The sequence below is a fragment of the Acinetobacter sp. AKBS16 genome (genome assembly GCF_002899995.1).
Lineage (GTDB): Bacteria > Pseudomonadota > Gammaproteobacteria > Pseudomonadales > Moraxellaceae > Acinetobacter > Acinetobacter baumannii.
On record NZ_POYH01000011.1, the window covers coordinates 1 to 97,743 of the forward strand.

At 38.7% G+C, this 97,743-nt stretch carries 92 protein-coding genes, 1 rRNA gene, 4 pseudogenes and 1 riboswitch; of the genes and pseudogenes, 45 read left to right on the forward strand and 52 right to left on the reverse strand.

Annotation, left to right across the window (positions count from 1 at the left end; genetic code table 11):
* The 3 genes from rrf to cysK all read left to right on the forward strand — a co-directional run.
* A 5S ribosomal RNA gene (gene rrf / locus C1642_RS01640) occupies positions 1–85 on the forward strand; the annotation flags it as partial.
* Positions 86–261: 176 nt separating this feature from the next.
* Positions 262–804, forward strand: a complete 543-nt coding sequence (locus C1642_RS01645) for a GNAT family N-acetyltransferase (RefSeq protein WP_103235813.1) — start codon at positions 262–264, stop codon at positions 802–804.
* Between the two features lie 196 nt (positions 805–1,000).
* The gene (gene cysK, locus C1642_RS01650) at positions 1,001–1,999 is read left to right on the forward strand and encodes a cysteine synthase A (protein ID WP_103235814.1); all 999 of its coding nucleotides are present in this window, start codon (positions 1,001–1,003) and stop codon (positions 1,997–1,999) included.
* A 55-nt stretch (positions 2,000–2,054) separates the two neighbouring features.
* Here the strand turns inward: cysK and C1642_RS01655 are convergent, their stop codons facing one another.
* From C1642_RS01655 to C1642_RS01665, 3 genes are all read right to left on the reverse strand, one after another.
* The gene (locus C1642_RS01655) at positions 2,055–2,663 is read right to left on the reverse strand and encodes a lytic transglycosylase domain-containing protein (protein ID WP_086231100.1); all 609 of its coding nucleotides are present in this window, start codon (positions 2,661–2,663) and stop codon (positions 2,055–2,057) included.
* Between the two features lie 305 nt (positions 2,664–2,968).
* Positions 2,969–3,535, reverse strand: a complete 567-nt coding sequence (locus C1642_RS01660) for a flavodoxin family protein (protein ID WP_103235815.1) — start codon at positions 3,533–3,535, stop codon at positions 2,969–2,971.
* A 16-nt stretch (positions 3,536–3,551) separates the two neighbouring features.
* The gene (locus C1642_RS01665; RefSeq protein ID WP_001098167.1) at positions 3,552–4,037 is read right to left on the reverse strand and encodes a DUF2938 domain-containing protein; all 486 of its coding nucleotides are present in this window, start codon (positions 4,035–4,037) and stop codon (positions 3,552–3,554) included.
* Positions 4,038–4,118: 81 nt separating this feature from the next.
* Here C1642_RS01665 and C1642_RS01670 point away from each other — a divergent pair, with 81 nt between their 5' ends.
* From C1642_RS01670 to C1642_RS01685, 4 genes are all read left to right on the forward strand, one after another.
* On the forward strand, positions 4,119–4,523 hold the full coding sequence (locus tag C1642_RS01670) for a helix-turn-helix domain-containing protein (protein WP_031978517.1): 405 nt from the start codon (positions 4,119–4,121) through the stop codon (positions 4,521–4,523).
* 147 nt (positions 4,524–4,670) lie between these two features.
* Entirely contained in the window at positions 4,671–5,930 is a 1,260-nt protein-coding gene (locus C1642_RS01675) for an esterase-like activity of phytase family protein (protein ID WP_000039490.1), read from the forward strand.
* A 214-nt stretch (positions 5,931–6,144) separates the two neighbouring features.
* Positions 6,145–8,523 (forward strand): YgiQ family radical SAM protein, encoded by a 2,379-nt coding sequence (locus C1642_RS01680; RefSeq protein WP_000102049.1) that lies wholly within the window; start codon positions 6,145–6,147, stop codon positions 8,521–8,523.
* Positions 8,524–8,836: 313 nt separating this feature from the next.
* The gene (locus tag C1642_RS01685; RefSeq protein ID WP_000291528.1) at positions 8,837–9,337 is read left to right on the forward strand and encodes a DUF2726 domain-containing protein; all 501 of its coding nucleotides are present in this window, start codon (positions 8,837–8,839) and stop codon (positions 9,335–9,337) included.
* Positions 9,338–9,483: 146 nt separating this feature from the next.
* Here the strand turns inward: C1642_RS01685 and C1642_RS01690 are convergent, their stop codons facing one another.
* The 5 genes from C1642_RS01690 to creB all read right to left on the reverse strand — a co-directional run bounded on the left by C1642_RS01690 (position 9,484) and on the right by creB (position 13,835).
* Complete coding sequence (locus C1642_RS01690; protein WP_000116122.1) at positions 9,484–9,837, reverse strand: RidA family protein; 354 nt, start codon at positions 9,835–9,837, stop codon at positions 9,484–9,486.
* A gap of 75 nt (positions 9,838–9,912) precedes the next feature.
* Positions 9,913–10,116 carry a hypothetical protein gene (locus tag C1642_RS01695; RefSeq protein WP_000285049.1) on the reverse strand — a complete coding sequence of 68 codons (204 nt, stop codon included), beginning with the start codon at positions 10,114–10,116 and terminating at the stop codon, positions 9,913–9,915.
* 56 nt (positions 10,117–10,172) lie between these two features.
* Positions 10,173–11,567, reverse strand: a complete 1,395-nt coding sequence (creD, locus tag C1642_RS01700; RefSeq protein ID WP_103235816.1) for a cell envelope integrity protein CreD — start codon at positions 11,565–11,567, stop codon at positions 10,173–10,175.
* Between the two features lie 75 nt (positions 11,568–11,642).
* On the reverse strand, positions 11,643–13,109 hold the full coding sequence (creC, locus tag C1642_RS01705) for a two-component system sensor histidine kinase CreC (protein WP_103235817.1): 1,467 nt from the start codon (positions 13,107–13,109) through the stop codon (positions 11,643–11,645).
* Positions 13,110–13,112: 3 nt separating this feature from the next.
* Entirely contained in the window at positions 13,113–13,835 is a 723-nt protein-coding gene (gene creB / locus C1642_RS01710) for a two-component system response regulator CreB (RefSeq protein ID WP_103235818.1), read from the reverse strand.
* Positions 13,836–14,012: 177 nt separating this feature from the next.
* Here creB and C1642_RS19075 point away from each other — a divergent pair.
* Positions 14,013–14,075 (forward strand): annotated as a pseudogene (locus tag C1642_RS19075) (hypothetical protein); the annotation flags it as partial.
* Between the two features lie 58 nt (positions 14,076–14,133).
* Here C1642_RS19075 and dinB read toward each other — a convergent pair.
* The 4 genes from dinB to C1642_RS01730 form a co-directional block, all read right to left on the reverse strand.
* Entirely contained in the window at positions 14,134–15,189 is a 1,056-nt protein-coding gene (gene dinB / locus C1642_RS01715; protein WP_016685781.1) for a DNA polymerase IV, read from the reverse strand.
* A 1-nt stretch (position 15,190) separates the two neighbouring features.
* Complete coding sequence (locus C1642_RS01720; protein WP_103235819.1) at positions 15,191–15,949, reverse strand: GH25 family lysozyme; 759 nt, start codon at positions 15,947–15,949, stop codon at positions 15,191–15,193.
* Positions 15,950–16,026: 77 nt separating this feature from the next.
* Positions 16,027–17,418: a multidrug transporter subunit MdtD gene (mdtD, locus tag C1642_RS01725; protein ID WP_002125133.1), complete on the reverse strand. Its 1,392-nt coding sequence runs from the start codon at positions 17,416–17,418 to the stop codon at positions 16,027–16,029.
* A gap of 197 nt (positions 17,419–17,615) precedes the next feature.
* Complete coding sequence (locus tag C1642_RS01730) at positions 17,616–18,239, reverse strand: TIGR00730 family Rossman fold protein (protein WP_001089658.1); 624 nt, start codon at positions 18,237–18,239, stop codon at positions 17,616–17,618.
* 326 nt (positions 18,240–18,565) lie between these two features.
* Between C1642_RS01730 and C1642_RS01735 the strand changes: the two genes are divergently transcribed.
* From C1642_RS01735 to C1642_RS01760, 6 genes are all read left to right on the forward strand, one after another.
* Positions 18,566–20,158, forward strand: coding sequence for a TerC family protein (locus tag C1642_RS01735; protein ID WP_000575778.1), 1,593 nt, complete (start codon positions 18,566–18,568; stop codon positions 20,156–20,158).
* A gap of 71 nt (positions 20,159–20,229) precedes the next feature.
* Positions 20,230–20,697 carry a YchJ family protein gene (locus tag C1642_RS01740; protein WP_000194004.1) on the forward strand — a complete coding sequence of 156 codons (468 nt, stop codon included), beginning with the start codon at positions 20,230–20,232 and terminating at the stop codon, positions 20,695–20,697.
* A gap of 45 nt (positions 20,698–20,742) precedes the next feature.
* Positions 20,743–21,387, forward strand: coding sequence for a trimeric intracellular cation channel family protein (locus C1642_RS01745; RefSeq protein ID WP_000927792.1), 645 nt, complete (start codon positions 20,743–20,745; stop codon positions 21,385–21,387).
* Between the two features lie 82 nt (positions 21,388–21,469).
* The gene (locus C1642_RS01750; protein ID WP_000366681.1) at positions 21,470–22,789 is read left to right on the forward strand and encodes an MFS transporter; all 1,320 of its coding nucleotides are present in this window, start codon (positions 21,470–21,472) and stop codon (positions 22,787–22,789) included.
* Positions 22,790–22,942: 153 nt separating this feature from the next.
* Positions 22,943–25,162: a DNA topoisomerase IV subunit A gene (parC, locus tag C1642_RS01755; RefSeq protein ID WP_103235820.1), complete on the forward strand. Its 2,220-nt coding sequence runs from the start codon at positions 22,943–22,945 to the stop codon at positions 25,160–25,162.
* Between the two features lie 297 nt (positions 25,163–25,459).
* On the forward strand, positions 25,460–27,139 hold the full coding sequence (locus C1642_RS01760) for a long-chain-fatty-acid--CoA ligase (RefSeq protein WP_000411991.1): 1,680 nt from the start codon (positions 25,460–25,462) through the stop codon (positions 27,137–27,139).
* Positions 27,140–27,177: 38 nt separating this feature from the next.
* Here the strand turns inward: C1642_RS01760 and C1642_RS01765 are convergent, their stop codons facing one another.
* Positions 27,178–27,561: a hypothetical protein gene (locus C1642_RS01765; protein ID WP_001187001.1), complete on the reverse strand. Its 384-nt coding sequence runs from the start codon at positions 27,559–27,561 to the stop codon at positions 27,178–27,180.
* Positions 27,562–27,667: 106 nt separating this feature from the next.
* Here C1642_RS01765 and C1642_RS01770 point away from each other — a divergent pair, with 106 nt between their 5' ends.
* Positions 27,668–28,066, forward strand: coding sequence for an MAPEG family protein (locus tag C1642_RS01770; protein ID WP_000546045.1), 399 nt, complete (start codon positions 27,668–27,670; stop codon positions 28,064–28,066).
* Between the two features lie 127 nt (positions 28,067–28,193).
* Positions 28,194–28,721: an inorganic diphosphatase gene (gene ppa, locus C1642_RS01775; protein ID WP_000122443.1), complete on the forward strand. Its 528-nt coding sequence runs from the start codon at positions 28,194–28,196 to the stop codon at positions 28,719–28,721.
* 105 nt (positions 28,722–28,826) lie between these two features.
* Here the strand turns inward: ppa and C1642_RS01780 are convergent, their stop codons facing one another.
* A complete protein-coding gene (locus C1642_RS01780) occupies positions 28,827–30,143 on the reverse strand; it encodes an OprD family outer membrane porin (protein WP_000910009.1) in 1,317 nt (438 codons plus the stop codon).
* Positions 30,144–30,840: 697 nt separating this feature from the next.
* Here C1642_RS01780 and C1642_RS19080 point away from each other — a divergent pair.
* Both C1642_RS19080 and C1642_RS01785 read left to right on the forward strand, forming a co-directional pair.
* A complete protein-coding gene (locus C1642_RS19080) occupies positions 30,841–31,011 on the forward strand; it encodes a hypothetical protein (RefSeq protein ID WP_228153821.1) in 171 nt (56 codons plus the stop codon).
* 56 nt (positions 31,012–31,067) lie between these two features.
* Positions 31,068–31,880: a TorF family putative porin gene (locus tag C1642_RS01785; protein WP_000975212.1), complete on the forward strand. Its 813-nt coding sequence runs from the start codon at positions 31,068–31,070 to the stop codon at positions 31,878–31,880.
* A gap of 42 nt (positions 31,881–31,922) precedes the next feature.
* On the opposite strand, the gene C1642_RS01790 is transcribed toward C1642_RS01785, so the two are convergent.
* Together C1642_RS01790 and C1642_RS01795 are read right to left on the reverse strand one after the other, a co-directional pair.
* Complete coding sequence (locus tag C1642_RS01790) at positions 31,923–32,801, reverse strand: dihydrodipicolinate synthase family protein (RefSeq protein WP_079547994.1); 879 nt, start codon at positions 32,799–32,801, stop codon at positions 31,923–31,925.
* Positions 32,802–32,816: 15 nt separating this feature from the next.
* Positions 32,817–33,593 (reverse strand): aldolase, encoded by a 777-nt coding sequence (locus C1642_RS01795; protein WP_079547995.1) that lies wholly within the window; start codon positions 33,591–33,593, stop codon positions 32,817–32,819.
* A 111-nt stretch (positions 33,594–33,704) separates the two neighbouring features.
* Here C1642_RS01795 and C1642_RS01800 point away from each other — a divergent pair, with 111 nt between their 5' ends.
* Positions 33,705–35,138: a PLP-dependent aminotransferase family protein gene (locus C1642_RS01800; RefSeq protein WP_103235821.1), complete on the forward strand. Its 1,434-nt coding sequence runs from the start codon at positions 33,705–33,707 to the stop codon at positions 35,136–35,138.
* A gap of 14 nt (positions 35,139–35,152) precedes the next feature.
* Here C1642_RS01800 and C1642_RS01805 read toward each other — a convergent pair.
* Positions 35,153–35,803, reverse strand: a pseudogene (locus C1642_RS01805) (ATP-binding protein); the annotation flags it as partial.
* A 114-nt stretch (positions 35,804–35,917) separates the two neighbouring features.
* Here C1642_RS01805 and C1642_RS01810 point away from each other — a divergent pair.
* From C1642_RS01810 to C1642_RS01830, 5 genes are read left to right on the forward strand one after another with little or no spacing between them, the layout of a single operon-like run.
* The gene (locus C1642_RS01810; RefSeq protein WP_103235850.1) at positions 35,918–36,616 is read left to right on the forward strand and encodes a TnsA endonuclease N-terminal domain-containing protein; all 699 of its coding nucleotides are present in this window, start codon (positions 35,918–35,920) and stop codon (positions 36,614–36,616) included.
* Entirely contained in the window at positions 36,609–38,498 is a 1,890-nt protein-coding gene (locus C1642_RS01815; RefSeq protein ID WP_103235823.1) for a Mu transposase C-terminal domain-containing protein, read from the forward strand. The genes C1642_RS01810 and C1642_RS01815 overlap by 8 nt, the downstream gene beginning before the upstream one ends.
* On the forward strand, positions 38,495–39,346 hold the full coding sequence (locus tag C1642_RS01820; RefSeq protein ID WP_103235824.1) for a TniB family NTP-binding protein: 852 nt from the start codon (positions 38,495–38,497) through the stop codon (positions 39,344–39,346). The genes C1642_RS01815 and C1642_RS01820 overlap by 4 nt, the downstream gene beginning before the upstream one ends.
* Positions 39,347–39,362: 16 nt before the next feature.
* Complete coding sequence (locus C1642_RS01825; RefSeq protein ID WP_103235825.1) at positions 39,363–40,448, forward strand: TniQ family protein; 1,086 nt, start codon at positions 39,363–39,365, stop codon at positions 40,446–40,448.
* Between the two features lie 15 nt (positions 40,449–40,463).
* The gene (locus C1642_RS01830; RefSeq protein WP_103235826.1) at positions 40,464–41,894 is read left to right on the forward strand and encodes a hypothetical protein; all 1,431 of its coding nucleotides are present in this window, start codon (positions 40,464–40,466) and stop codon (positions 41,892–41,894) included.
* Between the two features lie 94 nt (positions 41,895–41,988).
* Here the strand turns inward: C1642_RS01830 and C1642_RS01835 are convergent, their stop codons facing one another.
* The gene (locus C1642_RS01835) at positions 41,989–42,837 is read right to left on the reverse strand and encodes a LysR family transcriptional regulator (protein ID WP_103235827.1); all 849 of its coding nucleotides are present in this window, start codon (positions 42,835–42,837) and stop codon (positions 41,989–41,991) included.
* 100 nt (positions 42,838–42,937) lie between these two features.
* Between C1642_RS01835 and C1642_RS01840 the strand changes: the two genes are divergently transcribed.
* The gene (locus C1642_RS01840) at positions 42,938–43,144 is read left to right on the forward strand and encodes a tautomerase family protein (protein ID WP_103235828.1); all 207 of its coding nucleotides are present in this window, start codon (positions 42,938–42,940) and stop codon (positions 43,142–43,144) included.
* A gap of 2 nt (positions 43,145–43,146) precedes the next feature.
* On the forward strand, positions 43,147–43,851 hold the full coding sequence (locus C1642_RS01845) for an aspartate/glutamate racemase family protein (protein ID WP_103235829.1): 705 nt from the start codon (positions 43,147–43,149) through the stop codon (positions 43,849–43,851).
* A gap of 97 nt (positions 43,852–43,948) precedes the next feature.
* Here the strand turns inward: C1642_RS01845 and C1642_RS01850 are convergent, their stop codons facing one another.
* The 4 genes from C1642_RS01850 to C1642_RS01865 form a co-directional block, all read right to left on the reverse strand.
* The gene (locus C1642_RS01850) at positions 43,949–44,515 is read right to left on the reverse strand and encodes a TetR/AcrR family transcriptional regulator (protein WP_103235830.1); all 567 of its coding nucleotides are present in this window, start codon (positions 44,513–44,515) and stop codon (positions 43,949–43,951) included.
* Between the two features lie 103 nt (positions 44,516–44,618).
* On the reverse strand, positions 44,619–45,173 hold the full coding sequence (locus tag C1642_RS01855) for an OsmC family protein (RefSeq protein WP_103235831.1): 555 nt from the start codon (positions 45,171–45,173) through the stop codon (positions 44,619–44,621).
* Positions 45,174–45,209: 36 nt separating this feature from the next.
* On the reverse strand, positions 45,210–45,545 hold the full coding sequence (locus C1642_RS01860) for a carboxymuconolactone decarboxylase family protein (protein WP_069031377.1): 336 nt from the start codon (positions 45,543–45,545) through the stop codon (positions 45,210–45,212).
* 30 nt (positions 45,546–45,575) lie between these two features.
* On the reverse strand, positions 45,576–46,370 hold the full coding sequence (locus tag C1642_RS01865; RefSeq protein WP_103235832.1) for an SDR family NAD(P)-dependent oxidoreductase: 795 nt from the start codon (positions 46,368–46,370) through the stop codon (positions 45,576–45,578).
* Positions 46,371–46,753: 383 nt separating this feature from the next.
* On the opposite strand from C1642_RS01865, the gene C1642_RS01870 reads away from it, so the two are divergent.
* Positions 46,754–47,863, forward strand: a complete 1,110-nt coding sequence (locus C1642_RS01870) for an alkene reductase (RefSeq protein ID WP_103235833.1) — start codon at positions 46,754–46,756, stop codon at positions 47,861–47,863.
* A 77-nt stretch (positions 47,864–47,940) separates the two neighbouring features.
* Entirely contained in the window at positions 47,941–48,642 is a 702-nt protein-coding gene (locus tag C1642_RS01875) for a DsbA family oxidoreductase (RefSeq protein WP_103235834.1), read from the forward strand.
* Positions 48,643–48,730: 88 nt separating this feature from the next.
* Here the strand turns inward: C1642_RS01875 and C1642_RS01880 are convergent, their stop codons facing one another.
* From C1642_RS01880 to C1642_RS01930, 11 genes are all read right to left on the reverse strand, one after another.
* Positions 48,731–50,551: a hypothetical protein gene (locus C1642_RS01880; protein ID WP_103235835.1), complete on the reverse strand. Its 1,821-nt coding sequence runs from the start codon at positions 50,549–50,551 to the stop codon at positions 48,731–48,733.
* A 51-nt stretch (positions 50,552–50,602) separates the two neighbouring features.
* Positions 50,603–52,204 (reverse strand): SAVED domain-containing protein, encoded by a 1,602-nt coding sequence (locus C1642_RS01885; protein ID WP_103235836.1) that lies wholly within the window; start codon positions 52,202–52,204, stop codon positions 50,603–50,605.
* Positions 52,205–52,206: 2 nt separating this feature from the next.
* Positions 52,207–52,707 carry a Mov34/MPN/PAD-1 family protein gene (locus tag C1642_RS01890; RefSeq protein WP_103235837.1) on the reverse strand — a complete coding sequence of 167 codons (501 nt, stop codon included), beginning with the start codon at positions 52,705–52,707 and terminating at the stop codon, positions 52,207–52,209.
* The gene (locus C1642_RS01895) at positions 52,700–54,430 is read right to left on the reverse strand and encodes a ThiF family adenylyltransferase (protein WP_103235838.1); all 1,731 of its coding nucleotides are present in this window, start codon (positions 54,428–54,430) and stop codon (positions 52,700–52,702) included. Before C1642_RS01895 ends, C1642_RS01890 begins: the two co-directional genes overlap by 8 nt.
* On the reverse strand, positions 54,427–55,467 hold the full coding sequence (locus tag C1642_RS01900; RefSeq protein ID WP_103235839.1) for a nucleotidyltransferase: 1,041 nt from the start codon (positions 55,465–55,467) through the stop codon (positions 54,427–54,429). The genes C1642_RS01895 and C1642_RS01900 overlap by 4 nt, the downstream gene beginning before the upstream one ends.
* A gap of 109 nt (positions 55,468–55,576) precedes the next feature.
* Positions 55,577–55,705 (reverse strand): hypothetical protein, encoded by a 129-nt coding sequence (locus C1642_RS20090; RefSeq protein ID WP_265734986.1) that lies wholly within the window; start codon positions 55,703–55,705, stop codon positions 55,577–55,579.
* Positions 55,706–55,943: 238 nt separating this feature from the next.
* The gene (locus C1642_RS01905; protein WP_103235851.1) at positions 55,944–57,014 is read right to left on the reverse strand and encodes an XRE family transcriptional regulator; all 1,071 of its coding nucleotides are present in this window, start codon (positions 57,012–57,014) and stop codon (positions 55,944–55,946) included.
* Positions 57,015–57,563: 549 nt separating this feature from the next.
* Complete coding sequence (locus tag C1642_RS01910) at positions 57,564–57,749, reverse strand: hypothetical protein (protein WP_103235840.1); 186 nt, start codon at positions 57,747–57,749, stop codon at positions 57,564–57,566.
* Between the two features lie 62 nt (positions 57,750–57,811).
* The gene (locus tag C1642_RS01915; RefSeq protein ID WP_103235841.1) at positions 57,812–59,410 is read right to left on the reverse strand and encodes an anti-phage dCTP deaminase; all 1,599 of its coding nucleotides are present in this window, start codon (positions 59,408–59,410) and stop codon (positions 57,812–57,814) included.
* A gap of 367 nt (positions 59,411–59,777) precedes the next feature.
* Positions 59,778–60,482 carry a metallophosphoesterase gene (locus C1642_RS01920; RefSeq protein ID WP_103235842.1) on the reverse strand — a complete coding sequence of 235 codons (705 nt, stop codon included), beginning with the start codon at positions 60,480–60,482 and terminating at the stop codon, positions 59,778–59,780.
* 445 nt (positions 60,483–60,927) lie between these two features.
* Complete coding sequence (locus C1642_RS01930; RefSeq protein ID WP_228153822.1) at positions 60,928–61,410, reverse strand: hypothetical protein; 483 nt, start codon at positions 61,408–61,410, stop codon at positions 60,928–60,930.
* Between the two features lie 69 nt (positions 61,411–61,479).
* On the opposite strand from C1642_RS01930, the gene C1642_RS01935 reads away from it, so the two are divergent.
* Positions 61,480–61,725 (forward strand): helix-turn-helix domain-containing protein, encoded by a 246-nt coding sequence (locus tag C1642_RS01935; RefSeq protein ID WP_103235844.1) that lies wholly within the window; start codon positions 61,480–61,482, stop codon positions 61,723–61,725.
* A gap of 181 nt (positions 61,726–61,906) precedes the next feature.
* On the opposite strand, the pseudogene C1642_RS01940 reads toward C1642_RS01935, so the two are convergent.
* Positions 61,907–62,752: pseudogene (locus C1642_RS01940) on the reverse strand (YifB family Mg chelatase-like AAA ATPase); the annotation flags it as partial.
* Positions 62,753–62,817: 65 nt separating this feature from the next.
* Positions 62,818–63,045 carry an accessory factor UbiK family protein gene (locus C1642_RS01945; protein ID WP_000894500.1) on the reverse strand — a complete coding sequence of 76 codons (228 nt, stop codon included), beginning with the start codon at positions 63,043–63,045 and terminating at the stop codon, positions 62,818–62,820.
* A 279-nt stretch (positions 63,046–63,324) separates the two neighbouring features.
* On the opposite strand from C1642_RS01945, the gene glnK reads away from it, so the two are divergent.
* The 6 genes from glnK to C1642_RS01975 all read left to right on the forward strand — a co-directional run bounded on the left by glnK (position 63,325) and on the right by C1642_RS01975 (position 68,827).
* Positions 63,325–63,663 (forward strand): P-II family nitrogen regulator, encoded by a 339-nt coding sequence (gene glnK / locus C1642_RS01950; protein WP_000780326.1) that lies wholly within the window; start codon positions 63,325–63,327, stop codon positions 63,661–63,663.
* Between the two features lie 57 nt (positions 63,664–63,720).
* Entirely contained in the window at positions 63,721–65,118 is a 1,398-nt protein-coding gene (locus C1642_RS01955; protein WP_000738520.1) for an ammonium transporter, read from the forward strand.
* Between the two features lie 158 nt (positions 65,119–65,276).
* On the forward strand, positions 65,277–65,735 hold the full coding sequence (gene nrdR, locus C1642_RS01960; protein ID WP_000543541.1) for a transcriptional regulator NrdR: 459 nt from the start codon (positions 65,277–65,279) through the stop codon (positions 65,733–65,735).
* A 15-nt stretch (positions 65,736–65,750) separates the two neighbouring features.
* Positions 65,751–66,836, forward strand: a complete 1,086-nt coding sequence (ribD, locus tag C1642_RS01965; protein ID WP_103235846.1) for a bifunctional diaminohydroxyphosphoribosylaminopyrimidine deaminase/5-amino-6-(5-phosphoribosylamino)uracil reductase RibD — start codon at positions 65,751–65,753, stop codon at positions 66,834–66,836.
* Positions 66,833–68,125, forward strand: a complete 1,293-nt coding sequence (locus C1642_RS01970; protein WP_001083669.1) for a DNA adenine methylase — start codon at positions 66,833–66,835, stop codon at positions 68,123–68,125. Before ribD ends, C1642_RS01970 begins: the two co-directional genes overlap by 4 nt.
* A 42-nt stretch (positions 68,126–68,167) precedes the next feature.
* Positions 68,168–68,827, forward strand: a complete 660-nt coding sequence (locus C1642_RS01975) for a riboflavin synthase (protein ID WP_000493866.1) — start codon at positions 68,168–68,170, stop codon at positions 68,825–68,827.
* Positions 68,828–68,886: 59 nt separating this feature from the next.
* Here the strand turns inward: C1642_RS01975 and C1642_RS01980 are convergent, their stop codons facing one another.
* The 4 genes from C1642_RS01980 to C1642_RS01995 form a co-directional block, all read right to left on the reverse strand.
* Positions 68,887–69,105 carry a hypothetical protein gene (locus tag C1642_RS01980; RefSeq protein WP_000354154.1) on the reverse strand — a complete coding sequence of 73 codons (219 nt, stop codon included), beginning with the start codon at positions 69,103–69,105 and terminating at the stop codon, positions 68,887–68,889.
* Positions 69,106–69,235: 130 nt separating this feature from the next.
* Entirely contained in the window at positions 69,236–69,874 is a 639-nt protein-coding gene (locus tag C1642_RS01985) for a hypothetical protein (protein ID WP_001988710.1), read from the reverse strand.
* A 38-nt stretch (positions 69,875–69,912) separates the two neighbouring features.
* Positions 69,913–70,320 carry a DNA polymerase III subunit chi gene (locus tag C1642_RS01990; RefSeq protein ID WP_001151592.1) on the reverse strand — a complete coding sequence of 136 codons (408 nt, stop codon included), beginning with the start codon at positions 70,318–70,320 and terminating at the stop codon, positions 69,913–69,915.
* Positions 70,313–71,761, reverse strand: a complete 1,449-nt coding sequence (locus C1642_RS01995) for a leucyl aminopeptidase (protein WP_103235847.1) — start codon at positions 71,759–71,761, stop codon at positions 70,313–70,315. Before C1642_RS01995 ends, C1642_RS01990 begins: the two co-directional genes overlap by 8 nt.
* Before the next feature lie 143 nt (positions 71,762–71,904).
* Between C1642_RS01995 and lptF the strand changes: the two genes are divergently transcribed.
* From lptF to C1642_RS02015, 4 genes are all read left to right on the forward strand, one after another.
* The gene (gene lptF, locus C1642_RS02000; RefSeq protein WP_000586912.1) at positions 71,905–73,005 is read left to right on the forward strand and encodes an LPS export ABC transporter permease LptF; all 1,101 of its coding nucleotides are present in this window, start codon (positions 71,905–71,907) and stop codon (positions 73,003–73,005) included.
* Entirely contained in the window at positions 73,005–74,075 is a 1,071-nt protein-coding gene (lptG, locus tag C1642_RS02005) for an LPS export ABC transporter permease LptG (RefSeq protein WP_000881094.1), read from the forward strand. Before lptF ends, lptG begins: the two co-directional genes overlap by 1 nt.
* Before the next feature lie 125 nt (positions 74,076–74,200).
* On the forward strand, positions 74,201–75,748 hold the full coding sequence (gene gpmI, locus C1642_RS02010; protein ID WP_031963978.1) for a 2,3-bisphosphoglycerate-independent phosphoglycerate mutase: 1,548 nt from the start codon (positions 74,201–74,203) through the stop codon (positions 75,746–75,748).
* A gap of 15 nt (positions 75,749–75,763) precedes the next feature.
* Positions 75,764–76,948 (forward strand): S41 family peptidase, encoded by a 1,185-nt coding sequence (locus C1642_RS02015; RefSeq protein WP_000939107.1) that lies wholly within the window; start codon positions 75,764–75,766, stop codon positions 76,946–76,948.
* 3 nt (positions 76,949–76,951) lie between these two features.
* Here the strand turns inward: C1642_RS02015 and C1642_RS02020 are convergent, their stop codons facing one another.
* The 3 genes from C1642_RS02020 to C1642_RS02030 are packed head-to-tail and all read right to left on the reverse strand — an operon-like array spanning position 76,952 to position 80,611.
* The gene (locus C1642_RS02020; protein ID WP_031994477.1) at positions 76,952–78,373 is read right to left on the reverse strand and encodes a sigma-54-dependent transcriptional regulator; all 1,422 of its coding nucleotides are present in this window, start codon (positions 78,371–78,373) and stop codon (positions 76,952–76,954) included.
* Between the two features lie 23 nt (positions 78,374–78,396).
* The gene (locus C1642_RS02025) at positions 78,397–79,965 is read right to left on the reverse strand and encodes a sensor histidine kinase (RefSeq protein WP_001160344.1); all 1,569 of its coding nucleotides are present in this window, start codon (positions 79,963–79,965) and stop codon (positions 78,397–78,399) included.
* Positions 79,966–79,975: 10 nt separating this feature from the next.
* Positions 79,976–80,611, reverse strand: a complete 636-nt coding sequence (locus C1642_RS02030) for a response regulator (protein WP_000633799.1) — start codon at positions 80,609–80,611, stop codon at positions 79,976–79,978.
* A gap of 212 nt (positions 80,612–80,823) precedes the next feature.
* Here C1642_RS02030 and pbpG point away from each other — a divergent pair, with 212 nt between their 5' ends.
* A complete protein-coding gene (gene pbpG, locus C1642_RS02035) occupies positions 80,824–81,870 on the forward strand; it encodes a D-alanyl-D-alanine endopeptidase PBP7/8 (RefSeq protein WP_031946417.1) in 1,047 nt (348 codons plus the stop codon).
* A gap of 106 nt (positions 81,871–81,976) precedes the next feature.
* Here the strand turns inward: pbpG and thrC are convergent, their stop codons facing one another.
* From thrC to xerD, 4 genes are all read right to left on the reverse strand, one after another.
* Positions 81,977–83,116, reverse strand: a complete 1,140-nt coding sequence (thrC, locus tag C1642_RS02040; protein ID WP_000063593.1) for a threonine synthase — start codon at positions 83,114–83,116, stop codon at positions 81,977–81,979.
* Between the two features lie 55 nt (positions 83,117–83,171).
* A complete protein-coding gene (locus tag C1642_RS02045; RefSeq protein ID WP_000805827.1) occupies positions 83,172–84,473 on the reverse strand; it encodes a homoserine dehydrogenase in 1,302 nt (433 codons plus the stop codon).
* A gap of 244 nt (positions 84,474–84,717) precedes the next feature.
* The gene (locus C1642_RS02050) at positions 84,718–85,533 is read right to left on the reverse strand and encodes a DsbC family protein (RefSeq protein ID WP_103235848.1); all 816 of its coding nucleotides are present in this window, start codon (positions 85,531–85,533) and stop codon (positions 84,718–84,720) included.
* Between the two features lie 146 nt (positions 85,534–85,679).
* On the reverse strand, positions 85,680–86,600 hold the full coding sequence (gene xerD / locus C1642_RS02055) for a site-specific tyrosine recombinase XerD (protein WP_000608735.1): 921 nt from the start codon (positions 86,598–86,600) through the stop codon (positions 85,680–85,682).
* 143 nt (positions 86,601–86,743) lie between these two features.
* Between xerD and C1642_RS02060 the strand changes: the two genes are divergently transcribed.
* The 5 genes from C1642_RS02060 to ftsW all read left to right on the forward strand — a co-directional run bounded on the left by C1642_RS02060 (position 86,744) and on the right by ftsW (position 91,857).
* Positions 86,744–87,007 (forward strand): FeoA family protein, encoded by a 264-nt coding sequence (locus tag C1642_RS02060; protein ID WP_001991212.1) that lies wholly within the window; start codon positions 86,744–86,746, stop codon positions 87,005–87,007.
* Positions 87,004–88,857, forward strand: a complete 1,854-nt coding sequence (gene feoB, locus C1642_RS02065; protein WP_032010068.1) for a ferrous iron transporter B — start codon at positions 87,004–87,006, stop codon at positions 88,855–88,857. The genes C1642_RS02060 and feoB overlap by 4 nt, the downstream gene beginning before the upstream one ends.
* Before the next feature lie 20 nt (positions 88,858–88,877).
* A complete protein-coding gene (locus C1642_RS02070) occupies positions 88,878–89,129 on the forward strand; it encodes a DUF6587 family protein (protein ID WP_000942501.1) in 252 nt (83 codons plus the stop codon).
* Between the two features lie 160 nt (positions 89,130–89,289).
* Complete coding sequence (murD, locus tag C1642_RS02075) at positions 89,290–90,636, forward strand: UDP-N-acetylmuramoyl-L-alanine--D-glutamate ligase (protein WP_000908238.1); 1,347 nt, start codon at positions 89,290–89,292, stop codon at positions 90,634–90,636.
* 24 nt (positions 90,637–90,660) lie between these two features.
* A complete protein-coding gene (gene ftsW / locus C1642_RS02080; protein ID WP_000907680.1) occupies positions 90,661–91,857 on the forward strand; it encodes a putative lipid II flippase FtsW in 1,197 nt (398 codons plus the stop codon).
* A 49-nt stretch (positions 91,858–91,906) separates the two neighbouring features.
* Here ftsW and gluQRS read toward each other — a convergent pair whose 3' ends face one another.
* The 6 genes and pseudogenes from gluQRS to C1642_RS02110 all read right to left on the reverse strand — a co-directional run.
* Complete coding sequence (gene gluQRS, locus C1642_RS02085) at positions 91,907–92,839, reverse strand: tRNA glutamyl-Q(34) synthetase GluQRS (RefSeq protein ID WP_000216738.1); 933 nt, start codon at positions 92,837–92,839, stop codon at positions 91,907–91,909.
* Positions 92,840–92,841: 2 nt separating this feature from the next.
* On the reverse strand, positions 92,842–93,378 hold the full coding sequence (gene dksA, locus C1642_RS02090) for an RNA polymerase-binding protein DksA (RefSeq protein WP_001262524.1): 537 nt from the start codon (positions 93,376–93,378) through the stop codon (positions 92,842–92,844).
* A gap of 210 nt (positions 93,379–93,588) precedes the next feature.
* A complete protein-coding gene (gene cpdA / locus C1642_RS02095; protein WP_103235849.1) occupies positions 93,589–94,401 on the reverse strand; it encodes a 3',5'-cyclic-AMP phosphodiesterase in 813 nt (270 codons plus the stop codon).
* A gap of 4 nt (positions 94,402–94,405) precedes the next feature.
* A complete protein-coding gene (locus C1642_RS02100) occupies positions 94,406–95,032 on the reverse strand; it encodes an NUDIX domain-containing protein (RefSeq protein WP_000029221.1) in 627 nt (208 codons plus the stop codon).
* A 75-nt stretch (positions 95,033–95,107) separates the two neighbouring features.
* Positions 95,108–96,985: a phosphomethylpyrimidine synthase ThiC gene (thiC, locus tag C1642_RS02105; RefSeq protein ID WP_002053187.1), complete on the reverse strand. Its 1,878-nt coding sequence runs from the start codon at positions 96,983–96,985 to the stop codon at positions 95,108–95,110.
* 90 nt (positions 96,986–97,075) lie between these two features.
* A riboswitch (TPP riboswitch) is annotated at positions 97,076–97,210 on the reverse strand.
* A 34-nt stretch (positions 97,211–97,244) separates the two neighbouring features.
* Positions 97,245–97,743 (reverse strand): annotated as a pseudogene (locus C1642_RS02110) (hypothetical protein); the annotation flags it as partial.

Consider the following 97,743-nt stretch of genomic DNA (forward strand, 5'->3'; position numbering starts at 1 on the left):
GATCCCTTCCCGAACTCAGAAGTGAAACCTCTTAGCGCTGATGGTAGTGTGGGATTACCCATGTGAGAGTAAGTCATCGCCAGCTCATTATTCTAAACACCCCAATCTCAAAAGAGGTTGGGGTGTTTTTTTATATTAAGAAATCAATCAATAGAGAATTATTTGAAGAATTATTAAAACTAAAATAATGGAATAAAGAATAATTTCATAATATTCCAATATTTGCTTAATCTATAAATAGTTCAAATTGAGTTTTCATCTATGCAGTTCAAAATTATCGCAGCCCAAGATCTAGATAGAAATCAACGTCATCAGATTGCTGATTTATGTTTTTCTGCTTTTGATGAAGATCCTTGGACTCAATATGCTTTTATGCAAAAAGTTATTCATGTCGTCGGTATATTAAACAATCAAATTGTCTCACATGCCTTATGGACGGATAGAGTTTTTACCATAAATGGTAGTTCCGATGTGAAAACTGCTTATGTAGAGTATGTGACCACTGATTACACGATGAGAGGTAAGGGGCTTGCAACACAATTATTAAAATATTTAGTAGAGACATTAACTCATGTGGAATATGGGCTTGCTGCATTACAACCAGAAGATGAAGCATTTTATGAAAGATTAGGATGGACTGTTTGGAAAGGAAATTTATCTATCAAACAAAACACTTGTAGTTATCTAACGGATGAGTATGAAATTATGCTATATCCTTTAAATATTCAGATGAAAGACCAGCTATCAAATAGTTCAGAAGAGGATACTATTTGTGCAGATTGGCGAGAAGGTGAACTTTGGTAGCAACTATACTTGGGCTTTAATGCTGCAGCGGAAGCTTACTTTAGATTGGATACTATATATTGTAAGTATTTGATTTTATATATTTTATTTTTAATGTAAATTCCATTTTTTATTTTACTTCACTTTTTCTACTTTCTTGTTTAACTGACAAGCCTATAATGATTCAGAATCATTCCAAATCTAATAAGGATATAACATGTCTACTGATCCACAATTCCCAACACCCAATAATTTAGGTATCGCAGTTTATTCAAATAATGCCGAAGCTATTGGTAATACACCTTTAGTACGTATTAACCGTTTGATTAAAACGGGCGCAACCGTTTTAGCCAAAGTAGAAAGTCGTAACCCAGCTTTTTCTGTGAAATGTCGTATCGGGGCGGCGCTTATTGCAGATGCGGAAAAACGTGGTGTGCTAAAAGAAGGCATGCATATTGTTGAACCAACCAGTGGTAATACTGGTATTGCTTTGGCGTTCGTAGCGGCGGCAAAAGGTTATTCCATTACTTTAACTATGCCTGCAAGCATGAGCCTTGAGCGTAGAAAAGTGTTAAAAGCACTCGGTGCCAATTTAGTCCTAACAGAACCAGCGAAGGGAATGAAAGGTGCAGTTGATGAAGCTGTGCGATTAGCAACTGAACAGCCAGAAATTTATTTCTTGCCACAACAGTTTGAAAACCCAGCTAATCCACAAATTCATGTTGATACGACTGGACCAGAAATCTGGCAAGCAACAGGTGGGCAAGTTGATATCTTGGTAGCTGGTGTAGGTACAGGAGGTACGATTACGGGTATTTCTCGTTATTTTGAACAAGTTCAGAATAAGCCATTGTACTCAGTAGCAGTTGAACCTGCTGAGTCTCCAATTATTACTCAAACAAAAAAAGGTGAGAACATTACACCAGCATCGCATAAAATTCAGGGAATTGGAGCAAACTTTATTCCAAAGAATCTTGATTTAGATCTGGTTGATGAAGTCTTACCAGTGAGTAGTGAAGAAGCAATTCAATGGGCGAGAAAGTGTGCCACCCAAGAAGGTATTTTAGTGGGTATTTCAAGTGGTGCTGCATTGGCAGCAGCGGCTAAAATTGCAGAACGTCCTGAAAATGCAGGTAAAACAATTGTTGTTATTCTTCCAGATAGTGGGGAACGCTATTTATCTTCTGTTTTATTTGAAGGTTTATTTGACGAATAAAATTAACCATATAAAAAAGCCCATGAATAAATGGGCTTTTTTATTTAATCTTAATTTATAAAGCACTTTTTAAAGTTTTCTGATGACGTTTCACAGATCGAGCATATTTTTTTGCTTTGTGGCGTGTCCAGAAACTTCGTTCATATCCTGTTGGACCAACATTATAATATGCTGTCGCTTTGAACCAGCTATCTGCTGTCTGATAGTAATGATTTAAAATATAAGCACCACATTGGATGTTGGTAGATTCATCATACAAGTTACCAGCACAAGTTTGTTGCCAATAACTGGGAATAATTTGTGTTAACCCAATAGCCCCGGTGGGAGAGCGAGCATTACTATTATAGCTAGACTCTTGCCTGATCACGGCTGCCAATAAAAGCGGTGGAACATTATATCTATCAGCGCTTTGAATAATCATTGGAGATAGGCGATTCGCTGTACTTGGCGGAACGGAATAAGCTTTTTGTAAGCCAGACGAAAGCTTACTTGAGCGCCAAGAAAATGAACCGCTATTAGGGCCTAAACTTGTACATCCCGTCATTATTGTCATCAACGCAATAATAAAAAATTTGAGACTAAGGCGCTGTAATTGTGTTGGTGCAAAATGATCTTGAGCTAAAGATGAGGTAAGCAAAATACAAAACCAATAATCAAATTTCAAATGAAATGATGGTATTTAGCCGTACTTATCGGATCAATATAAGTTCTGTTGCTCAGCCCAACCAGAAAGTAAGATTTTTGTATTATTGAAATGAAAAAACCCCGACATCCTGTCGAGGTTTCTTCGTATTCAGCTTTATGTAGCTAACTCCTGTCAGCTACCGCTTCCTGCGTTCTTATTCTTCTTCAATGAGACTTCCTGTCTCTCTATGATTTATATGTTATGAAAAAATACTCAAGTTGAATATCCGTTAATAACCCCAAATTTTGTACGTTTTAACTTACAGGTATTTTTCAACTATGGTGTTAAGTCCCTTGATAAGCATTTAAGGTCAATGCAAAATTTTCACCAAATTGTTGAGCAGTTTTAATATCTCCTTCATCAAAACCATCTGCATTACTAGCATGTTCAGCCTGAACCATTAAACCTGACCATGAACCGAGTCGGTTAGCTGCTTGTGTATAGGCAACACCTTGATGCTGTTCTGGTAGAATTGGGTTACCTACCCATAACATGCCGTGTTGCATGCAAAAAGTAAAAATTGAAATTAGTGTGGATTGTTTATCACCAGCAGGAAGAGATGAAACGGTAAACCCAGCCGCTAATTTTCCTTTAAAACTTTGTTTTTTCCATAATGGACCAGTTGCATCCATGAGCTGTTTTAACTTGGAAGATACACCACCTAAATAAGTGGGAGATCCCCAAATTAATCCGTCATATTGGATAAGAACTCCTGGGCGCTCGATAAGATCCTCGGCATTGAGTAAATCTGCTTTAATATTGTGATGGCTTAAGACGCCAATTTGAATTTGCTGAGCAATAAATTGAGTGTGGCCTTGGCGGCTATGGTAAATAATGGCAACATTTTTCATGGAAATTTCCCTTTATTTAAATTTGAAATAGTTTTGCAATGAGATATAAACCACAGCCAAAAACACTATGGTTCAGCAAACTTTTCAGACAGTTCAAAAAAGGATGAGGTGTTTTTGATGAGGCAAAACCACTACCCATAGCTGGTTGCATAATAAAAAAAGGAATGAGAACGGTGACCAAACCAAACAGTAGTGCTGAGTAAAACTGAGGGTGGTCGAGCCAAGTCGAACCTACAATTAAAAGAAAGCTCAGTGCGAAGATAATCCCGACACTATAGTGAGCAATCCAGCCTAATAAATATTCCCCTTTCATTGGGGGACTTTTAGCAATAGATTGATGGACGAGTTTTCCTTGAAATATCCAGCCCACCCAACGTCCAAGAAAGGCAAAGTTTAAAGTCGGGACCTTAAATATTTTTAGTATTAATAGCCATATATCCATAACGATGGTTGCACCAATACCAAGACATAAAGCTTGAAAGAACAGAGTGGAGGTATTCATTTTTACACCTTGCTTTTATACGTATGAAACGTGATAAATTTATTGTGCAAGTTAAAGTTCACTTGAAGTCAAGAGGGTGTTATGGATATTGGTGAAGTCGCTAAGAAGGCAAAAGTCACAACGGCTACCCTACGTTTTTATGAAGAGAAAGGAATAATTAAATCGATAGGACGGCAGGGCTTACGTCGACAATATGGCAAACAAGTAATTGATCAACTGGCATTAATTGCTTTAGGTCGTGCTGCAGGTTTTTCTTTAAATGAAATTGCTACAATGTTTGGGCAAGATGGTAAGCCTGATCTTGACCGTCAAAAACTAAAAGATAAAGCTGAACAATTAGAGCAAATGGCAAAGCGATTGCATTTTATCAGCCAGGGATTAGAACACGCTGCTGTATGTCCTGCTGAAAATCATATGGAATGTCCCACTTTCCAAAAATTTTTAAAAGCAGCAATTGCTGGAGAATATCAGCCAACAAAACTTTAATTAGCTTTACTAATAAGTTCAGTTTTGTATTGGGTGCTAAACAATAGGCTTGTCATATTTTCGCCATAAAGATTTCATATTTTTGAAGCAAAAACTTCATACAAGCTTGATTAAATTTGCTTAATTTTTTACCAACTGTATAAAATCATGAGCAAAAAAACTTTAATCGCATTATTATGCTGTGCCAGTTTAGGATTGACGGCATGTAACGATGATAACGATCAAGATCAAACTTCGCCTACTGAAAACGTTACCGAACCAACTCTAATTTCTTTTGCTAAGTTACCTGTAGAAACTTATGCTGCTGGACCAGACTCAGGGGCATATGTGAAAGGTGCAAATGGAATTTATCCTCCGTTTAAAGGTCAACCTGTACAGGGATTTTCTGCAGCATTAAAAAATGAAGATGGCAGTTATATGGCAATGGCCGATAACGGTTTTGGCACTCAAGATAATTCATCAGACTTTTTACTTCGTATTTATAAAATAAAGCCTGATTTCAAAACTAAAACTAAAGGCACCGGTCAAGTTACTGTACAAAGTTTTATCCAACTGCGTGATCCGAATAAATTAATTCCATTTAATATCATCAATGGTAATACACCTGAGCGTTTATTAACGGGTGCTGATTTTGACCCAGAGTCGATGCAGCGTACTAGTGATGGGACTTACTGGATTGGAGATGAATTTGGTCCATATTTACTCCATTTCTCAGCAGATGGTGTACTTTTAGACGCTCCGATTCCTTTACCAAATCCATTAAATCCAACTCAAGAATTACGTTCACCACAAAATCAATTTAATAAAGCACAAATTAATTTTGTGGAACCTCTTGTTCAACAAAGTGGCGGTTTTGAAGGAATGGCGATTTCGCCAGATGGGCAGTATCTCTATCCGCTTATAGAAAAGCCAATTAAATCAATTCGGGAAACAGAAAGACAGTTGCTGATTTCTCAATTTGACCTGAAGAAAAAAGCGTATACAGGAAAATATTATTGGTTCCAGTTAGACAGTAAAGCAACCAATATTGGTGATTTCCAACTTTTTAATAATAATGAGGGTATTATTATTGAACGTGATGCCACGCAGAATAATTTAGGCGGCTATAAAAAATTAATTCGTATTAAATTAATTGAGTCAGGCCAGCTGGTCAGCCGCGAAGACTTAGTCGATTTAATTAAAATTGCTAACCCGAATATGTTGTATGGCACAGCTAGAGCAGGGGATATTGGTACGGGACAGGTTTTTGCCTTCCCATTTGAAACCATTGAAGATGTAATTATTGAAAATGGTACAACACTGACGGTTTTCAATGATAATAACTTCCCTGGGTCGACGGGACGTAATGCAAAGTTGGCCGATGATAACGAGATTATTCAGATTCGTTTACCAAAAGCTCTCTTCTAAGTCATATAAATAAATGAGTTCGATCTGCGGCGGATTTTATTCCGCCGTATTTAATCTAAGAATAAAATATTGAGTAAACTTTAATCAAATTAATTTCTATATTGTTGTTTTCGCGTGTTTTATAAACAAGGAAAATGAATGAAATTCATGTTAAAATGATCGGCTTTCATCTTTAGATGTCTCTCCTCCATCTGCTAGCCGAGATTCGCAAGCCATGTCTACCGCTTATACTATGCAAACTGCGCCAAAAGCGTTGTTTGATTACGACAAATATTGGGCGTCGTGTTTTGAACCAGCGCCATTTTTGCCGATGTCACGAGAAGAAATGGACCAACTCGGCTGGGATGCGTGTGACTTTATTTTAGTCTGTGGCGATGCTTATATTGATCATCCATCATTTGTATCGGGTGTGATTGGACGTGTACTTGAAGCGCAAGGTTTCCGTGTAGGTATTATCGCGCAGCCAGACTGGACCAATGTTGAAAGTTTCCGTGTATTGGGTAAGCCAACGATTGCTTGGGGAGTGACTGCGGGCAATATGGATTCGATGATCAACCGCTATACGGCAGATCGTAAAATCCGTTCGGATGATGCATATTCTCCAAACAATGAACCAAATAAACGTCCTGACCGTGCGGCAACGGTTTATTGCCAACGTTGTCGTGAAGCATTCCCAGATGTACCTGTACTATTAGGTGGTATTGAGGGTAGTTTACGTCGTATTGCGCACTATGATTATTGGTCAGACAAAGTCCGTCGTTCAATTTTGATGGATTCAAAAGCCGATATGCTTATGTATGGTAATGGTGAACGTGCCATTATTGATGTGATGCACCGTTTGGCTAAAGGTGAAAAAATCCACGAGATTACAGATGTTCGTGGTACAGCATTTATTATTAATAAACATAACAAAGCGGCTAAAGCAAAATTTGTTGAAATTGCCAGTAATGATGTAGATACGATTGGGCGTGTTGACCCAATTATTAACCCCTATGTCATGACTGAAGATATTGATGGTTGTGAAATTGAGAAAGATAAAGGCAACACACTAGCTCAATATCAAGGTTTTCAAAAAGAAATTGTTGCAAATCCGATTGTACGTGAAGGCGACCAACTTGATGAAAATACTCAGATTGTTCAGCTAAAGCCTGCTCAGTCAAAAGCGATTAAACACAAGTTACCTCCGCGAGAATTGGCTGTAATTCGTTTACCTTCTTTTGAAGAAGTGGCAAATGATCAAGTGCTTTATGCACATGCAAACCGTATTTTGCACCTTGAAACCAACCCGGGTAATGCACGTGCTTTGGTTCAACGTCATGGTGAGCGTGATGTCTGGATCAATCCACCTCCAATTCCGCTAACCACAGAGGAAATGGATTATGTATTTGATTTGCCATATGCACGTTTGCCGCATCCTGCATATGGAGATGCGCGTTTCCCTGCATTTGATATGATCAAATTCTCGGTCAACATTATGCGTGGCTGTTTTGGTGGTTGTACATTCTGTTCGATTACAGAACATGAAGGCCGTATTATCCAAAACCGTTCGGAAGATTCGATCTTACGTGAGATCGAGAAAATTCGTGATACAGCGCCGAACTTCACCGGTATTATTTCAGACTTAGGTGGTCCAACAGCAAACATGTACCGTTTGCATTGTAAAGACCCTGAAATTGAGAAGAACTGTCGTAAACCTTCTTGTGTATATCCGGGTGTTTGTCAAAACTTGCATACCGACCATGCACCTTTAGTACAGCTTTATCGTAAAGCACGTGCGATTAAAGGGGTGAAGAAGATTCTGATTGGGTCGGGATTACGTTATGACCTTGCTGTATTGAACCCTGAATATGTCAAAGAGCTAGTACAACATCACGTTGGTGGTTATTTAAAAATTGCACCAGAGCATACTGAACAAGGCCCTTTATCTAAGATGATGAAACCGGGTATTGGTACGTATGACCGTTTCAAACAAATGTTTGATCGCTTTAGTAAAGAAGCAGGAAAAGAGCAATATTTAATTCCTTACTTTATTGCTGCACACCCAGGTACTTCTGATTATGACATGATGCATCTTGCGATCTGGCTGAAGAAGAATGGTTTCCGTGCCGATCAGGTACAGACGTTCTACCCATCACCGATGGCAACTGCGACAACCATGTATTATTCAGGGAAAAACCCACTCGCAAAAGTGGCGCGTTACACTGAAAATGTGGACATTGTAAAAGGTGAAAAACGCCGTCGTCTGCACAAAGCATTCTTACGTTACCACGATCCAAATAACTGGCCATTACTTCGTGAAGCACTTAAAGAAATGGGCCGCGCTGATTTAATTGGTAATTCAAAGCAACATTTAATTCCAACTTATCAACCGAAAGGGGCGGAAGGAGAATATAAATCTGCACGTAAGAAGAACTCGACTGTTGCGGGCGATTCAGTGAAGCGTTCAGGGCAAACAGTTCAAAATAAAAATCAGCATAAACGACCTCAAAAAGGGCAGGTACTGACTCAACATACGGGTCTACCACCTCGTGAGACAGGTGAAAAGAGACCATTTGGTGGTAAAAGTAAACCAAAATCAAAAGCTCGTGGATAACGATAAAAAAGGCTCTGTTTAAGAGCCTTTTTTATTTTTAAAGTGAGTGGATAAATCATATGGTGAGATTTCTGAGCATTTTTTATGTAAAAAGTGTAATGAAAAATGATAAATCCTAAAAATCTGACGAGCTGCACTTGATTGTTGCTGAGTCTGTGTTTATAAATAATGTGAGGGTGGCTAAATTTAAGCCAAGCTTGATAACTACAAGTGAAATTACTAAGTGAACCTTTTAAAGAACGGCTGTGTCGTTATCAATTAAAACAAAGCGTGATCTAGCAAAATCATTATAAAAAACTTAAAGGATGGACCCATGTACTATTTAATTACAATCTTATTACTATTTTTGACCGTTGTTATGGCGGCGAAAAGCCTCTCAAGAAAGCATCAACAAGACAGTGCTTTAAAGCGCCGTGCCGTGTTAAGTAGTCATGAACAAATGACATTAACTCGTTTACAGACAGTATTGCCTAAATTTACTGTGTTAGCTCATGTTTCATTTGATGCATTATTAACAACGAAATATGCTCACACTCGTCGCAAATATCAAAATATGACAGCTGACTTTGTTGTGCTTGATCAAAATTATCAGGTTGTTGTAGTGGTTATGCTTGAAGAAAGTGGTTTACGCCGAGCACATCAACAATATGAGCGCCGTTTATTACAGCTTGCGGGCTATCGTGTATTAAGTTACAGCACTGTGCCAGATTATCATGAGTTAAGAAGAGACTTATTGACCCCTGAATCAGAGATGGCAACTTTACATGCAACGCCTCAGCTAGAAAGAATTTCAAATGCTTTTGTAAAGTCTTAAAAATTAGGTCTTACAGTGATTTAATTTTAAGCCTCATTAAATAAGATTTTAAAAAATGCTGATATTATCAACTTTAAAAGTATAAAAAATGAGCAATATCGATCATGATCTTGCTCAGTTTTTTTATTAATTAAAATTAATAAGAATTAAGGAAGTACCGCAACAACGGTCATTTCTACAAGTACATCAGGTGCATAAAGTTTAGATTCAACACAAGTACGAGCAGGTGGATGCTCTTTGCTAATCCACGCATCCCATACTGTATTCATGGCTGCATAGTCCTTATCAATATCCTTTAGAAAAATCATGACAGACAGGATATGACTTTTGTCGGTTCCGGCTTCAGCAAGTAAGCGATCAATATTGTCCAAAGTTTGTTGAGTTTGCGCTGTAATATCCACACTGGTGTCATCAGCGAGCTGCCCTGCTAAATGGACTAAATTACCTGAAATCGCCACTTCACAATATCTTGAAGTTACGTGTAAACGCTGCACAGACATAAGTTTTACCTGATATAAAAACGATAGAAAAGATTGTACTTGATACAATTCTAATGCAGTGTAAATTTCTTTAAATTAGGCTGAAAAAGTTTCTATTTCCATTAATTTACGCTGTTTGAAAATAAGAATAGAGCGATATTGTGGGCAAACAATAATATTACCTAAATTTAAAAATTGGATTTTGGCGCGCCGAAGCTGATTCAAGCAAGCTGCAACGGAGCTTTGATTTGGACACAATTGTTTGAGTTGACTTAAAGCTGATTTGGTCGTTTGATACATGGTAAGATCCTAATTTAAATATAAAAATTTAACTTTATCCGATAGATTTAGATGCGCTATTGTTCGGACTGATACCAATTAACATGGCGTGTGATGTACATGACACATGCAATTAGTATGAACGAAAGAATAGAGCCAAAAAGGAAGGTCTTGCCGCTGGATTGTAGTAATAGATACATCATGCCGTATAAAGCACTGAGCAAAACACCGAAGAGTATAGCGGCTTTAAAACCTTGAACGACGAAGTATAAATACCAAGTAATCAAGCCAATACATGCAACTGCCGCAACGAGGTAGGCTAGGCCAAAAGCATAATATTCACTTATAGATAAAAGCAAAACAAAGAATACACCTTGTGCCATAGCCACCAGAGCGTACTGAATAGGATGAATTTTAAGACTTTTCAATACTTCAAATAAGAAGAAGCAACCAAAGGTAATAATGATCACCATAATGCCATATTTGATGGCACGATCAGTTCGGGTATAAATATTAACGGGTTCTAAAAACTGCGTTGAAATACCAGAAATGTTGTTTGAAGATGTATTTGAAGCAGCATAAGCAGCGTCAACATTACTGATCAGATTGCTTTGAGTATTTACAGCTTGGTAAAAACACTGACTATTTGCACAGGTTGAGAGACGATCTAAATTACGTTTCCCTAAAGCAATATTTTTCCAGTCAGCTTCAAAGAATTGTTTTTTGCTCAGTTTCTTAAAAGGCAAACTTTGACCATCGTATTTGACATCTCCCCAATTGCCTTTAGCTTGGTAGGTCATCTCGTAACTGGTTGGAACAAAGGCAAATTCGCTTAAACCTTCTAAATCAAATTGCAGACTAAAGCTAAAACCTTTTTGCAATTTTAGGATCAGTTCAGGATATTGCTTGCTGGTGATATGAAGAAGATCAAAGCCATGTTGACCTTGGCTTTGTGCAGAAAAGTCAAATTTATAATTTTTTCCATCAATATTAAATATTGGTTTGGTATTTAGACCGCGAGCATCTTGGATAGGAAAAATGATTTCAGCTTGATCCCAAAGATAGTTGCGTTGTGATTCAAGCATTGTGCCTTTAAATACACCTTTACCTAACATGTGATTTTGATAGCTAATTGCTTTATACATATTGCGTTTGTAAGTGTTATCAGAAACTTTAAACTGAGCTTTCCAGTCCGTTGATTCTGCCCCTAGGGTGACAAATAATGTTTGGATACAAGCGTAAGTTTTCTTTTGCTCATCGGTACATATGGTTTGAACTTGATAAGGGATTTTTAAATATGGTGCGATCACTTGTTGGGGGCGAATTTGTTCTTTTGCAATGTCTTGAATTACTTGTTGTTGATAGCTTTGGCGTTCATCTACCAAGCTTGAAATAAAAAAGAGGCCAATATAAAAAATCAAAATTAGGAATAAAACCGCTCCTATTTTAAGATTGATAAAGTTTCTACGCATAGTGGATTCCATTGTCATTCTGATATGACCAGTGTCTCGAATCGATATGCGTTTTAAATGAGTTGCAGTTGAAGCTTATGTGAAGTTTTGATGAAGTAAAATTTTTAGCAATACCCCCGATTTGTGTTGCTTTAAAAAATCCAAATAATTTTCAGGGATATTTTGAATAGTGATATGACCTTGGTGCTGTTGGATAATCTGCTGCACGATACTTAGTCCGATACCTGTACTTCTTTGCTGGTTATGCGGACGTGGTAATGAAAAATAGGTTTCAAAGACACGATTTAAGGCATATTCAGGAATGGCTTCACCTTCATTGAATAACAGAATTTCAATGCCATCAGTGACAGTATTTTTCCTGACTTGAATGGTGAGAAGACCTTGTTCAGAGCAAAAGTCTCTTGCATTATCTAATAGATTATTGATGGCTTGTTTAAGCCAAAAGGGATCAGCATAAATTGTACAATCTTCAGGAAGATTCAGCTTTATTTGAATTTGTTTAATTTGAAAAATACTGTGTTGTTGAGTCAAACAATCTCGAATTAGTTTTAATAAATCAACATTTTGGAATTCTAAAACATGCTGATTCTTCTCTAGGCGTGTCAGCAACAGCATTCGTTCAATGAGAGATTGCAAGCGATGACTTTGCTCAACAATATGTGCAGCAAATTGTTGTTGATCTTCTAAGGGCAGATCATCTTGTAATAGTTCTGCACTGGCTTGAATCGCCGTGAGTGGACTTTTCAATTCATGGGTCAGAGTATTTACATAATTTTCGACATAAGCACGATCTTCTAGTTTCTCTCGCATTTCACTGAGCGCTTGAGTCACTTGGTTCAGCTCTTTTGCAGAATAGAAAAATGGAGCTTGATTGACAGGTGCTAGTGCTTGAGCATAACGACGTACTTTATCAATACTGTGTCTTAACCAATATGCCACCATGCTTGCAAGTAATAAGCTGAGTGCAGCGATCCACAGCGCTTGATAAATCAGTTGACGTTCTGCACGTGTAATATAAGGTTGCACGGATTGATTTGGCTTACCAATACTGACCACACCTATTAATTGGTGTTTGTAGATAATCGGCGCAGCGATATACATTACACTGCTGTTTCGGTCATAAGGTGTGGTTGCAGTAGAACGTGCACCGTACTTACCTTGTAGGGTTAAATAAACATCATTCCATTTTGAATAATCTTGCCCAATGGCTTGATCTTCTGAGTCATAGATTACTATGCCGTGCTGATCTGTTATATAAAGTTGTTGATTAATTTCATCTTTTTTATGCTGCCAAATTGTAGCATTCAGTTGGCGAGATAATGCTGCTTGAATTTTTTGATCAAATTCGGGCGTACTAACTTGTTTTTGTGCTACATCTTCTGCAATCAGTTGGGCAATAATATTGGTATTTTCAGCAAGTGTATCTTCGACCACTTGGCGGACATTTGGTTTGACCTGTTGGTTTAATGTATAAGCAATAAAGCTTAGGCTCAGTACCACCACTAAGCTAAAGAAAAACCAAATGCGGATAAAGATGGACATTGATTAACCTAACTTCACTAGACTGTATCCGAACCCTCGATGCGTCCGAATAGGATCATTATCAGGGGTAATTTGTTTTAGTTTTTGCCTTAAACTTTTAATATGCGTATCGACTGTGCGTTCTAAGCTATGCTCAGGATGTTCCCAAATATGATCCATTAATTGCTGACGGCTAAAGACTTGTTCAGGATGTTGAATCAACAAAAATAACAATCGATATTCATAACGCGTCAGTTGTAATGATTTTCCATGATATTGAATTTGCAAAGATTGTGGATTGCATGACCATATCGAGCATGGAGCAACTATTGCAGCCTGAGAGATTGGATTTTGACTTGAATTACTTTGTATTTGTACTTCCATTCTACGCCAAATGGCTTTAATTCTAGCCACAATTTCCCTTGCACTAAAAGGCTTTGTACAATAATCATCTGCGCCAATTTCCAAACCGACAACTCTATCAATTTCATCATCTCGTGCCGTAAGAAATAATAAAGGTGTTTGAGATTTTTGGCGTAGTTGTTTGCAGACTTCTAAGCCGTTAAGATCAGGTAAACCGATATCTAAAATAATAAAATCAAAAGCTTGTTCTGAAAGATATTGTAATGCTTGAGTCCCCGTATTTGCCCAACTGACATTCCAGCCCTCACGTTCAAGCGCATAACGTAGAGGAAGAATAATCGCAGCTTCATCTTCAATACATAAAATTTGTTTAGGACTCATCATGGTTAACTAATTAATATGTTGTAATTTTATTGAGTTAGTTTAACGGAAGATACGGTAGAGAAATGCTGTAATATTAATTTTTTATAATTCTTTATAAGATAAAGGGCACATTTGTGCCCTGCAATATTCGGATTTGGTCGTCACGCCAATCACAGGACGATATGCCGAAAGTAAAGGTTGCTTTGGCATGTTGCAAATACATGGGTAATGAATATGCGCTGATTAGATTACTTCAAACTTTAAGCAAAAGGGAACTGTTTTTGTTTAAAACTTGTTCTTTTGTATAAAAAAACAACACTTACCATAAGGACAACTGAAAGTCGTTAGCTTTAGTTTGTAATTGATAAACCCCAATACCAATGAGCCGAAATTGGAAGTTTTCGGGAATATGCATCTCATTTAAAAGTAAGAATAAAACTTGAATCAGGTCTTGTTGAGAATGAATTGGGTTTTTAAAACTTTTACTGTGTTGCAAAGTCTGGAAATTCTTAAGTTTGAGCTTAATATTTACACCTCGGGCATTCAGTTGCTTTTTCTCTAAACTTTGCCAGACTTTTTCGGCTAGACCATGCCAGTAGGGTTGGCACTGGGCTAAAGTAAAGTCACTATCAAATGTGGTTTCTTTCGAAATTTGCTGTCGGGCACGTTCAGCTTGAACGGGGCGGTTGTCGATACCTTGAGCGTATAAATAAAGCTGTTGGCCATATTTACCAAAGTGGTGAACTAAAACAGCTTCTTCAATTTTTTGTAAGTCACCTAGCGTATGCAACTCAAGCTGTTGGAGCTTTTCTTGGGTAACTTTGCCTACTCCTGGAATTTTTTTTAAGGGTAAGTCCTGAATAAAACTGGCTACTTGAGAAGGTTTTATAACAAACAGGCCATTCGGTTTATTCCAGTCGGACGCAACTTTTGCCAAGAATTTATTAGGTGCTACACCAGCCGAGGCTGTCAGTCCGGTTTGCCTGAAAATATCTTCCCGAATATGCATAGCTACTTCGGTCGCACTCGCGATTTGTTTTAAATTTTCAGTGACATCAAGATAGGCTTCATCTAAAGATAAAGGCTCAATAAGAGTAGTGTATTGTTGAAAAATACTATGAATTTGAGCCGAGATGGCACGATATTTTTCGAAATTCGGCTCAATAATAACAACTTGAGGGCATAGTTTTCTTGCTTGGCTCATGGACATGGCAGAGCGTAAACCAAACTCACGAGCAGGATAAGAAGCAGCTGCAATTACGGCGCGCGGGTGATGCGATGAAATAACTACCGGGAGATGCCTTAGATCAGGACGTTCTCGCAATTCGACCGATGCATAAAAGGCATCCATATCGATATGAATGATTTTGCGCATATTATTGTGCTTTCACGATGCCTTGCTGCTGTAAAAATTGGTGCCATTCTTTGACTGAACCTTCATAAACATTTAAGTCTACTGGCTTGGTCATGCCTTCAATTTTACCTTGATTACTATGCTGCCAAAAGAGCCATTTTCGCTTGTCTTTCAGCTCAGGTTTCCCTTCGTAATCTCTGACCCAAAGAGGAGTATTAGGGAAACTACCTATTAATACAATGTGGTAAAAAGTTTTGGAAATATAAAAGATAGGCTGTTTACCATAATGATGCTTTAAGCTGTCATGCATGATGCCTATTTCTTTAAGTAATTGTTCTTTGGTATGGGAATTAATACAGTTGCTGTCATATTCCAGATCAATAACAGGAGGAAGGGCATCAACTTTGTTGGGTACAGTTGCAATAAAATTTTCAGCTTGTGTTTTACCATCACGACATAAACGATAAAAATGATAAGCGCCGACATGAAAGCCATGTTCGCGTGCTTTTAACCAGTTTTCTTGAAATTTTGGATCTTTATAATCACCGCCTTCAGTCGCTTTTAAATAGACGAACTGAAATTTTTGGTGTGATATTTTTTTCCAGTTGATATTTTCTTGATGGTGAGAGACATCAAAGCCTTGAACTGGATAATCTTGAGCAATAGCTTTTTGCTGGTAGAACAGACCGAAGTAAGTGAGAACCCCCATAACACAAGCTAAAACAATCCCAATGAGGGTATTGTAGCGTGGTGCAGAAAAGGTTTTTGCCAGCTTGGTCATGCAAAACTCAGTATTAATATGAAGTTCACATCATAGCGTGATTCGCGAGCGAGAAACCACGCTAAAAATGCAACTGCTTACACAGGCGTATTTTTGGGAATTTGCCAAAAGATCAGTGCGGTAATGATATTAATACAACCTAAACAAATCAGGGTGACATGGAAGGCAGTTGTCACATGTGCTGTACCATAGTAATCGGTAAATATATTAATGAGTGTACCTGCCAGTGCAACACCAATACTCATTGAAAGCATCATGATCATTGATAAGAAACTATTACCGCTACTTGCATCTTGTTGAGGCAAATCTTTTAAGGTGAGTGTATTCATTCCCACAAATTGTAATGAGTTTAATGTACCAAATAAGAAAAAGTGTAAAGCTCTAAACCAAGTTGGGGTGTCGACAGTCATAATGGCAAAAGACGCAATACATAGACCCACTAAGGTTGTGTTAATTAACAGAAAGCGGCGATAACCCATTTTCTGAATAATCGGTCTAACAATCGGCTTGGAGAAAAGTGACCCTAACACTAACGGAATCATCATTAATCCCGCAATGAATGGCTCAAAACCAAAAGCGACCTGTAGCATGAGTGGTAAAACAAAAGGTAAGGCATTACCACCAAAGCGGGCAAAGAAATTACCTAAAATACCAATCGCGTAAATTTTGTTTCTAAAGAGTCGGCTGCGGAACAATGCATTTTGATGGGTATGTGAATGGTAGGCATACCAAAGGGTTGCGACTACCCCGACCACTAATAAAGAAATACTAAACCATTTGGAATATTCAGGTGAGGCAAGATGTTCAATACCCAAAGACCAGCCAATCATTGCGATGACTAAGAGCACAAACCCAATAAGGTCAAAAGTTTTAACGGTAGGCTCTTTTACATTTGGCATGACCTTTAATGTCATTAATATGCCCAATACTCCCATTGGAATATTAATAAGAAAGATCCAATGCCACGTTGCAACTTCAACGAGCCAACCACCTAGTGTTGGACCAGCTAAAGGGCCTAGTAAACCTGCCAGACTCATGAGACTCATGGCTGCCAAAAATTGAGTTCGGGGAATAATTTTTAAAAGTGATAAACGACCAACAGGGAGTAATAACGCACCCCCAACACCCTGAATGACACGGAAAAATAAAAGCTGATTTAGGCTTTGAGAAAGACCACAACCTAAGGAAGCAAGCGTGAAAATAATGATTGCTGATAAAAACGTATTTCTAACACCAAAGCGGTCGGCCAACCATCCACTTAAAGGAATACAGGCAGCTACAGATAAAACATAAGCCACCACTACGCTATGCATACGTAATGGATCTTCATTTAAATGGTGTGCCATTGCAGGAATGGCAGTATTTACAATTGTTGTATCTAATGCCTGCATAAAAAAGCCAATGGAAACCAAAAGAACCAATAGACGATATTCGGGTTGCAAGGCTTGATGGGTTGGCGTGGCATTCATAACATTTGAAAATTAACGTTTTCGCCTAGTGTAAAACAAATTGAATTTAAAAAAAGTAAGTCAATGTTGAATAAACGCTTTGTAAGTTTAACTTCTATTATTTAGAGCAGCTATATAACCGGACTTTCAAGTGAATGAGTATAAATAGATAAAATAAAAAAAGCGGAAGAATCCGCTTTTTTTTTGAGGTAGAGAGCTTAAACAACAAATCTCTTTGGCATTTTTAAGTTTTTAATGACGTTATAAATTTGGTCGATTTCTTCACATACAATTAATTTAGCTCGATGCTGAAGAGGAAGGAAGCCTTCTTGTACAGCATGGTCTAACTGAGCAATTAACGCATTATAAAAACCATTTACGTTATATAAAATCATGGGTTTTTGATGCTGATTGAGTTGACCCCAAGTCGCAATTTCCAAAATTTCTTCGAATGTACCTAAACCGCCAGGTAGTGCAATAAAAGCACTCGCGCGCTCTGCCATCATGGCTTTACGCTCATGCATGGTTTCTACCACATGCAACTCGGTCAATCCTGCATGCGCCACTTCATAATCAAGCATAAATTCAGGAATGACCCCTACAGCTTCTCCACCATGTGCAAGTACACTTTCTGCGACTTGTCCCATTAAACCAATACTGGCACCGCCGTAGACCAAACCAAAACCTTGTTCAGCAATTCCGCTGGCTAACTCAATTGCCTTTTCGCGATAAATCGGGTTATTTCCTGCTCGTGAGCCACAATATAATGCAATAAGAGGTTGTGTTGTTTTTACAGATGTTATTGGTGAATCATTTACTGCCATTGTTAATACGCTATTCATTGCTTTATTTTCACCTTATCACGTTCATATTTCTTGTCTACACTAAGCAAAAAATATGACAACTTTATAAGCAGTTTTATAGGAAAGATTCATGTTTTGTATGGGTTTGGTGAATACATATAATGATCAAATAAAAATGATGAATTTATGTTAAATCTTGCCTATACTGAAAATTCGTTTAACAACATATGAACAAATATGGGTAGTGGTTGTAGTCGCTCCGTTTTAATTTCTTGTCCTAAAAAAACATTATTCCCCCTTTGTCTAGGCATGCCTTTTGCGTTGCCCAATAAAGATAAAATCCACCCAGCACAGGAGCAGGATCAATGATCTTTGAATGGATGTCTGATCCGTCTGCTTGGGTAGGCCTAGCGACATTAATTGTTCTTGAAATCGTACTAGGGATCGATAACCTCGTCTTTATTGCCATTTTGGCTGAAAAGTTGCCACCAGAACAACGTACTAAGGCACGTATAGTGGGTTTAATACTCGCTTTGGGAATGCGTCTTATCCTCTTAGCTTCAATTGCTTGGGTCGTGACACTCACCCAACCACTTTTCCATATTTTTAGCCATCCATTCTCTGGCCGTGATTTGATTTTATTGTTCGGTGGTGTGTTCTTGCTCTTTAAAGGCACCATGGAATTGCATGAGCGGATGGAAGGTAAACAACTTCATAAAGAAGATAATCCTGTTCATGCTGCGTTCTGGATGGTCATCGTTCAGATTGTTGTGCTTGATGCCGTATTCTCATTAGACAGCGTAATTACTGCTGTAGGTATGGTGAAAGAACTGTCAGTCATGATGGTTGCTGTTGTGATTGCTGTGGGTATTATGCTGTGGGCTTCAAGACCACTCATGGACTTTGTGAATAAACACCCAACAGTAGTTATTCTATGTCTTGGCTTCTTGATGATGATTGGTTTCTCTTTGGTGGTGGAAGGTTTTGGTTTCCATATTCCGAAGGGTTATTTATATGCTGCGATTGGTTTCTCAATTTTAGTCGAAATGATCAACCAAACCATGCGTCGCAACCAAGAGAAGCTAGTGACTACTACAGATTTACGTTATCGCACAGCTTCTGCGGTTTTACGTATGTTAGGCAGTAAAAATAGCGGTTCTACTTCAGACGCTCAAACGGCTGATAAAGAAGATGTATTGGCAACTCAAGCTTTTGCTGATGAAGTCTTTGATGAAGAAAATGGCGCTTACCATAGTGTGCTTGTACAAGGTGTACTTGGTTTATCTGAACGTCCAGTAAAGTCAGTGATGACACCAAGACCTGAGCTTGAATGGATTGATTTAGACGAAGAACCAGAAGTTTTAAAAGAACGTTTAATGTCGATGACACATTCACGTTTAATTGTTGCTCGTGGTGAACTTGATAATATTGAAGGTATTGCGCTTACACATAAAGTTTTAAATGGCTTTATTGAAACAGGCGTTATCGATTTTCAAAAGCACTTACGTGAGCCAGTTATTGTGCATGAAAATGCTCAAGTGCTTATGGTGATGGAGCAATTACGTCAGGCTCCTTTACAAATGGCGATTGTTCTAAATGAATATGGTTCAATTGAAGGTATTGCCACACCAATTGATATTTTAGAAGCAATTGCGGGTGAGTTCCCTGATGAAGACGAACTAGATGCAGCAGCAGAAAGTTTAGAAGACGGTTCGTTAATACTTGAGGGTTCAACCGATATTCGTCATGTATCGCTTTTACTTGGACGTGACTTAGTTGATGAAAGTGAACAATATTCTACTTTATCGGGCTATTTGTTATTCCATTTAGGCCGTTTACCTGAAAATGGTGAAACTGTTGAAGCGGATGGTTATCGCTTTGAAGTTGTAACCATGGAAGGCCATAAAATCGAGAAAGTTCATATTGTTTCTATCGAACAGGATGAATCGAAAGATTAAATTGCGTGTCAGATTTAGAAACATCATAAAATAGCTCAACTTTGAGCTATTTTTTATTTGAGAAGTACCAAATGACCCAACAAACTTGTCCATGCGGAAAAGGCAGCTATGCAGAATGTTGTGAACCTTTACATTTAGGCACAACAAAAGCACTCACCGCAGAGCAGCTTATGCGTTCACGTTATAGTGCATTTGCATTGCAGCAAATTGATTATATTGTGCAAACGACGGCTTTAGGTCAGCAAACTGCTCTTGATAAAGAGGCTATTGCGGAATGGAGCAAACAAAATCAATGGTTGGGTTTAGAGGTGGTTAACGCCAACGAAAAATTAGATAAAACCCATGCACAGGTAGAGTTCAAGGCCCATTATCATGATGGTAAAAGCGCTCAAATTCATCATGAAGTTTCACATTTTGTATTTCATCAGCAACAATGGTTTTTCCTTGATCCGACGGTCGATATGCAGGTCACTATGAAACAACCTTGTATATGTGGTTCAGGAAAAAAATTTAAGCAATGCTGTGCACAATTCCTATAACTTTATCTTAAAATACGCCCACCGTTTGGCCTGAGGGAAAGGGCAATGTTACTCACCGTTATTTATATTATTGCGATTACTGCCGAAGCCATGACTGGTGCATTGTCTGCTGGGCGACGGAGTATGGACTGGTTCGGTGTTGTACTAATTGCCTGTGTGACGGCCTTGGGTGGTGGCTCTGTACGTGATGTACTACTTGGACACTATCCTTTAACGTGGGTAAAACATCCTGAATATTTAGTTTTAACGTGTTGTGCTGCATTTGTTACCATCGTTATTGCTAAATGGATGCGTCATTTACATAACATTTTCTTGGTGCTCGATGCTTTAGGTCTAATTGGGTTTACGATCATTGGTTGTCAGATTGCCTTACAGATGGGGCATGGTTTTGTCGTGTCGGCTGTAGCAGGCGTTTTAACAGGAGTTTCGGGTGGTATTTTACGTGACATCTTATGTAACGACGTCCCGTTTGTTTTCCGCCGTGAGCTGTATGCTAGTATTTCTTTTGTTGCAGTCATTTGCTATTGGGTCTGTCTAGACTTAGGTTTAAGTTTAGAACTTACCGTTATTTCAACCTTAGTATTTGGTTTTACGCTTCGTTTAATTGCCATTTATTTTGGCTTGGAAATGCCTAAATTTATTTATAAAGATGATGATGCAGAGTCGGCTTCTTCAACCGACGAACATTAATCATGCAGAATTTCATGTGGGCATGATATAACAATTCTATATATGGTCTTGTCCACTTATTCTTTCCAGTAGAGTTAATCCTATGGATCTGGTTTCACGTATACAAAATCTTCCAATTGGCAAATTTCACTACACGCTTTTATGGGTAGTGGGTTTAGGCTGGATGTTTGATGCGATGGATACCGGCATTATCGCTTTTATTATGACAACCCTTGTTAAAGATTGGTCATTAACACCTGCTGAAAGTGGTTGGATTGTCAGTATTGGCTTTGTAGGCATGGCTATAGGTGCAGTTTGTTCTGGTGCCTTGGCAGATCGTTTTGGTCGTAAAACTGTCTTTGCGATGACAATGGCAATTTATAGTATTGCGACTGCGTTATGTGCTTTTGCCCCTGATCTAAAGTGGCTATTAATTTTTCGGTTTATTGTTGGGTTGGGGCTAGGTGGTCAATTACCTGTAGCAGTCACGCTGGTCAGTGAATATGTGCCTGCTCATGTTCGTGGAAGATTTATCGTTCTGCTTGAAAGTTTTTGGGGATTAGGCTGGTTGGTTGCTGCGCTCATTTCTTATTTTATTATTCCTAAATTTGGCTGGCATATTGCCTTCCTTATAGGCGGTCTTCCACTTATTTATATTTTAGTGATTTGGAAAAAAGTCCCTGAATCTATACCGTATTTGATTAACCGTGGTCGTATTGAAGAAGCGCATGCACTGGTACAAAAACTAGAAGCCGAAGCATGTGTGCAAATAGTTCACCATATTGAAGTCGTGCCTGTGGCGATGCGACAAAAAGTTTCATTTAAACAGCTCTGGAGTGGTCAATTTGCTCGTAGAAGTTTAATGCTCTGGCTAATCTGGTTTGGCATTGTGTATTCCTATTACGGCATCTTTACGTGGTTGCCGAGTTTATTGGTGAAACAAGGCTATGACATTGTCAAATCATTTGAATATGTATTGCTTATGATTTTGGCGCAGTTACCGGGCTACTTGGCGGCTGCTTGGTTTGTCGAGCGTTTAGGTCGAAAAATTACACTTGCCGCATTTATCGGTTTTTGTGCTTTGTCGGCATATTTCTTTGGACAAGCCGACAGTGTAAATAGCATTATGTTCTGGGGCTGTCTCATGTCATTCTTTAATTTGGGTGCATGGGGAGTGTTATATACCTATACACCAGAACAATATCCAGCCAATATTCGGGCTTTCGGGTCAGGCTGGGCATCGGCAATGGGGCGTATCGGTGGAATTGTCGCGCCAATGGTCGTGACACATATGATGGTTGCTAAAAACGGCTTTAATCACGTTTTTATGATGTTTACTGTGGTTTTACTTGCCGTAGCTTTAGTGATTTTGATATTAGGTGAAGAGACTCAAGGTAAAAGACTAGAGTCGATTGGGCTATAGTTTTTGCCTAACTTTATAGCAAGTAACTAAAAATATAGAGAGATAAGACACAATTTGACGCTCAGGTGACAGAGTCCCCCTTGTGTCTGTAACATAGCCCACTTAGCATAATACACACTTAAAATAACGACTGATTTGGAAGATAAGCTGACTATGACCAGCCTTGTGCATCATGCGACAGAAAACCGCTCTGTAGCCGAATTTACTGAACAGGCTTACTTGAATTATGCCATGTACGTCATTATGGACCGTGCATTGCCGCATATCAGTGATGGCTTAAAGCCCGTACAGCGCCGTATTGTCTATGCCATGAGCGAGCTAGGCTTAAAAAGCAGTGGCAAGCCAAAAAAATCAGCGCGTACAGTGGGTGATGTACTTGGTAAATACCACCCACATGGTGACTCGGCATGTTATGAAGCCATGGTACTCATGGCTCAGCCATTTAGTTATCGTTATCCGCTAATTGAAGGACAGGGGAACTGGGGTTCACCAGATGATCCTAAATCTTTTGCTGCGATGCGTTATACCGAAGCCAAACTCTCGGCTTATAGTGAATTATTGCTGAGCGAATTAGGTCAGGGCACTAGCGAATGGCAAGATAACTTTGATGGTTCTTTAAAAGAACCGATCACTTTACCTGCACGTGTACCTAATATTCTTCTTAATGGTACGACAGGTATTGCTGTCGGGATGGCAACTGATATCCCGCCACATAATTTGCGTGAAGTTGTAAAAGGCACAATTGCTTTAATCCGTAATCCGCAAACCTCGGACGAAAAATTAGCTGAATATATTCCGGCTCCGGATTTGCCAACCAAAGCTGAAATTATTACCCCGCCAGAAGAATTACTCAAAATCCAGACCACTGGTCGTGGTAGTTACCGTATGCGAGCGGTATATACCATTGAGAAAAATGAAATCGTAATTACTGAGCTCCCATATCAAGTCTCTGGTTCTAAGGTAATTACCCAAATTGCTGACCAAATGCAGGCTAAAAAGCTGCCATTAGTCGTTGATGTGCGTGATGAATCGGATCATGAAAACCCGACACGACTCGTGATTGTACTGCGCTCTAACCGTATTGATGCGGAAGCAGTAATGAGTCACTTATTTGCGACCACCGATTTAGAATCAAGCTATCGTGTCAATTTAAACATGATTGGCGAAGATGGCCGTCCTCAGGTGAAATCAATTCGTCGTATTTTGCTTGAATGGATCGAGATCCGTAAAAAAACGGTAACTCGTCGTTTGCAGTACCATTTAAACCGTATTGAAAAGCGCCTCCATATTTTGGCAGGTCTTTTAATTGCTTATCTCGATATTGATACAGTCATTCGTATTATTCGTGAAGAAGACCAGCCTAAGCCAGTCTTGATGGAACACTTCAATATTGATGAGATACAGGCCGAAGCGATTTTAGAGCTTAAATTACGTCATTTGGCCAAGCTTGAAGAGATGGAAATTCGTCATGAACAAGATGAGCTTTCCGCGAAAGCTGCCATTATTCGTGAACAACTCGAAAATCCTGAATCTTTAAAAAACCTGATTATCAGTGAATTAAAAGAAGATGCGAAAAAGTTCGGTGATGAGCGCCGTTCTCCAATTGTTGCACGTGCTGAAGCGGTTCAAATTAAAGAACAGGATTTAATGCCAGCTGAAACGGTAACAGTCGTGTTGTCTGAAGCAGGCTGGGTTCGTGCGGCAAAAGGTGCGGATGTGGATGCCGAAAATCTGAACTACCGTGCTGGGGACCAATATTTAAGTCATGCTGTCGGGAAAACCAATCAGCGAGTTTACTTCCTTGATGAAACAGGGCGCAGCTATGCCTTGCCAATTAGTAACTTACCTTCAGCGAGAGGCTTGGGGGATCCATTAAGTTCTAAATTATCACCAGCAAGTGGCGTATCGTTTATTCAGGTTTATTTAGATGATGATGAGTCTGAGTTGATTGCTGCAAGTTCGGCAGGTTATGGTTTTAAAACGCAAACCAAGCAATTAGATACCAATGCGAAAGCTGGTAAGACATTCTTAACGGTTCCGGATAAGGCAAAGGCTTTACCACTCATTTCTGCCCAAAACATGACGCATTTGGCTGTACTGAGCTCAGCAGGGCGTTTGTTAATTTTAGATTTGGCAGAGCTACCAAATTTAAATAAAGGTAAAGGTAATAAGTTGATACAACTTGAAGGAAAAGAGCAAATTTTATCCATGACAACCCTGAACTTAGATGAAATAATTCAGGTGGTTGCAGGTCAACAACATCTCAAATTAAAAGGTGATGATCTACAAAAATACATGGGTAAACGTGCTTCGAAAGGTCAGCTCTTACCACGTGGATATCAAAAAGCAAATAAACTGTTGATTCAGAGATAAAGCTAGCGTCTGGCAACATAAATACGCTATATATGGCAACATGTTCAAGCAATGAACTGAACTTGTTGGTATTGAATAATGATTAAAAGGGCAGCAATTTGGAGTACGTAATTTGTACTCCATGCAAAAAATTTGGCAGGCTTAAATTGTCAAAACTTCTGTCTCATAATCTTGTTCGAAAGTGTCATGAATGTGCCAATAAGTTTTAAATATGTTCTGGCACCAAGAAGCTAAAGAATAGCTGGGGCATTGAATAACAGTTATTACTAAGGATTACGAATCGGAGATAATGGCATTATGGAAAAGATTTGGTTTGCAGAATACCAAAAGACAGGGATTCCAGAAACAGTAGCATTGCCTGCAGAAAATACCTCACTTGTTGATATTTTTGAGCGTAATTTCCAAAAATTTGGTTCTCGTGATGCCTTTATCTTTATGGATAAAGCCATGTCATTTAACGAGTTGGAGCTTGCAAGCCGTAAGTTCGCGACCTATTTGCAAAATTTGGGGTTAGCAAAAGGTACGCGTGTGGCAGTAATGATGCCAAACGTGCTGCAGTATCCTGTAGTGGCATTGGCAGTCTTACGTGCAGGCTTGGTTTTAGTGAATGTTAACCCACTATATACTGCGCGTGAACTTGAGCATCAGTTAAATGACTCAGGTGCAGAAGTGCTCGTTATTATCGAGAACTTTGCAAGTGTTTACCAAAGCATTTTGGGTAAAACTCCAGTGAAGCATGTGGTTGTTGCTTCTGTCGGAGATATGCTAGGAACACTGAAAGGTACTTTGGTGAACTTTGTTCTACGTAAAGTCCGTAAACAAATTCCAGCTTGGAATATTCCTGGCCATGTTAAATTTAACAGTGCATTAAATAAAGAAAATCCAAGCAATTATAAACGCCCGACTTTAACTTTAAGTGATACTGCCGTGCTTCAATATACTGGTGGTACAACGGGTGTTTCAAAAGGTGCTGAGCTGACTCACCGCAATTTGGTTGCCAACCTTTTACAGTGTGATGGTATTTTCCAAAGCAAATTCGGTGCAAACGATGGTGCTAAAGGCGATCGTATTGTTTGTGCATTACCGCTTTACCATATTTTTGCGTTCATGGTTTGTGCGATGTACGGTATGTACAAAGGGCAGGCAAATATCTTAATTCCGAACCCGCGTGACTTACCGGCAGTGATTAAGGAATTACGTAAATATCAACCTTCTTTCTTCCCTGCAGTAAATACATTATTTAATGCCTTGGTGAATAATGAAGAGTTCAAGCAACTTGACCATAGCAACTTAAAAATGGCGATGGGCGGTGGTATGGCAGTTCTGCCATCTACAGCAGAAGCTTGGAAGAAAATTACGGGTACAACCATTATTGAAGGTTATGGCTTATCAGAAACTTCACCAGTTGCAACTGCGAATCCACCTGCATCTACTGAATTTAGTGGCACCATTGGTATTCCATTACCGTTAACTGAGGTTGCAATTTTAGATGATGACGGAAAAGAAGTACCTTTGGGTGAACAAGGGGAAATCTCAATTCGTGGTCCTCAAGTCATGAAAGGCTATTGGAACCGTCCAGATGAGACTGCTAAAGTCATGACAGCAGATGGTTTCTTCCGTACCGGTGACATTGGTGTAATGGACAGCCGTGGATACGTCAAAATTGTAGACCGTAAAAAAGATATGATTTTGGTTTCTGGCTTTAACGTTTACCCAAGTGAAATTGAAGAAGTGATTGCTAAACATCCAAAAGTATTGGAAGTTGCTGCAATTGGTGTTCCAGATGAAAAATCAGGTGAAGTGCCAAAGCTCTTTATTGTGAAAAAAGATCCAAGCTTAACTACAGAAGAAGTTTTGAACTTTGCTAAAGAAAACTTAACAGGTTATAAACGCCCTCGTTATGTTGAGTTTATGGATGAATTACCAAAATCAAATGTAGGCAAAATTTTACGTAAAGATTTACGTAAGCCTGCGTAATGATGAATAAAAAAGCGCCGTAAGGCGCTTTTTTTATTTTAATGGTTTTTCATAAACCAACGATCTACATAAGGACGACCAATTCCGACCATACCAACAAAAACTAACATGGTACCGAGCTGTAGACGTAAGTGAGTTACATCAAGTTGACCATAACTGAGGTAATTATCTACAAGACAATATATGGTAATCACAATGAGCCAGTGCCACAAAGGAAGTCTTTTGACACCCACAGCAATAAAGGTCACTGTTAAGATCACGAAGGTACCCAGTGTAGATTGCCAATTGAAATTCGCACAAATTACACTCAGTAAAAAAGCGACGATCGGTAATACGATTTTGAATATACGATCTACCTGAAGCTGGTTCTTCTTTTGCTTTTCTAAGACCTCGAACAATTCTTTTTGATCAGGTTGTTGCATACATAGCCCTATAAATCAGTGATGACATGCGGTTGCATAAAATTTCAGGTAAAAACGATGAGTTATGATAGCATGATCAACAGTATTTTCAGTGATGGATGGCACTATGCACGGCATCAGCAGCATTATCTATATTATTTTAGTGGCATGTTTGCTGCCATACGCATTTACCGTAATTGCAAAATTTACCGGTGGTTTTCAGCCCGTCGATAATCAGAACCCAAGAGACTTTCTTGCTAATACAAAGGGTATCGCTGCTCGGGCAAATGCAGTACAACAAAACAGTTTTGAAAGTTTACCTTTATTTTTAACAGCTATTTTGATGGCTGAATATATGGTGGTTCCTGAATACTTTATTTTAAGATTGGGCTGGGCCTATATTATTTTACGTGTGATTTATGGCATTTGTTACTTAAGTAATTGGGCTACTTTACGCTCTATCGTCTGGTTTTTATCATTGTTATGCCCAATATTCTTATTGATCGTGACAATTAAGTTGACTTGAGTGTCATTCTGTCACCATTCATATCAACTTTCGCGTGTGCGCATTGTATAATCGGCATCATTTTGATGATATCCACGTTATAATCGAGTGGATTTTACATCTGACTTCATAACGAAAGAGTATTGATATGAGTTACAGCAATATCCCAGCAGGTAAAGATGCACCAAATGACATCTATGTCATCATTGAAATTCCTGCAAATGCAGCGCCAATTAAATATGAAATTGACAAAGATTCTGATGCATTGTTTGTAGACCGTTTTATGGGCACAGCAATGTTCTATCCAGCAAACTACGGTTATGTACCAAATACTTTGTCTGAAGATGGTGACCCATTAGACGTACTTGTTGTAACTCCACATCCTGTTGCTGCCGGTTCTGTAATTCGTTGCCGTCCAGTGGGCAAATTAAACATGGAAGATGACGGTGGTATCGATGCGAAATTAATCGCTGTTCCACACGAAAAATTATCTCCACTTTACAAAGACGTTCAGGAATATACAGATCTTCCTCCATTGTTGATTAGCCAAGTTGAGCATTTCTTCAGCCACTATAAAGATTTAGAACCAGGCAAATGGGTGAAAATCAGCGGTTGGGAAGGTGCTGACGTTGCTAAAGCGGAAGTATTGAAAGCAATCGAAGCTGCTAAAAAATAAGCTCTAATTTTTAAGCCTAGAGTGTCGCAATTGATATTCTGGGCTTAATAAAAAACCTACCTGTGTGACCAGAGGTAGGTTTTTTATGCTTGATAAATCTATGAATTAGAATAATTTCACAGGAATATCTAAGAAAATACGCCATTCATTAGTATCACCGATGTAAGCGCCTTGGTAAGCATCACTTGCACGGTAGTAAGAGTTACGAATACGAAGGCTTGCATCTTTAGCAAAACCACTTTGAACTGTGTATTTCACTTGGTTAAAGAATTCGCGTTCTTGAGCATCATCAGTTACATTTCTAACCTTGATGTCCCAACCATATACAAATGCAGTGGTCCAGTTTAAACCAGGTAATACGCCTAACTTGCCAAAATCAACATTGTATTGAATTTGAGCAGATTTCTCGTGGTTACCGATGAAATCAGACATATAAGAGTTTGGCAAATAAATACTTTGGAAACCATCAGCATTTTGGCCATAGTCGTAACCAACATTACCAGTGTTTTGTTGATATGCTAACATCACACTATGTGGACCAGTCGCATAAGTTCCTGAAATAGCCCAAATATTATTGGTCTTTTCTTCGCCAGCTATACCATCCGCAGCATAATTTGGTGCTACAGTTCCAGTTGCTGAATAAGTGTGTGCATTTGCATCAAACTTAGTATGGTATCCACTAAAATCATAAGTTAATGAACTGTCATTTGCTAAAGGTTGTTTAAAGTTAACATTAGCATAATGGCGTTCAAGAGCATTTTTGCTGTCTAAGCCATAATAAGATGCATTTAAGTTATCATTAAACTTATATTTAGCACCCCACACAATTGCACGGTCAAGACCTCTGCCAGAAGCATCCGCATCGGTATTGATTTGGTCAGACATTTGGTCTTTAGTAAATTTACCAGCAACAACCTCAAGGTTCTTGATTTCATGGCTAGTTAATAAAGTACCTGTGAAGTATTCAGGAACCATACGTCCTGTATTACTTGCAAGGACTGGTAAGTCGAGTACTTGAGTACCGTAACGTACTGTTGTATTCGAGAAACGTGCCTTAACGCTGCCACCACCACGAGCCCAGTGGTCGTAAGCTGAACCATCGTTGTGTTTTGGAATCATTTGGTTTCCAGCGTTTTTGTTTTCGCCAATTTTAAATGATCCGTCACCAACAACGCCTACACCGAAACCAACGATACCAGGAGTAAAGCCAGATTCGATACTTACAATTGCTGATTGAGCAACTGAGCTGGTATCTTTCGCGCCCTGTTTTTTGTCACGAGTTAGATAACCTGTACGGAAGAGAATAGAACCGTTCGCATCTTCAACAAATCCTTTTGCCTCACTTTGCTCGCTTGCCTGAGCTGAGGAAATTATTGCCGCAGAAATGAGAACTGCTAATGTAAGTTTTTGTGCTTTTAGCATATTTAAAGAACCTCATAAAAACGATAAATCCTGTGCCTTGTTATTGTTCAGGGCCTAGGATTTCCATCAATTGTATAAGTAATCTATAAAAAAGATATATTTTTGTTCATTTTATTTTATATATGCTATGCAGGATTTGATTAATGTGGTAGGGAAGTTTAACTGAATTTATTTTTAAATTTTTATAGTTAATTTATTGTTTAAAATGAAAAAAGTAATTTATTTTTTAGTTGAATTTTACCATTTTTTCTTAGGTGAAAATTTTAAAAATACTTGATTTTTGTGTTCAATTTTTACTCTTTTTTGTTTGATATGTTTACTTTTTAATCTATTCTTAAGCAATTTTCTTGAGCAATTTTTAGTAATCTCACTCTATATTGTTACTTTATAACATTTTTATATCAAAAAATTGTTTAAAACAGAGACGAAAGCAACGCCAGAAAGCCCCTAGACTCTATCGATCAAATTTAGTGCGCTAATTTGCATGAAATTTGTGCAATTTATTTTTTATTTATTTCTTTGTGCAGAAAATACCCAAAATGGTTCATAAATAAAAATATGGGTTAAATAAAGAGGCTCTGTACTAATAAATTTATGGAGTTTTTATCTCTTTATATAGAAATGAAATAGAGACTTTACGCCCTACCATTCAATACTACTGATCTCGGCTTGTTTATTTCCGATAAGGTGTTTTCTCATGTTTTCTTTATATTTTACGCAAACAAAATGTTCATACTTTATTGTTATATATAAAAATAATTATTTAGAAGATTTTTATTTTTCGTGTTGTATAAGTTTTTTAGTCTCTAAATTAATGAAGTGTAGCGATACCAAATATGAACTTGGCACAGCAATTGCTAAAGCTTAAGTAACAAAATTTGTTTAAGTCATATAAATCGTGCGTTCATTGTGGGGGAGATCAAAATGATGAAGTTTGCACTTAAAGCAGTAACATTCGGCGTACTCACGGCAGGTTCAACCATGGTTATGGCTGAAGATGCTCCATCTTTTTACGGCATCACCGCAACTGGTAGTGTGGCTGCTACTACAGATTATCGCTTCCGTGGTATTACGCAGTCTTCAAACAACCCAGCTATTCAAGGTGGTTTCACTTTCTCTCATAAGTCAGGTGCTTATGTTGCGCTTTGGGGGTCAAGCGTAGACTTTAATACACCTGGTGTTTCAACTGAAACTGATATCTCATTAGGTTATACCAACACCTTAAAACTGTCAGACACACTCGCACCGACTTATGATGTTGGTGTGATCCGTTATGGTTACATTGGCTCTGACTCAAAATTCACTAATCCATACAATGGTGACACTGGTTTTGACTTTACCGAGTTTTATGGAAAATTAACGTTTGCAGATTCTTTATTTAAAGGTGATGCGCTTAGTGTCGGCGTGAATTATTCTAACGATTACTGGGGCCACTCTGACGAGTTCTGGTATTTTAACGTGGGTTATTCGGCACCAATTGCAGACACCGGATTTACTGGACTTGCTTCAGTTGGTTATAACAAGCTTAAAAACAAAGATTCTTTACTTGTAGTTGCAGGTGGACCAGGTGAAGATGATAGCTATATTGATTATAAAGTCGGCGTAAACTATAACATCTTGGGTATTGTTGCTGAGCTAGATGTTGTCGGTACAGATATTAGTACTTCTGGCATGACTGATGCTCAGAAAAAACCTTATGACACAGGTTTAGTGTTTAGTTTAACTAAAACATTCTAAGCTGGGGTTTTAAAAAAGCGGGTCAATAAACCCGCTTTTTTATTAGTTTTCTATTTCAGAAAGTAGTTGTTTTAACTGGTTAAGCTCAATATCCGTGGCTTTGGTCAACGGCTTGCGTGGTGCGCCTGCAGCGACACCTTTTAGTTGTAATCCTGCTTTAATCGTTTTAGGCAGACCACCACTTACAATAAAGCGTAATAGAGGAAGCTGCTGATAAAATGACTTCTGGGCTTGTTCCAGTTCACCATTTTTTACATATTCAATGAGCTGTTGAGGTCCTTGACCTAACAGATTGGGTGCTGCTGTACACCAACCGCTTGCTCCTGCGCATAAAGCTTCTAAAGCTAGAGGATTACAGCCGTTATAAAACGGAAGTTCACCTTTTGATAGCTCATAAATTTTATGCATGCGCTGAATATCGCCGCTGCTTTCTTTTACCATCATAATATTTGCAATGTTATTAAACATGCGCACGATTAATTCAGGAGACATATCAACACCACTGGTCGCGGGGTTGTTATAAATCATAATTGGTAGAGTAGTTTCTTGGGCAATTGCTTGATAATATTCAAAAATCTCTTGGTCTGTTAGCTTCCAATAAGATACGGGAATCACCATAAGTGCATCTGCACCATAGCTTTGCGCGACTTGGGCTTTTTTGATGGCTTGATCAGTGGTGAGTTCTGAAATCCCAATAATGACAGGCACGCGTTTATTAATGCTTTCAATTGAAGTTTTCGCGACTAAGCACCATTCATCCCATTCAAGATAAGCGCTTTCACCTGTACTGCCTAAAGGTGCAATCGCGTCGCAGCCATTTTCAATAAGCAAATCCAGCATTTGTTTTAGAACAGGAAGATTGATGGTGTTGTCATAAGAAAACGGAGTAACAGGGTAGCCAATAATGCCGTTTAATTTCATGGTCGAGGTCTCTTTTTAAATACAGTCAGAATGTTTTTTCAAAGCTTTACGTGCGTAGTAAGCAAAGTTCACTTTGTTGCGTTTATCGGTAGACACCCAATCATGGGCTTCTGCTGCCAAAGCATGGGGGATAGGCTGAATTTGTCCGGCAGACATGGCTAAAAGTTGCAGTTGAGCTGCGCGTTCAATTAAAAGAGCCAAGTTACATGCTTCTTCAATGGTTTTTCCTGTGACCAATTGACCATGATGAGACAACAAAACAGCGCGGTTTTTACCCAGCGCGGAAGAAATCAAAATACCTTCTTCATTACCTACAGGAACTCCCGGCCAATGGCCTACAAATGAGCAGTCTTCGTAAAGTGCGCAGACGTCCATTTGGGAAATCATAAGCGGAATCTGTAACATCGATAGAGCCGCTACATGGGTAGGATGCGTATGGATAATACAGTTCACTTCTGGGTGTTCTTTATAAATCCATGTGTGGAAACGGTTGGCTGGGTTTGCCATGCCTTCTTGATTGATGGGTTCTAAGTCCTGATTCACCTCAAGCAAGTTTGAAGCAGTAATTTCATCAAAACCTAAACCGAAACGTTGAGTAATAAAGGTTTCTTTATTTTCACTACGGCATGTAATTTGACCCGCTAAACCAGCGTCATGCCCATGATCGAATAAAATACGGCAAGTCAGTGCAAGCTTTTGACGGTCTGTTAAATCTAAGTCGCTCATCCACTTTTGCATGTCTTGCTGTGCGTGTTGCATCAAGTCGTGTTTGTTTACAGAAGCAGTCTTCATCTCTTCTCCAGTCCAGTTGACCAAATTAAGTAGGTGAAGGCAGAATAAAAAACAACTGGATGGATCAATACATCCAGTTTTTATAAGTTATATGGTCCAGATGGGGCGAATATGCTAAGACCTTGGCAAATACATTTCCGCATTGATGAAAGAGAAGAAAAAACGGTTTTTCTAAAACTGACCAACTTGATTAGTCAGGAAATTTTGAGTGGCCGTTTAGTACAGGGCACTATGCTGCCGGGGTCTCGCAGCCTGTCAAAAGAATTAGGAATTAATCGAAAAACGGTACAAGCAGTTTATGAAGAATTGGAGGCTCAAGGTTGGCTTGTGACTCGGCCTCGAAAAGGCACATTTGTGGCAGATGTTTTACCGGAAAAAAAGCCTCAAATAGAGCCAAGAGCTGATCGAAAAGTTAGTGATAAACCAATAATTCAACAAGTTGCTCAGCGGCCCCATAACGATGGTGTGCCAGATCCGAGGCTTATTCCTTATGAATTGTTTTCGAGGGCCTATCGGCACGCACTCATTAAAATTACTCAAAACCAGTACATGGGATATGGTGACCCACGTGGTATGGCTGAACTAAGGCAGGCTTTAAAACAAATGTTGTCGATGGAACGTTTCATGAATGTTGCCGAAGATGAGATCTGTGTTGTACGTGGAAGCCAGATGGGAATTTTTCTTGCCTCTCGTGCATTACCCAATCGGCAGGGTGTCATCGTCGTTGAGGAATTATATTACCCATCTGCTTTTAAAGCATTTCAGTCAAATGGCTTTCAAGTGGTTTCTGTCAAATTAGATGAACAAGGTATTGTTATTGAAGATCTCGAACGGATTTTAAAAGAACACTCGGTTGCAGCAATTTATACAACCCCACATCATCAGTACCCTACAACCGTTACCATGACAATGAGCCGCCGTCTTCAACTCTTAGAACTTTCAAAAAAATGGGGGTTTTACATTATTGAAGATGACTATGACCACGAATTTCACTCTGACAGCCGGCCTATGCCACCCTTAGCAAGTTTGCCTCATTCTGAGTTGGTTATTCATGTAGGTTCATTGTCTAAAGTTTTTGCACCCGGTATTCGGTTAGGTTACATCGTGGCAGCTCCAACTATCATTCAAACCATTACTGAAGATATTTTATTGATTGATCGGCAGGGCAATAATATTACGGAACTCGCTTTAGCCGATTTAATGCAACGAGGGGAAATCAAGCGACACATCCGTAAAATGAAAAAGATTTATCAGTTACGTCGAGACCATGCGTTAGCTGAGTTTCAAAGAGTTTTTGCTGAGAGTATTCAGATACAACCGCCCGCGGGTGGAATGGCTTTGTGGGTAAAATTTCAGAAATCATTTACTCAAAATCAGCTCATAAAGCTAAAAGAACTCAACATTGATACAGAGCAGAAGTTTAAACAGAAAGAATATCCTAATTGTAGTATCCGCTTTGGTTTTGCAGCTTTATCAGAGAAAGAAATCACCTCTCTAATTGAGACCTTAAATGAAGCTCTTAATAAAAGAACAGCGGACTTATAATCCGCTGTTTTATTTTAAGAGTGATTACCTCGATAAGAGAGTGCTTCTGTAAGATGAGGACTTTGAATGACCTCACTTTGGGCCAAATCGGCAATAGTACGAGCAACCCGTAAAACACGATGATAAGCACGAGCAGATAAATTTAAACGTTGCTGAGCCATTTCAATCATTCGCTGTGAAGTACTATCGAGAACGGCATGTTGTTCCAGTTGTTTGGGTGAGAGCGCCTGATTCAAACAATCCTGTCTTTGCATTTGTTGTTCATAAGCATAAATCACACGTTGTCGTACAGTGGTAGAATCTTCTGCAGGTGTTGGGTCTTGCAGTTCTTGAGCTTTTAATGGCGGTACATCAATATGTAAATCGATACGATCGAGTAACGGTCCCGATATACGGTTTTGATAGCGCTTAATGCTTTCTGGAGAACACTGACAACGGCTATCTTGATTAAATGCATACCCACATGGACAAGGATTCATTGCTGCAATGAGCTGAAAGTTCGCAGGATAAGTAATTTGCCGAGTCGCACGTGAAATAATGATTTCTTTTGACTCAAGCGGTTGGCGTAAGACTTCTAGAACCTTTCTGTCAAACTCGGGAAGTTCATCTAAAAATAGAACACCTAAATGAGATAAAGTAATTTCACCTGGTTTAGGGTGTGAACCGCTGTCATTTACAAAGAACTATGCGACAATTTGAACTAGGTTCAATAGGTTAGATCTGCTTTTACAAAGAACGATGCGACAAATTTCATAAAGAACTATGCGATGAAACCAAGAATGTACAATCAATTATGCGACACAGTTAAGATCGTACCCGCGAGAAGAAAAATTGGTAATACACGTATCAGTGTATCGGGCCTTTATCCTTTTAAAAAAGATTCCGCAGTTGCTTTTGAATCTACACTTGAACGAGATTTTCTTATCCGTTTAGAGATTGATCCTAATGTTCTTGCTGTTGAGTCTCAACCATTTACTATTGAATATTTTGATAATGGCAAGAAACGGGTTTACACCCCTGATTTTCTAGTGACTTATAAGCATGATAATTTTCTTCCATTTATTCCACCTAAATTAGTGGAAGTAAAGCCAGCAGAAGACTTAAAACTTAATCTACATCTATGGAAAGCAAGATACCGTGCTGCTATGACGGTTTGTAAAGAAGAAGGTTGGAAATTCCATATTGCCCATGAGGGACGCATTCGAGATCAATTATGGTCAAATGCTATGTTTTTGCAAAAATACCGAAAAATGAACTTCTCATTAGTCGATTCAAAACATTTATTAGATTATGTACGAGATCGGGAAGTTGTCACTTTTGACACACTATTAGCTCGACATTTCCTTGGGAAATGGGACAGAGCAAATGGAATTAGTCAAATTTGGTATTTAGTTGCTCATGGTTTTTTAGTATGTGATTTGAGTTTGCCTTTACAACCTTCTACTGAACTTTGGATAAGTGGGAATTGCTATGAATGATAGACGTGTGAATATCAAAATTGCAGCTGGTGAATCTGTTCAGGTTAAAGGTATTCCCCATACAATTATTGAAATAATTGATCTGAAATCTGTCTTTGTTGAGAACAAGAATACTGGAAGAAAAGGTATCGCTGCTATTAGTGAATTACAGCCTGCGACGCCTATTGAGCAATATGAAGATATAGAGCTTATCACTGATAAAGATTGGGTTGAGGCTGAAAGGCGTTTCAATATTATCCGCCCCTTCATTGAGGAAGGAGTAAGTGGTCGTAAGGAAGTAGAATTACGTGCTAAGCAACATGATATAAACGCAGCAACTTTATATAGATGGTTAAAAATCTATAAAGCATATGGAACTATTGATGGATTAAGACCTAGAAAGGAAGGATTACCGCAAGGTCAAAAGATAATTAATAAACATGCTGAAGCAGTTATTGAAAAAGCGATTAAAGATTTATATCTAACGAATCAGAGAATTAGTGTCCAAAAAGTTGTACTTGAAGTTAAACGTTTATGTCATGAATATAATATCCTTGATGTTCCTCATGCAAATACAGTAAGAAATCGCATAGCAGCGATTAGTCAAAGAGAAACACTTCGTAAAAGAGGACATAAGGAAAAGGCAAATAATAAATTTACCCCTGCTGCAGGAAAATTTCCTCATGCAGATTATCCACTTGCTGTAGTTCAGATTGATCATACACCTGTGGACCTTATTTTAGTTGATGATTTTAATAGACAACCTATCGGACGACCTTATCTAACACTTGCGATTGATGTCTTTTCACGAGTAGTTGTCGGCTACTATTTATCTTTAGATGCTCCATCTGTGATGTCTATTGCCATGTGCGTATCTCAAGCTGTATTGCCTAAAGAGAAATGGTTGGCTTTACGCAAGATCCAAACTGAATGGCCTATTTGGGGAATTATGAATACGATTCATGTGGACAATGGTCCTGAATTTCATTCAGAAACTTTTAGAAATGCATGTATGGCACATGATATTCGTCTGGAATATAGACCAGTTAAAAAGCCACGGTTTGGTGGGCATATTGAACGTTTGATGGGCACATTTGCAACTGATGTACATGCTGTACCTGGTACAACTTTTTCTAATATTATTCAACGAAAAGACTATAACTCAGATAAAGAAGCTGTTTTTACATTCTCAGAGTTTGAAGAGTGGCTGATTGATTTTATCTGTAATGTTTACCATAAAAGAAAACATACTGCTTTAGGTACATCTCCACTTCATGCTTTTGAACTTGGTATTTTTGGAGATAAGAATACTTTAGGTTCAGGGGCTGCTAGACTACCTGCAAATGATCATAATTTTTTTCTTGATTTTTTACCAAGTTTTGAAAGAACCGTCCAAACAACAGGCGTAACTATAGATGGACTTTCATATTATGCAGATGTTTTGAGAAGCTGGATCAATGCAATAGACCCTAATAATCATAAAGAGAAACGTAAATTTATTTTTAGACGTGATCCAAGGAATATTAGCGAAATCTGGTTCTTTGATCCAGAAATCAAAAACTATTTTAAGGTTCCTTTGGCTGATCAGAGTATCCCTCCCTTTAGTATATGGGAACATAAAAAAATCCAGGAGCTGAAAAAAGAAACAGGAGATTATTTAAAGGATCATGAACTAGGTCAGGCATTAGCTAAACTTCGAGAGCGTGTGCAAGAAGCAAGTGCCAAGACTCGTCGAGCTCGTAGATCACAGCAGCGAAGTACTCAACATCAACACAGTATTAACCAAGCCGTAATTCAGGACAAAAAGTCTCAACAAGAGAGCACGGTTATGGTGCAACAGCTGGAAAATTTATATGGATTATTACCTTTAGATGAGTTGGAAAATGATGAGGATATTTCATGAGTAATTATTCACATGTTTTTCAAGAGTTTCGCCCTATTCTTGATCAATCTAATGAAGATAGGCTCTATTTCTTGGAAGAAGATCGATGGATAGGTTATCCAGCTGCGAATGATTTGTTAGATCAATTGAAAGGGTTGCTCTCCCTCCCAAAACGAAGTCGTATGCCCAATTTATTGGTATTAAGTAAACCCAATAATGGTAAGACTACAATTATTAATCAGTTTTTTAAACTGTATGGAGAGGGTTATGTCAATGCAGAAAATAATGCGGTGAAGCCAGTAATTGTTGTACAGGCACCTGTTTCACCGGATGAGAAAGCACTGTATATGGCAATTTTGGATAGATTTTGGGAACCTTTTAGAGAAAGAGATCCCGTTGCAAAATTAAGATACCAAGTTGTACATTGCCTTAAACTTTATGAAGTGAAGCTCCTGATTATTGATGAAATGAATTCTCTGTTATGTGGAACTCCTATTAAGCAGAGAACCGTAATGAATGCGATCAAATATTTGTGTAATGAAACTCAGATTCCAATTGTTGGTTTTGGAACGGAAGAAGCAGTTCGGGTACTTTATACAGACCCACAACACGTTAGTCGTTTCCGTGTTGTTAATTTACCTTTATGGCAACTTGATAAAGAATTTCAGGCTATAGTGAATAAATTTGAGAAAGTTCTCCCCCTAAAACAGCCATCGAGATTAGCGGAACCTGCTACCGTAAAGTATCTACATGATATTACGGAAGGTAATTTAGGAAATTTACGCAGCCTTTTAAGAGAGGCGGCTAAGAAGGCAATCATAACTGGTCAGGAATATATAGATCATCAATTATTAGAAAGAGTGAAATAACCTGTGAGAACTCAGTATGGTATGTATCACAGAGGCTCATCCATGGGGTATTAAAACACCTCTATATCAGAATGAGGCTTTATCCTCATGGTTGATACGGGCTGCTCTTGATTGTGGTTGTGATCCCCTGAGTTTAACAGGAATACTTTGGCCTAAATGGAGGCCTTGGACGCTAGATATTGATCAAGGTCTAAACCAAGAATATTCAAAAATATTAGTTAGTGTAACCAGTATTACTCAGGATCAATTTGATGCAGCTACTTTTAAGGATTTGTATCTGCACAATAGTGAAGTAAGCTTTAAATCATGGATTTTAGCGTTAGGAGCGAAAAATCGTAAACATAAAGGTGGTTGGCAATATTGTCCAAAATGTTTACAGGAAGATTCTAATGCTTATTTTCGGCTGAATTGGCGTTGCATATGGCATGTTGGATGTACCAAGCATGATCAACGCTTATTAGATCAATGTCCTTATTGTCATAGTGCTATTCAACCGAGATTATTGGAAGCTCCAGATAGAGTGATATATTGCTGTGCTATATGTAAAAAGCATCTTTTCGATGAAAAAGAATACCCTATAGATCATAATGCTTTGGCATTTCAGGAAGATTTTGATCTTTTCTTGAAACAAGGATATGCCTTTTATACTGATGTTTTAATTTCAATACCAGAGTGGTTGAAAGTCATTCAATTATTCAATCAATTGATTCGAAAAGTTCTAACTGGATCATTAGACAGTAGAGGATGGAAATTTTTACATGAATTGGGTATTACTGTCCCCCATAATCAACTTATATCGACGGGTTTAGTCCTTAACCAACTTTCAGTTTTAGAACGAGAGAGAATCTTTTCTTGCATCTATCAACTTTTAAATATTTCTCATGAACAATTTGTTGAAACAGCATGCTCTTTAAATATGACCAGAGCTTCATTTTGGGATAAGAGATATCAACTACCAACATCGTTACTTACTATTGAAAAGCGGTTGGGCACAGTTTCTCGAGGATACTCCTCACTAAAAGTATATCCCCATGTTCCAAAACCTAGTAATAAAGAAGCAGTACTACGTAAGATTGTGAGATTGAAGCGGAAAATCTTATAAGTTGAGGGGGAGAAAATGCCTCAATGTGATGAATGTAGTGATGTAATTGAAAGAACTCATAAGATTTATAAGCAGCTTAAATTCTGCCATAAATGTTATATGCGAGTTTTTAAGAAAAGAGTTTGCCCCTCATGTGGAAAAGTAGCTAGATTAAGTAAGTATGATAATTCAGCAATCTGCAAAAAATGTGAAAACAATAGACCATGTATACGTTGCCAACGAATTAATTATCCAATAGGGAAAATTACAAATCATGGGCCAGTTTGTAATAGCTGCTCAGTTTATTTTAGAGAATTTCAGGCTTGTGAGCGTTGTGGAACTCTTTCACAAAAGCTCTCCCGCATTAGCCGTTTTGCCGATAATTTAAGAGTTTGTCCTAAGTGCGCAACTCGTGATTATAAAACTTGCCCAAGGTGTAAAAGGTATCGTTTGCTTGAGGTGGAATCTTTATCTGGTCAAATGTTCTGCAAAAAATGTTTAAATTATTCAACTGGTCATTGCCAAGTATGTAGGCATCAGATTCCTGCCGGACGTGGAGATCTTTGTGAAAGATGCTCATGGCATCAATCTCTGGAACGTAGGATTGTTAAATTAGTAAATAATTTGGAAAATCATTATCTTAGAGAATGTTTTAAAAATTATACTAAATGGCTTGAACAAAAATTAGGACCACATAAAACAGCATTAGTTGTTAATAAACATATAGGTTTTTTTGAAGAAACGAGTGATCTTTGGACAAATAAAGTCCCAATTTATAGAGTACTTTTACAACGGTTAAGATCAAGTGGTTTACGTAAGTATGTACTACCTATGCAATGGTTAATTCAAGTACATAATCTTAAGATAGATATAAAAGCTAAAGAATTTTGCTCAGAATTGGATCAGTTGAAAAAATTGGCTAGCATTTGCCCAGAATCTTCATTCTCCGCCCAAGTTATTCAAGACTATTATGACTTGTTAATTAATAGAGCGAATGAAGGTAAAATAAGTATTCGCTCTGCTCGATTAGCCATGAAACCTGCTTCTGTTTTGATGTTACAGATGAGTAAATCGAGATTTGATATACCACGGATATGGCATATCAAACACTATTTATCTCTGCATCCTGGTCAGGCAGCTGCTCTTGTAGGATTTATAAATTTTTTAAATAAGAAGTTTGATGCTAATTTAAATATTTCATTTATATTGAATTTTAATTTTTTAAAAGATATAAGAAAGCAAAAATTGGAAAAAGAGATTCTGAAGCTAATTAGGGATGCTGAGATCAGTTTCAGCCTCTTGAGGTGGGTCAGAGTTTGTTTAAAATATTTTCATAAATTAAATGACTACGATTCAAAAAAAGTAACACTAAGTATGATTAATGAAGTAGAGGATGGATACATTGTCAGTTACCAAAACGAAAGATACTGGCTGCCAAATAGATCCTTAATACATCACAAGAAGTGAATATTAATATCCAAACTTCGAAATAATGTGTGAGTATGGCTAACAATAATTTTATAAAAATGAAAAGAAATGTTCATGAATATTGAACTTAGTTTCAAAGATAGTTCAGTAGAGCGCTAGTATTAGCTGATAACAAACCTCTCTTCCAAATGAAATCAATTTGGACTCTACCCAAAGACCCTTCAATAGTATGTGCAGTTAATAAGTGTTTATTAGCAAATTGATCAAACATGATCTTAGGTACGATACCTATTCCCATGCCTGAAGCAACACCTCCTAAAATCGCATGGTATGAAGTAACTTCAGCAATTCTTTTGGGATGTGCATTAAAGGAATCATACCAATCTAACAATCGATCACGATATGAACATCCTTCTTTAAATACTAAAATATTAGGGCAGTTTATATCATTAGGTGTTCTAATTTTGGGATGGTTTTTAGGGGCAACAATAATAAGGTCTTCTTGGAAAACGGCTCTTCTTTCTAATCTTTCATCAATAGGTGCATCGGCAATCAATATTGCATCATACAGTCCATTTATTAATGCACTATAAAGTGTATCTCTTATGCCTGTAGTTAGTTCTAATTCTATAGTCGGATGATCCTCATGCATTTTTGCTAATGGAGCAGGTAACCTTGTTGAAGCCATACTCTCAAGAGCACCTAGACGAAATTTTCCTCCAGGTTTATCTACTTTTATATTGAGTTCAGCGGTATTAACAAGCTTTATAATCTGACAAGCATATTCATATAATTCTAATGCTTTAGAAGTCGCGATTAGACGCTTTTTCTCTCGAGCGAATAGTTGTATACCTAAGTTACTCTCTAGCTGTTGAATTCTGGTTGTGATTGCTGATGGAACTCTATTTAGTTCCTTTGCGGTAATTGTCACACTACCTGTTTCAACTAAGGAAATAAGTGTTTTAAGTTCTGCAATTTCCATTGTTCAATTTTTTAGAAAATTAAGTTCTATTTTATTCAATTTTTTTTAAAAACTCTATCGATTAGCATTAAATACCGAATCTGAATACAGAGTGATGTAAATGCCTTACGTTAATATTAAAGTTACTGGTGGTGATGAAGCCCCTAGCACGGAGCAGAAAAAGAAAATTATTCAGGGAGTTACTGATTTATTAGTAGAAGTTTTAAATAAGAATCCTACTAGTACGGTTGTTATATTGGAAGAAGTGCCAATGGATAATTGGGGCATTGCAGGAAAAACCACAACAGAACGTCGACAAGAAGGTTAACTATGAAAAAGCTTGGGTTAATTGGTGGAATTGGTCCAGAATCGACTATTTTGTATTACAAAAAATTAGTTTATGGATTACAGGAAAAAGTTGGACACAGGTTCTTCCCAAATCTTGTTATAGAAAGTTTAAATGTATTTGATGTTTTAGATTTTTGCGAAAAAAATAACCATGAAGGGTTAGTAAAATATTTAATGACGGGTATTAATAACCTCATTGCTGCTGATGCTGAGGTTATTGCTTTAACAGGCAATACTCCTCATATTGTTTTTGAACAATTGCAGTCTCAATCAAAAGTTCCTTTAATAAGTATTGTAGAGATAACAAGTCAGGAAGCAGAAAATAGAAGCTATTCAAAGATTGGCTTACTTGGTACAAAGTTTACAATGCAGGAAGACTTTTTTAAAAAACCATTTTTCAATAAAGATATTCAGGTCTTAGTCCCCTCAGAAAAAGAACAATGCTTGATTGCTGAAAAAATATCTAATGAGTTAGAACAAGGTATTGTTTTAGAAAAGACTCAAAAAGATTTTCTGGATATTGTTAAAAGAATGCAAGATGAAGAAGGTATTGAGGCAATAGTATTAGGTTGTACAGAACTTCCATTGTTATTTCAAAATATAATGATGCCGTTACCTGTTTTAGATACGCTTGATCTTCATATTAAATCATTGATAGATATTGTCCTCAAAGAGGGTATCCATTAGTTTTTATTGATATATGCTGAGTTTGAGATCAATCTAAGTATGTACTGCCAAGTTGGGGCTTTGAGGAAGAAATTTTATCAAAGCCCGAATCATTGACTTAAGGACGTACACCTACAATTCGACCTATTACATTTGGATCAAGTTCTAGTCCATCTTTTAAAGCCCACCGTATAAAGCTACTACCTTCTAGTAAACTTAATAATTGGTACGCTTTTTGTGAGGGTGTACTTTCAGAAGATAATTCACCATTATTGATACCAGTTGTGATGATCTTTTCAAGCCACTGTAACTGAATCTCAAAATATCTCTTTGTTAGTTCTTGCATTGTCTCTGGTAATACAGCCATTTCAGCGGCTAGAGATCCACAGAGTGGTAACATCCCGTCAGCCATGGCAGCTCTAAATAGAGATGCAAAAGCACAAAGACGTCCAAATGCATTTGGGAAATCTTGTTCGATCTTAGCAAAATCTAGTAATGAACGTTCTATATAGGCTTCGACAATTTCAATACCAAGATCTTCTTTTTTGGGAAAATGGTGGTGAATACTAGCCTTTCTTATCCCAACCATTTTTTCTAAATCAGCATAACTGAAAGCAGCATAACCTCTCGAACGAAGCATATATTCTGCTGAATTAATAAGGGATTGTCGGGTATCAATAGACATATTGAGTGTCACCTCCACAGAGATATCTGGGGGAGCATACTATAATATCGCAGATATTAGGTAAACATCGCGTATTTGCTATTTTAGCTCCCCTTCGATGGTATTATTGATTAGCAATGACCAGTTTAGGTTTCATACGAATGGCTCGTGAGAAATTCGCATAGTTAGGTGAGGTTTGTAATACTGCATTATGGATCTCTTCTAGCTGTTCAGGAGTACCATTGGAGTCAACATGAACAGTATATTGCACTTCGTCATACCCAGGATTAATCGATTCATCTAATCCTAAGAATCCTCTAAGATCAAGTTCGCCTGAAGTTTCTATTTCGAGTGATTTGATAGAAACTCCTTTTGTAGCAGCAATAGCAACATAAGCTACAGTAAGGCAGGCATTGAGAGCAGCCATCAATAGTTCTTGAGGATTAGGAGCAGTATTTGTTCCTAGAATTTCTGTTGGCTCATCTGCGGCAATGTGAAAGTTACGTTCATGAGTTTTACCAAATAAATCGTAAGATTTGACTGTTGAAACAGAACGAGTTTGTCCAGCCCATCGAGTTTGCACATTGAATTGAGCTTTCGCTATAGCTGGGTTCTCACTTACTTTCTCAGCAAAATTTTGGAAAGCAACGAGGTCAATGCCATTGATAATTTCACTCATCTTAATACTCCAATCTTGACTTAATATTTTGGAAAATTACAGCTCGTCGTAAGCATCCATTGTTCGCGCTGAATAGACATAAGCTGCGCCTGCATTAAGAGCAATAGCAGTACCCAAAGCGGCAGCAACTTCTTCTTTTGTAGCTCCTGCCTTTTTAGCAGCAGCGGTATGAGCAGTGATACAACCATCACAACGTGTGGTAACTGCGACAGCTAACGCAATTAATTCATGAGTTTTCGCATCAAGTACTTTGTTTTCACGAGTTGCTATTTCTAGACCATGAAATGCTTGAGCAAGTGGTTTATTTGCTTGATTCAGATTTCCAACACTTTTAACAAGTTTTGTTAGTCTGTTAGCCCATTCTGTAGCCATTTTGAATTACCTCAAAAAATTAAATAACTTTTAATTACCTAGTTTGCGCGCAGCCATAACGCCACCATCTACATCCCAGACAGCACCTGTAACCCAAGAAGCTTTGTCTGAAAGTAGGAATACAATTGTTTCAGCTACATCACGTGGAGTTCCATTACGGCCCAGTGGATGGAAACTGTTAAAATCATTTAATGCTCCATTAAGTTGCTCACTAGGAATGAAGCGTTCGAAAATACGAGTTTCAACAATGCCGGGACTCACAGAATTCACTCGAATACCATGTGGAGCTAATTCACCAGCTACATGTCTAGTCATAGCATCCAGACCAATTTTTGCCATGGAATAAGCTGAAGCAGTAACTGTTTCAATCGCTTGACGTGCAGCCACAGCTGTCACATTCACTATTGAACCAGGTTTATTTTGTGCTACCAGATTGGCTGCAACATGTTGTGTAATAAAGAAAAAGGCCCGGTTTAAATCCAAAAAGTTGTCATAGTCTTCTCTAGAGTGTTCGAGAAATGCTTTCGGATAATAGATACCTGCTGAATTCACCAATAAGTTAATATCATTGTGTTCAAGCTTCAGAGTTTCGATTAGCTCTTGTACACTTTCTTGACTAGAAAGATCAGCTGTTAATGCGAAAACTTTATCTTCACCAAATTTTGTAGCGATCTCTTTACGAGCCTTCTCAGCTTTTTCAACTTGGCTTCCTACGATAATAGCTGAACCACCTTGCTCAATAATCATCTGAGCTGTTTCTAGGCCAATACCACTGGTCCCACCAATAACCAAAACTTTTTGGCCATCAAATTGCTTTTTTTGCATAGTTTCACCTATGGAGAAATATTTAAGAAGTTTACCTACCAACTAGTAGGTTTATTAAAAGTTAATTTAAGTTTAAAATTTTGTCAACACTTTTAATTTTTGGGAAAGACTAATAAAGTTTGTTTGTGGTGTATATAGTTAATAATTAGCAATATTTTATTTTTAATTTTTTATTCTTTTTAAAAAGTTCTCTATTTTTCTAAAAAAACATAGCAAATTAAACTTGCCTATCTACTAATAGGTTTGTATATTGATTAAAGCTATCTAGTTTCCAAAAAATCTATAGCAACCTTTGGCCGCAGTTCTATTTGATAACGGTTATTGTCAAAACATTCAGTTATATGAGCTCAAGAATTATTGAGACAAGATATATGAGGCATTTAATGAATAAGCTTTTCACTTCCTATGATTTATCTGGCATAGAATTGAAGAATCGTGTTGTTATGTCACCAATGACACGGACTCGCACCCTAAATGACGTAGCTGACGATTTAGTGGCTCTTTATTACTCTCAACGAGCATCAGCTGGTTTAATCATTACTGAAGGACTACCAATTTCTGAAGAAGGCCGTGGCTATTTATATACCCCAGGCCTATACAACGAAGAGCAGATGCAGAGTTGGCGTAAAGTAACAGATGCTGTACATGCAAAAGGGGGAACTATTTTTGCTCAACTATGGCATGTAGGGCGTATGTCACACGTCTCTCTACAACCTGGAAAGATTGCTCCTGTTTCTTCAGGTACTGTACCTGCGATGAATACTACAGTTTTTGCTTGGACTGATTCTGGTGAGCCAGGCCCTGTAGTTCCGAGTGAACCACGAGCTCTGAAAACTGAAGAAGTAAAACGTATTACTAATGATTTCGTACTATCTGCACGGCTAGCGATGGAAGCAGGTTTTGATGGCGTCGAAATTATGGCAGCTAATGGATTTATTTTTGATCAATTCCTTAGCAGCCAATTAAATAATCGAACAGATGAGTTCGGTGGATCAATCGAAAATCGTCAACGCTTCCTTTTAAACACGATTGATGCTGTTGCAGATGAAGTCGGTAGTGACAAAGTCGCAGTTCGTCTTTCACCATTTGGCCGTATTTATGATTTGGCACCTTACGAGAATGAAGAAGAAACATGGTCAAACATTGCAATAGCACTTGGTAAACGTAAGCTCGCTTATGTTCATCTGTATTATCAACCTACCTATGATACTGCACCACCTGCGGCTGAAAGTTTTAAAAAGTTTTTCCGTCAAAATTTTGCAGGAACAATTATTGCGGCAGGTGGATTTAATCGTGATAGTGCTGAGCAAGCGATAGAAAAAGGTGAAGTTGATTTAATTGCATTTGGTGTCCCATATATAGCTAATCCTGATTTAGTCGAGCGCATGCAAAATAATTGGCCATTGGCTGAAAGTGACCGTTCAACCTATTACGGTGTGAATGGATCGCCAGAAAAAGGATATACCGATTATCCAACTTATGTTGCTGAATAACATGTTAATTGTCTGGTCAATGTCTTCATTGACCAGATGAATGTTCAACACACATTTAAAGCTTTAGTGAGTTAATAATGAAATCTTCAAGTTTCGAGATCACAATTGATATTTGGTCAGACTTTGTATGCCCTTGGTGCTGGATTGCAAAAAAAAGATTTGAGCGAGGATTAGAAGCCTTTGAACATAAAGCTATTGTAACAGTACAGCATCATAGCTTCCGTATCGGTGCCGGATCAGAAGTAGTGCCTTTCAGTGAAGTGCTACTAAAAAAATTTGGTGGAAAATTTGGAGCGGAACAGTTGATGCAGCAAGTCAAAATGGCTGGCGAGGAAGAAGGGCTAATTTATAATTTTAATACTATGTTATTTGGCGATACCCTAGATGCTCATAGATTAGTAGTTGCTGCACGTGAAAAGAGACTAGATACAAAATTAATTGAACGATTATTCCAAGTAAGTATCACTGAGGGAAAATCAATATTTGATAGAAATATACTTACGGATCTCGCTCTTGAAGTAGGAATGGAACTTGTTGATATAAGAGATGCGTTTACAAATACGACATATAGTAAAGCAGTTGCTCAAGATGAGAACGACGTATACACCAACAAAATGAATGGTGTACCTCTCTTTATAATAAATAAAAATTATGTCATCAGTGGTGCTCAACAAACTGAAACCTTTTTAAATGTGTTAAATCAAATATGGGAAGAGCAACAAAAAGAACTAAACATAAGTGCAGGATACAGTTGTGGTATTGAAGGGTGCCAGATTTAATAGAAGTCATATCTCAACTATGATAATAGGCTGATTGAGTTCGCCGACTAATCAGCCTATAAGCTAAATTTACTTATTTATAACTTTTCTATTTTTTGAACGATACTTTATCTATTCCTATTTTTCTTAAAGCATTTAATAAGGTTGACTCACCTTCAGTTAGCCCTTTTGTATTGGAATGTCGAAATAAAAATACTTGAGTGACCAGCAAACTTTGGAACACGTTTGGAGGGTATGAACCCTCGTGAAGAGGAAGAAGGTACATTAAATCAGAGATAAATTGTTCAAGATCTTTTTCTTGTTTCATCTGAAATACTAAACCAGCATGACCTTTTTCTTTTTTTATAGTTTCTCCTTCTTCAGTAGAAGTATAAATTGCTGGTTGTATATCAAAAATATAAATTGGTTCTGGCCCAGATACAGTCAATCGGATAATTAATGCTCCTCTTGTATGGGTTTTTAATGAGTTTGCATAGCACCAAGTCTTGTGAACCTGTACTTCAGATTCTGTAAAAAAACCGATCAACATCGGGAGTTCGGAATAATTAAATCCTTTTTCAAATGTGTAGTAGTTCACTTGTTGTATTAAATATGGATTAATTTCCATTGCTTTTACACAAGCTTTCCATAATCCAATGATTCTGCCATCTTGGGGAGCTTGAAACTCTTTTGAATTGTTCGTCGATGGCACTATTTGGCTATTTAATACCTCGGGCGAATTGTCCGGAGCTCCTGTTCCAATCGTCTGCGTTTCTATGAATTTCTTTTTTCGCTTCGGGCGTTTAACTTGTTTTACAAATTTATATTTACTTAATTCATTAGCTGGACCGCCATCTATCCATTCAAAATCATCTTCAATTAATTCGTGGTCTGATGGTGGACGTCGTCCCCCTTGACTAGTTGAAACATTAATATCGCCATTCCCTAATTGAGGCAATGGCGGGTTAGGTTGATCATTATCTGTCGTGGTATTAATTCTTTCAGTTACTTTAGATATTATTCTAATATGGTCATCTTTTGGTACTTTTATCCCTCTGATCCTTGTCACAACAAAGGTTTTTGTCCCCTCTAAGCGGAACCCCGACACCCTAATCGGTAAGGTTTCTGTATGCCAAGGAACGACTTTTGGATAGATATTAGTGTGTTTTAAATGAGTGTTTCCTACAATACTACTGTATAAAATACGGGCGGCATTTTTTGCAAGTTCAGTATATTTATAATATGCGACAAAAACGTGATCCGCTCGTGTAATGCCATCTCCAAGAAGGACCGTCCAAAGGCCTTGTTCACCTTTATGCGGGGTATATAATCGTAACTCTCTTTCTCTTTCGTTATAAGTAGTAAGAACTCGAATGAGCTCAGTTGATAAACCATAAGCTCTAGTGAGAAATTCCAGACAAGGTATTAAAATTTCATCAAATTCAGGATGCTCTACTTTAAATGAAAGGCAATTTTTTCTTTTTGAATCTTCTTTTTGAAAATCTTCCTTTTGATACTCTTCTCGGTTTTTAAAAAAATCGAATTTTTTTGTTTTGCTTACATCCTTATAAATTTTTAGAAACTTGAATTCGAAATCAGTATGGTCAATAACGAATTCATAGGCGTCATCATTTAAGCTCTTAACCTTTCTTTGCTGATGCCAAACGGTATCAACTCTCCACGAAACAAGGTCTGTAATATTAGCTGTAATCTGAAAAAAATTATTCGTGGGAGTAAAATCTTCTCGCACCTCTCTAAATAAGACATGTACCTGTGGTTGATCTCCTGGTCTTTTTCCTTTTTCCATGCCCCCATACCACCATACTTGTAGGTATTTATCTTTGTATGGTTCAAGAATTTTCCACAAAGTATCTGCTTTCTTTTTATCTAAAGAGTTTGTGTTTTGATCAGTATTGGTAGAGTTAGTCATGAGCTAAATCCCATTTTTAATATATTAAAAATAAGCTTGTAAAATTGAAGTTTAGGGAAGTACTAAGTGATTTCCTCGAGAATCATTTCTAATAATTAGTTTAGGAAGCATAGTATCTTGTACAAAGTCATAGATAATAATATCAGGGTGATGTAGATCAATGGCTTGTCCTAAAGCTATACAAGCTGCATTTGGTGCTGCAATTAAAAGGTGGACTCTCTTTACACTATGTTTATCTTTTAATAGATGAAAAAACTTCTGAAGTTCAGCAGTGAATTTTGAAATATTATGAGGATGCGGAACAGCTTTACTTCCTAAATATGCTTCAAGGGCATTAATTTCAATAATATCAGCGTTCAATTCATCTTTTAGCTCAAGAGCCTTATTTCTGATCTTATCAATGATAGCCGTGAAATTTATGCATAGAACTACATCGGGACCTTTTTGTAGGGTTTCAATTCCAATAGTTTCATAAGATTGATCCGCAGCTGAAGTATTTGGCCATCCCCATCTATTTGCTTCTCTATCCCGTAGCATTGGGAGAAACTTTCCTTTATTACCTAATAAAGCACCTAAGCCAATAAGTGCTGGCATAGGGCCGAATGCAAAGATTGCAGCACGATGTCCATTTAAACTTGTTTGTTGGATAATTTTGTCAGCTTCATTCTGGATAATCATGACGAGTTGTTGTGAAAACTGATCAGGATTTTTCATATATATCGTATTACTATCACATAGCCTTTGAAGATAGCCATCCATTCGATGTTGTAATGGTGATAAACATGATGCAATCTCTTTAGGTTCTGGATGACCGACAGCATTACTATTTACGGACCATAAAATTGAATATACTGGAATCGGGCTGAATGCTAGGGCATCAAGTAAAGTGTTTGCTAAATCACAATATGATTTTCTCATTTCGCTCAGTTGTTGTGCTGAGTAATCACTTGCTGCAATTTTATCAATTAACCGGTGATGTTTATCACACAAAAGGAGTACATTTGCCGGGTCATCAGAAAGCAAGTCGGAAAGGTACGGAATTCCTCTTTCACCTCTTTCTGAAGAGGCTACATTATGAGCCAGATATCCTATATTACCCTTCATGCCTGTAAGTTGTTCGATATCTAGACGATCACCGCATCCAGTAAACATGCAGCGGCCATGACTATCTTGCATGACGAGTCGCTTTGTCTCAGCAGTAAACGGATTACCTCGTCCAATTTTTTTTACTGGCTTAAAATAGCTTTTGATGAATTTTTTAATATCATTTACTTTAATAAATTCGGTAGCTTGATAAGCACTTTTATTATGCCAAATATGCTCAAGTTTTTTTAAATCGTTTAAATGAGAACAATTAATTGTATGGCCTTGCCAAGCATGCAGAATAACTTTTTTAGTTTGTTTATGAGATAGCTCTAATATGAACTGAAGTAGATCAGTCTCATTCAGGTTAGCCCGTAGGGAACTAATCACTGCATCATTTTCTAATAATAAAATAACTAAGTTTTGACCACTTTCATCAATAAGTAGACCGACGGTATCCCATGTAATGAAATCTTGAATTGTAGTTATAAACTCTTGTGCAGTCTTTAATGAATCAAATGGAGGATTAACCGTTTGTACAAGTGTTTCAGTAAAAGTAACGTCAGTCATTCTTATAGTCCTTGTGATACTTGATGATTATTAATCTCTGCTTGATTCCACCCTTGAAGGGAGCAGTAAAAGAAAATTCGTATTACTTGAATGCCCACTATGGCAAAGAAAAGCTGACGGTCAGGATTCCTCAAAATGCAACTTTTCCAGTCTGCATAATCAATATGTGACGGAGTTGGGATGTTTTGCGGGTGACTATGCCAAGTTCCTAAATAAACCGAGGTTCCGTTTGATTTTGAAAATGCCGAATCCACTTTCTTTTGATGTCCTGGATCTTTTAAGGTGAACCTATGCGTAGATCTGCAATCTTTTGGCATAGGCTCAGTTAAGTCTTCAATCCAGTACTGATTAGGGTTAGAGGAGCTCTGATTGCCAATCAGAACACCACATGCTTCTAGATCTTTTCTATCAAGTTGCTTATATCTCATCCATGTTTGAATAACTTCATGGGAAATATAGAGTTCTAACTGTTTAGAGGGGAGCAAGTAATAATTTTCAATCATTGCAAAGATCACACCCGTTATTTAGAAGAGGGAGAATTTCTAATGATTTTGAAAACTGTTTATATCGATCAGTTACCTGGAAACCAGCTTGGAAGACATCAAAATCACTACCTTTCCAGCTCACTTTTGAAGAGCTGTGTACTTGGCCCATTAAAAACTTGATCGCTAAATTAGAAGTAATAAGAGCTGTTTGTAATGCACTTAAGTTGCTATAAGGTAAGAATGCATTTCCGCAACCCGCAAGATTTTTCGTAAGGTTTTGATTAGGTTTTAAAAAATTAAGGTTGGAACCCAGACCTCGTGAAAAATCAATTGGATCAACATATGCACATCTTAAACAACCTTTTGAATCAGGAATATCTAGTACAGCATGTCCCCCAATTCCGTAACCTTCCACCCAGGTATTTATGACAGCAGTTTCAACTGAATTCTTAATACAGTAATCATGGAAAATACGTTCTTGTGTAGGTGAACCGATTGCGATAATGATGAGATCGAAAGTATTTAATACATTTTCATATCTTAGGCTTAGAAGTTCTGAAAACATAACCTGAACTTCTAGCCACGGATATTTATTACTCAATTCTGTTTGTAAGCCCCAGGTCTTAGGCCAGCTAATAAAATGAGCTGCAAGAGTATGGCGATATAAATTATCTAAAGAGAAAGTCTCGGGATCTGATAGTGTGATATGGCCAATACCTGTGGACGCAAGTTGATTAGCAATTTGACTCCCAACCGATCCGCAACCTATAAGTAAAACTTTTTTATTTTGTAGTTCCTGAATAGCTCCACTTCGTGGCATTACTCGTTCTTTATTAAATAAACGTACATTCATTGCCTTGAGTTCCCAGAACTCTAAATGCTCACGATTAAGAGGGAGGCCTTTTTTGCTTTTAATACTATTTTTTAAATGGAAATGGATACCAAACCAAGTTTTACCTGAGGGTGTATCCGCATTAAATACAAGCCAAAAGGCATGGTCTCGAGTTTGTCCGAGGGTACGGGTTAAAGACTCAAAAACATCCTGAGAAATAAACTTGAGTATTTCAAGATACCATTCTTCTAAGTCTGCACTCTGCCATGGCGCTGGGATTAACTTTTCTAAAGGAACAATACATCCGACTCCTTTAGGTTTACCACGGTTATTGATGTGATCATTAATTACTGAAAACTGAGACTTTTGTTTAAATTCCTGAGGTATCCCAAAATGGCAAGCATTCAATCCGTATTTAACACCTTTCTTGGGAGACAGAATATTAAGAAGCTCAAATTCTCCTTTATCAGACAAGCATAAAAAGTCCTCATACTTTTGGTCTTGAATATGATTCCAGCCCGCTAAAAATTCTCGTAATAACTCTTCTTCATTCCATTTGGAATCAGATAAACATCTTTCTAATAAAGAAATATGCCGTTTTAAGGATTCTTCAAAGGCTCGTTCGGGCACCTCAAAATTGATAGAGACAGAATCGGGAACATTTACACATATCGAAGCAACATTAAAAGTTTTATCCTCACGGGTATGGGCGATACGTCCATACTTATTGGGATGCTTTAGAAAAAACGAAGGCATGCCCGTAAGCTCTTCATTTTTTAGGTGAAGTAAGGTGATATCGTGACCTGCAATTGAGCACTCGATACTAATCATAGGAATTAGACAGAATTCAGTTGCGGATACTTGGTATCCGCATGATGTCAGGTGGTCAATGATTGATGAGTAGTTCATGCGCCTTGAGATGTCCCTACAGCTCCTGCTGTGGCAAATTGCACTTTCTTAGCATTTGATGCACTGTTGGTACTCACATTACTTGGAAAATCATCTCCAAATACCTTAATTAATAATGAGCATTGTTCAGTTTCATCTGAGGTGTTAATTACATCCTGCAATGTTGATCGTAAGTTAGTTAATTGATTCCTAAATCTAGTGCCTGTATTTAGACTACTACCATGAAAAATATCTCTAGATGGATAAACAGGAAGTTCTACTTTCACTTTCCATTGGTCATCTGAGTACGATTGAAAATATCCGGACCAATCGAGGATTGAATCAATTGTCGCTTTTAGTGCGAGTAAGTCGTTTGGAAAACCATCTTCATCAATACTCGGTTTAAAATGTTGTTTGATCATGACTGTTAGGCCAATTGAATAGATCTTTCTACAGACATCATTACTAAATTTGATATTTCTCCAACGTTTTAGATATCGCACTAATCTACGAAACTGTTGCAGCTTTTCTGTAGCATATATACCGTATAACGATGAGTTATTAACCCAATCTATGAGGTCTTTGGGTGAGGATTCTGACCATGATTTATGTTCGTTTCCTGAATCTTTTTTCCCAACGGCTAGCTCATATCCACCCCAGGAATTTTTTCTATAAACTGGAATATCTATATGTAGATTTTTAAATTTATAGTCAGCGGTAACACAAGGTTTTTTGATTTTTGCATTTTGAAATCCTCGATCTTCTAAGACTTCTAATATTACTTTCTTGGGTATTAATGGATCAGAAGGAGCATTTTCATAGTCAATAACTATAGCTCTATCAATATCAAAGTCTTTTCCTGGTTCTTTAATTGTTGTCAAAGTTACGAGTGAGCCTTGAACAAAATTTTCGATAACGGGATATCCCTTTTCTTTAAACTTTGCTTTGATCGCGGCAGTAATGCTGTCATCTTTCTCACGAGCATTTGTATACTCGGTATCTTGACGGGTTAAATAGATTCGTTGATTAAACGTATTAAATTTATTTTGCAAACTCATGTGTTGCTCTCTCAAAATGTAAGTTAATTTGGTACCCAGCCCCCCTAAAAAAACTGGGTAGAGAACAATTACTTAAACTTATAGAAGTCATTAGCTCAGTTAATTTAATCTAAGACTTTGACTTTTTTGGACGTTTAGGAAATTTATATAAACCACCTAGTGGGTGATAAATACGTTTGCCTTTTCTGGTAATGAATCGTGTGTACACATATTCAACGCCATCGTCGTTTGTAGACACAGGTCTACTCCTCACATAGGACATAGTAATGTGAGTGCGACTTAAGACTAGACAGGGCTGTACATTGCGGAGGAGAGAGCTTTTACGTTAGAATCGAGACACCACATCACGAGGACTAACGTGAAAGACACCTATCCATAGTATGAATAGCCAAGTCTTTTGTCCTGAAATCGCAGGGGCGTATGCCCAAATCTGCCTTTCTCACGTTTACTAGCCGACCTTCGGGTCGGCTAAAATATTAAGAAACCATAGAAAATCTCTCCATCTCTTCGATATCAGCTTTATAAAGCTGACTGAAATCTTCCGGGTATAAGTTAAAGAAGGATGATAAATCTGGAATAACCTTTGATTTATCTCCCTGACAAAATTCCATCATTAATTGGGCGAAGCGCTGAGGGTGTTCTCTTTCTAAGGAGTATGGTTCAACTTTGCGGTAACCATACATACTCATTTGACGCCATAATGTAGTGGACTGTCTGTCACTTATATCTCCAATGTGTTTCGATTTCACGATTAGAGCAGCCATGGAAACTTTCCAGAACAGTTTATGAGTAGCGTACGTTTTAAGATTTGTTGTTTGTAATTGTCCTTGCACAGCCTCGGTTGGGATCAGGAACTCGGCAGCAAACTCATTTGCTTCCTCTTCCATATCTATAGACGGTGCATACTTGTGCAGAATTAAGTGTCCCAACTCATGAGCTAAGGTAAAGCGAATTCTGTCATTAGGCTGATTTGCATTAAGGAAAATACATGGCGGGCAATTTTGTGTTTGTAAAGACACGCCATCAATATGATCTTCTTCAAAATTACAATAGAAAATAAAGACCCCAGCTTTTTCAATGAGTCCAGTTAAATCTTCAATAGGGTTTAATCCTAAATCCCATTCCTTACGAAGCTTTAATGCTGCTTCAGAGGCAGAACTAACATTTATATGTATTTGATAGCTTGGTAATGGTAGAGATGCTTCTAACTGACAAAATAAATCAAGCTTATCTAGATTTGATGCTTTAATTGTCATTTCAGCATTGATTTGGTTTAGGATTTTAGCTGTAGTTGACGCTTTTTTACGGTAAGCATGTAAACTAATTGGAGACACTTTAAAGTGGTCATCTTGGTGAAAGAACCTTTCTGGGAAATTAAGGACCTTTGCAATATTAAATTTTGTTTCATCTGAAGGCTTAATGTCGCCTTTCTCAATTTTGGATAAAGCAGCTTGAGTAATATTTCCCATTTTTTGAACAAGCTCGGTCTGGCTCATTCCTCTAAGGTCCCGAGCAATTCTTAACATGTCTGGATTAAATGTAGTCATATATCCTCCCAAAACCAAAAATTTCTTTTGATTCATGCTGGTAAGATAGTGTAAATATTTTAGCCTGTCAATTGACCTGTCGTTTTTTTCATAAACTATAACTGAAGTTAAAAAAAATCCTATATCTTGGGTTATTTTTTTAGTTTTTATACTAAATATAGTTTTTTTTGAAACATTTTCTGATTTTTAGAGCAATTAAAATGTTTTATAAAATGGTTGTGTTGATTAAAGTATTTTGAGTTTTTTTGAAAGAAGAGATTATAAATGGATATTGATATCCATATTCACATAGTCAATTTAGGTTTTTAAAATAAGAGTGTTGGTTGATTTTTTGATAAATTTTAAAAACATGTTTAGTCAATATAAGTTTAAGATAAATATTGAATAAAATTAATTATCTAATGTAGTAAATTTCTGGAGTTTAGAAGTTAAGTCTTAACGTTAAGACTTAACTTCTGATTTAAAAATATAGTTATGAATTCAGTGTTTAAAAATGAAATTATTTGGGTAAACTTTCTATAGAAAAGTTGTTTCCTGATTTATGATATTTTACCACCGTAACTTTTGAGCTTCTCGAAGTAAGCGCTCAATAGCAGTTGAGTTATTATTAGAAGCATTTTTAGCTTCTTTAGCAGATTGAAAGCAAAGAATATTTGTTGCTTTTGAACCACTTGCATGCTTGCTATTAATCTCAACAGTTTTATTTTGACTGTTTGAATATAAATATTGAGACATAATCACACCTCTCAAAAAATTGGCTGCTAGTCTAGATAACTACACTACTTTAAGCAATCCTATTAAACTTTTAATTTTTGTTTTAATAGGTCCTGCATATGAGCAATTACTTTAAGTTCATAGTCTCTATACGCATCTAAATACTCTGGAACTTTTTTATCAGCATCTCTAATACTAATCTTTATAGCTTTTCCTGATTTATCTTTTCTATCTCCCGAAGGATTAAACATATTTAAATACTGGCGTGGGGCAACTCCTTCAAAGTGTAAAAAGCTAACTTTTTGATTCACTGAGCCATTTTCATCAGGTACATAGTCAGTACCATCAATCGATATTGCATCAGAATGTAACTCTAAAGCTAAGCTCTTTTCGTATGGTTCCAGATAATAAACTGTACTTATTCCAGCAGCAACGATATGTCTAGCACAATTGTGGCATGGAAAAGTATATGTAAATAGCGTTGCATCTTTTGTAGCATTATTCCCTTTTAGAGCAAGTGAAACAATTGCATCCATTTCAGCATGAATAGAACGTGAAAATTCTATTAAGCCACTTAATCTAGTATTCTTGTAAGCATTTTCCGATATAGAAGTGGACAATCTATCCAATTCGATAGTATCGCTGCAAAGCGATACTAATTCTTGCTTCAATATATCTTTTATATCATCTACTAGTTTTCTTTTATATATATCATTGTAACAATGTTCACCTTCAAGTTTTATACAGCGAGCATCAACTGAACCACTTTCAGGGCTATATAATCCACCTCCAAACTTAGGAACGTCATTACGGCCAGTGGCAATGATGATACCTTCAGGGCTCATTATGGCTGCACCTACCTGTCTAGATAAACATGAAGACCTTAAACCTGATGCATATGCGGCATACATACCGTATTCAGCTTTAGTTGGTGATAACCCATTTTCCCCATGAATTAATTTAATAAACCTTTGGATCTGGCTTTTAATTGCTTCCGTATTGTAGTGATCATTTCGAATAAAGAAGTCCGCAAGTTGTAGAGCTTTATCAAGTTGTTGACCATTATTGAGACGTTCTTTTCTATCTCGTTCAATTAGTAAGGATCTATGTTCATGATTAACACCTTCTAAAGATAATCTTTTTTCTCGACGCGAAGTTATACTTAAAACACCAAACAAATAAAATAAATTTCCATAAACAGTTCTTAAAAGCATCACTTCTTCAGGATGTTTAAGTTGATCAATAAAATATGCGGTCCGTTCAGGGATGTAATCTGCTAACTCTTCTGACTCACTTGTATTAATAGTTCTTATCTCAGCTATTTTAGTAATCGCATATTCTGCAAGAATATCGGATTGTACAGCCCGAAGTTCATTACCGGCATCTTGCATTTGTATATATCTGTCACCTCCAGAGGTATGTAATACTTCTCCTTTACACACTAACTGGTCCTTAATACATTGCTTTAAATACTCACTTATCTTTATGTGATGGACAATATAGCCAGCATTTTCTAATTCTTGTTGCATATGTTCTTTAACAGGATTTATTCCACAACCAATGGGGCCTGAAAATGCAATTATTAGCTCTTTAGATCTGCGTTGAGAAATTACATCACTTGGACGTTCTTTCGATGTTGAAACCCCATCTTCTACAATTTTAATTTGTGGTTCTGCAGCCATTGAAAATCCCTTTTTATTAAGTTTTATATGTTTTCATTATCATCCTATAGTTAAATGTAAATTACTAGTAAGTGGCTGAAAAAAGTTGAAATTTAGGTTTATATATAGAGGAAGAGTATACTCAAGAATCCTTTACACACTCTTATATTTTTAATGTATTGAAAATTAAAATATTTTAATTTTTAAATAGTAGAATTATTGTGAAAATACAAATAAGAGAATTCTCTAAAATTTTAGTAATTATATTGATTAATAAAAATTAGTACTAGAAGCTATATAGGACCTATATTTAACTATATAAATGGACGTAGTTTTCTCAAAAACAATTGATGTTATGAAGTAACGATATTTGGATTATGTATCATATTTATAATTCTTTTATTGTTAATTTTCCTCCAAAAACAGCCCCTGTATCAATGAAAAAACAGTTATGATGTTGGATGGGTTCTTTAATTACAGTATGACCAAAGTAGATTTCATCAATCCCTATTACAGTTTTATAGCTTGGATTATTTTTACTAAATCGGACCCGTCCTCTATGCCATAAAGCAACTTGTATAGCGGATTGCTCACCTTCAATAAAATAATTGTTTTTTAAAACTTCTTGTTTGAATTCTTCCCAGTTATTCATATGTATATCTGCATGAACAAAACCATAAACCTTATGGTTGTGCTGAATTTCAAGAATGATTGGTAAATTACGGCATTGCTCAACAATGGTTTGTTGTAGATGGATAGGTAATTCATAGAGCCAAGCACCGCCATGATGAGAATGCATATCTTTCATTTCTTTATCAAAGGTAGCTTCAATACACATCTGTTCATGATTACCACGGATTGCTTTAAACCAAGGTTTATCAATAAGACTCAGACATTCAAGGTTTTCACTACCGCGATCAACTAAATCTCCAACAGATACTAATAAATCCTGCTGAAAATTGAATTCCATTTCTTTTAATTTATTCATAAGCAGGGTATAACAACCATGAAGATCACCAACTACAAAAAGGCGGCCTTCTATAGGCTTATCATAATGCTCAATCAAATTATGACCTAAATCAATTCCTTGCATATTTTTAACTCATTGCCTAAAAATATTGGATTCATATAATCATGTTTTATGACAATTAAACCAACCTCGATTAATATTTTATCTCAAACCAAGATTATCTAGTTGGGTAAAGTCAAACTTTTCATCAAATAAGTGAATCAATTTTTTCTGGTTTCTTAAATAAGAAAGTGTTCCTAAGAAACATGATTTACATAGACGAACTTCATATTTATCAGTTCTATCCGAGGTGTTAGAACACCATTCTGCTTTCAATAAACCATAATTTAATTGAGTTGACTTATCACAGATATCACACACATCCTGTATAACTTCTATTCGTAAAGAGTGCTTTAATTTCATACGCAATTTCTCGACATACTGTTAGTAAGTTTATATTTATTCAATTTTTATCTTTTCTAATATATTCCTTGGTTTAAAAACTTATAAAAGCTGTACTACATATAATTTAAAAAGTTTGCATTAGCTCTTTTAATACATTTACTTTTGATTGAAGCGAAAATTGATAATTTTGTTTTTTTTGAATCAAAAGTTCAATTTGAAACCTAATACTAGGAAATTCCTTAAAACACTCATTGAGACATTCAATTTCGAGCTCATTCTGTTGTAGAGCTTTATTAAGCTGGTAAGTCTTTTCACAAATTGATTCGTAAGGCTCTTGTAGCTCTACGGGTAAACAAATCTTCTTTAATTGATATGCGTGATATGTAGAAGTGTATTTTCGAGGAATAGCTGTAGTATCCACAATAAAGTACTCCTTTTCTAAGTTCTGTATAAAAAAGCTATGAACTACTTCAAAGTTTTCATCAGTATTGAAATACTTGTTTTCTCCTACAAATAGATTCCATATCTTTACAAAGTCTTGTTTATAAAATGTATTTTTCATAAGAAAACGTAAAAACAATCTTTGCAGAATTTGTCTTTTCGTCATATCAATCATCATTTGAAATTAAATATCCCATTTTGGGATATTTTTGCGAATGGTACACCATCTTAAGTCATGAGCTCAATACATGACCCCAGATATATTGATTTAATTCATTGTTTAATTTCTATACGTGAGAAACAAAATATAACTCAGGTAGAAGTAGCTACATCTTTAAAAAAGCATCAGTCCTACGTGGCCAAAGTAGAAAACTTAGATCGAAGGCTCGATATAATTGAATTATATGATTGGTTAAAAGTTCTTAATATGTCGCTTTCCGAGTTTATTAAAATTTCTAATTTTGAAAAATTATTACCTTAATTTACATCAATCTTTTTCTATTCTTCTATCAAATTTTTAATCACATAGAATGGAATTCACACTTCTTTTCAGAATAACCAGTTAAATTCGATAATCTGGCCTTACACTGAAGATTCAGACTTCATTTTATTGAAGTCTATTTGTCGCATAGTTGTTTGTAACGTCGCATAGTTGTTTGTAAATGACAACCGCCCCCAACCAGTGCAATTGCTGATGCTGTATGGTGGGGCGCGCGAAATGGACGCTGCCCAAAAGTATGTGGTGTATTTGAAATAGAATAAATACTTGCAACTTCAAGAGTTTCTTGAGTAGAAAGTGGCGGTAAAATGGAAGGCAGGCGTGAGGCCAATAAAGTTTTACCTGTGCCTGGTGGTCCTTTAAAGAGCAGGGAATGTCCCCCAGCGGCAGCAATTTCTAGTGCACGCCGTGGGCGTAGCTGACCTTTAACATCTGCAAGATCAAATTTATAGGGCATTTCATTTGAATGGGCACTTGGCTGTGCGTGAGCTAGCTTTTGTGTGCCTAAAAAGTGCTCGCACACCTCTTTTAAATGATTAACCGGATAACACTCAAGATTAGGTAAATGGCTAATATCTTGGCTATTATCGACTGGTAAAACGATTTTATGCTGAGCTTGCTGGCATGCCATTGCTAAAGTTAAGGCGCCTGACACAGGTCTTACATGACCGTCTAGAGCCAACTCTCCAATAAATTCAAAGTCTTCTGTGCAGTTTTCCGGAAGTTGACCAGAGGCAATTAAGATGCCTAAAGCAATTGGTAAATCTAGCCGTGAACCATCTTTGGGCAAATCTGCAGGAGCAAGGTTAATGGTCAGCCGCTTAGTTGGAAATTGAAATCCACTGTTAATAATAGCTGAGCGAACCCTATCCTTACTTTCCCTAACTGCTGCTTCCGCTAAGCCTACAATAGTCAGAGAGGGTAAGCCTTGACTCACATGCACCTCAACCTCAATGAGAGGCGCATGTAATCCTAAAAGTCCCCGAGTATAAATTTTAGAAAAAGACATCTTATTGTTCCATTATGGTGCTTCATTTTTAATCGTTGTAAAGTATAAGTGCGCTACGTTGGTGCTTATTTTTTATTCTTTAAAGCTTCTTCTAATAGACTGACTTGTTTTTGTAGCGCTTCTAAACGTTGATTGGCTAAATGAAGGGCTGTTTTTTGTCTTTCGATTTCTTGTTTAGAGACAAGATCTAATTTCTCGACAGTTTCATTTAATAATGCACGTAAGTTTTTTTCTAAATCTTTTTTAGGCTCGTCAATTTGTTCCAAGATGGCCTGTAATAGAGTTTCTAGCATGATATATCCAAACTGTTGTATTACCTTATGCTCGCCAGTTTAACACTGCTTGAATCTAGGATATAGGCTTCTTGGCTTTTAGCCATGTTATAACGATAAATTGAAATAAAAACAGGACTGAAAATTCATTTTATTTTTAGTTGCTCATCTACATCTTGATAACTAAATAGGTTATAAAGAAAGCTCATGCAAAAGATTCATATCCTCCAACCTTTGAAATATTGGCATGAAAATTGAACATAAAACCTTACTGGTGAAAAGAAGCCGAAGGAAACAAACATGAAGCTTGTAACTGCAATTGTAAAACCGTTTAAATTGGATGATGTGCGTGAAGCACTCTCTGACATTGGTGTACAAGGGATTACCGTAACTGAAGTTAAAGGTTTTGGTCGTCAAAAAGGACATACAGAACTTTACCGCGGCGCTGAGTATGTGGTTGATTTCTTACCTAAAGTAAAAATCGAAATTGCGATTAGTGATGAAATGGTCGACGCGGTAATTGAGTCAATTACACGTGTGGCAAGCACTGGAAAAATCGGCGACGGTAAGATTTTTGTGACTAATCTGGAACAAGTCATCCGTATCCGTACAGGTGAAACAGGACCAGATGCTGTCTAAATTGGCACAAAGCTTGCTGAGCAATAAATAGCTCGCAAATGAGGTTGGGGGACACGAATGAAAAAAATGCTTATGGCGCTGAGTTTAACCGGCGCACTTTTGGGTGGTACTGCCGCTTGGGCAGAAGAGACTGTAACAACACCAACATCTGAGGTTACAGCAACATCAACGTCTGAAGCTCCTGCAACAATTGCAGCGGCACCAGCAGCTGAGGAAACTCCGGCCGCTCCGACACCGACTGCAAAACTCGATACCGGTGATACATCTTGGATTTTAATTTCAACAGCTTTGGTTCTGTTGATGACAATTCCAGGCTTGGCGTTATTTTACGGTGGTATGGTCCGTAAGAAAAATGTCTTAAGCACTATGATGTTTAGCCTTTCTGCTGCAATTTTAGTAAGTTTGCTCTGGGTGATTGCAGGTTATTCAATCGCGTTCTCTGGCACAGGTGCATACTTTGGTGATTTGTCTAAAGCAATGCTCAATGGTGTCGCTTTTGATGCACTAAGTGGAACAATTCCTGAAAGCCTCTTTGTTATTTTCCAAATGACTTTCGCCATCATTACTGTCGCAATTTTGAGTGGCTCGATTGCTGATCGTATGAAATACTCAGCTTTCATGGCATTCATTGCAATTTGGGTACTTGTGGTTTATGCGCCAATTACTCACTGGGTGTGGGCGGCAGATGGCTGGTTATTTAAAGCAGGTGCATTAGATTTCGCTGGCGGTACGGTTGTACACATTAACTCCGGTGTTGCAGGTCTAGTTGCTGCTTATATGCTTGGTAAACGTATTGGCCTTGGCCGTGAATCTATGGCGCCACATAACTTAACTTTAACTGTAATCGGTGCAAGTTTACTTTGGGTGGGTTGGTTCGGCTTTAACGGTGGTAGTGCTTTAGGTGCTGGTGCTCGTGCAAGTATGGCAATTTTAGTGACTCAAGTTGCTGCTGCTGCTGCTGCGTTCTCTTGGTTGGTAGTAGAACGTATGATCCGTGGTAAAGCTTCTGTATTGGGCGGTGCGTCTGGAGCTGTTGCTGGTTTAGTTGTGATTACTCCTGCAGCTGGTTTTGTTGGTGTAGGCGGAGCTTTAGTAATGGGCCTTATTGGTGGCGTAGTCTGCTTCTGGGGTATTACGGCACTTAAACGCTTACTTAAAGCAGATGATGCTTTGGATGCGTTTGGTTTGCACGCTGTAGGTGGTATTGTCGGTGCGATTTTAACTGGCGTATTTTATAGTGATGAAATCATTAAGGCAGCCAACGTAGCATTAGCACCAACATTCGCTGGTCAGTTGTGGGTACAAGTCGAAGGTGTGCTTGCGACAATGGTTTACAGTGGTATCGCAACTTTCATTATTCTTAAAGTGATTGACCTTATAATTGGACTTCGTGTTAATTCCGATGATGAACGTATGGGTCTGGACTTAAGCCAACATGGCGAACGTATTGAATAATCACTAATAATTCTTATATCAAAAACAGTCTTGTGCTGTGATCAAAGCGATGCTTTGATCTCGGACAGGACTGTTTTTTTGTCTCATAGAATGCTGGTTCTGTAAGTGTAGAAATTTTGCTACACTAGGTCAAAGTAATTGACCCTATTAAGTCCGCTATGCATTGTCCATTTTGCAACGCCGCAGATAGTAAAGTCATCGATTCGCGTCTAGCCGCAGAAGGCTGTCAGATTCGTCGACGTCGTGAGTGTGTAAGTTGCGGTGAACGTTTTACCACTTTTGAAAGCTATGAAGTGGTGATGCCCCGTGTGATCAAATCGAATGGAAAAAATGAACCGTTCGATGAGGCGAAGCTACGTCGTTCGCTTATGCATGCCTTACAAAAACGTCCAGTGACACAAGAGCAGATCGAGACGGTTCTCAGCGATATTCAGTTGCAAATTCGCCGTTTGGGTGAGCGTGATGTGAAATCCAGAACGATTGGTGAGATTGTCATGCAATCTTTATTTGCACTTGACCACGTTGCCTATGTTCGTTTTGCTTCGGTTTATCAAGACTTTCAGGATGTTGAAGCGTTTCGCCGCCAAATTGAGCAAATGCAACAACGTGAACACTAATCATTTGAGATTTTTATGTCTGAGTTAAAACAAGATCAATACTGGATGCAGCAAGCCATTGAACTTGCCAAACGAGGACTCTATTCGACCAAGCCTAATCCAAATGTTGGTTGTGTCATCGTCAAAGATGATCAGATGATCGGTGAAGGTTTTCACCCTAAAGCTGGTCAGCCACACGCTGAAGTTTTTGCCTTACGTGAGGCGGGTGAACATGCACAAGGTGCAACGGCTTATGTGACGCTTGAACCATGTGCACATTATGGCAGAACCCCTCCTTGTGCCGAAGCATTGGTGAAAGCCCAAGTTAAAAAAGTAGTGGTCGCTTGTCCTGATCCTAATCCATTGGTTGCAGGTAAAGGTGTTCAGATATTAAAAAATGCCGGTATTGAAGTAGAAATCGGTATTTGTGAAGATTTGGCAGCTCAACTTAATCAAGGCTTTTTAAAAGCGATGTCTACCGGCATGCCATATGTACGATTAAAAGTTGCTTCTAGTCTTGATGGACGTACTGCGATGGCATCTGGTGAGTCGAAGTGGATTACAGGTTCTGCGGCCCGTCAAGATGTACAACATTGGCGTGCGATTTCAGGCGCCGTGATTACAGGTATTGAAACTGTAATTGCCGATGACTGCCAACTTAATGTACGTTCACTTCATAATGTTGATATCGAAACGGTTGCTCAGCCAAAACGTGTAATTCTAGATCGGAGAGGGCGTTTACCGCTCACCGCTAAAATTTTAGAAAATCCTGAAACTGTGATGGTGATGGGGCCATATCGTCAGGAACTTGCTGACTTAGGCGTGATACAATTAGAAATTCAGCCTTTAAAAACACTATTACAGACCTTATCTAAGCAATACCAAATTTATGATGTGCTGATCGAGGCTGGCGCGACATTATCAAGTGCCTTTTTGCAAGAAGGCTTGATTGATGAAATGATCAGTTATGTGGCTCCAACTTTATTGGGGCAAAGTGCAAGAGCCATGTTCAATGCAGATTTTGAATATATGGCACAGCAACTTCGTTTTAAACTTCTTGATGTAACACAACTTGATCAAGATATACGCTTAAGGTTAATCCCTACGCAAGAGAAAGTATGAATTCAGAGCCTTCGGTATACCACAAACGTCGTCATGCAGCCCGCACGACAGACGAATATCTTTTCCATCAGCTTGTCCCGTATTTGGGCAACAAGCGCCGATTGCTCCACTTGATTTTAGAAGCTCTGGAAATCACAGGGACGCTGAATAGCAAGAAAAAGAACCCCCCGATTTTTGCTGACTTTTTTGCAGGCAGTGGAGTGGTTTCTCGTTTAGCACGTCAAAATGGATACCGTGTCATTGCCAATGATTGGGAACCTTATAGTCATGCTTTAAATCATGCAATTTTAGCGTGTGTCGATGCACCTGCTTTTAAAGAGTTGGGTGGCTATCAGAAAGCGATTGATTATTTAAACCGCTTACCCGAGGTTAAAGGCTGGGTAACGCATAACCTTTGCCCTCGTAATGATGATGTCTATGATCCATCTCGTGATCGTTTATTCTTTAAACGTCGCAATGGTATGCGCATCGATGCGATTCGCCAGCAAATTGCAACATGGCAAGCGCAGGGTGCAATTAATGATGTAGAAATGAGTGCTTTGCTTGCGCCATTACTCTATTCGGCAAGTTTTGTGAGTAATACCAGTGGTGTATTTAAAAGCTTCCACCAAGGGTGGGGCGGACGTACACAAACAGCATTAGAGCGTATTGAATCACTACTTTGGTTAACACCGAGCCGTTTCTGTGAGATTGGCGACCGTAAACGCCCTGCTGCTGAAATGTGGTGTGTAGATGCTCAGCATCTAGCAAATCAGATGAGCGGTTTTGAAGTAGATGTAGCCTATCTTGACCCACCTTATAATCAGCATGCTTACAGTAGTAACTATCACGTTTTAAATGCGTTGACATTATGGGATCAAGTCGACCTACCGCCACCAGACACTAAGGGCTATAAGAGTGGTATTGACCGTGCATGGCGTAAAGAACGTCCAAGTCCTTATAACTCTTCTAAACATGCAAAAGATGCGTATGAAAAATTACTTTCAACCATCAATGCACGTTATATTCTGACCAGTTATTCGACCGATGGTAACATTGAGCCGAAAGATTTACTGATGGCCAATCTGGAACGTGGAAAAGTGACTTTACTTACTCAAGATGTTCCACGTTATCGCGTAAGTAAACAACGTCAGTCAGAGCGTGCACGTGTGCTTGAGTTTATTGTGATTACAGATACTCATGCCAAACCAGGGCCACCGTTACGTCAATTGTTAGGCCAGCTTTACCACTTCGCCGAGCTAGGTGGTGTAGATACATCAGGTAATAGTACACAGCTCGCACTTTGGTAAGCGCTGCAATTTAAGCAGTGTAAAAGATTTGGAGATTGAGCCATGTTTACAGGCATTATTGAAAGTTTAGGTAAAGTAGAAAGCCTGCAAAGTGTAGGTGGCGATGTACGTTTACGTATTCAAACCGATTTGGATATGTCTGACGTACATTTGGGTGACTCAATTGCAACTAACGGGATCTGTCTCACAGTGATTGAGTGGGGTGATAACTGGTATGCGGCTGATGTGTCCCGTGAAAGTTTAAACCGCACGACTTTGGGTAACTGGAAAGTTGGTCAACGTGTCAATGTGGAAAAAGCCATGTTACCGACTACCCGCTTTGGTGGACACATTGTAAGTGGTCACGTTGATGGTGTAGGTGAAATTACCCTAGTACGTGAAGATGCTCGCTCAATTTATTTTGAAGTGACTGCGCCTGTAGAACTTGCTAAATATCTGGCAGAGAAGGGTTCAGTAACTGTAGATGGTATTAGCTTAACGATTAATCATTTACGCGGTAATATTTTAAGTTTAAACCTAATCCCACACACAGCAGAGCGTACTAATATTGGAACGTGGCAAGTGGGTAGCAAGGTCAACCTTGAAGTTGATGTTTTAGCACGTTATATCGAACGCTTATTACTAGGTGATAAAGCTGCTGAACAGAAAACTGAATCAAATATTAGTATGGCCTTCTTAGCTGAAAATGGTTTTTTAAAATAAACTTTTAAATTGCCAAAATAAAAAACCGGACATACGTTCCGGTTTTTTATTTTAAAAAATTAATGCTTGGTGAGAGTAACTGAGTGTGTGCCGACCCAAGGTTTATTATGCTGAGTGCGTGTAATTGAAAATTCGCCTTTTTCCGATGCTCGTGTGAGTAAGATTGAAAGCGAATTAAAGTCGTTATGACTCATATAAAGTTCTTGTGCTGAGAAGGTCCATTGCTCGCCTTGATTAAGTTGCTCAATTTGCGTTGAAATCTGATGCGGAATGTCCATTTCTTACCCTCATTAATTTTCATAAATAATCATGACTTATTCTTATAATTGCTTGAACCATAAGAATATTATGCATGACCATTTTGTGACAATTAAATGTCATTTTTATGACAGGAGGAATATTAAAACTTTACTTTTCTATTTTTTCATCAGAAAAGTTAGAATTCTTTAAAATATATTCAATTTCTTCTTGAGCCGCAGCATGCAGTTTGGCACGGAAAACTGTTACTGCCTGTTCAATTAAGCTTTCAGCTTCAAGTTCTAGGCGAACACGTACACTTTCAAGCTCAGATAAGATTTGATCGTCAGTAATGCTAAGTTTTGCACCAGAAGAATAGTCAATTGCTGGCGTTTCAGGGTTTTTCTGATAACGTGCAGTATGTTCAGCAACTTCTTGTTCTAAATGACTGCGTAAAGCCTGCAAAGCTTCCGTTTGTTCACTAAATTTACGAACTTCGTCAGCCTGTAATTCAGCAGCATAAGCTGCTTCTTTTGCGCGCTTATCTGCAAGAGCTTTTTCTAAAGCAAGTTGGCGACGAATTCGCGCTTGCTCGATTAACTCTGCCTTTAAGTCAGCATATGCCTTTTCAATATTTTGTTGTGATTCTAATTGCGCTTTTTCGTCATTTAAAACCCACAGTTGAATAGGGGTCTGAGGCTCTAATAAATCACAAATACGAGCCAAATCCTGTTGATAAGCATGACGGACAGCTTCAGGCGCATTTAACCATCTTTTTTTAAAATCTTGCCCGACATTTAATGCCACCACAGTTCTCCTTTGCTCAACAGTATTTACATTTTAGCGCGTTATAATTTAAAGGTTCGAGGTTCTATACCTAAACGACGATACATTTTAAATTTTTCTCGGCCAATTTGCTTGGCTGCTTCATTATTTTCAACAATTTCTATAATGTGGCTAAAATGATTCACTTGTTCAAGTGCATGATTGTTAAAATTAAATACCAGCCAACCTTGTTCAGAAGGTTGTTTAGCCGAAATACATACTGCCGCATCTACCTGATCAACGCCATGGGCAATAAAGCTGGTCGGATCAAAGCTCCACAATTTTTCATCAAGTGTTTGTTGTAACTGCACATCTGGGCAATACCACCAGATTTGTGAATGCTTTAGTAAAATTTTTCGACATAAACGGCAAGCACTATCGACTTGCCGTTCTTCACTGGTTTCAAACAGATAAAAGCTAACTTTAGCCATTCGTACTTACACGGTTAGCCAAGAATTGCATAAGTAGCGGTACTGGACGACCAGTTGCGCCTTTTGCTGAGCCTGATAACCATGCTGTTCCGGCAACATCTAAGTGAGCCCAGCGATAGTCACGAGTAAAACGCTCAAGGAAACAGGCTGCTGTAATTGCGCCGCCGTGTGGTCCACCAATGTTAGCGATGTCTGCAAAAGGAGAGTCCAGTAATTCCTGATAATCATCAATCACTGGCATGCGCCATACACGGTCAAATGACTGCTCACCAGCTTGTTGGAGTTCAGCTGCCAAAGTATCGTCCGGAGAGAATAATCCACTCAGTACTTTACCTAACGCAACTACGCAAGCACCAGTTAATGTTGCGATATCAATCACAACTGCCGGATTGAAACGTTTGATATACGTTAACGTGTCGCAAAGGACCAAACGGCCTTCAGCGTCAGTGTTTAAAATTTCAACGGTCTGACCACTCATGGTTGTTACAATGTCGCCTGGGCGAGTTGCTTTACCTGAAGGCATATTTTCCGCAGCTGCAATCGCACCCACAACATGGATTGGAAGACGTGCCTCACATAAAGCACGGATTGTGCCGAGTACAGAAGCTGCACCACACATATCAAACTTCATTTCATCCATGCCAAGCCCTGGTTTTAAAGAAATACCGCCTGTATCAAAAGTTACGCCTTTACCGACAAGTACGACAGGAGCTTGTTCAAGCTGTGCTTGGTATTCAAGAGTCACAATACGGCCCGGACGCTCAGACCCTTTGCTGACTGCAAGAAATGCATACATGCCTAAATCAGCCATTTGTTGCTCATTTAAGACAGTGACTTTAAGTAAGTCTGGGAATTCTGCCGCTAAAGCTAATGCCTGTTCTGCCAGATATTCAGGGAAACAGATATTACCTGGTCGGTTTCCTAAGTCACGAGCATAAGACTGACCAGATTGTACGGCATGTACTAAAGCGAGTTGATTTTCATCAAGGCTGGTTTGTGAGCTAATTAAATCAACTTGTTGTAACACAAATTCATTTTTTTTCGATTTAAACTCATCATAACCATAAGCTGCTTGAGTTAAGCTTAATGCAAATAAATAATGGTATTCGACAGGTAACGCAGCAATATCAATTGCGATATGCTTAAATTTATTTTGTGCCGACTTGATAATGGTTTGCGCCAATTTTGCTAACTTAGCTGCTTGAAGTTCAGCTGCTTTTCCTAAACCAAGTAATTGGCTATGGGACTGAGTGCTAAGTTGACCAAATAATGGCAACGTTTCATTGAAGTTGGCTTTAAATTGAGTTGCTGTAAGAATACTTTCTAGATTATTGATTTGATATGTATTGAGATTGCTTTGTAGCTGTTCTGAATCAACTAAAATCCACAAAGATTCATTAGATGTTTGTTCAGGAAAAGTTGTATAAGTTGTAAATTTCATGGCTGCCGTGATTGCCTATAGAAAGTTATGTTGGATTAAAACATTGAAACACTTTCAAGCATAGCGTTGCAATGTGCGGTTTTATATTTTTAACATTCGGGTAAACTAGCGTTCGTCCCGATTAGCCTTTTGGAAGTATTAATTTGATTATTCGGCGTTATCTCGTCAAGCAAGTTGTCTCTACCTCATTGGTGGTCATTGCATTATTGACCTTAATCATGATGGGTGGTCGTCTGATCAAATACTTTGGTGTGGCGGCACAGGGGCGGCTAGATGCCAGTATCTTGTTTAGCATCATTGGATATCGTTTACCTGAATTTCTAACCCTCATTTTACCACTTGGGTTTTTTATTGGTTTAATGTTGGTGTTTGGTCGTTTATATGTTGACCATGAAATGGCCGTATTGAATGGTAGTGGGGTAAGTCGTCATCAGTTAGCGCGCTTACTTATTCCAATGACACTGGTTTACATGGTGTGTCAGTCCGTACTTATGCTTTGGATGACGCCGTGGGGACTTCGTGAATTCGAAAAATTAACTACAACCCAAGCAGTGCGTACAGGGTTTGACTTGGTGCGACCAAGAGAGTTTATTTCTTCTGGACCTTATACGATTTATGCAGGTTCATTGTCGGAAGATCGAAAAAACCTTAAAGATATTTTCTTTTATCAGCGTGCAGCCAAAGAAGGCAAGCCAGATGTCATGATTTTGGCAAAAGAGGCAACACGTGTTGAGGTCGCGAATGATACAGCCAATGTGGTTGATCTCGTTCAAGGTCGTCGCTATGAAATATTCCCGGGACAACCAAAATATACGCAAGCAGAGTTCCAGTCTTATCGTCTACGTTTAGAAAATGACAAAGATGTTAAGTTTGAGAGTGGCGATGTAGAAGCACTTTCCACATCAAAACTATTTTCTAAAGCAAATGATCCGGTCGTAAGAAGTGAGTTGGGCTGGCGCTTATTTGGTCCGTTTACCATTATTATTGCCTTGATGCTATCTGTGGCATTGTCGGAAGTAAGCCCGCGACAAGGTCGTTATTATCGTCTTATTCCATCTATCTTTATTTTCGCGAGTTTGATCGTACTCATGATTGCAATTAAAACTCGTATAAGTAAAGGAGAACTGGATATTTGGGCTTATCCAGTGGCTTTATTGGTTTATGCAATCGCAGCTGCCTTATTTTCACGTAAGCAGAAATTAGGGCCGAAAATCAAGAAACAGATTAAGCGAGTGAAATTATAATGTTAGCACGTCGAATAGTCGCCAAATATGTGACGAAAACCACTGCGCTCGCAATGTTTGGTACCACCATTGTTTTGTCTGTTTTGCAAATCCTGTTTACTTATCTGGGTGAATTAGGTGAGCTAAAACCTGACTATAATGCATGGCAAGCTTTTATCTATGTGTTATGGGGTGCCCCTCGCTATCTATATGAAATTTTACCTATCTCGGCCTTAATTGGCGCTGTGATTGGGTTAGGCGCTTTAGCATCCAATAGTGAGCTGATCGTGATGCGTTCGGTCGGGATTAGCTTATGGCGTATTGTAGGTTGGGTTATGCGCTCAGCTTTGCTACTTATTGTTTTATCTTTTGCTCTAAGTGAGTGGGTTGTTCCCTATACAAATGAGAAAGCGCAAAGTGTCAAAAGCCATCGATCAGTTGCTGCTTTAGGTGAAGTGAAAGGCTATTGGTCACGAGAAGGGCAACGCTTTATTTATATTGATTATGCGAACTCACAAGGAAATTTAAGAGATATACAGGTCGTAGACTTTAACAAAGACTACCATTTACAGTCTTTAATTAATGCAGAGCAAGGAAAGTTTATCCAAGATGGTCAATGGACTTTACAAAAAGCCAGCCAGATGGACATTCTTACAGATGGTAATTCGATACTAAATAATCATGATCAGCAGTCTTTAGGTTTGGCTCTACAGCCTAAATATGTACACATGGTGACTTTAGACCCTGAGGACTTGTCTCCAAGTCAGCTGATTAGTTTTATGCGCTATATGGACGAATATAGCCAAGTGCCGAAAACTTACCAATTAGCTTTTTGGCAAAAAGTCGCTTCTCCATTTTCACTCATTACTCTTGTATTAGTGGCTTGTTCTTTTATTTTTGGTCCACTACGTCAACAGTCGATGGGTTTCCGTTTGGTGATCGCACTCTTCATTGGTTTAGGCTTTTATTATTTACAAGACTTCTTGGGCTACGCAAGTTTGGTATACGCGCCTTCGCCAGCTTGGTTTGTACTCATGCCTATTATTTTAATGTTTGGTGCCGGAAGTTATTTGCTTTATCGGGCCCGTTAAATTGAAAGTATATAAATGGCTTTCTCAATGAGGAGCATTGGGGAAAGCCATAGGAAAAAATAGAGTCTTCACCGAAAATTCGGTAAGATATTGCGATGAAATTGTAGACAAAAGAGAAATTGATTATGACGGATGCAACTGCTGGCAAGATCCCTCACGTTCTGGTCATTATGGATGGTGTTGGACACCGTGAAGCGATTGAAGATAATGCTTTTCTTGCAGCAAAAACCCCGAATTTAACTGCAATGAAAGCAAAGCATCCAAATAGTCTCATTTCTGGTTCTGGTGAAGATGTTGGTTTACCTGATGGACAAATGGGTAACTCTGAAGTTGGTCACATGAACCTTGGCGCTGGCCGAGTGTTATACCAAGACTTCACACGTATTACTAAAGATATTCGTACTGGTGCTTTTTTTGAGCACGAAGTATTGGTTGATGCCGTAGAAAAAGCAAAAGCAGCGGGTGGCTCAGTTCATATTATGGGCCTACTCTCTGAAGGCGGTGTTCACTCACATGAAGATCATATTGTGGCGATGTGTGAACTTGCCTTAAAACGCGGTGCGAAAGTTTACTTACATGCATTCCTTGATGGCCGTGATACACCTCCACGCAGTGCTCAGCCGTCTTTAGAAAAATTAGATGCATTATTTGCTCAATATGAAGGCAAGGGCCGTATTGCAACCATGATTGGTCGCTATTTTGCAATGGATCGTGATAACCGTTGGGATCGTGTTGAGCAGGCTTACCGTTTATTAACGGAAGGTGAAGCTGTTCGTACTGCAACTACTGCGGTTGAAGGCTTAGAGCTTGCATATGCTGCAAATGAAAATGATGAGTTTGTAAAAGCAACCCGTATTGGTGAGATCGCTAAAGTTCAAGATGGCGATAGCGTTGTATTTATGAATTTCCGTGCTGACCGTGCCCGTGAAATTACGCGTGCGTTTGTTGAAAAAGATTTCGCAGGTTTTGAGCGTAAAGTTGTACCGAACCTTTCTAAATTTGTCATGTTGACGCGTTATCAGGCAAGTATTGATGCACCTGTGGCATATATGCCTGAAGAGTTAAAGAACTCGCTTGGTGAATATTTATCTTCTTTAGGTAAAACACAATTACGTATTGCTGAAACTGAGAAATATGCCCATGTGACTTTCTTCTTTAGTGGTGGTCGTGAAGACGAATATCCAGGTGAGAAGCGAATTCTAATTCCATCGCCAAACGTTGCGACATATGACTTAAAGCCTGAAATGAGTGCTTATGAAGTAACTGATGAGCTAGTCAAAGCAATTAACTCGGGTGAGTACGACTTACTTGTTGTGAACTATGCCAATGGTGATATGGTCGGTCATACAGGCGTATTTGATGCTGCAGTTAAGGCTGTTGAAGCAGTTGATACATGTTTAGGTCGTGTATACGAAGCTGTAATGGCGAAAAAAGGCCATATGCTTATTACGGCTGACCACGGTAATGTTGAACAAATGCAAGATTATGAAAGTGGTCAGGTTCATACTCAGCATACAACAGAGCTTGTGCCTTTTATTTATGTGGGTCCAACCCAAGCAACGATTGCAGAAGGTGGCGTGCTTGCTGATGTTGCACCGACCATTCTGAACTTAATGCAGATTCCTGTGCCTGCTGAAATGCAAGGTCGTAATCTCATTACATTGTCTGCTTAAGCGATAGGTGACTAAATGCTGCAACACAATATATATAAAGCTTTTTTTGTTAGCGTATTGATGTGTTGCAGCCAGCTTGCTCTTGCAGCCCCTGTTGTAAAAGAAAAATTATCGCCTCTGCATGCTGATGCCCCAGAATCAGAAGAAAGTTATGCAGAAGTACCTATTGAGTCTATTCAACAGTTTGTACAAATATATGGAATCGTCCGTGATAACTATGTCGATGAAAAATCGGACGATGCTTTATTTTTACAGGCAATTAAAGGTTTAGTCAGTGGTCTAGACCGTTACTCCCGCTATTTGTCAGCTGAAGAATACCGTCAACTCATTCAATATACTGAAGGGGATCTTGCTTCAGTTGATTTTGTACTAAGCCCCGAATCACATGTTCATAAATGGATGATTCGTGATCTTAAGACGGGTTCTGACTCATATAAACTAGGATTAAGAAATGGCCAAACTATTTTAAAGATTGATAATCAGGAACTTAAAAATCTGACACATGATCAGGTGCTAGGTTTGCTTTATGGATCGATAGGCTCGACGCTTCAAGTACAAACAGAAGAGTCAAATAGTCCAATTAGTTTAGTCCGTAATAAAAAGATTGAAACCGATATTGAGCCTGTGATGTTGCACAATCAGGTGTTGGTATTAAAAATTAGAGTATTTCAGCAAGATACCGCCAATGAGATTAAGCGTTTAATTGAAGAAAATAGTTCTTCGCGTTTAAAAGCGGTGTTAATTGATTTAAGAAATAACCCAGGCGGCTTGTTATCTGCTGCTGTTGAGTCAGCCGATTTATTTTTAAATCATGGCATTATTGTCTCGACAAAAAGTCGTTCAGAAGGCAATCAGCAATTTCAGGCTTTACCGGGTAACGATTTTCAAAATATAAAAGTTGGTATTTTAATTAATCACCGATCTGCCTCGGCAGCAGAAGTTTTTACTGCTGCAATGAAAGAGCATCAACGTGCTTGGGTCATGGGTGAAAAAAGTTATGGAAAGGGTGTTGTACAGAAGCTTTTCCCTTTACCGAGTGGGGCAGCGCTACAAATGACAGTCTCACATTACTACACACCAAATGGTAATATGATTGAGGGGCAAGGTATTCAGCCTAACCAGACTTATCCCTTACCTCCAGAAATGAAAGAAGAAGTTTATCTAGATCGTGTTGCCGATCTCCTTCTAAAAAGAAAGTAAATTTTATACTTCCTGTTCTGTCTCCGTATCTAAGCCAAATTTTTTCAGACGATAGCGTAAAGAGCGGAAAGTCATTCCTAATTTTTTAGCTGCTAAAGTACGATTCCAATGAGTCATATTGAGTGCATTGAGTAAAATATCTTTTTCAATATTTTCTAAATAACGTTCTAAGCCTTCACTTGGTAATTTTTTTACGACTTGAGGAGCTGCCACAGTGGTTTGTATGCTTTGAGCAGCCGAAGCAAAAGGATTATAAATATTCGCTCTTAGAGGAGCAGGATGTAAATGAGATACATCTATCGTGGCATCTTCACTTAAGGTAATTGCGCGCTCAATCATATTCCTTAATTCGCGAACATTACCCGGAAAGTGTTGCTGTAGCAGATAAGTTTCGGCTGCTTCTGTTAATTGTTTAGGTGGTGTTTCCCACTCCATACAAATTTTCTGAATAAAGTGATTGGCAAGTAAAAGGACATCTTCGCCACGTTCACGTAGAGGCGGCAATATGAGGTCCATAACGTGAATACGGAAGAATAAATCTTGACGGAATTTACCTTGTCTAACCAATAAATCTAAATCTTGATGACTTGCACTAATTACACGGAAATCAACATCGATTTCCTGATCTGAACCGACAGGTCGGATCTTTTTTTCCTGTACTGCGCGGAGCAGTTTGACCTGCATACTTAAAGGTAATTCGGCAATTTCATCTAAAAATAAACTGCCACCGTGTGCCGATAAAATTAGACCTTGCTTATCTTGAGTTGCTCCGGTAAAGCTCCCTTTTTTATGCCCAAAAAGCTCACTTTCCATGAGTTCGGTGGGAATGGCACCGCAGTTAATTGCAATAAAAGGGCCTTCACTACGGTTACTCAGCCGATGAACCAAATTGGCAACTACTTCTTTACCTGTTCCAGACTCACCGGTAACAAATACAGGTGCTTGTGAGCGCGCAATTTTTTTAATTGCAATACGTAGCTGCTGGATGGGTAGAGAACGGCCGATTAATAATTTATTTTCTAACGCATTCTCGGTAGCATCATGCTCTACTTTTTGCCGATTCAAGGCTTTTTGTAATAATTGATCTAGATGTACTTGGTTGACTGGTTTGCTTACAAAATCAAAAGCGCCTGCTTTTAATGCTGCAATTGCAATATCCATATTGCCGTAGGCAGTTAAAACGGCAATGGGAGTATTAGTATAATTTTGAGAGACATGTTTAACTAAATCTATCCCGCTCCCATCGGGTAGGTTTAAGTCGGTTAAACACGCATCGTAATGAAATTGAGTGAAGAGTTGTTTGGCCTGTTCAACCCGATAAGCAAGATGTGTTTTAATCCCCATTCGTGCAAGTGTCATTTGCATTAAAAGGCACAAATCTTCTTCATCGTCTACAAGCAAAACCAGTGGTTGCTGTTCTGCCATTTCCCCAAAAACCTAATAAAAAATCAATATATTATTGGGCATTCTATTCTGAAGCATGCCCCTTGTTTTTGCTCTACATAGGTGAGCCTTGCATGGTTCGCCTCACAAAAACTATGAGACAAATATAATCCTAAACCAGTTCCATTAATTTCGGTACTAAAAAATGGTTTAAATAATTGAGATATATCACGTTTTGAAACACCTTCACCGTAATCGATCACATCAATATAAATTTTATTTGTCTGTGAATGGATGTTGACCGTAATGTACGGCGAGTCGGGGGCATTATGCCGTAAAGCATTTCTCACCAGATTGATCATGACCTGTCTTAATTGTTTTTCATCAAATAAAAATTTTAGAGAACTATCCGAAATTTTAAGTTGAATTGAATGTTTAACGTCAAATAAATCTTCTTCGAGCAATGTATCTATGAAGTGTTTTACATCGATCTGGATAGGATGTGTTCTTTCACTACGAGCAAGTCCTAAAGTATCTTGAACAATACTATCAATGCGTTTGGTTTGTTTGCCAATCATATGACGCAAAGTATTTTGTTGTTCTGGATTGCTATCTTTCAGTAACTCATTTGCTTGTACGATTGCAGCGAGAGGATTGCGGATCTCATGTGCAATACTTGCTGAGAGTTGCCCTAGCGCAGCAAGCTTAAGCTGCTGAGCTTGCTGATTAATTTGTTGGGCATCTTGTAAAATGAGCAGGGTTAACGTTTGTTGTGGGACCAAAAGGTGTTGCACTTTAATGTTGATGGAGTACGCCGATAGCCGAGACTCAAAAATAAATCGGTCACCTTCTTTTAAGTCGCCAAACTTTAAAATTTCAAATAAATCGGTATGCCACTTTGCTAAAGGATATTTTTCATTGGCAAATTGAGGGGGAATACCCAAGAGTGAACAGGCCGCAGGATTACTGACAACGATGTCGTAATTCTCATCTAGAACTAAATAGCCTTCTTCAATTTGTTCTAAGATATAACGGTTAATATTTTGGAGTTGATAGAGTTCAATTGACTGGTGAAAGGTGAGTGCTTCAAGTAATTTAAAGCGCTGCACAGCAATTTGGCCAATACCGTGAACCACAAAAAATAAAAAAGCTAAGAGAGCGCTATTACCAATAGTATTTAGATTGTTATAGTCAAATAGACTACCTACAAATCGTTGGTAAATAACAGCGATAACCGCAAGCAATGTAATCAGCAAAGACATTCTTGCGCTGAGTAAAATCGCCGAGGTAAAGATGGCAATTACATAGAGTAAGCTGAGTTGTAAATTTGGTTCACCCACAGAAAAAGTCAGTAAACTCAAACAAATAATATCAACAATAAAAAATAAAATAAGCTGTCGCGTGGCTTGAGTGGCAATAAATTTAAAGCATAACAGCTGAACAAGACTTAAGAGCGAATAGCCGAGTAGTGTGTAGGAATATAAGGCAGGTTGCTGCAAACTGTTATCAGTTTGCGCATCGGTTAAAACCAAAATAATATTCAGGCTAACCGCAATAATAAGACGGTATAAGCCATACCAAGTGCCCAAACGAAAAATCGTATGGGACAAGGATGAATTTAAGGGAAATTGCATGTAAGTTTGGTTATGGCTTGATCAAACCGTAACGAATCGCAAGATGTGTTAGTTTTACATCGCTATCAATTCCTAACTTTTCAAAAATACGATAACGGTAAGTATTTACAGTTTTCACACTTACAAAAAGTTTATCGGCAATTTCTTGGGCGCTAATACAGTTGACGACCATCATTGCAACTTGCATTTCCCGTTCCGATAACGAATCAAAAGGGGATTGTTGAGTGTCGGATAAATATGAGCTCGCGAGTTGTTCGGCAATATCTGCACTAAAATATTTACCGCCTTGCATGACCTTATTAATTGCACGAACCATTTCGGCAATTGGCGCGCCTTTAGTGATATAGCCTTTTGCACCGGCTTTTAATAATAAAGATGGGTAAGGCTCTTCGGCAAGGCCGCTTACAGCAATGACTTTCGTCTCTGGAGCCGTCTGTAATAAACGACGGGTTGTTTCTACGCCACCGATGCCGGGCATGTTGACATCCAGCAGTACGACTTGCGGATGTTGTTGGCGAACGATAGCAATTGCTTCTTCGCCCGATTCGGCTTGTCCAATTACCTCAACATCGGCATGATCTTCTAACATACGGCAAATACCCGTACGTACCAGTTCATGGTCATCGACAACTAAAACTGTAATCAAGAAGACCTCCTTTCTTTCAAAAAACAAGTTTTTTGTTACATAAAGCAAAATAAGCTTGCAATGGAATGACAAAATTAGCAATCCTATTCTTCTATAGTGAGCGAATAGTTGTGCACAATTGTGTCGGTAAAAGCTTTATACCTTATATCTCAAATGTAAGGCATAATGATAGTAAGCGCAAATGTGTGTCACCCTGAGTCGAGTATTGTGCCGTGAAAAATTCTAAAAAGTCTTTAATGCATGTGCTAAGCATGTCTATTTTGCTTAGTTTGAGTTCAACAAGCTTTGCAGAACTCGTCAATAACCCGTCTTCAGGGAGTACTGGTACTGCAAGTTTAAATTGGACTGCAGCGGATGCTAGTCAACTTTTAAATGATGAAGATGATGAACCGACTCCGCAAGGTTCAACTTCTGTAACCACAACATTGCGTGGCAGTAATGCGCCGAGAGTTATTACTTCTACCCCTAAAGTTGCTCCAATCCGTGATACTGTGGGTTATAACGCCCAGCCGAGTGTCAGTGCACGTGCTGCACTTGTAATGGATGCGCAAACAGGTGAGGTACTTTATAGTAAAAATACCAACGCATCAGTGCCGATCGCTTCTATTACTAAATTGATGACGGCAGTTGTAACGGCAGATGCCCGTTTAAACATGTCTGAAGAAATTACACTTGAGCAAATTGATTTTGCTGGGGCTGGCGGGAAAAATTCAAGCTCAACACTTCGTGTTGGCGATAAAATGAACCGCGCAGAAGTTCTTCTGTTTGCTCTTATGAAGTCAGAAAATCCGGCAGCAGCAGCTCTAGCGCGTACTTATCCGGGTGGCCGTGCTGCATTTGTGGCGGCAATGAATGCTAAAGCGCGTGCTTTAGGTATGAATGCAACTCATTATTATGAGTCAACTGGTTTAGATCCGCGTAATGTATCTTCTGCGCGTGACTTGGGAATTTTGGCGAGTACAGCATCTCAATATGGTTTGATTCGTCAGTTCTCAACCACACCGACCTATGACTTTAATTTAGGTTATCGTGTTCTTAAATCAAATAATACAAATGCTTTAGTCCGTAATGGTGGTTGGAATATCAACTTATCTAAAACTGGTTATATTAATGAAGCAGGCCGTTGTGTAGTTATGCATACTACTGTGAACTCACGCCCAGCAGTGATTGTATTATTGGGTGAGCCAAGTACTCAGGCACGTAATAATGATGCAACTAACTTGCTTGGTTGGTTAAGTAATTTGCCAAAACGTATTTAATTTAATTATTTTTAAAAACGCTTCTTTAGAAGCGTTTTTTTATGCCATTTAAAAAGCATAAAAAAACGGCTGTATTAAACAGCCGCTTTTTATAAAAACTCAGATTTTACATATTAGATAAAATCGAATCTTTTACTTGGTCCATTGTTGCATCAATTGACAACATCACTGCATCAGCACATTGTTTGATTGCTGTATCAGGGTCTTTCAAGCCATTACCCGTTACAGTACATACAATGACAGAACCTTCAGCAATTTTACCCGCTTTAATATCACGGATTGCACCGCCAATAGAAGCAGCAGATGCTGGCTCAACAAATACACCTTCATACATAGAAAGTAAGCGTTGAGCTTCTAAAATTTCGCTGTCTTGAAGTTCATCGAACCAACCTTTAGAGTCACGTACTACAGCTTTTGCATGGTTCCAGCTTTGTGGGTTACCAATACGAATCGCAGTTGCAACTGTTTCCGGTTTTTCTACTGGAGCACCACGTAAGAAAGGAGCTGCGCCAGAAGCTTGATAACCTACCATTGTTGGTAAGCCTTCTGGTTTTGGACCAGTGAATTGATCAGTCGCAGCGTCATAAACAACTTGTTCAAATTGGTCAGCAGGCTGGTTAGCTACTGCTTCGGTATAACCCATCCAGTGAGCTGTAATGTTACCTGCGTTACCAACTGGTAAGCAGTGGTAATCAGGTGCACGGCCTAAAGCTTCAACGATTTCATAAGCAATAGTTTTTTGACCTTGCAAACGGTAAGGGTTGATTGAGTTTACAATCGTTACAGGTGCTTGATCAGCCACTTCTTTTACAAGACGCATACCATCATCGAAGTTACCACGAATTTGCATAGTGATCGCACCATACATCATGGCTTGCGCCATTTTACCCATCGCAATTTTGCCTTCCGGAATCAAAACAAACGCTTTGATACCTGCACGTGCAGCATAGGCAGCAGCAGCAGCAGAAGTGTTACCTGTAGATGCACAGATAATTGCTTTAGAGCCTTCTTCAACTGCTTTGGTTACAGCCATGGTCATACCACGGTCTTTAAATGAACCAGTCGGGTTTAAGCCCTCGTATTTCACATAAATTTCAACGTCTTTGCCAATAATACGTGGAATATTCTCAAGTTTAATGAGAGGGGTGTTGCCTTCACCCAAAGAGATAGCACGAGTAGTTGCCGAAACTGGCAAACGGTCACGATAACGATCTACAAGACCAGTATAACGATTGGCATTAGACATGATGGTGTTCCAATTATGAGGTGAAGCGGGAGAGGGAATCTTTCCCTCAACCTGATTAACTATCGAGCGATTCTAAACGAATTCTTACGATTTCGCCACGAATTGCAGGTAATGCTTGAATTTGCGCAAGAGCGTCATCCATTTTGGATTCAACGATTGGATCGGTCAAAATCACAATTGGAATGAGGTCTTTTAAGCGAGATTGTTGCATGATGGCATCAATACTGATTCCGGCACGGCTTAAGATGGTCGTCACATCTGCAAGTACACCAGTCTGATCTTCAGCATTTAAGCGGATGTAATAACCTGTGGTCATTTCTTCACGGCTTAAAATTGGCATATTTGTTAATGCTTCAAAAGCCAGTTGAGGAATTGTGCCTGCGCCATCTTCTGTATAAGAAATATCACGAACGATATCAATTACATCGGCAACAACCGCAGAAGCTGTTGGGCCTGCACCAGCACCAGCACCGTAATAAAGCGTTGGGCCTACTGCGTTGGCTTGAACTAAAACAGCATTTTTAACGCCGTTTACGTTCGCAATAAGCTGCTCATCTGGAATAAGTGTTGGGTGAACACGTAGCTCAATACCCTTTTCAGCACGGCGGGCAATGCCTAGATGTTTAATACGGAAACCCAGCTCCTCAGCATACTTCACATCTTGTGCAGTAATTTTGCTGATACCTTCGGTATAGACTTTATCGAATTGCAAAGGAATACCAAACGCACAAGAAGCTAAAATTGTAAGCTTGTGTGCAGCGTCAATACCTTCAACGTCAAAAGTTGGGTCCGCTTCTGCATAACCGAGTTCTTGAGCTTCTTTTAATACATCATCAAATGCGCGGCCTTTTTCACGCATTTCAGTCAAAATAAAGTTACCTGTGCCATTAATAATGCCTGCAAGCCATTCGATATGGTTTGCCGCAAGGCCTTCACGGATTACTTTAATAATTGGGATGCCACCCGCAACAGCTGCTTCATAAGCAATTTGTACAGCATTATCTTCTGCTGCTTTAAATAGTTCATTACCATGTTCAGCGAGTAATGCTTTGTTTGCAGTCACGACTTGTTTGCCGTGCTTGATCGCTTCCATAATGATTTCGTAAGCAGGATGAATACCACCCATAACTTCTACAACCACATCCACATCGGGTTGACGAACGATATCAAGTAAGTCTGCGCTTTGTTTAATCCCTTCCAATTCGAGATCTGGACGAGGACGACGTGTTCCAACGTGGGTAATTTGAATTTCTCGACCGGTGCGACGTTTAATTTCAGCGGCATTTTCTTGTAGTAGTTTAAGGGCTCCTCCACCTACGGTACCTAGACCGAGTATTGCCAGGCGAACTGGTTTCACGTCACACTCCATATCATCATTGAATCATTTAATTGAAGCTAGATCATAGCTAAAAAAAACGCCAGACTCTAGCGCTTTTAGCGCCTGTTCAGTGATTTAGAGTGCAATGTTTGGAAAAGAAGAGTAGATCACTCTTTAAACACTGGTATGAGAAGAAGTATTTATTGAAAAAACAAAGCGCTGCAATAAGATCAGCGCTTTATTTGTAAGATGGGTGATGAATTATTCATCAACTTGGAGAGGGTTATTTATCCAATCGCTTAATCAATTCATCTGGTGTTAAGTAGCCACCCAAGTAATCACCATCAACATTATAAATAGCTGGTGTACCATTTACGCCCATGTTTAGACCAAGTTGGTATTGTTCACGAACCGGATTTTTACATTGAGCAGGTGGAATACTAATGCCCTGTACAGCTTGGTCAAATGCAGCTTTACGGTCTGCACTACACCAAACCGCTTCCATAGTTGGCATAAACTGTTCGCCGCGTGGCCATGCAATGTAACGTACCTCAATACCTTTCTCATTAATCTCAGCTAAATGCTCATGTAATTTATGGCAGTAAGGACAGCTTGCATCAGTAAACACATAAATCACATGTTTAGCTTTACCGCCTTTAGCTGGATAAACAATTAAGTCTTCATTTTTTAAAGCAGCAAGATGCTTTTTGTTTTCTGAGGCTTGAAGGCTATCGCCGATATTATGAAGTTCTTTACCGCCTAAACGGATGACATCACCTTGAATCAGGTATTTACCATCACTTGTTGTATAAACCGACGTCATTCCTTCAAGGTTAACCCAATATAAATTAGGAACTTCGGTAGGCTTAATATCTAAAATTTTGACGTTGATATTTGCATTCTTAAATTGTTTTTGCAAAGTTTCAATTAAACGCTGTTTAGCATTGCGTTCAATAATGGTTGAAGCTTCCCCTGTAGCAGGTGCGGTCGCTGTGAGCGCATCTTCTTTTTGTGGTTTGTTTTCTTTAGAACAAGCACTGAACAACAGGCTAGAAGCCAAAGCACAGACAAGAAAAATTTGAGATCGGGTAAAGGACATAGATAACCCTTATTTCATCAGTATTTATAGTCAGAAGCTGCTAAGCATAACAAAAAATCTAGTGTCTATTGTTAAAACTTTCTTAACCTTTGTGAACGAAATCAAGTGATTGTTTGGTGTATTTCAAAATATTCTTTTAAAAAAATTTAACCCCTAGGGTGATGTTTTTCATGCAATTGTTGCATTCTGACTTGTGCTACATGCGTATAGATTTGCGTGGTTGATAAATCACTATGACCCAGTAACATTTGTACTACGCGTAAGTCCGCCCCGTGATTAAGTAGATGCGTGGCAAAAGCATGACGTAAGGTATGAGGTGAAAGTTCAGCCTGAATATTGGCCTGTAGCGCATAACGCTTAATGGCATACCAAAAGTTCTGACGGCTCATAATTCCACCGTGCTGGGTTAAAAATAAATAGTCAGTTGAACTTTTATAAAGTTGTGGACGTGCCTCGTTTAAATAGCGCTCCACCCAGTCGCAGGCATATTGGCCTAAAGGCACTAAACGTTCTTTGTTACCTTTACCCGTAATACGCAGGTAACCTTGTTTTAAATTAATAAGTTCGAGGCGTAAATTCAGTAATTCAGAGACACGTAAACCACAAGCGTAAAGGACTTCAAACATTGCTCGGTCACGTAAGCCCAACGCCGTTGTAATGTCTGGCGCCTGAATGAGCGCTTCTACATCTTCTTCAGACAAGTCTTTAGGTAAGGCTCGTCCAATTTTTGGTGAATGGTGAGTAGCTACAGGATTATCACTTCGTAATTTCTGTTCACGTAGAAATTTATAAAACTGACGTAGGGCAGATAAGCAACGAGCAATTGAGCGTGGGCTTTTCCCTACTTTTGTAAGTTCAATGAGGACGTCAGAAATGTCATCGCTCGTCCAATCTGGCAATCTATTTTTTTTATGAAGTTCACTACATTGAATCAGGTCAGATAAATAGGCATTGCGCGTATGCGGACTGACCGTTTGTGCAACCAGATAGTCGCGAAAACCTTGTAAAAAGCTTAAATGTTCAGGAATTTGAACAGGGCTTGGAATACGCGGTTTTTTATTTATCATAAACAACTTCCTCTAAACCACTGTACTGTAAAAGAAACTTTAAGGTTTGTCGATTAAACTCTATAAGAATTGAAATCTAACCTTATTTGGTAATTATTCTCATTTATATGTATACTAGTAAAAAAGGTTTAGGATCGGATGCGGTGCGTTTATCAGCGTTGAAAGTGAAGCAAGCGGCGACCATCACCAAAGTGAATCGGATAGAAGTAGAGTCCGAGCAGCAAGATTTGGTCGCAATTCGTTTGGAAAGTCTGGGTTTTGTACCAGGCACGCGAGTGGAAGTGATTACCAAAGGTGTTTTTGGTGGTGATCCGATCTTAATCCAAATTGGCTTTACTCGTTTCGCTTTACGTAAAGCAGAAGCGGAAAAAATCGAAATTCAGGTAGAAGAAGGAGTACCCGCATGAGTGATGCGTTACGTATTGCCCTTGTGGGAAACCCTAACTGTGGTAAAACCTCTCTTTTTAACCATTTAACTGGAACTAGACAAAAAGTCGCCAACTATGCCGGTGTAACGGTCGAGCGTAAAGTTGGTCATTTTCAGTTACCTTCAGGCCGTTCAGTTCGAGTGCTCGATTTGCCGGGTACATACAGTCTTAATGCGACCAGTCCGGATGAAGCAATTACTCGTGATGTCTGTTTAGGAAAAATAGCGGAAGAGGGGCAACAAGACGCTTTTTTATGTGTGGTTGATGCGACCAACTTAAAATTGCATTTAGGCCTTGTACTCGAAATGATCGAGTTGGGTCGTCCGATTTTACTAGTACTGAATATGATGGATGAAGCACGTCGTCGTGGTATCCAGATTAATACTCAAAAGTTATCTCAACGTTTGGGCGTACCAGTCGTTGAAACAGTAGCTGTCCGTAATGCGGGTATTGAAAATTTATTACATGCCCTTGATCAAGAAAAATACAGTGTGCCACAAACTGAACTGAGTGGCTTAACTGGGACTCATCATCAAAAAATCGATATGATTTTTAAAGATGTTGTTCATTATGTTGATCAGGAAGACAAGCGTACTGATTTTCTCGATCGAATTTTCTTACATCCAGTCTTAGGTCTACTTAGTCTTGCCATCATGATGTTTATTGTGTTCCAAGCAGTTTTTGCATGGGCAGCGCCTTTTATGGATGGTATTGAAGGCTTCTTCGGCTGGCTGGGTGAAGTAGTCGGTTCTGTGATTACACAGCCACTACTGCATAGTCTGGTGGTTGACGGCATTATCGCGGGTGCTGGTGGTGTAGTTGTTTTCTTGCCACAAATTCTAATTTTGTTCTTCTTCATTTTAGTACTTGAAGAATCAGGCTATTTACCGCGTGCAGCATTTTTACTTGATAAATTAATGTTTCAAGCCGGTTTAAGTGGACGTGCTTTTATTCCGTTACTTTCAAGCTTTGCTTGTGCAGTACCGGGAATTATGGCAACGCGTAGTATTAGTGACCCTCGTGACCGTTTTACAACGATTATGGTTGCGCCACTAATGACTTGTTCGGCACGTTTACCCGTATATGCCTTGCTGATTGCTGCATTTATTCCAGAGAAAATGGTCTGGGGTATTTTCAACCTACAAGGACTGGTGCTTTTCGGTCTGTATATGGCTGGGATTGTGAGTGCACTGTGTGTTTCATTCTTAATGAAATTTTTCCAAAAAGATAAGTCTCAACACGCTTTACTGCTAGAGCTGCCGAGTTATCGTTTCCCTGATTTAAAAAGTGTGGGAATCGGTTTGTTAGATCGTGCGAAGATCTTCTTGAAGCGTGTCGGCGGTATTATTTTTGCGCTTTCTATTTTGCTCTGGTTCTTGTGTACTTTCCCACAACCACCAGAAGGGGCAACATTGCCTGCTATAGATTACAGCTTCGCAGGTATGCTTGGACACCTTATCCAGCCTTTATTCGCTCCAGTTGGTTTTAACTGGCAAATCTGTATTGCCTTAATCCCGGCTATGGCAGCCCGTGAAGTTGTGGTCGCTGCATTAGGTACCGTATATGCCTTGTCGGCAACCGATGAAGATGCGGTAGCACAAGGTTTGTCTCATTTGATTAGTGCAGATGGTACAGGGTGGTCGTTGGCAACAGGTTTATCGCTTTTAGTGTGGTTCATTTATGCGCCGCATTGTTTGGCAACATTGGCAACAGTACGTCGTGAAACAGGTTCATGGAAACATGTTGCAGTTATGACTGCATATCTGTTTGGTTTAGCTTATTTTGCATCGTTTGTTACCTATCAAATTGCTTCCCACTACTGGGGTTAAGGCAATAAAGGAGGTTGTATATGCTTCAATATCTGATTATTGCGGTTTTGGTGATTTGGAGTGCTGTTGTTGTTTTTAAGAAAGTATTTCCAAAAACAGCAAACTCGGCCTTTTCAGCACTATCCGTTTTTTGTGAAAAGCAGGGTTGGGCAACTTTAGCAAAATGGCTGAAACCAAAAATGACTTTTGGTTGTGCAGGTGGCTGTGGCTGCTCAAGTGAAGATAAACCAACTAATACAGTTCAAGAAATTAAACCAGTTAAATGGCAATAAATTCAGCCATTCCTGTTTCGTATAAAAAGCCATCATATTGATGGCTTTTTTACGCACTGACACAAAAAAAGATGAATAAAGTTCAAACTGAAAAAGCATTCAAAACAGCAAAGTGCTAACATTTTTGCCATTCTGTCGATTGATAAATTGTGGGGCAAAAATGTTAATACAACGTGGTGGATTAAAAGTTGTCGCAGGCTTGGGAATATCAGGCGTTTCTGCTGTAAATTTCCTGCATGAACAAGGCTACCAAGTTGCTGTAACGGATTCCCGCCCCACACCTCCCGGACACGATCAGATTCCGGCTGGCGTTAAAACCAGTTTTGGTCAACTTGATCAAGAATTATTATTACAAGCAGAAGAGATTATTTTAAGCCCAGGCCTTGCACCGCAATTACCGGAAATTCAGGCAGCTATTGCTAAGGGTATTTCTGTGGTGGGCGATATCCAGTTATTGCGCCGTGCCACTGATGTGCCGATTGTAGCGATTACAGGTTCCAATGCAAAAAGTACTGTAACGACTTTAATTGGCTTAATGGCTAAGGATGCAGGTAAGAAAGTTGCAGTAGGCGGCAATCTTGGTCGACCAGCGTTAGATTTACTTAAAGATCAACCAGAGTTACTGGTCCTTGAGTTATCGAGCTTTCAATTAGAAACCACCTCTCACTTAAACGCTGAGGTAGCAGTGGTTCTCAATATGAGTGAAGACCATTTAGACCGTCATGGAAATATGCTGGGGTATCACCAAGCAAAACATCGTATTTTCCAAGGCGCTAAAAAAGTTGTATTTAACCGAGACGATGCTTTAAGTCGCCCACTTGTTCCTGATACGACACCAATGCAAAGCTTTGGTTTAAACGCACCAGATTTAAATCAATATGGCGTTTTAAGAGATGCCGACGGTACGCTTTGGCTTGCTCGTGGTTTACAGCGGTTAATTAAAAGCTCAGATTTATATATTCAAGGTATGCACAATGTAGCTAATGCTTTAGCTTGTTTAGCATTGGGGGAAGCAATTGGTTTACCTATGGAGTCAATGCTTGAAACTTTAAAAAAATTTAAAGGACTAGAGCACCGCTGTGAGTACGTTAAAACCGTGCATGATGTCCGTTATTATAATGACTCTAAAGGTACCAATGTTGGTGCTACACTTGCAGCAATTGATGGCTTAGGTGCTGCCATTGAAGTGAAAAAAGGTAAGGTTGCGCTTATTTTAGGTGGACAGGGCAAAGGGCAAGATTTTTCTCCTTTACGTTCTTCTATCGAAAAATATGCCAAAGTTGTGGTATTGATTGGTGAAGATGCGCCTGTCATCGAACAAGCCATTCAAGGCGCAACTAAAATTTTACATGCAGCAACGCTTAAAGAAGCTGTCGAGCTGTGTCAACGTGAAACACAAGCTGAAGATGTGGTATTGCTATCACCAGCATGTGCAAGTTTTGATATGTTTAAAAGTTATAATGACCGTGGTCAGCAGTTTGTTGCCTGCGTCAATTCGTTGGTTTAAAGAAAATATGATTAGGAATGTAGTATGGCAGGCTTAGCTCAGACCACAATCCAGAAAATCAATCATTGGTATGAACGGATATTGCCGAAATGGCCAGCGGAAGTGACGCCACGTAATGTCTTGATTTTCTGTGTGGTTGCATTGTTATGTATCGGTTCGGTGATGGTCGCATCTGCTTCCATGCCTTATGCTGAATATATGCATGAAAACCCATTTCACTATGTGATTCGTCATGGGATCTCAATCGTTGCTGCTGGCGTGGTGGCTTATTTAACCTATCGAATATCACTCAATACATGGTTTAAAAATACCTTTCCATTGTGGTTATTAACCATGGTTCTGTTACTTGCGGCTTTGGCTGTAGGTTCGGAAGTTAACGGTTCCACACGTTGGATTAAAATTGGTGGTTTTACCTTGCAGCCAACAGAGGTTGCCAAGGTCATGATGGCCATCTTTACCGCAGATTACGTAGTACGCCGTGCTAAAGAAGTTCGTACCCACTGGAAAGGCTTACTTCGTTTAAGTGGCGTTATGGCAATTACGGTAGGTTTAATTATTGCCGAGCCTGACTTGGGTGCGACGGTGGTTATTGTCATGATGATGGTCGGGGTGTTCTTTTTAGCGGGTGCGCCTCCAACACAATTCTTAATCATGCTTGGTGCAATTGTCACGGGTATTGTGTTTTTGATTTTATTTGAACCTTACCGTTTCCAACGTTTGATTTCGTTTACTGACCCTTGGGCAGACCCATTAGGCGTGGGTTATCAGTTATCAAATGCATTAATGGCTTTTGGTCGTGGTGAGTGGTTTGGTACAGGCTTGGGGCATAGTGTTCAAAAGCTTTCTTATTTACCAGAAGCGCATACTGACTTTATGTTGGCTGTGTTAGGTGAAGAATTTGGTTTCTTTGGTATTTCAATTGTCATTGGCTTATCTTTCTTGATGCTGGCATGTTGTATCAAAATCGGCCACCGTGCTTTGAAACATCATTACCTTCGTGCGGGTTATTTGGCTTACGGTATTAGTATTATTTTCTTACTCCAGATTTTGGTAAATGCGGGTATGAACATGGGCTTAATGCCAACCAAAGGTTTAACTCTGCCATTTATTAGTTATGGTGGTACGTCTTTAATGATGTGTGCAGCTATGATTAGCTTGATCTTAAAGATTGATGCTTCAACTCAAGAAGTGAACCCTGAGAGGGAAGAATCAAACTTCTAAACCATGAAGCGTTATAAAAAGCCCGATATCAAATCGGGCTTTTTATTATTTATAGATATGTTCCGCAAAGTTGTTGTCCATGAGGAATCAAATCTACATTCCACTGGGTTACCGCCTGCTTGAGCATCACTTCGGGACGATCTAAATCAACCTGTGGTTGACCTAAGGCTTGTATGGCTTGTTGTAGTAATTCAGGAGCCTTTGTTAAATCAAGTGCATGGGCAAGGTTTTGCTTTGAAAGTTTTTGCCCTTGGTCGTTCATGGCGAGCGGAAGATGCATGTAACTCAGCTTAGGGTAGCCGAGGAGTTGACCAAGCCAGATTTGACGCTCAGTGTTATCTAACAGGTCTGCGCCTCGCACAACATGAGTAATGCCTTGTAGGTAATCATCTACGACGACAGCAAGCTGGTAGTTAATAATTCCATCACGGCGTTTAAGGACAAAATCACCAAGGTCATGCTCTAGATTAGAACAATGAATCCCTTGTAGGCGGTCATCGAAACAGATTGGCTGATCTTGAACTTTTACCCGAATGGCTTGATGTTGGAAGTCGAGATGCAAATCTCGACATGTGCCTGCATAGATAGCGTTTGAACCGAGCATTTTACGGGTACATTGACAGGCGTAAACCAGACCCTCTTTTTTAAGTTGATCTAATACACTTTCGTAAATATCTAGGCGGTCTTTTTGAAAAATGATCTCGGCATCCGGATCGAACTGAAAAGCTTCAAGTGATGCGAGTATATGGTCTTCACTACCGGGGTAGATGCGGGGGATATCGGTGTCTTCAACACGCACTAACCATCGACCTTGATGGGCTCTGGCATCGCAGTAACTGGCAACAGCAGTAATGAGTGATCCGAAATGTAAAGGGCCGGTTGGCGAGGGCGCAAACCGACCTGAGTAGCGAATCAGTGGAACATCGTTTCGCTGATTCGCAAGAGCCGAACTAAGCTCGGCTGGAGAATTCTTAACCGTCACAATTAACCGTTATTTTGCTTCTCTTTAATTTCTGCCAAAGTTTTGCAGTCAATACATAACGTTGCAGTTGGACGTGCTTCTAAACGACGTAAGCCGATTTCGATACCACAAGTTTCACAGAAACCGTAGTCTTCGTTTTTAATCGCTTCAAGAGATTGTTCGATTTTACGAATTAATTTACGTTCACGGTCACGTGTACGTAATTCAATTGCAAATTCTTCTTCTTGGGTAGCACGGTCATTTACGTCTGGCAATGCAGTTGATTCATCTTGCATCGTATTTAAAGTACGATCAACTTCAGACATTAATTCAGCTTTCCATGCTTGCAGAATTTGTCGGAAATGCTCGAGCTGTCCTTCAGACATGTACTCTTCATTTTTCTTAGGTTGATAAGGTGCAATACCAAATAAACTTGCAGTTGAGCCTACGTCAGAAGTTTTAGGTTTCACTTTACGTGCACGTTTTGCAGAAGCTTTATCACCTTCTACTACAACTTCTGTATGTTCATCCAAAACTTGGTTGTGGTTGTCATTCGCCATAATAGGGCATTCCTCATCATACACGTATTATCTATACGCAAAAAATATGGTGATATGCAAGTGTTTTTATAGAAAACCATCGATGGATTTTTCCATCGGGTCGTCATCATATAGATTTTTCCTGCAAGATGATAGTCATTCTGTCCCGTAAATATTTTCAAAACGTGTTTACCCTAGTCATAATTCTTTTGGGTTATATAAACTTTAGGGCTAATAACCTGAAATATCAGTATTTATACAGGTTTTGAAATTTTCAAGGCGAAACACTTTTGTTTCAAAACTACCATCGTTATTCAGACGAATGTAACGATAACCCGGTGCATTTTGGTCGAGTGCAAAATCATTACTAAACGGCTTAAACTGTACACTTGTGGAAGGCGTAGAAAAAAACTCGATACCTTGCCAGATATTAAGGGAATCTTGATGAACATGTCCGCAGACTAGGGCCTTCACGTTTTGAAATGGACTTAAGGTATCTAAAAGTGCATTTGAGTTTTGAAGCTTATGGTGGTCAATCCATTTTGATTTCATGGCAAATGGATGGTGATGACAAGCCAGCAAAACAGGATGATCTGCAAATTGTTCAAGTAAATTCGCTAAATTTTCTAATTGTTCCGAAGACAGATGACCATCTACTTTTCCCTTTACTGCGCTATTTAGCATAATCACACGCCAGTTTCCTAAACCGACAACTACAGGTTGTTGATGGTTTTCGTTATGTAGAGGAAAGTGGTCGACATTGTCATGATTGCCGAGGGTCTGGAAAAAAGGCAGACCCAAGGTTTGCATAAAATTGATATAACGTTTGTAGGTAATAGGTGTTGGGGCTTGTGCGAGGTCACCGGTATGAATAATCGCATCAGCTTCGGGATGTTGTTTTAGTATCTGTTGAATAATGGCGTGGAAACTTTCTTCAGGATTCATCCCCACAAATTCTAGCTGTGGATACTCCAATAAATGTGTATCGGTAATTTGTATGATGACATGATTTTTTTGTGAAAGTGTTGAGACTTGAAAAGTCACCGTCCTACCTCTTCGGATTTATTATCGTTTTGCTGTGTTGAGCCAGCCATTGTAATGCCATAATAACAGGGGCATTTCTTAAACGTCCGCTGTCGAGTAGTGTTTGAATTTCACTATAACTAAACAAATGCAGCTGAATATTTTCACCCTCATTATCTACCCCAAAAACACCGCCTACAGCAGGTAAATTGGTTTCGGCAACATACAGATGAAATAACTCTGAACAGGCGCCAGCTGATGGGTAAAAACTAAATAGATGTTCTAAATCCTGAACTTCGCAACCTGATTCTTCAAGGCTCTCGCGTCGAATGCAACTTTCTGGTGATTCATTGCCATCTAATACACCTGCGATAATTTCGAGTTGCCATGGCGAATGGGAGTCATCTAAAGCACCAACACGAAACTGTTCAATCAGGGCAAACTGTTGTTTTTGATCATTGTAGAGTAGAACGCCAGCCGCTTCAGGCCGATGCACAAGTTCGCGCTGCAATACAGGAGTATATTCAGATTGATTAAATAGACGATGTCGAAGGCTGACTTTTTCAACTTGAATAAAACCACTGAACAGAGGTTCACGTGATGTTACTTCGACATCTTTAGATGTATAACTTGGACGCTCGACAATACTCATGATTCGATCAGGACGAAATCTATTTATTTCATCCTAACCGAGAATCATGGCTAGGCAAGTGTTTTTTTTGAATATTTACACTTTATGATACAGTTTTTGTCCTTGCTCTTGATAAACCTCTTTCATCGCTTTGAGGCCTTCTTCAACCTCTGAATCGCTATTGGTGAGATTGTTGGCATAGTCACGTACATTCTGGGTGATTTTCATCGAACAGAATTTTGGACCACACATTGAGCAAAAGTGAGCAGATTTATGCGCTTCTTTTGGTAAAGTCTCGTCATGCATGCTGCGTGCTGTATCGGGGTCTAGGCTTAGGTTGAACTGGTCATCCCAACGGAATTCGAAACGTGCTTTAGACAAGGCATTATCACGAACCTGTGCACCCGGATGACCTTTGGCAAGATCGGCTGCGTGTGCTGCAATCTTGTAGGTAATAATTCCGTCTTTCACATCTTTCTTGTTTGGCAAACCTAAATGTTCTTTAGGTGTCACATAGCAAAGCATTGCTGTGCCATACCACCCAATCATGGCTGCACCAATAGCAGAAGTAATGTGGTCATAACCCGGAGCGATATCTGTGGTTAAAGGTCCAAGCGTATAGAATGGAGCTTCTTTACACACTTCTAACTGCAAGTCCATGTTCTCTTTAATCATGTGCATTGGTACATGACCCGGACCTTCGATCATGACCTGAACATCATGTTCCCATGCACGGTGAGTCAGCTCACCCAGTGTTTTAAGTTCACTGAACTGCGCTTCGTCATTTGCATCTTGAATACAACCCGGACGTAAGCCATCGCCTAAGCTAAATGACACGTCATAGGCTTTCATGATTTCACAGATTTCATCGAAGTGTGTGTATAAGAAGTTCTCTTCATGATGAGCGAGACACCACTGCGCCATGATTGAACCACCACGAGACACAATACCTGTTAAGCGGTTTGCTGTAAGTGGCACATAGCGAAGCAATACACCTGCGTGAATCGTGAAGTAGTCAACGCCTTGTTCAGCTTGTTCAATCAGCGTGTCTTTAAAGATTTCCCAAGTCAGGTTCTCAGCAACACCATCAACTTTTTCAAGTGCTTGATAAATTGGTACGGTACCGATTGGAACTGGTGAGTTACGAATAATCCATTCACGTGTTTCATGAATGTTCTTACCTGTAGACAAGTCCATAATGGTGTCAGCGCCCCAACGGGTTGCCCATGTCATTTTCGCAACTTCTTCATCAATTGAAGAACCAAGCGCCGAGTTACCAATATTGGCATTAATCTTAACCAAGAAGTTACGGCCAATAATCATTGGTTCAAGTTCTGGGTGGTTAATGTTGGCAGGAATAATAGCGCGGCCTTCGGCAACTTCTTGGCGAACAAACTCAGGTGTAATTTCTTTTAAGTTTTTCGCACCAAAGTTTTGACCTGGGTGCTGGCGCATATCTACAGCTTCACGTTGACGCTGATTTTCACGAATCGCAATATATTCCATTTCAGGCGTGATAATGCCTTGCTTGGCATAGTGCATTTGCGTGACATTTTTGCCAGCTTTAGCACGGCGTGGGTTTTGAATGTGAGCAAAACGAATGTCAGCGGTACGAATATCTTTTAAACGTTCTTGACCAAACTTTGAAGTTAAACCAGCAAGTACGTCAGTATCGTTACGTTCTTCAATCCATTTTTGGCGAACTGAAGGTAAACCTTTATTTAAATCGATTTGAACATTCGGGTCGGTATAAACACCTGAGGTGTCATAAACCATAACAGGAGGGTTATGTTCACCACCAAGACCAGTAGGGGTATCGGTTAAAGAAATTTCTCGCATTGGAACCTGAATATCAGGACGAGAGCCTTCAATATAAACTTTTTTTGAAGCGGGTAAGATGCGGGTTAAATCTTTTGCATCTTGTTCATGTTGTGCTGAAATTTCAGCAGAAGAAAGATTCGTTAACTGGTTCATCACATGATCCTTATGAATAACATCAACGAATCAAGCACGACCAAAAACGATGGCGGATTTATCTTTAACTAGATAAATTGAGGGCTGTAAGTTTTCAGATGGCTTGATTCCTACGCAGGTCTTAACCTGATCAGGTTCAACGGTACTTGTGATCAAACTTGTGTTGCGATAACACGGAATTTACACAATCTCAGCGAGCTATTACTCGCGCTCCGTCAAGCGATTTAAAGACTAACATGTTTTAGGTTGGCTGGCATTGTCAATTTGTATCTATACAAACCGCATCTATATGGCAGTCACGATAGACTTCCGTGTTCCATGGCGAATCAAATTTTAATAACTGTTCAAGTTGTTCATGCACAATCTGATAGGTAGATTTCTTTTGCCCATTTTCATCAGTTAAATCTATTTTAAATTGCTTATTGCGCTCATCGACAGGGGTGGCAATAAATTTAAGAAATTGTTGGGCAGGTTTCGCTAAACTTGATTGGCTCTGTGTTGATAAAAAGCGGATTTGCTGAAGTGCATCAGGGTCAAACCATGTGTTCGGGGCATATTCATTCGACACAGGTGTGTTATCTAGACCAAAGAAAATGAAGTATCGATATTCATTAAAGAGTAATTTGGCATCATTAATAAAATAACTCTTTGGATATTTTTGAATAAACTTTTCCCAAAATAAAGCACGTTCAGTGAGCTCTTTCCATGAAACAGCCAAAGCACCATCGTTATAGAAAATGTCTTGATTGTCTTTCGCC

What these genes read in the sequence shown, in the direction of transcription:
- C1642_RS01645 (WP_103235813.1), top strand. Translation starts at nt 262, where the DNA reads ATGCAGTTCAAAATTATCGCAGCCCAAGATCTAGATAGAAATCAACGT.
- cysK (WP_103235814.1), top strand. Translation starts at nt 1,001, where the DNA reads ATGTCTACTGATCCACAATTCCCAACACCCAATAATTTAGGTATCGCA.
- C1642_RS01660 (WP_103235815.1), bottom strand. Translation starts at nt 3,535, where the DNA reads ATGAAAAATGTTGCCATTATTTACCATAGCCGCCAAGGCCACACTCAA.
- C1642_RS01665 (WP_001098167.1), bottom strand. Translation starts at nt 4,037, where the DNA reads ATGAATACCTCCACTCTGTTCTTTCAAGCTTTATGTCTTGGTATTGGT.
- C1642_RS01670 (WP_031978517.1), top strand. Translation starts at nt 4,119, where the DNA reads ATGGATATTGGTGAAGTCGCTAAGAAGGCAAAAGTCACAACGGCTACC.
- C1642_RS01675 (WP_000039490.1), top strand. Translation starts at nt 4,671, where the DNA reads ATGAGCAAAAAAACTTTAATCGCATTATTATGCTGTGCCAGTTTAGGA.
- C1642_RS01680 (WP_000102049.1), top strand. Translation starts at nt 6,145, where the DNA reads ATGTCTACCGCTTATACTATGCAAACTGCGCCAAAAGCGTTGTTTGAT.
- C1642_RS01685 (WP_000291528.1), top strand. Translation starts at nt 8,837, where the DNA reads ATGTACTATTTAATTACAATCTTATTACTATTTTTGACCGTTGTTATG.
- C1642_RS01690 (WP_000116122.1), bottom strand. Translation starts at nt 9,837, where the DNA reads ATGTCTGTGCAGCGTTTACACGTAACTTCAAGATATTGTGAAGTGGCG.
- C1642_RS01695 (WP_000285049.1), bottom strand. Translation starts at nt 10,116, where the DNA reads ATGTATCAAACGACCAAATCAGCTTTAAGTCAACTCAAACAATTGTGT.
- creD (WP_103235816.1), bottom strand. Translation starts at nt 11,567, where the DNA reads ATGCGTAGAAACTTTATCAATCTTAAAATAGGAGCGGTTTTATTCCTA.
- creC (WP_103235817.1), bottom strand. Translation starts at nt 13,109, where the DNA reads ATGTCCATCTTTATCCGCATTTGGTTTTTCTTTAGCTTAGTGGTGGTA.
- creB (WP_103235818.1), bottom strand. Translation starts at nt 13,835, where the DNA reads ATGATGAGTCCTAAACAAATTTTATGTATTGAAGATGAAGCTGCGATT.
- dinB (WP_016685781.1), bottom strand. Translation starts at nt 15,189, where the DNA reads ATGCGCAAAATCATTCATATCGATATGGATGCCTTTTATGCATCGGTC.
- C1642_RS01720 (WP_103235819.1), bottom strand. Translation starts at nt 15,949, where the DNA reads ATGACCAAGCTGGCAAAAACCTTTTCTGCACCACGCTACAATACCCTC.
- mdtD (WP_002125133.1), bottom strand. Translation starts at nt 17,418, where the DNA reads ATGAATGCCACGCCAACCCATCAAGCCTTGCAACCCGAATATCGTCTA.
- C1642_RS01730 (WP_001089658.1), bottom strand. Translation starts at nt 18,239, where the DNA reads ATGAATAGCGTATTAACAATGGCAGTAAATGATTCACCAATAACATCT.
- C1642_RS01735 (WP_000575778.1), top strand. Translation starts at nt 18,566, where the DNA reads ATGATCTTTGAATGGATGTCTGATCCGTCTGCTTGGGTAGGCCTAGCG.
- C1642_RS01740 (WP_000194004.1), top strand. Translation starts at nt 20,230, where the DNA reads ATGACCCAACAAACTTGTCCATGCGGAAAAGGCAGCTATGCAGAATGT.
- C1642_RS01745 (WP_000927792.1), top strand. Translation starts at nt 20,743, where the DNA reads ATGTTACTCACCGTTATTTATATTATTGCGATTACTGCCGAAGCCATG.
- C1642_RS01750 (WP_000366681.1), top strand. Translation starts at nt 21,470, where the DNA reads ATGGATCTGGTTTCACGTATACAAAATCTTCCAATTGGCAAATTTCAC.
- parC (WP_103235820.1), top strand. Translation starts at nt 22,943, where the DNA reads ATGACCAGCCTTGTGCATCATGCGACAGAAAACCGCTCTGTAGCCGAA.
- C1642_RS01760 (WP_000411991.1), top strand. Translation starts at nt 25,460, where the DNA reads ATGGAAAAGATTTGGTTTGCAGAATACCAAAAGACAGGGATTCCAGAA.
- C1642_RS01765 (WP_001187001.1), bottom strand. Translation starts at nt 27,561, where the DNA reads ATGCAACAACCTGATCAAAAAGAATTGTTCGAGGTCTTAGAAAAGCAA.
- C1642_RS01770 (WP_000546045.1), top strand. Translation starts at nt 27,668, where the DNA reads ATGCACGGCATCAGCAGCATTATCTATATTATTTTAGTGGCATGTTTG.
- ppa (WP_000122443.1), top strand. Translation starts at nt 28,194, where the DNA reads ATGAGTTACAGCAATATCCCAGCAGGTAAAGATGCACCAAATGACATC.
- C1642_RS01780 (WP_000910009.1), bottom strand. Translation starts at nt 30,143, where the DNA reads ATGCTAAAAGCACAAAAACTTACATTAGCAGTTCTCATTTCTGCGGCA.
- C1642_RS19080 (WP_228153821.1), top strand. Translation starts at nt 30,841, where the DNA reads ATGTTTTCTTTATATTTTACGCAAACAAAATGTTCATACTTTATTGTT.
- C1642_RS01785 (WP_000975212.1), top strand. Translation starts at nt 31,068, where the DNA reads ATGATGAAGTTTGCACTTAAAGCAGTAACATTCGGCGTACTCACGGCA.
- C1642_RS01790 (WP_079547994.1), bottom strand. Translation starts at nt 32,801, where the DNA reads ATGAAATTAAACGGCATTATTGGCTACCCTGTTACTCCGTTTTCTTAT.
- C1642_RS01795 (WP_079547995.1), bottom strand. Translation starts at nt 33,593, where the DNA reads ATGAAGACTGCTTCTGTAAACAAACACGACTTGATGCAACACGCACAG.
- C1642_RS01800 (WP_103235821.1), top strand. Translation starts at nt 33,705, where the DNA reads ATGCTAAGACCTTGGCAAATACATTTCCGCATTGATGAAAGAGAAGAA.
- C1642_RS01810 (WP_103235850.1), top strand. Translation starts at nt 35,918, where the DNA reads ATGTACAATCAATTATGCGACACAGTTAAGATCGTACCCGCGAGAAGA.
- C1642_RS01815 (WP_103235823.1), top strand. Translation starts at nt 36,609, where the DNA reads ATGAATGATAGACGTGTGAATATCAAAATTGCAGCTGGTGAATCTGTT.
- C1642_RS01820 (WP_103235824.1), top strand. Translation starts at nt 38,495, where the DNA reads ATGAGTAATTATTCACATGTTTTTCAAGAGTTTCGCCCTATTCTTGAT.
- C1642_RS01825 (WP_103235825.1), top strand. Translation starts at nt 39,363, where the DNA reads ATGGTATGTATCACAGAGGCTCATCCATGGGGTATTAAAACACCTCTA.
- C1642_RS01830 (WP_103235826.1), top strand. Translation starts at nt 40,464, where the DNA reads ATGCCTCAATGTGATGAATGTAGTGATGTAATTGAAAGAACTCATAAG.
- C1642_RS01835 (WP_103235827.1), bottom strand. Translation starts at nt 42,837, where the DNA reads ATGGAAATTGCAGAACTTAAAACACTTATTTCCTTAGTTGAAACAGGT.
- C1642_RS01840 (WP_103235828.1), top strand. Translation starts at nt 42,938, where the DNA reads ATGCCTTACGTTAATATTAAAGTTACTGGTGGTGATGAAGCCCCTAGC.
- C1642_RS01845 (WP_103235829.1), top strand. Translation starts at nt 43,147, where the DNA reads ATGAAAAAGCTTGGGTTAATTGGTGGAATTGGTCCAGAATCGACTATT.
- C1642_RS01850 (WP_103235830.1), bottom strand. Translation starts at nt 44,515, where the DNA reads ATGTCTATTGATACCCGACAATCCCTTATTAATTCAGCAGAATATATG.
- C1642_RS01855 (WP_103235831.1), bottom strand. Translation starts at nt 45,173, where the DNA reads ATGAGTGAAATTATCAATGGCATTGACCTCGTTGCTTTCCAAAATTTT.
- C1642_RS01860 (WP_069031377.1), bottom strand. Translation starts at nt 45,545, where the DNA reads ATGGCTACAGAATGGGCTAACAGACTAACAAAACTTGTTAAAAGTGTT.
- C1642_RS01865 (WP_103235832.1), bottom strand. Translation starts at nt 46,370, where the DNA reads ATGCAAAAAAAGCAATTTGATGGCCAAAAAGTTTTGGTTATTGGTGGG.
- C1642_RS01870 (WP_103235833.1), top strand. Translation starts at nt 46,754, where the DNA reads ATGAATAAGCTTTTCACTTCCTATGATTTATCTGGCATAGAATTGAAG.
- C1642_RS01875 (WP_103235834.1), top strand. Translation starts at nt 47,941, where the DNA reads ATGAAATCTTCAAGTTTCGAGATCACAATTGATATTTGGTCAGACTTT.
- C1642_RS01880 (WP_103235835.1), bottom strand. Translation starts at nt 50,551, where the DNA reads ATGACTAACTCTACCAATACTGATCAAAACACAAACTCTTTAGATAAA.
- C1642_RS01885 (WP_103235836.1), bottom strand. Translation starts at nt 52,204, where the DNA reads ATGACTGACGTTACTTTTACTGAAACACTTGTACAAACGGTTAATCCT.
- C1642_RS01890 (WP_103235837.1), bottom strand. Translation starts at nt 52,707, where the DNA reads ATGATTGAAAATTATTACTTGCTCCCCTCTAAACAGTTAGAACTCTAT.
- C1642_RS01895 (WP_103235838.1), bottom strand. Translation starts at nt 54,430, where the DNA reads ATGAACTACTCATCAATCATTGACCACCTGACATCATGCGGATACCAA.
- C1642_RS01900 (WP_103235839.1), bottom strand. Translation starts at nt 55,467, where the DNA reads ATGAGTTTGCAAAATAAATTTAATACGTTTAATCAACGAATCTATTTA.
- C1642_RS01905 (WP_103235851.1), bottom strand. Translation starts at nt 57,014, where the DNA reads ATGACTACATTTAATCCAGACATGTTAAGAATTGCTCGGGACCTTAGA.
- C1642_RS01910 (WP_103235840.1), bottom strand. Translation starts at nt 57,749, where the DNA reads ATGTCTCAATATTTATATTCAAACAGTCAAAATAAAACTGTTGAGATT.
- C1642_RS01915 (WP_103235841.1), bottom strand. Translation starts at nt 59,410, where the DNA reads ATGGCTGCAGAACCACAAATTAAAATTGTAGAAGATGGGGTTTCAACA.
- C1642_RS01920 (WP_103235842.1), bottom strand. Translation starts at nt 60,482, where the DNA reads ATGCAAGGAATTGATTTAGGTCATAATTTGATTGAGCATTATGATAAG.
- C1642_RS01930 (WP_228153822.1), bottom strand. Translation starts at nt 61,410, where the DNA reads ATGACGAAAAGACAAATTCTGCAAAGATTGTTTTTACGTTTTCTTATG.
- C1642_RS01935 (WP_103235844.1), top strand. Translation starts at nt 61,480, where the DNA reads ATGAGCTCAATACATGACCCCAGATATATTGATTTAATTCATTGTTTA.
- C1642_RS01945 (WP_000894500.1), bottom strand. Translation starts at nt 63,045, where the DNA reads ATGCTAGAAACTCTATTACAGGCCATCTTGGAACAAATTGACGAGCCT.
- glnK (WP_000780326.1), top strand. Translation starts at nt 63,325, where the DNA reads ATGAAGCTTGTAACTGCAATTGTAAAACCGTTTAAATTGGATGATGTG.
- C1642_RS01955 (WP_000738520.1), top strand. Translation starts at nt 63,721, where the DNA reads ATGAAAAAAATGCTTATGGCGCTGAGTTTAACCGGCGCACTTTTGGGT.
- nrdR (WP_000543541.1), top strand. Translation starts at nt 65,277, where the DNA reads ATGCATTGTCCATTTTGCAACGCCGCAGATAGTAAAGTCATCGATTCG.
- ribD (WP_103235846.1), top strand. Translation starts at nt 65,751, where the DNA reads ATGTCTGAGTTAAAACAAGATCAATACTGGATGCAGCAAGCCATTGAA.
- C1642_RS01970 (WP_001083669.1), top strand. Translation starts at nt 66,833, where the DNA reads ATGAATTCAGAGCCTTCGGTATACCACAAACGTCGTCATGCAGCCCGC.
- C1642_RS01975 (WP_000493866.1), top strand. Translation starts at nt 68,168, where the DNA reads ATGTTTACAGGCATTATTGAAAGTTTAGGTAAAGTAGAAAGCCTGCAA.
- C1642_RS01980 (WP_000354154.1), bottom strand. Translation starts at nt 69,105, where the DNA reads ATGGACATTCCGCATCAGATTTCAACGCAAATTGAGCAACTTAATCAA.
- C1642_RS01990 (WP_001151592.1), bottom strand. Translation starts at nt 70,320, where the DNA reads ATGGCTAAAGTTAGCTTTTATCTGTTTGAAACCAGTGAAGAACGGCAA.
- C1642_RS01995 (WP_103235847.1), bottom strand. Translation starts at nt 71,761, where the DNA reads ATGAAATTTACAACTTATACAACTTTTCCTGAACAAACATCTAATGAA.
- lptG (WP_000881094.1), top strand. Translation starts at nt 73,005, where the DNA reads ATGTTAGCACGTCGAATAGTCGCCAAATATGTGACGAAAACCACTGCG.
- gpmI (WP_031963978.1), top strand. Translation starts at nt 74,201, where the DNA reads ATGACGGATGCAACTGCTGGCAAGATCCCTCACGTTCTGGTCATTATG.
- C1642_RS02015 (WP_000939107.1), top strand. Translation starts at nt 75,764, where the DNA reads ATGCTGCAACACAATATATATAAAGCTTTTTTTGTTAGCGTATTGATG.
- C1642_RS02020 (WP_031994477.1), bottom strand. Translation starts at nt 78,373, where the DNA reads ATGGCAGAACAGCAACCACTGGTTTTGCTTGTAGACGATGAAGAAGAT.
- C1642_RS02025 (WP_001160344.1), bottom strand. Translation starts at nt 79,965, where the DNA reads ATGCAATTTCCCTTAAATTCATCCTTGTCCCATACGATTTTTCGTTTG.
- thrC (WP_000063593.1), bottom strand. Translation starts at nt 83,116, where the DNA reads ATGTCTAATGCCAATCGTTATACTGGTCTTGTAGATCGTTATCGTGAC.
- C1642_RS02050 (WP_103235848.1), bottom strand. Translation starts at nt 85,533, where the DNA reads ATGTCCTTTACCCGATCTCAAATTTTTCTTGTCTGTGCTTTGGCTTCT.
- xerD (WP_000608735.1), bottom strand. Translation starts at nt 86,600, where the DNA reads ATGATAAATAAAAAACCGCGTATTCCAAGCCCTGTTCAAATTCCTGAA.
- feoB (WP_032010068.1), top strand. Translation starts at nt 87,004, where the DNA reads ATGAGTGATGCGTTACGTATTGCCCTTGTGGGAAACCCTAACTGTGGT.
- C1642_RS02070 (WP_000942501.1), top strand. Translation starts at nt 88,878, where the DNA reads ATGCTTCAATATCTGATTATTGCGGTTTTGGTGATTTGGAGTGCTGTT.
- murD (WP_000908238.1), top strand. Translation starts at nt 89,290, where the DNA reads ATGTTAATACAACGTGGTGGATTAAAAGTTGTCGCAGGCTTGGGAATA.
- ftsW (WP_000907680.1), top strand. Translation starts at nt 90,661, where the DNA reads ATGGCAGGCTTAGCTCAGACCACAATCCAGAAAATCAATCATTGGTAT.
- dksA (WP_001262524.1), bottom strand. Translation starts at nt 93,378, where the DNA reads ATGGCGAATGACAACCACAACCAAGTTTTGGATGAACATACAGAAGTT.
- C1642_RS02100 (WP_000029221.1), bottom strand. Translation starts at nt 95,032, where the DNA reads ATGAGTATTGTCGAGCGTCCAAGTTATACATCTAAAGATGTCGAAGTA.
- thiC (WP_002053187.1), bottom strand. Translation starts at nt 96,985, where the DNA reads ATGAACCAGTTAACGAATCTTTCTTCTGCTGAAATTTCAGCACAACAT.